This window comes from Bacteroides sp. 1_1_14, assembly GCF_000162515.1.
In the GTDB taxonomy this organism is placed as follows: Bacteria; Bacteroidota; Bacteroidia; order Bacteroidales; family Bacteroidaceae; genus Bacteroides; species Bacteroides thetaiotaomicron.
Map to the genome: position 1 here is coordinate 324,700 of NZ_GG774708.1, position 82,945 is coordinate 407,644.

56 protein-coding genes, 1 tRNA gene and 1 pseudogene are annotated in these 82,945 nt (G+C 43.7%); 31 read left to right on the forward strand and 27 right to left on the reverse strand.

Annotated features, from left to right (window positions below):
* Nucleotides 1-195 (forward strand): integrase core domain-containing protein (locus HMPREF9007_RS26440; RefSeq protein WP_165000535.1); only part of this gene is annotated, 195 nt, incomplete at its 5' end.
* 1,011 nt (nt 196-1,206) lie between these two features.
* Nucleotides 1,207-1,620: a hypothetical protein gene (locus HMPREF9007_RS07020; protein ID WP_008762684.1), complete on the forward strand. Its 414-nt coding sequence runs from the start codon at nt 1,207-1,209 to the stop codon at nt 1,618-1,620.
* A 121-nt stretch (nt 1,621-1,741) separates the two neighbouring features.
* Here HMPREF9007_RS07020 and HMPREF9007_RS07015 read toward each other — a convergent pair whose 3' ends face one another.
* Nucleotides 1,742-1,942 carry a DUF2007-related protein gene (locus tag HMPREF9007_RS07015; RefSeq protein ID WP_008762685.1) on the reverse strand — a complete coding sequence of 67 codons (201 nt, stop codon included), beginning with the start codon at nt 1,940-1,942 and terminating at the stop codon, nt 1,742-1,744.
* A gap of 324 nt (nt 1,943-2,266) precedes the next feature.
* Here HMPREF9007_RS07015 and HMPREF9007_RS07010 point away from each other — a divergent pair, with 324 nt between their 5' ends.
* The 6 genes from HMPREF9007_RS07010 (at nt 2,267) to HMPREF9007_RS06985 (ending at nt 11,372) form a co-directional block, all read left to right on the forward strand.
* Nucleotides 2,267-2,809: an RNA polymerase sigma-70 factor gene (locus tag HMPREF9007_RS07010; protein ID WP_008762686.1), complete on the forward strand. Its 543-nt coding sequence runs from the start codon at nt 2,267-2,269 to the stop codon at nt 2,807-2,809.
* A gap of 154 nt (nt 2,810-2,963) precedes the next feature.
* On the forward strand, nt 2,964-3,932 hold the full coding sequence (locus HMPREF9007_RS07005) for a FecR domain-containing protein (RefSeq protein ID WP_008762687.1): 969 nt from the start codon (nt 2,964-2,966) through the stop codon (nt 3,930-3,932).
* Nucleotides 3,933-4,190: 258 nt separating this feature from the next.
* Complete coding sequence (locus tag HMPREF9007_RS07000) at nt 4,191-7,445, forward strand: SusC/RagA family TonB-linked outer membrane protein (RefSeq protein ID WP_008762688.1); 3,255 nt, start codon at nt 4,191-4,193, stop codon at nt 7,443-7,445.
* Nucleotides 7,446-7,458: 13 nt separating this feature from the next.
* Nucleotides 7,459-9,024: a SusD/RagB family nutrient-binding outer membrane lipoprotein gene (locus HMPREF9007_RS06995; protein ID WP_008762689.1), complete on the forward strand. Its 1,566-nt coding sequence runs from the start codon at nt 7,459-7,461 to the stop codon at nt 9,022-9,024.
* A gap of 23 nt (nt 9,025-9,047) precedes the next feature.
* Nucleotides 9,048-10,151 carry a glycoside hydrolase family 18 gene (locus HMPREF9007_RS06990; protein WP_008762690.1) on the forward strand — a complete coding sequence of 368 codons (1,104 nt, stop codon included), beginning with the start codon at nt 9,048-9,050 and terminating at the stop codon, nt 10,149-10,151.
* 30 nt (nt 10,152-10,181) lie between these two features.
* On the forward strand, nt 10,182-11,372 hold the full coding sequence (locus HMPREF9007_RS06985) for a DUF1735 domain-containing protein (protein WP_008762691.1): 1,191 nt from the start codon (nt 10,182-10,184) through the stop codon (nt 11,370-11,372).
* Between the two features lie 114 nt (nt 11,373-11,486).
* Here HMPREF9007_RS06985 and HMPREF9007_RS06980 read toward each other — a convergent pair whose 3' ends face one another.
* From HMPREF9007_RS06980 to HMPREF9007_RS06945, 8 genes are all read right to left on the reverse strand, one after another.
* Nucleotides 11,487-13,142: an AMP-binding protein gene (locus HMPREF9007_RS06980; protein ID WP_008762692.1), complete on the reverse strand. Its 1,656-nt coding sequence runs from the start codon at nt 13,140-13,142 to the stop codon at nt 11,487-11,489.
* Nucleotides 13,143-13,149: 7 nt separating this feature from the next.
* Nucleotides 13,150-13,704 (reverse strand): cupin domain-containing protein, encoded by a 555-nt coding sequence (locus HMPREF9007_RS06975; protein WP_008762693.1) that lies wholly within the window; start codon nt 13,702-13,704, stop codon nt 13,150-13,152.
* 39 nt (nt 13,705-13,743) lie between these two features.
* Nucleotides 13,744-14,517, reverse strand: a complete 774-nt coding sequence (proC, locus tag HMPREF9007_RS06970; RefSeq protein WP_008762694.1) for a pyrroline-5-carboxylate reductase — start codon at nt 14,515-14,517, stop codon at nt 13,744-13,746.
* Between the two features lie 135 nt (nt 14,518-14,652).
* Nucleotides 14,653-15,774, reverse strand: a complete 1,122-nt coding sequence (locus HMPREF9007_RS06965; protein WP_008762695.1) for an aminotransferase class III-fold pyridoxal phosphate-dependent enzyme — start codon at nt 15,772-15,774, stop codon at nt 14,653-14,655.
* A gap of 13 nt (nt 15,775-15,787) precedes the next feature.
* A complete protein-coding gene (argC, locus tag HMPREF9007_RS06960) occupies nt 15,788-16,756 on the reverse strand; it encodes an N-acetyl-gamma-glutamyl-phosphate reductase (protein ID WP_008762696.1) in 969 nt (322 codons plus the stop codon).
* A complete protein-coding gene (locus HMPREF9007_RS06955) occupies nt 16,753-17,961 on the reverse strand; it encodes an argininosuccinate synthase domain-containing protein (protein ID WP_008762697.1) in 1,209 nt (402 codons plus the stop codon). Before HMPREF9007_RS06955 ends, argC begins: the two co-directional genes overlap by 4 nt.
* A 13-nt stretch (nt 17,962-17,974) precedes the next feature.
* The gene (locus tag HMPREF9007_RS06950) at nt 17,975-18,553 is read right to left on the reverse strand and encodes a GNAT family N-acetyltransferase (RefSeq protein WP_008762698.1); all 579 of its coding nucleotides are present in this window, start codon (nt 18,551-18,553) and stop codon (nt 17,975-17,977) included.
* Nucleotides 18,554-18,578: 25 nt separating this feature from the next.
* Nucleotides 18,579-19,052, reverse strand: coding sequence for an arginine repressor (locus tag HMPREF9007_RS06945; protein ID WP_008762699.1), 474 nt, complete (start codon nt 19,050-19,052; stop codon nt 18,579-18,581).
* 233 nt (nt 19,053-19,285) lie between these two features.
* Here HMPREF9007_RS06945 and rhaB point away from each other — a divergent pair, with 233 nt between their 5' ends.
* From rhaB to HMPREF9007_RS06910, 7 genes are all read left to right on the forward strand, one after another.
* Nucleotides 19,286-20,743 carry a rhamnulokinase gene (gene rhaB / locus HMPREF9007_RS06940; protein ID WP_008762700.1) on the forward strand — a complete coding sequence of 486 codons (1,458 nt, stop codon included), beginning with the start codon at nt 19,286-19,288 and terminating at the stop codon, nt 20,741-20,743.
* Between the two features lie 59 nt (nt 20,744-20,802).
* Nucleotides 20,803-22,059 (forward strand): L-rhamnose isomerase, encoded by a 1,257-nt coding sequence (locus HMPREF9007_RS06935; protein ID WP_008762701.1) that lies wholly within the window; start codon nt 20,803-20,805, stop codon nt 22,057-22,059.
* A 3-nt stretch (nt 22,060-22,062) separates the two neighbouring features.
* Nucleotides 22,063-23,082 (forward strand): L-rhamnose/proton symporter RhaT, encoded by a 1,020-nt coding sequence (gene rhaT, locus HMPREF9007_RS06930; protein WP_008762702.1) that lies wholly within the window; start codon nt 22,063-22,065, stop codon nt 23,080-23,082.
* A 12-nt stretch (nt 23,083-23,094) separates the two neighbouring features.
* Complete coding sequence (gene rhaD / locus HMPREF9007_RS06925) at nt 23,095-23,904, forward strand: rhamnulose-1-phosphate aldolase (RefSeq protein WP_008762703.1); 810 nt, start codon at nt 23,095-23,097, stop codon at nt 23,902-23,904.
* Nucleotides 23,905-23,999: 95 nt separating this feature from the next.
* The gene (fucO, locus tag HMPREF9007_RS06920; protein WP_008762704.1) at nt 24,000-25,154 is read left to right on the forward strand and encodes a lactaldehyde reductase; all 1,155 of its coding nucleotides are present in this window, start codon (nt 24,000-24,002) and stop codon (nt 25,152-25,154) included.
* Between the two features lie 141 nt (nt 25,155-25,295).
* The gene (locus tag HMPREF9007_RS06915) at nt 25,296-26,195 is read left to right on the forward strand and encodes an AraC family transcriptional regulator (protein WP_008762705.1); all 900 of its coding nucleotides are present in this window, start codon (nt 25,296-25,298) and stop codon (nt 26,193-26,195) included.
* A 124-nt stretch (nt 26,196-26,319) separates the two neighbouring features.
* A complete protein-coding gene (locus HMPREF9007_RS06910) occupies nt 26,320-26,751 on the forward strand; it encodes a DUF4890 domain-containing protein (protein ID WP_008762706.1) in 432 nt (143 codons plus the stop codon).
* Nucleotides 26,752-27,073: 322 nt separating this feature from the next.
* Here the strand turns inward: HMPREF9007_RS06910 and HMPREF9007_RS06905 are convergent.
* Nucleotides 27,074-27,146, reverse strand: a tRNA-Met gene (locus HMPREF9007_RS06905).
* Between the two features lie 239 nt (nt 27,147-27,385).
* Between HMPREF9007_RS06905 and HMPREF9007_RS06900 the strand changes: the two genes are divergently transcribed.
* The 4 genes from HMPREF9007_RS06900 to HMPREF9007_RS06885 all read left to right on the forward strand — a co-directional run bounded on the left by HMPREF9007_RS06900 (nt 27,386) and on the right by HMPREF9007_RS06885 (nt 31,857).
* Nucleotides 27,386-27,976: a TetR/AcrR family transcriptional regulator gene (locus HMPREF9007_RS06900; RefSeq protein ID WP_008762707.1), complete on the forward strand. Its 591-nt coding sequence runs from the start codon at nt 27,386-27,388 to the stop codon at nt 27,974-27,976.
* Between the two features lie 16 nt (nt 27,977-27,992).
* Complete coding sequence (fabG, locus tag HMPREF9007_RS06895) at nt 27,993-28,739, forward strand: 3-oxoacyl-[acyl-carrier-protein] reductase (protein ID WP_008762708.1); 747 nt, start codon at nt 27,993-27,995, stop codon at nt 28,737-28,739.
* A gap of 9 nt (nt 28,740-28,748) precedes the next feature.
* Nucleotides 28,749-29,420 (forward strand): RNA pseudouridine synthase, encoded by a 672-nt coding sequence (locus tag HMPREF9007_RS06890; protein ID WP_008762709.1) that lies wholly within the window; start codon nt 28,749-28,751, stop codon nt 29,418-29,420.
* Nucleotides 29,421-29,595: 175 nt separating this feature from the next.
* Nucleotides 29,596-31,857: a GH92 family glycosyl hydrolase gene (locus HMPREF9007_RS06885; RefSeq protein WP_008762710.1), complete on the forward strand. Its 2,262-nt coding sequence runs from the start codon at nt 29,596-29,598 to the stop codon at nt 31,855-31,857.
* Between the two features lie 260 nt (nt 31,858-32,117).
* On the opposite strand, the gene HMPREF9007_RS06880 is transcribed toward HMPREF9007_RS06885, so the two are convergent.
* The 11 genes from HMPREF9007_RS06880 to HMPREF9007_RS06830 form a co-directional block, all read right to left on the reverse strand.
* Nucleotides 32,118-35,717: a glycoside hydrolase family 38 C-terminal domain-containing protein gene (locus HMPREF9007_RS06880; protein ID WP_008762711.1), complete on the reverse strand. Its 3,600-nt coding sequence runs from the start codon at nt 35,715-35,717 to the stop codon at nt 32,118-32,120.
* Between the two features lie 592 nt (nt 35,718-36,309).
* Nucleotides 36,310-36,984 carry a glycosyltransferase gene (locus HMPREF9007_RS06875; RefSeq protein ID WP_008762712.1) on the reverse strand — a complete coding sequence of 225 codons (675 nt, stop codon included), beginning with the start codon at nt 36,982-36,984 and terminating at the stop codon, nt 36,310-36,312.
* Nucleotides 36,985-37,005: 21 nt separating this feature from the next.
* Nucleotides 37,006-37,707 carry a glycosyltransferase gene (locus HMPREF9007_RS06870; RefSeq protein WP_008762713.1) on the reverse strand — a complete coding sequence of 234 codons (702 nt, stop codon included), beginning with the start codon at nt 37,705-37,707 and terminating at the stop codon, nt 37,006-37,008.
* Nucleotides 37,708-37,711: 4 nt separating this feature from the next.
* Nucleotides 37,712-38,512 (reverse strand): hypothetical protein, encoded by an 801-nt coding sequence (locus HMPREF9007_RS06865; protein ID WP_008762714.1) that lies wholly within the window; start codon nt 38,510-38,512, stop codon nt 37,712-37,714.
* An 83-nt stretch (nt 38,513-38,595) separates the two neighbouring features.
* Complete coding sequence (locus tag HMPREF9007_RS06860) at nt 38,596-39,537, reverse strand: hypothetical protein (protein WP_032850583.1); 942 nt, start codon at nt 39,535-39,537, stop codon at nt 38,596-38,598.
* Nucleotides 39,538-39,620: 83 nt separating this feature from the next.
* Nucleotides 39,621-41,042, reverse strand: a complete 1,422-nt coding sequence (locus tag HMPREF9007_RS06855; RefSeq protein WP_008762716.1) for a DUF6734 family protein — start codon at nt 41,040-41,042, stop codon at nt 39,621-39,623.
* A gap of 247 nt (nt 41,043-41,289) precedes the next feature.
* Entirely contained in the window at nt 41,290-42,441 is a 1,152-nt protein-coding gene (locus tag HMPREF9007_RS06850; RefSeq protein WP_008762717.1) for a glycoside hydrolase family 130 protein, read from the reverse strand.
* A 446-nt stretch (nt 42,442-42,887) separates the two neighbouring features.
* Complete coding sequence (locus tag HMPREF9007_RS06845) at nt 42,888-44,270, reverse strand: glycoside hydrolase family 125 protein (RefSeq protein WP_308198268.1); 1,383 nt, start codon at nt 44,268-44,270, stop codon at nt 42,888-42,890.
* Nucleotides 44,271-44,377: 107 nt separating this feature from the next.
* Nucleotides 44,378-45,541, reverse strand: coding sequence for a glycoside hydrolase family 76 protein (locus HMPREF9007_RS06840; RefSeq protein WP_008762719.1), 1,164 nt, complete (start codon nt 45,539-45,541; stop codon nt 44,378-44,380).
* A gap of 34 nt (nt 45,542-45,575) precedes the next feature.
* The gene (locus HMPREF9007_RS06835; protein WP_008762720.1) at nt 45,576-46,523 is read right to left on the reverse strand and encodes an endonuclease/exonuclease/phosphatase family protein; all 948 of its coding nucleotides are present in this window, start codon (nt 46,521-46,523) and stop codon (nt 45,576-45,578) included.
* A gap of 58 nt (nt 46,524-46,581) precedes the next feature.
* Nucleotides 46,582-48,864 (reverse strand): GH92 family glycosyl hydrolase, encoded by a 2,283-nt coding sequence (locus HMPREF9007_RS06830; RefSeq protein ID WP_008762721.1) that lies wholly within the window; start codon nt 48,862-48,864, stop codon nt 46,582-46,584.
* Between the two features lie 209 nt (nt 48,865-49,073).
* Here HMPREF9007_RS06830 and HMPREF9007_RS06820 point away from each other — a divergent pair, with 209 nt between their 5' ends.
* From HMPREF9007_RS06820 to HMPREF9007_RS06790, 7 genes are all read left to right on the forward strand, one after another.
* Nucleotides 49,074-53,111: a hybrid sensor histidine kinase/response regulator transcription factor gene (locus HMPREF9007_RS06820; RefSeq protein ID WP_008762722.1), complete on the forward strand. Its 4,038-nt coding sequence runs from the start codon at nt 49,074-49,076 to the stop codon at nt 53,109-53,111.
* 472 nt (nt 53,112-53,583) lie between these two features.
* A complete protein-coding gene (locus HMPREF9007_RS06815) occupies nt 53,584-54,948 on the forward strand; it encodes an IPT/TIG domain-containing protein (RefSeq protein WP_008762724.1) in 1,365 nt (454 codons plus the stop codon).
* Nucleotides 54,949-54,971: 23 nt separating this feature from the next.
* Nucleotides 54,972-58,076: a TonB-dependent receptor gene (locus HMPREF9007_RS06810; RefSeq protein ID WP_008762725.1), complete on the forward strand. Its 3,105-nt coding sequence runs from the start codon at nt 54,972-54,974 to the stop codon at nt 58,074-58,076.
* A 17-nt stretch (nt 58,077-58,093) separates the two neighbouring features.
* Nucleotides 58,094-60,073, forward strand: a complete 1,980-nt coding sequence (locus HMPREF9007_RS06805; RefSeq protein WP_008762726.1) for a RagB/SusD family nutrient uptake outer membrane protein — start codon at nt 58,094-58,096, stop codon at nt 60,071-60,073.
* Between the two features lie 22 nt (nt 60,074-60,095).
* Entirely contained in the window at nt 60,096-61,064 is a 969-nt protein-coding gene (locus HMPREF9007_RS06800) for a DUF1735 domain-containing protein (RefSeq protein WP_008762727.1), read from the forward strand.
* A 21-nt stretch (nt 61,065-61,085) separates the two neighbouring features.
* A complete protein-coding gene (locus tag HMPREF9007_RS06795) occupies nt 61,086-62,723 on the forward strand; it encodes a LamG-like jellyroll fold domain-containing protein (RefSeq protein ID WP_128567872.1) in 1,638 nt (545 codons plus the stop codon).
* A gap of 19 nt (nt 62,724-62,742) precedes the next feature.
* Nucleotides 62,743-64,320, forward strand: coding sequence for a glycoside hydrolase family 76 protein (locus tag HMPREF9007_RS06790; protein ID WP_032850584.1), 1,578 nt, complete (start codon nt 62,743-62,745; stop codon nt 64,318-64,320).
* A gap of 131 nt (nt 64,321-64,451) precedes the next feature.
* Here HMPREF9007_RS06790 and HMPREF9007_RS27265 read toward each other — a convergent pair whose 3' ends face one another.
* The 5 genes from HMPREF9007_RS27265 to HMPREF9007_RS06765 form a co-directional block, all read right to left on the reverse strand.
* A complete protein-coding gene (locus HMPREF9007_RS27265) occupies nt 64,452-64,721 on the reverse strand; it encodes a hypothetical protein (RefSeq protein ID WP_008762730.1) in 270 nt (89 codons plus the stop codon).
* A 670-nt stretch (nt 64,722-65,391) separates the two neighbouring features.
* Nucleotides 65,392-66,948 (reverse strand): sulfatase, encoded by a 1,557-nt coding sequence (locus HMPREF9007_RS06780; RefSeq protein ID WP_008762731.1) that lies wholly within the window; start codon nt 66,946-66,948, stop codon nt 65,392-65,394.
* Between the two features lie 17 nt (nt 66,949-66,965).
* Nucleotides 66,966-69,047, reverse strand: coding sequence for a Sip1-related alpha-galactosidase (locus HMPREF9007_RS06775; protein WP_008762732.1), 2,082 nt, complete (start codon nt 69,045-69,047; stop codon nt 66,966-66,968).
* Between the two features lie 10 nt (nt 69,048-69,057).
* A complete protein-coding gene (locus HMPREF9007_RS06770; RefSeq protein ID WP_008762733.1) occupies nt 69,058-70,440 on the reverse strand; it encodes an alpha-L-fucosidase in 1,383 nt (460 codons plus the stop codon).
* A 5-nt stretch (nt 70,441-70,445) separates the two neighbouring features.
* Nucleotides 70,446-71,915 carry a sulfatase gene (locus HMPREF9007_RS06765; RefSeq protein WP_008762734.1) on the reverse strand — a complete coding sequence of 490 codons (1,470 nt, stop codon included), beginning with the start codon at nt 71,913-71,915 and terminating at the stop codon, nt 70,446-70,448.
* A 233-nt stretch (nt 71,916-72,148) separates the two neighbouring features.
* Between HMPREF9007_RS06765 and HMPREF9007_RS06760 the strand changes: the two are divergent.
* Nucleotides 72,149-76,247, forward strand: a pseudogene (locus HMPREF9007_RS06760) (two-component regulator propeller domain-containing protein).
* A gap of 4 nt (nt 76,248-76,251) precedes the next feature.
* Here the strand turns inward: HMPREF9007_RS06760 and HMPREF9007_RS06755 are convergent.
* Nucleotides 76,252-77,625 carry a sigma-54 dependent transcriptional regulator gene (locus HMPREF9007_RS06755; protein WP_008762735.1) on the reverse strand — a complete coding sequence of 458 codons (1,374 nt, stop codon included), beginning with the start codon at nt 77,623-77,625 and terminating at the stop codon, nt 76,252-76,254.
* Between the two features lie 88 nt (nt 77,626-77,713).
* Here HMPREF9007_RS06755 and HMPREF9007_RS06750 point away from each other — a divergent pair, with 88 nt between their 5' ends.
* From HMPREF9007_RS06750 to HMPREF9007_RS06735, 4 genes are all read left to right on the forward strand, one after another.
* Nucleotides 77,714-78,553, forward strand: coding sequence for a peptidylprolyl isomerase (locus HMPREF9007_RS06750; protein WP_008762736.1), 840 nt, complete (start codon nt 77,714-77,716; stop codon nt 78,551-78,553).
* Between the two features lie 5 nt (nt 78,554-78,558).
* Complete coding sequence (locus tag HMPREF9007_RS06745; RefSeq protein ID WP_008762737.1) at nt 78,559-79,797, forward strand: pitrilysin family protein; 1,239 nt, start codon at nt 78,559-78,561, stop codon at nt 79,795-79,797.
* A gap of 84 nt (nt 79,798-79,881) precedes the next feature.
* The gene (locus HMPREF9007_RS06740; protein ID WP_008762738.1) at nt 79,882-81,240 is read left to right on the forward strand and encodes an MATE family efflux transporter; all 1,359 of its coding nucleotides are present in this window, start codon (nt 79,882-79,884) and stop codon (nt 81,238-81,240) included.
* 19 nt (nt 81,241-81,259) lie between these two features.
* On the forward strand, nt 81,260-82,945 hold a 1,686-nt coding region (locus HMPREF9007_RS06735; protein ID WP_008762739.1), incomplete at its 3' end, for a HAMP domain-containing sensor histidine kinase.

Genomic DNA, 82,945 nt, shown 5'->3' on the forward strand with positions numbered 1-82,945 from the left:
AATGCATTGGCTGAAAGAAATGAACAACACCNTAAAAACGGTTGGCTATTCGACTGTGATGATGAGAGCTTCGAGCAAGTAAGCAAGCGCATTGAAGATGCTGTATATGTATATAATCATGTGCGGCCTCATCAAGGGATAAACATGAGGACACCTATGGAAGTGGTCAGCGAAACGGTAGGATTAACAGCATAATACCCGCTCGTCGGGATGGGTGGTCCCGCCCCTTGCCGCTAGGACGATCCCCGACCGAAGAGTTTTTGGTTGTTGGCAACATTACATTTTCCTGAAGAAGGCTTGCGTAAATAAAGGAAGATGCATAAATTTGCAAGCACCAACAAAAGACAACTAACATAGGAATAAGAATAACAAAAGTAAACCTATTTAGATATTAAAGTATATTGAGTAAACTAATTCAGTTATAACAAACGAAGTTGTCAACTAAAACCAGTACACATCAAGGATAAGACAACTAAATTAGTTTCCTCGTCTTGAAACTATAGTTTCAGCGAAGAGAAACCATAGTTCCAAAGGCTTGAAACTTTAGTTCCAACAGCTTGGAATCATTAGTTCAAGCGTTTGAAACTTTCTGAAACATCTGTCGATTGGATTCACTTTGACCGTATGTTTGGATTGACTCGACCATGTTAGTTATTTCAATTGACCAGTTCTTTTAGGAGAAGCATTGAATCATTTATTGGCTAATAATGTATGGGGTATCAGTCATTAATAGCTGAGATGTCAGATATTAACATCCTGTAAATCAAAAGATAGCAATGTAGAAACGATACTAGTCAGGACGAAACAGAGTGAGAGCAACCGTTTGCTCTCATACCTGCCACCACAGTTGCTACCACACCGAAAACTACGATGAATAAAGGGATACAGACAGTTTGTTAGGGCATGAGAGCAAAACTGCTGTCAAATTACTATGGAGGCTATTGTGGAAATTCTGATTAATAAATCTACAGATATTCCATACTTATATTTGAAAAATAGTATCTTTGCAGTGACTAACATTTTATAATGGGACGCAGGGAATCCTGCTTTTGATAAGTTGCAGGCATTTTTTGCTTGTAGCTTTCCTCATAGGCGGTTTCGTACCCCCGTGGGGAGTATGTAATGTACCTCCAGCGTCCTAAGATGTGTTAGTCAACGGGAAAGGCGAAACCGTTCTTTTTTGCCCCTTTATTAAACTTTTATCTTATGGATACTGAAAACGCTTTGACTAACGCGAAAGAAAGTCCCAATGAAATTTTTTTTGAAGAAGAAGCCCGTCTATGGGCAGAGGTGTATGGCAAGCAATCTGATAAGCCGGACCTTGAGTCTCTTCAACGTATGCTGGAGAATATGAACCATTTGTTGCTTAGCTTAGAACTTCCGTGGGAACGCTTTATTCCTATCTTATACCGAAGTTTTGCCCTTTATATGCGTCGTCCGGACGAAAATACAAATAATCGGAAAGCCTACCAACTGTCTGCCCAACTTATGGACTCTGTCGTTTACTTGTCACAGAATACTAACTTGATTCATCACATACACCTTTTCTGTAATATGCAGATTGCCGCTCTTGAAAAGCTAAAGAATGAAAAAGTAGAAATTGAGCAAACTGAAGATTAAACAAACAGAAAGTCAACCAATCTAAAGGTTACTTCGTTTTAAAAGAATCATACAAAGACTGAAAAGCCGAGTGCGATCTCCCATCGTACCCGGCTTTAATCTTATATGTTTAACCTAAAACCTATGAAACTTTTCTTTTATTAATCACACGCATTGCTGCTGTATAATATTCGCATGGAACAGAAATGAGTATACTGTTCAATCCATTGTCTTTCATTGATGCCTCGATATACGCTGCTTTCAATAAACTCTTTACGCTGGCTACTTCCCAGGGACTACCAGCAAAAACATTGACCTGAGAAACCTTTCTACTTGTAATCATATTCTTTTTGTGTTTTAATTGTTATGGCTGCAAATATAGGAAGTTGGATTTATAGATTAGAGCAATTTTGAGTCATAATAGTATAGAAATGATGCAATGATCTGATTTTAGCATAAATTGGTCAGTTTTTAGCATTGGAAAAAAGTGGAGAGAAAGGAGTGAAAGCTATATGCTAGTCGTCAGCCTTCTGATGATTTACCGGCTTATGTCCCATTTTCTCTTCAAAAAGTTCTTTTATTCAATTAAAATATATTTCTTTGCAATCATTAAAGACCTTTGGATATACTTAAACTATACGCATAAGCGCCATTAATATAGATCGAAATGACTGCAATTAATTTTAATTCGATATATACTACCTATTATAGGAGAGCATTCCTGTTTACCTTATCATACGTCCATAATGATTTGGTAGCTGAAGATATTGTATCGGAAGCAATCATTTATTTGTGGGAATTAAGTAAAAAACAGGAAATTCCGAGTATCGAAGCTGTATTAATCACTTATATACGTAGCAAGTCACTCAATTACCTGAAACATTTGCAGGTTCAGGAGAACGTCTACCAAAACCTGACAGATAAGGGACAACGGGAATTGGAAATCCGTATTTCAACCTTGGAAGCCTGTGATCCGAAGGAAGTTATGTCCGAAGAATTACGCTCAAAGGTGAAAACATTGTTGGCTGGTATGCCGGAAAAGACGCGCATTGCATTTATATCCGATCGTCTGGATGGAAAATCTCATAAAGAAATAGCTGAAGAATTGGGTATCAGTGTCAAAGGAGTGGAGTATCATATAAGCAAAGCTGTGAAGCTGCTGCGTGATAATCTGAAAGAGTATGCTCCTTTCCTGATATTTTTTATTTGATGATCTTGAAAATATCTTTTTCTCCTCTTTTTTTAATAACAGCAAAAAAAGTTGTATTTCTCACTAGGGATTATTTTTAGTGAGTGGTATTCTATATGAAAGGGGGAGCAAATATACTCCTGTTTATTACTTATAAAGTAACTCAACTTATAATATGAATCAGAATTTACTTTTAAAATATATATCCGGAAAAGCCTCTCAAAGGGAGAAAGAAGAAGTTGCAGCATGGATTGATGCCGATGCCGCTAATCTCAAAGAATTTATGTCACTCCGCAAAAGTTATGATGCACTTGTTTGGCAGGATGCGGATGAGTTGAAAACGGGGCGTGACAAGCTGCTTTCACTACGCACTTTTACGATGAAGGCGATGCGGATTGCGGCTATATTTGTTTTGGCTTTCGGATTAAGTTATATACTGATACAAACTCTGCAAAAGGAAAATGTAGAAATGCAGACCGTATATGTGCCTGCCGGACAACGTACGCAAGTGACGCTTGCTGACGGAACAATGGTATGGGTAAACGGAAAAAGTACGCTGACTTTTCCCAGTCAGTTCGCTTCCCGTACCCGTAAAGTGGAACTGGACGGGGAGGCCTATTTCGAAGTTCAGAAAGACCCGGAGAAACAGTTCATTGTTTCCACAGCCCATCAGTCTGCGATTAAAGTGTTGGGCACAAAGTTCAATGTAAAGGCGTATAGGGATTCCGAAGAGATTACTACCACTCTGATAGAAGGGAAAGTGCATTTCGAATTTAATAATACCGCACAGAAGCCTCAGTACATTACTATGGCACCCGGTCAGAAGCTGATCTATTATTCGCAGAGTGGAAAAACGGAGCTCTATACTACTTCCGGTGAGGGAGAACTGGCATGGAAGGATGGTATTATCGTCTTTAAGCAGACATCTTTGCAGGATGCTCTGGAGATTTTGGCAGACAGATATGATGTGGAATTTATCGTTCGACGCAATGTGCCCGATGATGACCTGTTCTCCGGGACATTCACGAGCAGGAGCCTGGAGCAGATACTGAATTATATAGAAGCTTCTTCGAAAATACGCTGGCGTTATCTGAACAGTGTACAAGGAAGTAAAGAGAAGATGAAGATAGAAATTTTTATTTAGTGTTATTAATAACCTTATTTCAAAAAAGCTTATTGCCATGAAAAACAAAGACCCTTGAAACTAAAAAAGATACGGGATGATATTGGTCGTATCTTCCCGTATTGAGCCCAGTAATCGTGAATCTACTTGTTTCCCGACAAGTATAACTACTAGTTTTTTAATTAAACTCGTTACAAATTTATGCAAAATTATTGTATCGTCCAATTTCTTGGAGGATTAAACCTTCTTAGGCGGTCTTCAAGGAAAATATCACTATCTATGAAGTTACTATTTATACTCATTGTCTGCTCATTCGGACTGGCATATGCGTCCGATGGATATGCGCAAAAGACTTCCATCACATTGAAGGCAAACGATTGTACCATAGAGGAAGTGCTTCACAAAATCGAACTTGAGTCCGGATTCGGCTTTTTTGTAAACAGTAAGAATCTCGATTTGAAACGCAAAGTGTCGGTGTCAGTGTCTAATAAGAATATATTCCAGGTTCTGGAGCAAGTTTTTAAAGGTGTGGGCATCGAATATAAAGTTTTGGATAATAAAATAGTACTGGCTGCAAAAGAAAAAGACGTTGCACAGCAGAGAAAAGAAAGACTTATTGCCGGCACGGTAAAAGATAAGAATGGAGAGCCGTTGATTGGTGTCTCTATCCGGGAGAAGAGTTCCGGTGAGGGAACCATCACCGATATGGATGGAAACTATAAGCTTTCCACTTCATCGGCGAATCCTGTTCTTGTATTTTCCTATGTAGGTTATCAGTCAAAAGAAGTACCCGTAAAAGGAAATGTTGCCAATGTGGTGCTAGAGGATGCGACGCAGGAACTGAATGAGGTGGTAGTGACGGCATTGGGTATCAAACGCTCGGAGAAGGCATTGTCATACAACGTGCAGCAGCTGAGCGGTGATGAACTGACTACTGTGAAAGATGCGAACTTCATCTCTTCTCTGAATGGTAAGGTGGCCGGTGTTAATATTAATTCGTCCAATACCACGGGAGGTGCTTCGCGTGTCGTGATGCGTGGTGTCAAATCTATCACTTCTTCCAATCTGGCGCTTTATGTGATCGACGGTGTACCGATGTATAACATGATGAATGGAGGTGGCGGTGGTATCTATGACCAGCAGGGTACGGATGGCGCTGCCGACATTAACCCGGAAGACATCGAATCTATCTCTATGCTGACCGGACCTTCTGCCGCAGCTCTGTATGGTAATGCTGCCGCTGCCGGTGTTGTGCTGATAACCACCAAGAAGGGGTCTGCGGACAAGACTTCTGTCACGGTCTCCAATAATACTACTTTCTCGAAGGTGTCAATGATGCCTGAGATGCAGAGCAAATATGGTAACCTGCCCAACAGCCTGGATAGCTGGGGACCGATTGTAAACAGTGACTACGATCCGCGTGACTTCTTCCAGACCGGAGCGAATGTCATTAACTCATTTGCTTTGTCAACCGGTAACAAGAAGAATCAGGCGTATTTGTCGGCTTCTACTACCAACACCACCAATATATTGCCCAACAGTGGATACAACCGCTATAATTTCACTGTCCGTAACACGACCAGTTTCCTGAAAGACAAGATGACACTCGATGCCGGTGCCAGTTATATTCTTCAGAATGACAAGAATATGATGTCGCAGGGTTATTACTATAATCCTCTGCCGGGACTTTACCGTTTCCCTCGTAGTGAGAATTTCGATGATGTACGTATGTTCGAACGTTATAATTCCGGTATGGACCTGATGGAGCAATACTGGCCTTACGGCGGTACTTCAAGTGGTCTTGCCAACCCCTACTGGATACAGAATCGCCAGTTGCGGGAGAATAAGAAGACCCGTTATATGATCAACGCTTCCCTCAAATATCAGTTGTTCGACTGGCTGGATGTGGTAGGACGTGTGAAAATAGATAATTATGATAATCGTAGTACTTATAAGGCATACGCTTCTACCGGCACACTGGTGTCGGGTGACCGTGGAACGTACAGTGACACCTCTACACAATCAAAGAACACGTATGCGGATGCGATTGCTACACTGAATAAGAGTTTTAACGACTGGTCGGTCAATGTCAACCTTGGTGTGTCACTGAGTGACAGCCGTTATGAAATGATCGGATATGAAGGCGGATTGAAACTTATCAATTTCTTTGCCGTCCACAATATCGATTTCAATAAAGCATGGAAAGCAAAACAGTCCGGCTGGCATGATCAGACACGCGCTATCTTTGCCAATGCGGAAATTGGTTGGAAATCGATGATCTATCTGACTGCTACCGGACGTAACGACTGGGATTCAAGACTGGCTTTCTCCGATTACAAGTCTTTCTTCTACCCGTCAATAGGACTTTCCGCCATTCTGACGAGTATGTTTAATGCTCCTGATTGGCTGACATACCTGAAAGTTCGCGGTTCGTACACTGAGGTAGGTAACTCTTACGGCCGCTTCATGACTACCGTTACTTACCCTTACGATGAACAGACACAGAGCTGGACCAGTACCTCTTCTTATCCGAACACGAAACTGAAACCGGAACGTACCAAGTCATGGGAAGTAGGTTTGGACGCACGTATCCTCAATGACATCAGTCTTAACTTGACTTATTATCGTTCCAATACTTATAATCAGACATTCTATGCGGACTTGTCGCTTTCTTCGGGATATTCTAATATTCCTATCCAAAGTGGAAACATCATGAACGAAGGTCTGGAAATGTCATTGGGTTATAACAAGCAGTGGAAAGATTTCTCTTTCAATACGAACTATACATTGACATGGAATAAGAACCGGGTAAAACGGTTGGCTGACGGTGTGTATAACTATGCCACCGGACAACCTATCCAGATGCCGGAACTGTCTCCGCTTACTTATGGACATACGGATGCCCGCCTGATTTTGCGTGTCGGAGGATCAATGGGAGACGTATACGGACAACGCTTGCTCAAACGTGACTTGAATGGCTACATTCTTAATGAAGAAGGTGTCGGACTGGCTATGGAGAACAAAGAAACCTACTTAGGTTCTATTCTGCCTAAGATGAATATGGGCTGGAGTTTAGGATTCGGTTATAAGGGAGTTAATCTTGGCATGACTTTCACCGGACGTTTCGGAGGTATTGTTATCAGTGAGACGCAGTCCGTACTTGACGCTGCCGGTGTTTCCAAAGTCAGCGCGGACGTACGTGACGCAGGAGGCGTGCAGATTAATCAGAGCAAAGTCTCTGCACAGACTTACTATCAGACCATTCAGGGAACTGCGGCTTACTACACGTATAGCGCTACCAATGTACGACTCGGCGAACTTTCACTTAGCTATACATTGCCTAAAAAATGGTTTGACAATAAGGTCGGAATGACTGTTGGGCTGGTAGGAAAGAATTTATGGATGATTTATTGCAAGGCTCCTTTCGATCCGGAACTGACCACTTCAGCTGCATCTAACTTCTATCAGGGATTTGATGCCTATATGCTTCCGAGTACAAGAAATTTCGGATTCAATGTTAAATTTCAGTTTTAAATAATAAATAGGTATGAACAAGATAATAAAATATATCGGAGCAAGCGCAGTCGTATGTATGATGGCGGGGTGTACTACTAACTTTGAAGATTTTAATACCAACCCTTATCAGCCTTCAAAAGTACCGGCAAGTAACTTACTGTCTACGATGTTTAACGTGTATGCTTGTCCGCAACAGAATGCTTGTCAGGAGATTAATTGTATGTGGGCCAGCTTTAGCGGTCAAGTGACTGCGACAGCTAACTGGAGCTTTGGAAAGAATATCTTTGCTTATTATAATGCGTCCGAAGGGCACAATGACAGTTCATGGGGAAGACTCTACGGCTATATCTATCCTTCTTTCTTTCTGGTCGAGAACTCTACGGAAAAGAAAGGTGTCATTTATGCCATGGCTCAGTTAACCCGTGTTTATGGTATGCAGTTGCTCGCATCTTTGCAAGGTCCCATTCCTTACACACAGATGAAGGCCGGCGAAACGGAAGCCCCTTATGATAATGAGCAGACTGTATGGCATGCCATGTTTGACGATCTGGATAATGCGATCACCATTCTGAAGTCGGCGGCAACGTTCGGCGTAAATCAAGATTTGGCTGTGGTAGACCAGTTCTATAAAGGTGACTGCTCGAAGTGGCTGAAGTTTGCCAATACGCTGAAACTTCGGATGGCTATCCGCATCTCGGGAGTAGAACCGGAATATGCTCAGACCAAGGCTCAGGAAGCTGTACTTGGAGGTGTGATGGAAAGTGTGGGCGACAGTTCTTATGATACGACTAATGGCGGAATCAATGAAAATGGATATGCTATTGTCAGCGGATGGCCCGAAGTAAGAGCCAATGCCTGCCTCGTGTCGTACATGAACGGATATAACGATCCTCGCCGTCCTGCTTATTTTACTCCGCAGACTCAGACTGCTGCCGGTGGGTATGTAGGTGTCCGTTCGGGTTCGGCAGAAATACCTGAACCTACGGTATACGCCAACTATAGCAAACTCTTTATCGCTACCGACAAAACATTGCCACAACCGGTAATGTACGCTGCCGAAGCTGCTTTCCTGCGTGCGGAAGGAGCACTGAAAGGCTGGAATATGGGTGGAGATGCCAAGACTTTCTATGAAAAGGGAGTTCGATTGTCTTTTGAGGAATTTGGGGTATCGGGTGCCGATGATTATTTGGCTGACGCTACATCTGTACCGGGAAATTATGTGGATAATTTAATTGCCGGACATACCGGAAACAATTATACGAACCAGTCGTCCATTACGATCAAGTGGGAGGATGGAGCTGATGACGCGAAGAAACTGGAAAGGGTACTTACCCAGAAATGGATTGCCTGTTATCCCGACCCGATGAACGGATGGGCAGATTTCCGTCGCACGGGCTATCCCAGAATCTTCCCGGCAACTGAATCTATGAATGCCGATTGTAATACGGGGCGCGGACAACGCCGTCTTCGTTTTACACGAAGTGAATACAATAACAATAAGGCGAATGTGGAAGCGGCCGTCAGTATGCTTAGCAATGGAAAAGATTCTAATGGAACTGATCTTTGGTGGGCAATGAAAGAAAATGGTACTTATTAATAGCTTAAATTAGGAATGACAATATGAAGAAATTATTATATATCATATTTGGAGTAATGGGTGCACTGATGTTTATACAGTGCAGCGACTGGACTGAAATGGAACCGAAGTTCACCGAACCGGTGAATATCAATGGTGAAGACTATTATAAGGCACTGAGAGAGTATAAGAAATCCGATCATCCGATTGTTTTCGGCTGGTACAGTGAATGGACCGGAACCGGAACGAATATGAACAACCAGTTGAGAGGTATTCCCGATTCAATGGATATCGTCTCTCTTTGGGGAGGGGCTTTCAACCTGACTGAAGCACAAAAAAGTGACCTTAAGGAAGTGAGAGAGAAGAAAGGTCTCAGAGTTTTGTATTGTCAGCATATCACAGATATAGGCAGAAGTCATACGCCTGCTTCTGTTGAGAATGATTTCATCGTGGATGGCGTACAGTACAACTCTAAGGATGAAGCGATGGCTGCTTATTGGGGGTGGTATGGCAATTATGGTGACACTTCGGAAGAAGGACAAGAAAAAGCTATCCGTAAATATGCGCGGGTGATTATTGATTCAATCAATAAGTATAACTATGATGGATTCGATATCGACTTTGAACCGAATTTTGGCTATTCCGGAAATCTGAGTGGAAATTCGGACCGTATGCATATTTTTTTGGATGAATTATCGAAAGAATTCGGACCGAAATCGGGAACTGGACGTATATTGATGGTCGACGGAGAACCGCAGACACTGAACAAGGAGTCGGGCCCTTTATTAGATTATTATGTGGTTCAAGCCTATTACTGTAGGTCGGATGAGGGATATAGTGATGCTTTGGATGGTCGTTTTGACAGATTATTAAATAAATTCGGTTCGATAGAGGATGAAGCTACGATTCTTAGTAAAACAGTTTGGTGTGAGGACTTTGAAAAGCATAAAGGGGATGGCGGACCGGAATTTACAACTCGTGATGGTATTGTGACTTATTCATTGAAGGGAATGGCGATGTACTATCGTCCGGGAGTAGATGCCCGCATTGGCGGAGTGGGTGCCTACCGTTTTAATCTTTGTCGTCCGGTGAATGACTATTTCTTTATGCGTGAGGTTATTCAGGTTCTGAATCCCGCTAATCATTAATTGCAAGAACATAACTAAAAAAGGATAATTATGAAGATGATTAAATTTTCAAGATATGTTGTGCTGGGGGCAGCTTTGGCTGTTGTCACCGGATGCAACGATGCAAAACTGTCAACTATCGATAATGGAGTATATATTGCGGAAGCGGCTCCTTCTAATACGTTTAGTCAGCAGATAGAGGCACAATTGGTGGACGAGGGAGATGTGATAAAAACATTGACCGTCCGTTTGGTTCGTGCTATTGATCAAGATGTAACTGTAACACTGGATATTGATCAGCAACTCATTGATGAGTATAATCAACAGCATGAAGCGTCTTACGAACTTTTGCCGGAAGAATTCAGAAGTTTTGAACGCACAGTTACGATTCCCGCAGGTGAAGTGTCTGCACCAGTCATTAATCTTACTATAAAGCCGTTTACCACCCCCAATAACGAGGCTTATGCGATTCCGGTACGGATCACTTCCGTAGCCGGACCGATAGGACTTGTTGGTAACGCAAACCATATTCTTTATCTGCTTACTTCCCCTAATAAACAGAAAGCGGTGGTTTTGAAATCAGCAAATAAAACCAGTCTGAACTTTAAAAACGAAATACCTGTTACTCAGTGGACTATAGAGTATTGGATCAAGTTCGATAATACAACGGGCAGACCGACAGGAGATTGGGTGGGTCCTGCCAATATTGCTTTCAGACGATTAATTTTCGCAGACAATTCGGCTCCTATTTCTTTCAATGGCGTTTTATTGCGTTATTGGGCGGATGGAGCAAAAAAGATTGCGCCATGTTTGCAGTGTCAGTTGGATGGAAACTATTTTGATAGTGAGGAATTTTGGTATCCGGATATATGGTATCACATTGCTTATACTTATGACGGATCTACTATTTCCCTCTATAAAGATGGTACATTGAATAATAGTAAAGCCGATTCAAGAGACTTTACATTCAATAATATTTCTTTAGCACAGAGTTTCGGCTGGAATATGCAGGTAGAATTAGCTCAGATTCGTCTTTGGAGCAAATGCCTGACAGAGAACGCTATTCAGGAAGGAATGTCACGCCAGATATCCGGAGATTCGGATGGTTTGATTGGGTATTGGAAGTGTGATGAAGGAAAAGGAAATGTATTGAAGGATAATAGCCCGAACGGTAATGATATAACGCTTACCGGAATTCCTGCATGGAGTGAACAATACAATTTCTATCATCCTAATGATTAAGCGGATGGTTGGAGCTTTATCAATTGATTAGAGAATCCGATACTTACAGATAGTGAAAAGAAAAGCCGGCTGCAATCCTTTGCAGCCGGCTTTTTTATAAATGGGTTTTATGCCTTATTTCTCATCGTTCTCGCGAATTTCCACGCGACGAATCTTGCCGCTGATAGTCTTGGGCAGTTCGTCAACGAACTCAATCACACGCGGATATTTATAAGGAGCAGTCACCTTCTTGACGTGGTTCTGCAATTCCTTGATCAGTTCTTCTCCGGCACGTGCTTTATAGTCTTTGGACAATACGATAGTAGCTTTAACTACCTGTCCGCGAATCTCATCGGGTACTCCGGTGATAGCACATTCTATGACGGCAGGGTGCGTCATCAAAGCGCTTTCCACTTCGAACGGGCCGATACGGTAACCGGAACTCTTGATTACGTCGTCTGCACGTCCTACAAACCAAAGGTATCCGTCTTCGTCTTTCCATGCTACATCACCTGTGTAGTAAATGCCGTCGTGCCAAGCCTCGTGTGTACGTTCCGCATCCCGATAGTACTCTTTGAAAAGTCCGAGAGGTTTGCCTTTGCTGGTACGGATCACAATTTGTCCTTGCTCTCCGGCTTCCACGGAGCGACCTTCACTGTCGATCAGGTCTACGTCATACTGCGGATTGGGCAGTCCCATGCTTCCCGGTTTCGGTTCCATCCAAGGCATGGTGGCAACTGTCAGTGTCGTTTCCGTCTGTCCGAAACCTTCCATCAGCTTGATGCCTGTCAGTTTCTTGAAGGTTTCGAATACGGCAGGGTTCAGTGCTTCTCCGGCAATGGTGCAATACCGCAGTGAAGACAAGTCATATTTAGTCAGGTCTTCATGAATCAGAAAACGGAAGATGGTTGGAGGTGCGCAAAGGGAAGTCACCTGATACTCCTGTATCTTTTCCAGAATAGCTGCGGGCGTGAACTTTTCGTGGTCATAGACGAAAATGTTGGCTCCGGCGATCCATTGTCCGTAGAGTTTTCCCCATACGGCTTTTCCCCAGCCGGTATCGGCGATGGTGAGGTGGAGGCTGTTCTCATCCAGATTGTGCCAGAAACTACCCGTAACGATATGACCTAACGGATACGTAAAGTCATGTGCTACCATTTTAGGTTCGCCGGTAGTGCCGGAAGTGAAGTACATCAGTGAGATGTCGTCATTCGTATTGGCATGTCTCGGGCGGATGAAAGGGGCAGCGTTATCGATTCCCTGATGGAAATCTTCGAATCCTTCCGGAACTTCCGGACCTACACTGACCAGCTTTTCCACGCTCGGACACTCGGGAAGAGCATCTTTGATGTGTTGCAGTATGATTCCTTCGCCGGCAGCCACAATCATTTTGATGTCGGCAGCGTTGCAGCGATAGATGATATCTTTCTTTGTCAGCAGGTGAGTGGCGGGGATCACCGTTGCTCCCAGCTTATGCAGGGCGATGGTGCTGTACCAGAACTCATAGCGGCGCTTCAGAATCAGCATCACCATGTCTCCGCGACCGATGCCGAGGCTCTGGAAGTAAGAGGCCGTCATGTCCGTATAGCGTTTCATGTCGGCGAAGGAGAACTGACGGCTTTCGCCTTGGTCATTGGTCCAGAGCAGAGCGTTCTTGTCGGGTTGTTCGGCAGCCCAGGCGTCTACTACATCGTAGCCGAAGTTGAAATTCTCCGGTACGTTTATTTTCAGGTTCTTGATGAAATCCTCTTGTGAGGCAAAGCTAGTCTGTGCTAAAAATCTTTCTACCATAACGTTATTACATAATTACGGCCAGAAAACGTACCGTTTTGCCATCGAGCGCTTTCATGCCATGTGGAAGTTTTGAATTAAAATAAATACTGTCTCCTTGGTTCAGGATGATTTCCTTGCCCTCGATGTTGATAAGCATACGGCCTTCAACCACCAGGTTGAATTCCTGTCCGTTGTGGTGGTTATAATGGATCGGCTCATCGTCTCCCTTCGGTTCGACCGTGACGATGAAAGGATCGGCGGTGCGGTTCATGAAGCCCGACGCCAGTGACTGGTATTTGTAAGCCCTGGTACGTTCGATGCTGACTCCTTTGCCGGCACGGGTCACGAAGTAGCTGTTCATTTTCGGCTCTTCGCCAAACATCAAAGCATCCAGTGCGATGTTGTAGGTACGGGCTATCTTTTGTAGCATACTAACGGAAATGTCGTATTGTCCTGTCTCTGCGAGCCGGTATTCTTCGGCAGATATGTCGCAGTCGCGGGCGATATCTTCAGACGTTAGTTCCAGTACGTCACGTAATCCGCGAAGGCGTTCTGCGATCTGTTTAATTTGGTCATTCATACAAGTGGTTGTTTTTTGATTATTAATAATTTTGCGGTATTATTTGGATGCTTTCATCGCTTTGATGACGGCGGAGGTAAATCCGTTGTGTTCCAGTTCGTTGATTCCCTTGATCGTAATTCCGCCCGGAGTAGTCACTTTGTCGATTTCCACGCTGGGGTGGGTGTCATTGTTCAGAATTAATGCGGCGGCTCCCTTGACGGACTGGGCTACCATTTCCATCGCATCTTTGGGACGGATGCCCATTTCGATGCCGGCCTGCATGGCTGCCTGGATGTATTTCAATACGTAAGCGATGCCGCAGGAAGTCAGTGCCGTGGTGGCGGCTATCTTATCTTCGGGGATGAGCATGGCCATTCCCATTTCGTTGAACAGGCGGAGCATAAACAGGTTCTGTTCATCGTTCGTGTTGCGTGCCGCGATAAGCGTCATACTTTCCAGTTCGCTGATGGCAGTGTTCGGAATCAGGCGGAACATCGGCATCTCCGGTGCTATCACAAAGTGTGCGAGTTCTTCAAAACTGATACCTGCCGCTACGGATACGAGCGTCTGTTTGCTCTTCAGCTTCAACTCGCGCATGACGGACTCCACAAACCAAGGCTTCACGGCGAGAATGACAACATCTGCTCCCGTTGCCGCTTCCGTATTGCTCAGAGTGGTGGAAATGCCCGGAAATTCTTCTTTCAGTTTCTCCAGTTTGCCTGCGCTGGGGTTGGATACAATGATATCTGAGTCTGCTATCAGACTTCCTTTTGCCAGGCCGCGGGCTATAGAACCACCCATGTTTCCTGCACCGATAATAGCTATTTTCATATGCGCTTCTTTTTTAATGTATTCTTACAGACAAAGGTAACGGTAAATTGCGAAAAAACAAAAAGCAGCCTGAATAAGAACTGTTTTTCTGTTCGAGGCTGCTTTTTTGTTCGCTGTTTATTAATCAAATATCAGTTAGAGTACTCTTTTGAAACGGGCAAGGAACTCGTCCGCTTCCTCCATGCTGAGGCAGAGAGGGGGCAATAAGCGGAGTACATTTGTCCCGCTGGCTCCCGTAAATACGTGTTCGTCGTAGATGAGGCGGCTGCGCAATTCCTTGATCGGTTCTTCAAATTCGAGTCCGATCATCAGTCCGCGTCCGCGCACTTCTTTGATTTGCGGGAATTTCTTGAGTTCTTCCAGCAGGTAGTCGCCGACTGCTTTTGCATTTTCTACCAGATTGTCCTGTTCGATGACGTCCATTACGGCAAGAGCTGCCGAGCAGGCCAGGTGATTTCCGCCGAATGTAGTTCCCAGTTGTCCGTAGACGGGCTTGAACATCGGGCTGATCAGTACACCTGCCATCGGGAATCCGTTTCCGATGCCTTTGGCTACGGTGATGATGTCTGGCTGGATATGGTTGTATTGATGGGCAAAGAATTTTCCGCTACGGCCGTATCCACTCTGGATTTCGTCCAGAATCAGAATCGTTCCGGTTTCGGTACAAACCTTGCGAAGTTCCTGCATAAATTCGGTAGTCGGTATTTTGATACCGCCCACTCCTTGTATTCCTTCGATGATAACAGCGCATACGTCACCTTTCGCCAGTTCCTGCTTCATCGCTTCGATGTCATTCAGAGGGAGATAGGTCACATGACCGTTGTTGTTGATCGGAGCAATGATGGTGGGGTTGTTCGTAGCCTCCACTGCAAGGGATGTACGTCCGTGGAAGGCTTTGCTGAAAGAAATGACTTTGGTGCGTCCGTTATAGAAAGAAGCCAGCTTCAGCGCGTTTTCATTGGCTTCGGCTCCGCTGTTGATCAGAAACAGCGAGTAGTCTTCATAACCGGAAATCTTTCCCAATCGTTCGGCTACTTGTTGCTGCAGCTTATTGATCACCGAGTTTGAATAGAAACCAAGGGTTGCTACCTGATTGCTGATCATCTCCACATAGTGGGGATGCGCGTGTCCGATGGAGATGACGGCATGGCCTCCGTAGAGGTCCAGATATTCCGTACCGTTCTCATCCCATACCTTACAGCCTTGTCCTTTGACTATATTGATGTCATATAAAGGATATACGTCGAATAATTTCATAATTCTTCTGTTTTTAGAAAGCGGAAGGTTTCAGCCGTAATCCTACGGTTTCTTCCAGGTTGAACATCAGGTTCATGTTATGAACTGCTTGTCCGCTGGCACCCTTCAGCAAGTTGTCGATACAGGAGATAATCAGTAATTTGTCACCATGTTTCTCCAGATGTATCAGACATTTATTGGTATTTACGACTTGTTTCAAGTCTATATTCTTATCTACAATATGCACGAAGGAGTCTTTTGCATAATATTCCTCATACATGCGAACGATTTCTTCGAGTGCAACTTTCGTTTTTACGACAAGAGTGGCAAAGATGCCGCGCGGGAAATCTCCCCGATAAGGAATAAAGTCGATCTCTGAATCGAAGCTGTTCTGCAACTGCTTCAGTGATTGCTTGATTTCCGGTACGTGCTGATGATCGAAGGCCTTGTATATACTGATGTTATTGTTACGCCAACTGAAATGACTGGTAGCACCGGGCTTCACGCCGGCACCGGTACTTCCGGTGATGGCATTGACCGAAACATCGCCTGTCAACATCAGATTCTTGGCTAGCGGAAGCAAACCTAACTGGATGCAGGTAGCAAAACAACCGGGGTTGGCTACGTGCTTCGCCGTACAGGTAGCACGACGGTTCAGTTCCGGCAGACCGTAGATGAAGTCATGATCGTCACTCTTGATGCGATAATCCATCGAGAGGTCGATGATTTTCAAATCTTCCGGCACGTTGTGGCTTTCCATGAATTTCTTCGTGTCACCGTGGGCGGTACAGAAGAATAGTACATCTATTGCGTCCAGAGGTAACTGGTCGGTAAATCTCAGGTCGGTTTCTCCGTAGAGTCCTTCGTGTACGTCGGTGATTCGGTTTCCGGCATTACTGCTGCTGTTGATGAATACGATTTCAGTTTCCGGATGGTTGAGCAGCAGACGGATTAATTCGCCTGCTGTATATCCTGCGCCACCAATGATTCCTGCTTTAATCATATCTCTTCGTCTTTATGGTTATTGTAGTAAACACGCAGCGGAGTAGAAGTTACCTTAATAAAGCCCTTAGCATCTTCGGCTGTCCAGCCCTTCTGCATTTCACCATATTCGCCGAACTTCGTTTTCACGAGGTCGTCTTCCGATTCTACACCGACGGTAGAGAAAGAAAGCGGGCGGAGCTCGAGGATTGCCGTACCGTTAACGTTACGCTGGCTTTCCTGAAGCATGGCTTCGATGTCACGCATCACCGGTTCGAGATACTGGCTTTCGTGGAGGAACATTCCGTACCAGTTGGCCACCTGATCTTTCCAGTATTGCTGCCATTTGCTCAATGTGTATTTTTCGAGGAAGCGGTGAGCACCGATAATCAACATCGGAGCGGCAGCCTCGAAACCCACACGGCCTTTGATGCCGATAATCGTATCGCCCACGTGCATATCACGTCCGATACCGTATGCGGCACCGATCTCTTCTACCTTCTGGATAGCTTGGATCGGATCATCGAATGTTTCGTCATTGACAGCTTTCAGTTCTCCCTTTTCGAAAGTGAGACGGAGTTGTTCGCTGCCTTCTTTTTCCACATGTTTCAGGTAGGCTGTTTCCGGTAATCCCTGTGCGGAGTCGAGGATTTCGCCACCACAGATGGATGTACCCCACAAACCTACGTTATAAGAGTATTTCAGTTTGGTGAAGTCCGCGCTGAAACCATGTTTGTTCAGATAGTCGATTTCTTCCTGACGGCTTAATGCCATATCACGGGTCAGCGTGATGATTTCTACATTCGGAGCCAGTACAAGGAAAGTCATGTCAAAACGAATCTGGTCGTTACCTGCTCCGGTAGAACCGTGGGCAATGGCATCCGCACCGATTTCGTTGGCATAACGTGCGATGGCCAATGCCTGGAAGATACGTTCCGAGCTGACAGAGATCGGGTAAGTACCATTACGCAGCACATTTCCGAAAACCATATATTTCAGACTCTTTTCGTAGTATTCCTGAGTAACGTCCAATGTTACATATTTCACTGCTCCCAGTTTGTAGGCGTTTTCTTCGTTTGTCTTCAGCTGTTCTTCGCTGAAACCGCCCGTATTGGCACAAGCTGCATATACTTCGTAACCTTTTTCTTTAGCGAGGTACATGACGGTGAACGATGTGTCCAGTCCGCCGCTGAATGCCACCACTACTTTTTTCTTCTTTTCTTCCATAGTGCTGTATATATTAAATGTTATTTCTTTCTTGTTCTTTTTTTATGTTCCGCGGGTCTGTCGGATCGTACAGCATGGCTGTGCAGATGCAGAACTTACGGTTTTTAGCTACCAGTATATCGTGGTTGGTGCAGCCTTCGCATCCTTTCCAGAAAGCCTCGTCGTCTGTCAGTTCATTGAAAGTGACAGGGACATATCCTAGTTCGGTGTTCATTTTCATCACTGCGGCTCCGGATGTCAGACTGAAAATCTTAGCTTTCGGCCATCGGAGACGTGCCAGTTGGAAAGATGCTTGTTTGATGCGCTTTGCCAATCCTAATCCGCGAAAATCGGGATGTACAATCAGACCGGAGGTTGCTACGTATTGCTTGTTTCCCCATGATTCGATATAGGTGAAACCTGCGAATGTGTCGCCACAGAGCGCGATTATTGCTTTGCCCTCTTTCATTTTAGTCGCTACGTATTCGTGTGTGCGCTCTGCGATTCCGGTTCCTCGTACGGCAGCAGCATTTCTGATAGTTTCCAAAATAGTGTCAACGTAAACCTCATGTGAGGCGTCGGCTACCATAACATCTATTTGTTGAGTGTCCATTTCTTTATATATAATATAGGTATAGTTATTCGATATTCGGAATGATGAGCGACAAAAGCTGACGTACTTTGCTTGTGGCTACTCCTTCACGCAGAACCAGCATGATGGTATCGTCGCCGGCAATGGTTCCCAGAATCTCGCTGAACTCATTGTTGTCGATATCATAAGCCATGCTGCTGGCGTAACCGGGACGGGTACGGATAACAGCTATATTGCCGGAAAACTGTAGGGAGATAAATCCATTGTTGCGCAACATCTCACCGGCACTCTGGTCAGTGGAACGTTTATACATGATGTTATTCGGCAATACATATACATACTTGCCGTTCATACTGGCAGCTTTGGCTACTTTCAGTTGTTTCAAGTCGCGGGAGAGGGTGGCTTGTGTCAGTTCGAAGCCTTCACGGTTCAGCTCTTGCAGTAGTTCTTCCTGCGAGCCTACCTCCTTGCTTGAGATAATCATTTTGATGGCGTCTAACCGATTTGCTTTCTTCTTCATTGTATAATTATTCTAAGAATGGCGCAAAATTATGCATTATTTCGGAGAAAACATGCATAAATCATGCTTTTTTTGCATAAAAAGTAAAATTTATACTGATGTAAGGTTTGGCTATGCAGATTTGTGTCAAAATGCACATCCTTTCTATCAAAATGCGTAAGGAAAAGGAGGAAGGAACCGCCTATCTTTGCAATGTATGTAAATGGATACCTTAAATATATAGACAAAATACCATGAAACAGAACTTTTTTGCAGTCGACCTGGGCGCAACAAGCGGCCGTACAATCTTAGGCTCTTTTATTGAAGGCGGATTAAATCTGGAGGAGATTAATCGTTTTCCTAACCACTTGATCGAGGTGGGTGGACATTTCTATTGGGATATTTATGCATTATACCGTCACATTATCGACGGATTGAAATTGGTAGCTCACCGTGGAGAATCTATTGCCTCTATCGGTATAGATACATGGGGAGTAGATTTCGTCCTCCTTGGAAAAGATGGAAACCTGCTTCGCCAGCCTTATGCATATCGTGATCCGCATACGGTAGGAGCACCGGAAGCCTTTTTCTCTCGTATCTCTCGTAGCGAGGTATATGGTAAAACTGGTATTCAGGTAATGAATTTTAATTCACTTTTCCAATTAGATACTTTGCGTCGCAATCATGACAGTGCATTGGAGGCAGCAGACAAAGTTCTGTTTATGCCGGATGCGTTGAGCTATATGCTGACCGGGAAGATGGTAACCGAATATACCATTGCTTCCACTGCCCAATTAGTGAATGCACATACGCAACGTCTGGAACCGGAGTTGCTGAAAGCAGTCGGACTGCAAGAAGAGAATTTCGGTCGTTTTGTCTTCCCAGGTGAGAAGATAGGAACATTGACTGAAGAAGTGCAAAAGATAACAGGATTGGGGGCAATTCCTGTGATTGCGGTGGCCGGACATGATACCGGATCTGCTGTAGCAGCTGTTCCCGCACTTGATCGTAATTTCGCATATTTGAGTAGCGGTACTTGGTCGCTGATGGGGGTGGAAACAGATGCACCGGTAATCACTGCTGAAACAGAGGCTTTGAACTTTACGAATGAAGGTGGCGTAGAAGGCACAATTCGCCTTTTGAAGAATATTTGTGGAATGTGGTTGCTGGAACGTTGCCGTCTGAATTGGGGAGATACGAGCTATCCGGAATTAATAACCGAAGCGGATTCGTGTGAACCATTCCGTAGTTTAATCAATCCGGATGACGACTGTTTTGCAAATCCTGCGGATATGGAACAGGCCATTCGTGAATATTGCCGGACTACTGGGCAGCCGGTTCCTGAGCAACGTGGACAAATAGTACGTTGTATCTTTGAGAGTCTGGCTTTGCGTTACCGTCAGGTGTTGGAGAACTTGCGTGCGCTTTCTCCTCGTCCTATCGAAACTCTGCATGTGATTGGTGGAGGTAGCCGTAATGACTTGTTGAATCAGTTTACTGCTAATGCTATCGGCATCCCGGTTGTGGCAGGACCGTCTGAGGCAACAGCTATCGGTAATGTCATGATTCAGGCAATGACGATGGGAGAGGCGACGGATGTTGCTGGTATGCGTCAGTTGATAAGCCGTTCAATTCCGTTGAAGACTTATCACCCACAGGATATGGCAGCCTGGGATGCGGCTTATATCCATTTTAAAAACTGCGTTCGATAAATTCCGGAGAATCAAGAAATAACCGACAGAATAATATTAACTTTTAATAATAGAATATCATGAAAAAAGAAGAAATGATTCAGAAAGCGTATGAGATTGCTGTTGAACGCTATGCAGCAGTAGGTGTAGATACTGAAAAGGTACTGAAAACCATGCAGGACTTCCACTTGTCACTTCATTGCTGGCAGGCTGATGATGTAACGGGATTTGAAGTGCAGGCAGGTGCACTGAGCGGAGGTATTCAGGCAACCGGTAATTATCCGGGCAAAGCTCGCAATATTGATGAACTGCGTGCCGACATTCTGAAAGCCGCTTCTTATATTCCGGGTACACACCGTTTGAACCTGCACGAAATCTACGGGGATTTTCAAGGTAAAGTGGTAGACCGCGATCAGGTAGAGCCTGAACATTTCAAGAGCTGGATTGAATGGGGTAAAGAGCATAACATGAAACTCGATTTCAACTCTACTTCATTCTCGCATCCGAAATCTGGTGATTTGTCACTGTCTAATCCGGATGAGGGCATCCGTCAGTTCTGGATTGAGCATACCAAACGTTGTCGTGCCGTTGCCGAAGAAATGGGTAAGGCGCAGGGTGACCCGTGTATCATGAATCTTTGGGTACATGACGGAAGCAAGGATATCACTGTAAACCGCATGAAATATCGTGCATTGTTGAAAGATTCTCTGGATCAGATATTTGCTACTGAATATAAAAACATGAAAGACTGTATTGAATCAAAAGTATTCGGTATCGGTCTGGAAAGCTATACAGTAGGTTCCAATGACTTCTACATCGGTTATGGCGCATCCCGTAATAAGATGGTAACTTTGGATACCGGTCACTTCCATCCGACTGAAAGTGTTGCCGACAAAGTATCTTCTCTTTTGCTTTATGTGCCCGAATTGATGCTGCACGTAAGCCGTCCGGTTCGTTGGGATTCCGACCACGTAACCATTATGGATGATCCTACAATGGAACTGTTCAGTGAAATTGTTCGTTGCGGTGCGTTGGAACGCGTACACTACGGTCTCGACTATTTCGATGCTTCTATCAACCGTATCGGTGCTTACGTTGTCGGTAGCCGTGCTGCTCAGAAATGTATGACACGTGCTTTGCTCGAACCGATTGCCAAGCTGCGTGAATACGAAGCTAACGGACAGGGATTCCAGCGTCTGGCTCTGCTCGAAGAAGAGAAAGCGCTTCCATGGAATGCAGTATGGGATATGTTCTGCTTGAAGAACAACGTTCCGGTAGGCGAAGATTTCATTGCAGAAATCGAAAAGTACGAAGCGGAAGTAACTTCTAAACGATAAGTGATGGATATTCTAATAGGCTTGTTGATTATAGCCATCGGTAGCTTTTGCCAGTCCAGTTCCTATGTACCTATTAAAAAGGTGAAGGAATGGAGCTGGGAAAGCTTCTGGTTAGTACAAGGTGTGTTTGCCTGGTTAGTGTTCCCGTTCCTGGGATCACTGCTGGGGATACCCGCAGGAGGCAGTTTGTTCGACTTGTGGGGAGCCGGAGGTGCTGGAATGAGCATCTTTTATGGTGTATTATGGGGAATAGGCGGATTGACTTTCGGACTCTCCATGCGTTATCTGGGTGTTGCGCTTGGACAAAGTATTGCATTAGGTACTTGTGCCGGATTCGGAACCCTTTTTCCTGCCATCTTCGCCGGAACCAATCTGTTCGAAGGTAACGGACTGATTCTTCTTCTAGGAGTTTGTATTACGCTGGCGGGTATTGCTATCATTGGTTATGCCGGTGGCTTGCGTGCACAGAATATGAGCGAAGAAGAAAAACGGGCTGCCGTAAAAGACTTTGCATTGACAAAAGGTTTGCTGGTAGCACTTCTTGCGGGTGTGATGAGTGCCTGCTTTGCTTTGGGACTGGATGCCGGAACTCCTATCAAGGAAGCTGCTTTGGCAGGTGGTGTGGATGGACTTTATGCAGGTCTTCCTGTTATCTTCCTCGTGACTTTAGGCGGATTCATGACAAATGCCGCTTACTGCCTGCAGCAGAATATAGCTAATAAGTCTGTCGGTGACTATGCCAAAGGAAAGGTATGGGGTAACAATCTCGTCTTCTGTGCGTTGGCCGGTGTGCTGTGGTATATGCAGTTCTTCGGATTGGAAATGGGTAAGAGCTTCCTCACGGAAAGTCCCGTGTTGCTGGCTTTCTCATGGTGTATCCTGATGGCGCTGAACGTAACCTTTAGTAATGTATGGGGAATCATCCTGAAAGAGTGGAAAGGAGTATCTGCCAAAACAATCACAGTGTTGATCTGTGGTTTGGTAGTCTTGATCTTCTCACTGGTATTCCCGAACTTGTTTTAATAATAAATAGATATGAAATCAATTTTAGAAAATCGTCCGGCACTTGCCAAAGAAGTAAACAAGGTAGCTGAAGTTGCCGGATACTTGTGGCAAAAAGGATGGGCTGAACGTAACGGTGGTAATATCACTGTAAATATCACAGAGTTTGTAGACGATGAAATCCGTCGGATGGAACCGATTAGCGAAGTAAAATCCATTGGCGTTACATTGCCTTATCTGAAAGGATGTTACTTTTATTGCAAAGGAACCAACAAACGCATGCGTGATCTGGCTCGCTGGCCGATGGAAAATGGTTCGGTGATTCGCATTTTAGATGATTGCGCCAGCTATGTGATCATTGCCGACGAAGCGGTGGCGCCGACTTCGGAACTGCCTTCCCACCTGAGCGTACACAATGATTTGCTGAGCAAGAATTCTCCTTATAAAGCATCTGTCCATACTCACCCGATCGAACTGATTGCCATGACTCATTGCGAGAAGTTCCTTCAGAAAGATGTGGCAACCAATCTGTTATGGAGTATGATTCCTGAAACGAAGGCGTTCTGTCCGAGAGGTCTGGGTATCATTCCTTATAAATTGCCTAGTTCGGTAGAGTTGGCGGAAGCCACTATCAAGGAATTGCAGGACTATGATGTAGTCATGTGGGAAAAACACGGTGTTTTTGCCGTAGACTGCGATGCTATGCAGGCTTTTGATCAGATTGACGTGCTGAATAAGTCGGCGCTGATCTATATTGCTACGAAGAATATGGGCTTCGAACCGGATGGTATGAGTCAGGAACAAATGAAAGAAATGTCCGTTGCTTTCAATCTTCCTAAATAATACTTGTATTAATCACTGAATTTATCTACTTTAGCGACCGCAGCATTTTCTATCGATGGAGAATGTTGCGGTAACTTTAAAATTATGACACAACTATGAATCGCATTATTCTGAATGAGACCTCTTATTTCGGTGCAGGATGCCGGAGTGTAATTGCTGTGGAAGCAGCCAGACGTGGCTTTAAGAAAGCCTTTTTCGTAACAGATAAAGACCTTATCAAATTTGGTGTTGCGGCCGAAATCATTAAAGTATTTGATGACAATCATATTCCGTATGAACTTTATAGTGATGTAAAGGCTAACCCTACCATTGCTAATGTGCAGAATGGTGTGGCTGCCTATAAGGCTTCCGGTGCAGACTTTATCGTAGCTTTGGGTGGTGGTTCTTCTATCGACACGGCAAAGGGGATTGGTATTGTTGTGAATAACCCGGATTTTGCCGATGTGAAATCTTTGGAAGGTGTGGCTGATACCAAACATAAGGCTGTTCCTACCTTTGCATTGCCTACTACTGCCGGAACTGCTGCTGAAGTGACTATCAATTATGTGATTATCGACGAAGATGCACGCAAGAAAATGGTATGTGTAGACCCGAACGATATCCCTGCTGTAGCTATTGTAGATCCGGAACTGATGTATTCCATGCCGAAAGGACTGACTGCCGCTACAGGTATGGACGCGCTGACTCACGCTATCGAAAGTTATATAACTCCGGGTGCATGGGCTATGAGTGATATGTTCGAACTGAAAGCGATTGAAATGATTGCTCAGAACTTGAAAGCGGCGGTAGATAACGGTAAAGACACAGTTGCCCGCGAAGCAATGTCGCAGGCTCAATATATTGCCGGCATGGGATTCTCCAATGTAGGTTTGGGAATCGTACATTCCATGGCTCACCCGTTGGGCGCTTTCTATGATACTCCTCACGGCGTTGCCAATGCGTTGTTGTTGCCTTATGTCATGGAGTACAATGCAGAGTCTCCGGCTGCTCCGAAATATATCCATATTGCCAAGGCGATGGGCGTCAATACAGACGGTATGACAGAAGCTGAAGGTGTGAAGGCGGCTATCGAGGCAGTGAAAGCGCTTTCTCTGAGTATCGGTATCCCACAGAAATTGCATGAAATCAATGTGAAGGAAGAGGATATTCCGGCATTGGCGGTGGCTGCATTCAATGACGTTTGCACAGGTGGTAATCCACGTCCTACGTCAGTAGCGGAAATTGAAGTATTATATCGGAAAGCATTCTGATTTTAATTGTATAAGGTTTGTTTTTTATAAGCATCCGGAGGATCTGGACAGGTGCTCCGGATGTTTTTTTACTGTTTAGCGTGTGTTTTTTGAAAATAATTCCTACTTTTGTTCAATTCAATTGTATGAAAACACGCCTGTATGACTGAGGATAATAATCTGGGATTAGAATTTAAATACTTGATAGTTAATGACATGGACCGCAAATTCGGTCTGTGGGTGAATACGGTTGGCTATCAGTCTATCCCTCCCGATTCTCCTTATCCGCTGAAGGAGCATCCGTCCGGTTACTACTTCAATGCCGAAAAAGGAAGAGTATTGCGGGAATATCAATTGGTCTATATTACAAAAGGGCGCGGTTTGTTTTCTTCCGATTCTACTCCTGAAAGACAAGTTTGTAAAGGTCGGCTGATGGTGTTGTTTCCCGGACAGTGGCATACTTATTATCCATTGCGGCAGACCGGATGGACGGAATATTACATTGGTTTTGAAGGTCCGGCGATTGATACGATTGTGGGCGATGCCTTTCTTTCTCAGGAAAGACAGATATTGGAAGTCGGTATTAATGAAGAACTGGTATCTTTGTTTTCCCGCGCTTTGGAAGTGGCAGAAGCGGATAAAATATCTGCCCAGCAATACCTTTCCGGAATCGTACTTCACATGATTGGTATGATTCTTTCGATTTCCAAGAATAAGGTCTTCGAGATGAGTGATGTCGATCAGAAGATCGAACAGGCAAAGATACTTATGAATGAAAATGTATCCGGCAATATTGATCCGGAGGAACTGGCGATGAGACTGAATATCAGTTACTCATGGTTCCGCAGGGTTTTTAAGGAATATACCGGCTATGCACCCGCCAAATATTTTCAGGAACTGAAACTTCGTAAAGCCAAGCAAATGTTGGTGGGAACTTCCCAGTCAGTAAAAGAAATTTCTTTTTTTCTGGGCTTCCAGTCTACCGAATATTTTTTCTCCTTTTTCAAAAAACGTACCGGGCTTACTCCGCTTGAATACCGCTCGTTCGGTCGGGAAGAATAAACATAAAGTTATTTATTGTTAATCTCCTCGATGTGATTTAACCTTTCCGTTTTAATCTGGTCAAATATAATATTGCAATGATGCAATCAGTTTATTATCAGATTAACTATAAAAGAAAAAAGAAATGAAAAGAATCGTATTTTGGATGGTAGCTTTGCTACTGATGAGTGGTATGGCAATGGCACAAGGAAATCGCCAGGGTGGAAGACAACAGATGGATCCGAAAACCCGTGCGGAACGTATGACAGAGCGTATGGTGAAAGAATACTCTTTGAATGAAGATCAAAAGCAACAATTACAGGATGTCAACCTTACATGGGTGCAAAAGATGGCTGCTAATCAGGGCGGACGTTCGAAAGATAATAAAGCTGCCAAGATGACTAAGGAAGAGCGGGAAAAGAAGATGGCGGAAATGAAGAAGTCCCGTGAAGATTATGATGCCCAGTTGAAGAAGATTATGACTAAAGAACAATACGATAGCTATGTGAAAAAACAGGCTGAACGTGAGAAACAGATGAAAGAAGGGCGTCAGAACCGGCAAAAAAGACAAGGGTAATATAGATTGTAATGAATGGATGTACTTCCTTTCGGAAGAAGAATTAAGGAGATACTACTGATTTTTGAGGTAGTATCTTTTTTTGTATTCGGGTGATTCTTATTTTGCTTCTTGAGGTTGTGAACAAGTCACATCCTGCTTGTTTAAAAACGAGTCTCTTATGTAGTTAATTTGTTTGTTACTAATTAATTAACCTGTTAATAACTTTATTGATAACGTGGTTGATATAAAATTGGGATTGTGAATAAACGAACTGTAAACAGTGGAATCTAACCGGAGAGAGATAAAAAAAGAACCGCTTGAAAAGCGATTCTTTAGTAAGTTGCGGAGATCCGACTCGAACGAATGACCTTTGGGTTATGAGCCCAACGAGCTACCAACTGCTCCACTCCGCGATGTTTAACGGGTGCAAAGGTACGGCTTTTCTTGAATAAAACAAATTATTCTCCAATTATTTTTTAGAAAAAAGATTGTGTTATCTATATTGTGCTGAAAATGAGAGAAGTATTGATGGAACTTTTTTTTAGTACCTATTAATATACAAATGTTAATATTCTGTGCGTTTTCTTGTGTGGTCTAAAGAAAAGAATTACTTTTGCTCAAAATATTCAGCAATGTGCAATTTGTATAACCTATGACCGTATCAAAAACGAAAGCCAAGTTAGTAGACGTTGCCCGCCAGCTTTTCGCAAAGATGGGGGTGGAGAACACTACAATGAACGATATCGCCCTCGCTTCGAAAAAAGGTAGAAGAACGCTTTATACCTATTTTAAAAGTAAGGATGAAATCTATTTGGCTGTTGTAGAATCGGAATTGGATATCTTGTCGGATATGATGAAGAGGGTGGCTGATAAAAATATTTCGCCGGACGACAAACTGTTGGAACTGATATATACCCGATTGGATGCAGTAAAGGAGGTCGTTTATCGGAATGGAACCCTGCGTGCTTATTTCTTCCGTGATATATGGCGGGTAGAAAAAGTGCGAAAGAAATTTGATGCGAAAGAAATCCAGATTTTTAAGACTGTTCTTTTGGAAGGTCAGGCGAAAGGAGTGTTTCACATTGATGATGTGGAGATGACTGCCGATTTGATACATTACTGTGTGAAGGGAATTGAAGTTCCTTATATCCGTGGGCATATAGGAGCTCATCTAGACGAAGAAACAAGAAATAAATATGTGTCCAACATTGTGTTTGGCGCACTGCATAGAACAGAAATTTAATTAAATAACTTTTAGTATGGGATTATTAGACGGAAAAACAGCCATTGTAACCGGTGCCGCCCGTGGTATTGGTAAGGCTATCGCTCTGAAGTTTGCTGCCGAAGGTGCAAACATTGCATTTACTGACCTGGTCATTGACGAAAATGCAGAAAAAACAAGGGTAGAACTGGAAGCAATGGGGGTGAAAGCCAAAGGTTATGCTTCTAACGCTGCTAACTTTGAAGATACTGCAAAGGTCGTAGAAGAAATCCATAAGGACTTCGGACGTATCGATATTCTGGTGAACAACGCAGGTATCACTCGCGACGGGCTGATGATGCGTATGAGCGAACAACAATGGGATATGGTAATCAATGTGAACCTGAAGTCAGCGTTCAACTTTATCCACGCTTGTACACCTGTCATGATGCGTCAGAAAGCTGGTAGCATTATCAATATGGCATCTGTGGTAGGTGTTCACGGTAATGCGGGACAGGCTAACTATGCTGCTTCCAAAGCCGGTATGATTGCATTGGCCAAGTCTATCGCACAAGAATTGGGCTCTCGTGGTATCCGCGCCAACGCCATTGCTCCGGGATTCATCCTGACAGATATGACTGCCGCTCTTTCTGACGAAGTAAGAGCTGAATGGGCAAAGAAAATTCCTTTGCGTCGTGGCGGTACTCCTGAAGATGTGGCAAACATCGCTACCTTCCTGGCATCAGATATGTCTTCTTACGTATCAGGTCAGGTGATTCAGGTAGATGGTGGTATGAATATGTAATCGAACAGTATGACTGTCGTATACGAAGACAACCATATAATTGTAGTCAACAAGACCGCTTCCGAGATTGTCCAGGCAGACAAGACGGGCGATACACCGCTTTCGGAAACTGTGAAGCAGTACCTGAAAGAGAAGTATCATAAACCCGGAAATGTTTTCATCGGTGTGACACACCGGCTGGACCGCCCCGTAAGCGGTCTTGTTATTTTTGCCAAAACGAGTAAGGCACTCACCCGTCTGAACGAGATGTTCCGTACCAGTGAAGTGAAAAAGACCTACTGGGCAGTAGTGAAGAATGCCCCCAAAGAGCCGGAAGGTGAATTGGTGCATTATCTGGCACGTAACGAGAAGCAGAACAAGAGTTTTGCTTATGACAAAGAAGTGCCGAACAGCAAGAAAGCGATTCTGAATTACCGGCTGATCGGACATTCGGAGAATTACTATCTGCTTGAAGTAGACTTGAAAACCGGACGTCATCATCAGATTCGTTGCCAGTTGGCAAAAATGGGATGTCCCATTAAAGGAGACCTTAAATATGGCGCTCCGCGTTCCAATCCCGATGGCAGTATTTGCCTGCATGCGCGGAAGGTACGCTTCATCCATCCCGTGTCAAAAGAGCTGATAGAGCTCGAAGCCCCTCTTCCCGAAGGAAATTTATGGAAAGGATTTGAACTGCTTTAGTCAGTGCAAGTCCTTTTTCTTTTGCCAAAAGAGTAAATATCCCTGCCATCCATTCGGTAAACTCTGGCGACAGCCTGATAGTTCCGGAATAGAGTTTATATTTGCATCATGAAAACTATAATTCATGAAGTAAATCCTACCATGAAACAATTTCGAATTAACAAGAAAAATACAGATGAACGCATTTAAACTTTTAATGGCTGCTTCCTGCTTTTTAGGTCTGGCAACGAGCGGAGTGGCAAAACAGGACTATTCAAAGAGTGAGGGATTGTTACAGTATGTCGATCCTTATATCGGCTCCGGTTTTCACGGGCATGTATTTGTCGGAACGAGTGTTCCGTACGGCATGGTGCAACTCGGACCCAACAATATCCATAAAGGCTGGGACTGGTGTTCGGGATATCATTATTCCGACAGTATTCTGATTGGTTTCTCTCATACTCATTTAAGCGGTACGGGATGTACCGATCTGGGGGATATTCTGATTATGCCTCTCAATGAAATCCGTACTCCCAGAGGTAACCAGGATGATATACGTGACGGTTATGCGTCGAAATACTCACATGACAATGAGATAGCCCGTCCGGAATATTATTCTTTAATTCTGGACAGATACAATATCAAGGCCGAACTGACAGCTACTGACCGGGTAGGTTTTCATCGTTATACCTATCCCGAAGGAAAACCGGCCTCTATACTGATTGACCTGCGTGAAGGAAACGGTTCCAATGCATACGACAGCTATATCCGCAAAGTAGATGACTATACAGTGGAAGGTTATCGGTATGTCAGAGGGTGGAGCCCGTCGCGAAAAGTATACTTTGTGCTGAAGAGCGATCAGAAGATCGAGAAATTTACAGCTTATGACGATAATACCCCCAAACTTTGGGATCAACTGAAAGTAGAATCGGTGAAAAGTGTGCTTACTTTCGGCAATGTGAAAGAAGTAAAGATTAAAGTGGCTATTTCTTCCGTAAGTTGTGACAATGCAGCGATGAACCTGCAAGCGGAACTTTCTCACTGGGACTTCGACAAGGTGGTGAAGATGAGCAGTGACCGCTGGAACAAACAGTTGGATAAGATGACCGTAGAATCAGACGATGAGGCTGCCAAACGTGTGTTTTATACCGCACACTATCATACCATGATCGCTCCTACATTGTATTGTGATGTCAATGGTGAGTATCGGGGGATGAATGATATGATTTACACAGACCCGAAGAAAGCGAATTATACTACTCTCTCCCTTTGGGATACTTATCGCGCCTTGAATCCTCTGATGACTATCATTCAGCCCGAAATGGTGGACAATGTAATTAATTCAATGCTTTCCATTTATCGGCAACAGGATAAACTTCCTATCTGGCCTTTGATGAGCGGTGAAACAAATTGTATGCCGGGATATAGCTCTGTTCCGGTGATTGCAGATGCTTATCTGAAAGGATTTACCGGATTTGATGCGGAAGAAGCCTTGGCGGCTATGAAAGCGACAGCAACTTATGAAAGGCAGAACGGAGTTCCTTACGTGATGGCCAAAGGGTATATCCCTGCTGATAAAATCCACGAAGCTACTTCCATCGCTATGGAATATGCAGTAGATGACTGGGGAATCGCCGCTATGGCACAAAAGATGGGGAAGACGGCTGATTATGAGACATTCTCGAAGCGTGCCCATTACTATAAGAACTATTTCGATTCTTCTATCCATTTCATCCGTCCGAAACTGGAAGACGGTTCATGGCGTACTCCGTACGATCCGGCACGTTCTATTCACGGAGTCGGCGATTTCTGTGAGGGCAACGGATGGCAATATACATTCTTCGCTCCGCAAGATCCGTATGGATTGATCAGCCTGTTTGGCGGTGACAAGCCGTTTACATCGAAGCTCGACAGCTTCTTTACGAATAATGACAGTATGGGTGAAGGTGCTTCCAGTGATATCACCGGTCTGATCGGACAATATGCGCATGGCAATGAGCCGAGCCATCACATAGCCTATCTCTATACCTATGCCGGCGAACAGTGGAAAACTGCGGAAAAGGTTCGTTTCATCATGAGCGACTTCTACACAGATCAGCCGGACGGTATCATCGGTAATGAAGACTGTGGACAAATGTCTGCATGGTATCTCCTTTCGGCTATGGGATTCTATCAGGTGAATCCGTCTGACGGTGTGTTTGCTTTCGGCAGTCCTCGTTTTAAAAAGATAGAAGTGAAAGTGCGTGGTGGTAAAGTGTTTACTGTTGAAGCACCGAATAATAGTAAAGATAATATCTATATTCAGAAGGTTTATCTGAACGGCAAACCTTATCATAAAAGTTATATTACGTACGATGATATAATTAACGGCAGTACTTTAAAATTTGAGATGGGCAAAAAGCCTGCCAAGAATTTTGGTAAAGCTTCTGCCAATAGGCCGATCGTTTTGAATAAATAGGTAAAAGATAGTTTTTAGGATAGGTATTGGTTAGGATGATGAACGCCTTCAAGTGTTTGCGGAAGCATATATTTGAAGGCGTTTTCTTATTGTCAATGACAGATATAGGGATGAAAAAAGAAGGTGTGTCAAAAGTCAGTAGTAACTAAACTCCCCTCCTACGGGTACTCCTCCTTCCTGAAGGAGGAGAGTTTAGTTACTTTTGACTTTTGAAACGCCTTCTTTTTGTGAGATATTACTTCTGTTTTACTTTCGGTTTATCAATAAACCTCCAACTCGTAGATTCTTGCAGCCTTCAGACTGTTGTTTTGTGTAGATTGTGTAACCAGCAGTCTGACGTAACGTACCGAAGTCGGCTTAAACTGGCGAACTACCGTGTTTTTCTTGTTATCACTCAGTTCATCAATCGTTTTCCATTCTTCGTCCGGACTGTTTCTGCCTTGTAAGAAGCAGGTATGAGTGATAAAGACGCTGCCTTCATTTCCGGCATTTACCAACTTCCATCCACGGATCGTCTGTTCCTTTCCGAAGTCGAAGTCAATGTAGTTGGGAGCCGTGCTTGTATCACACCATTTCGTCTTCACATCACCGTCTACGGCATATCTTGCAACTTCTTTTTCGTTGGTTTCACCGGAACATTTGATTAGTTTGGCTTGTTTCAACAGGTTTGTTTTAGTCGTCGCTTCTTCTCCATTGTCTGCTTTCAAGGCTGTGCGGAACAATTCCGAGGCCGGAGTTACTGCCGGATACTTCTCATTAACCAGCGTTGCGGCAAATAATACGATATCTGCATGATCCGGCAAAGTAACCGTAGTCGCTCCTTTAGGAATATCCATGCCAAACTTGAACATATACGTAAACTCATAAGCCTCATCTTTGTCAGAAGCATGACGGTGAGTGCCGACATAAGCGATTTCTGCATCTTTCAGGAAGCCTTCCGTATGTCCCAGATGCTCCCACTGACCGATAAAACCGGTATAGGAAGGTACGGTGATTTCCTGTGAGTTGTTACCGGTGCTGAAGGTAGCAACTGCATCTTCACCGGCAGAGGCTGCCAGGAAATAGATACGGTTGTAAGAATGTCCGGTTGGCAACTGAAGTATATTGCCTTTGCAAGTCAAACCATTGGCAATTTCTTTCTCTCCCAGGCGGAAAGGAATGCCGTCAGCTTTCAGGATGGAGTCGGGGAGAAGTTCTGCTGCATAGCTGTTGCCCGATTCGAAGTTCCCTTCTTTGCGGAAAGCATTCCAGCTGAAACATCTGCGATCATAGTCCAAAGGAAGATAAGCGCATGCCGGAGCTTGAAGATCAGCTTTTTTCTTCAGCTTCACTTTAAATGTCTGTATGCTGTAGGGAGCGATGGATACATTCAGCTGGTTCTTGTTGAAGTCAGCACTGCCGATCTCTTTTTCCGTACCGTCTGCAAGTACTGCCTTCTCTATTTCACCGGCAAAGGTGATGGCTGCCTGTTGCGGAGCTGCGCCTCCTGTTTCATATACACGTACTACATATTCATCGGATACTTCCGCTTTTTTCAGCGCTTTGATAACGACTTGATCGTTGCTTGAACGTACAAAAGCAAATTCTTTACCTAGTGTTCCGGCATGTTTCGGACTGCTGAAGGCTTTGATCGGCTGATTCAGAATTTCAGCTTTGATGGCGGTGGCGGGTTTGTCAAGTGCTCCGTTATGTCCTGTGAGGCTATAAGTAAATGTATGGAAGCCGAAGTCCTGGTGATCCTGATAAGCGTAATTTCCTTTTGTTTCCGGTGTATGGAGAAGAGTCAGACGGATGGTATTGTTATCCGGTTTATCCCAGCCATATTTACTGTCATTCAGGATCGATACACCGTAGCTGTTGTTCTTATCGGTCAGGTCTGCCCATTGCTGCGCATATACTTCGTAAGCGGTCTGTACATTATTGCCTCTTTCCACGCTGCCGATTCCCAGATCGTAAGTAGCTTTTTCATTTTCTATATTCAGAGGAAACTCTGCTTTCAGCAGCGTGTTTGTTGACTGCCAGTCTATTTCGTTATAGAAATCTATGCGGTCGGCACGGCTGCCTTCGTAGAGGCGGATGTATTGCTTGAAGAGCGATTTGCCATACTTCTTCTCAATGCAGAGTGCTTTACGGAGTGCGCCGTTTTCCACTAAAGTGATCTTTGCGCCGTCTGTGATGGAGACAGGTTCACGGTCGATGGTCTCTTTCAAGATTTCCCATGCAGGCCATGCGTACGACTTGTTTTCGGTGAAGAGTGCCAGGCGAATCGCTTTTCCATCTTTTACGAGTTCTTTGTTGTTGCGCTTGTCGGTCAGTGAGATGATATCTCCGTTTTTATCCAGTGTGATTTTGTAGACGGAGTTTTCGATGGCTGAGGCGGCTGAAGGAGAGATCGTTTTTTCAGATCCTCCGGTGCGGACATCGTACACTGCATAACTGTTTGCGGGCAGTGACGCTGCAACCAGGATGTGAGCACGTCCGTTCTCGTAACCGATCATTTGCGAAGCGACTTTCTTGCCTTGTGCATTGTATACAGTGAAGCCTTTCGGGGCTTTAGGCTGTTCGAGGATGATCTCTGTCAAGTCCGATACCGGGAAAGCGTTTGCATTATAAAGAACGACAGGCGTTCCTTTCACACGTGTATCCATCTGTCCGGCAATGGCGTTGACGGAAGAAGTCAGTACTTGTGAGAATTGTTTCAGAGAGATCAGTTCATCGTTCCATGAGAACTCATAGGCACGGGGGATACTCGTTCCCGTCAGGTCATCATGGAATTGATGGAAGATGAAACGTTTCCATGCCTCCGTCAGCGTGTGTTGCGGATAGCTGGCAGTACCCAACCATTCGGCAGCGACCGCCGCTCTTTCTGCTGCATCGCCCAACTGTTCGTTTTGCCGGTTGTACAGCTTCATGGCTGCCTGCGAAGTGTAGCAACCTGTTCCGTGAACATCCATCAATAACTCTCCGTCAAATACCGGCAGTTCCGGGTGATTGTTGAACGGCAGATAATCTTTGAACAACTGATCGCTGGTAGCACTGATCACCTCTACCGGACCATCACCTTTGATTCCCTGTTCTACAGAACGTACCGAACCCAGAGTAGGAGAACCACCGATGTCCCCTGTTCCATAATAGCGGTAGACCGTATTGAGCGGAGTACGTTGGGCTAATTTTTCCAGATCTTTATTCTTCGAGAGATCTTCGTTGTTCCATTTGCGTCCGTAGTCATATCCGTGGGCTAGCATTACTTGTTTGCCGTCAATGCCCTTCCAGAGTCCGATGGTAAACGGATGCTTGCTCTTTCCGTAGAAGGGATGATTACGCCAGTCCAGTTTCTGTGAAGAGAAGCCGATCAGTCCGCAGTGTGCGGCAATGGTGGGAAGCGTCCATCCGAATCCGAAGCAGTCCGGCAGGAAGATATCCGTTCCTTCTTTTCCGAACTCTTGCCGGTAGTACGTCTGTCCGAGCATGATGTTACGGATGGAGGCTTCGACGGAAGGAACCAACACATCACTTGCTTCCCAGCTACTTCCGGCGATATGCCAGCGGCCTTCCTCGATGAATTTCTTCATCTCTTCATACTGTTTGGGATAGTATTCCTTCATCCACGCATACTTCACTCCCCCTTCAAAGTTGAAAACGTATTCGGGATATTTCTTTAGCAGAAATAAGTTCTGACTAATGGTATTCCAGACATATTCGTTGATTGTTGTCTGGATGTCCCAGTTCCACTGGGTGTCGAGGTGGGCGTCCGACACCATATAGGCTTTCACCTTTTTCTTCGCGGTGTCATCTTGTGCATAGCTTCCTCCTGCTAAGGCAAGGGCGAGGGCTACGGCAATTACTTTTTTGTTCATCATGGTTTATTTTTAACAAGTTTAGTAGTTTACAAATTTATACAAAACTAATGGAATTAATTCTATTAGGGTTTAGAATAGTACTTCTTTATGGAAATGGCACGGATATTTACCTTTTTGGCACCACTTTACATCTAGAAAGTATTCTTGTCCGGTTCGGGCTGCATCTTGTCAGTCATAAAGAATGATTGCTCAAGAAGCTTTTTGTCATTCAAAACGTGTCCAAATATAGCGGATTTCGAATGATTAGCTGTCCTTTGTAGTGCCAATATGTAGGCAAATATATTTTGTCTGTTCAGAGTACTCTATGGATAATTAGGGTATAAGATAAGTAGCTGATTATCATTCTATAATATATGTTTGTGAACAATGAAAGTACAGCAGGTGTCGGCAATGACAAACCAGTGTCAATACTCTCTGACCATTTTATCTTATCATGTTTTTTAGATGTTGCGGTAATAACTCCAATGATATGCTCTCCATTTGTTTCCCGGTCATTACGTTTATTGCAGTTGATGTAGAAAAGAAATTTACAATGATTCTTTTAGTGTTTGTTGATAAAATAGCTTTTCTTGCATAACTTGGTTATATAAACTCAAATTCCCGTTCTCCATGTTCCGGCATGCAGATGAGCTGCATAATCTCCAAAGTGGCATGAGATTTCATTGTGATAAGGTTGCCTGCACCTTTTATCTGTATTTCTTAATAATGTGATGTCTGGATACATTCCATAGTTATCCCAATATGTGTCTGTTAGTAGGCCGGGACCTGTTATGTCTAAAATCTCCTGTTGCGATTTTAAGATTATTGTGGCTCTTTCTGCCATTTCATCCATTATTCTGCGTAAAAAAGGATGTTTAGGGATTCCACCGAACATATAGTTGGCTATTCGAAGTCGATATCTTAAATTCAAGGCTTCTTGCTCTGCCTGGCAGACAATTTTCTCTTCTCCTAAAACCAAATTATACTTTCTCAACTCATCAAGTGGCTTTAAACTTAACATATCTAAATCCATATAGAATCCTCCATAGAGGTATACAAGGGCTAATCTTAAGAAGTCTGCTTTTTGTACATTGTGATAGAATGCATTATAGGCTTCGATGTATTCAGGTAAATCTTGATTTAATATATCCTGTGCATCATCCTTATTATATAGGCGGATATTCCAGTCCGGATGATTGACTTGTATTTCTTGTTTGCATTTCTCGAATAGTTCGGGGAACGGTTCATCTTTGCGTAGAAAGATAAGGTGTATATTCTTAGGGATCATTATTTATTTTATTTTTAAAGGTTACTTACCAAACCAGGTACCAAAGAAATAGTGTATGGCATGAGCCTGATTGATACGCTCTTCCATTTCTTCAGGAATCTGGTTGTTTTTTATTTTCTCTACCTCCCATTGTCCGATAGGATATATTGTCTTTGATTCGAGGATACGTATGTCTTCTTTATGTGGAAATGCGTTGAATGCATGCGTTAGCAAGAAAGGGCCTGTGGAATCCAGTATATCAAATCCGTTATTAACAACTTTCCCACCGGAATGATTGATTAACCTTTGGCATACAAAGTTGATAAAATCATTATCGGGTGTTGAGGCCATGAAAGCGTTGCAAATGATATATTCAAAACCAAAGCGTTTAGCATGCCAGTCGGGTTCCTTACCTACGATAAAATCCGATCCTTCTAGTAAAAACTCAATATTTTCGAGGCACTCGAAATCCATGTCTACGTACAATCCTCCATAAACTTTCAAGAGAAGATAGCGTATAGCGTCTGCTCTTTGTATGTTACAAGGATATGCATCATACTTCTCCAAAAAATCAGGGAAATGTTTGTGGACAAATTCCCTGTTCATTTCATCTGTCCATAGGACATATTCCCAATTCGGAAGATATTCTTTCCATGTTTGTGGTAGTTGGTCAAGAGGAAAAGGTATATCTTTTCTTTTCCATGTTTGGTGGATAATTCTTGGGATTCTTAAATAGTTCTCCATAGTTTTATTGTTGAAATATTTTCTTCTCTTTTATCTTTTCTCTTCTGTGTCGAATGATCGTTTTTTCGTTTTTTAACATGTCTGGGGTATAGATTTGTGGTTGATAATATGCCTCTTCCAGTTTTTTAAACTTTCCATCCGGCATTATCTGATATTTAGTATCTATACGTTGCCCTTTCAGGTTATCGAGGTGTATAAAATTTTTCTTTATACTATCGAACTGAATGATGTAATTATTATCAGGAAAGTTCAACTGTTGAACATTCACCGTAAAATCTTTATTGATTTGTGCTTCCATGGTTCTAGCTTTGCTGCATGTTCCAGGCCATTCACAAATGGGAATGTAGTCAATGATTGCTCCTGCAAAATTGAATGTAACTAACCAATGTTTATCCATATCGTGAAGAGCTGACCAAGTTCTGACTATTCCCATGATATATTTTCCATTAGTATCTTCAATGAGAGAAAGAACTGTTTCAATAGGAGGTCTCTTGTCTCTTTTGTCAAGATTAGCATAGAATGGAGAATTGCTTATTCTATAAGATGTACCTTGAGTTACTGCTCTCGTATGTTCAAAATCATCACGAGAGATACTGTTGTTGTCTTGGTAAACAAAGAATGAAATATCATAATTGATGGGTAGCTTTAGGAACTCATTTTTTGAAAAGACATAGAATACACGTTGCAAGTTCTTTTCTTTTATATCTGATAGCTTCACTAAAGAAGTGACTTTGTAGCTGTTTTGGCCATACATAGATAGTCCGCTTGCCATTATTAATATAATTAAAAATGCTACTTTTTTCATGGTTGATTATTATTTATAGATGATGATAGAGTCCACGGTAAAAGTGGACTCTATCGTTTCGTTCTAGGTTATACATTTTTATATTATAAAGATGTTGTATCATATTTCCCACCGTCGTTGGGTCTTACTTGAGTTACAGTATAATATCTGTTAGCAACCTTTGTGCTTCCCTCTAGCTTTAAATTTTCGGTTTTGTAGTAAAGGCGATTAATGTTGCTACATCCATCATCAGAGTTGGAAGTTGCATTATCCATAAATGTATAGTAATACTGTTGTCGTGAAGTATCATATCCTCTTCCTGTAACTACAATAAAATGGTCTGTACCGTCGATGTTTGGATTTAAATCGAGATCATAATCCACTCCTACTATGATAACTCGTTTTGCATTGAGATGTTTATCGATACATTCAATTGCATTTTTGTAGTTTTGAGCTGGATCATTTCCCCAGTTTGTTAATAATCCATTTGCAGAATCAACTAGCTTAAAAACATTTAAGCTACTTCCGTAATTGGATAATCCATATTTTTTTAGTGTTTCTTTGCAAAGACTTAAGCAATTAGCTCCTTCTCTCCAACCAACAAACCTACTTTTGTCCATTAATTCTATTGGATCTTTGGGAACGGGTTTGTCTCCACCTCCAGGTTTCGGACCATCACCGCTAGTTCCTCCACCGCTAGTTCCTCCACCGCTAGTTCCTCCACCACTAGTTCCACCACCAGTCCACCCGCTACCACTTCCCCAATCTCCACTTCCCCAGTGTCCGCTTCCCCAATACTCGCCAGAACCACTACCGGAACCGAAACCTGATCCGCTACCGTAGATAGTTACGTCCGGTGTCATCCATCCAATGCCACATACATAGACGGTGGTATCTAAGGCTCCTTGGGCATTAAGCCGTTGATAAACTTCTTCTGTCATGCAATCATTGGGACCTGTACCTGCCCCTGAATTGTAACTGGAGATCAATATGGTTTGGTTGATCCCTCTTAATTTTAATTTCTCCGCTTTACTTTTCTTTTCCATAATACATGATAATTTTAGTGTTTATAAATAAAGTCGTTTCTTTTGGATGCATAGATAAGTTTATACACTTGTTTAAGTTGAAATCAATTGATACATATCACCCCATGATAAAGAAGATATTCTACTTCCGTCAGAATTAATTTGTAAGTTTGTTCTTTATCTTTGCTGATTTCAGATGAAAAACAAGGTAGCAATTCGTTGAACAGACATTCAAATGTCTTCTCTTCTTCTATGAGAATCAGAATATTATAACATAAATCGTTAATAAGCACTTCTTTAAAACCCTCATATAGCAGACATGGAATGCATACTATATCAAAGTGGTCTGAATGGCACTCTTTGTTTATACGTTCTTTAAGCAGTTTTTTTGCTTCTGTCGGCCAGGGTTCCGGAATTTCGTAAATGGATAGGTAGGGATTTCTATTAATAGTAAATATGGCTTGTTCCTCTTTTCCGGCATTTAGAAACATGAAATAGGAAGATGAGCATTTCTCCCAATCATACAGATCGGTATAAGATAGCTTTTCCCATTTTTTGGACAAAGAATGAAGATAATCTTGATAGGATGCAATACACATTTGTACACTCAAATCGGGGAAGGTAGTATTTTTAGCCTTGTTTTGCATTCGCTTATGATTATTCGCGAACAATTCTACTACTCTATTGTAATAGTCAGGATATTTATTTAATAGAGTTTTGCTAAGTAAATCACAAATCCGTTGGTTCTTTTTATGTCCGCCGATGATATGTAATAGTTTGGCTTTGTCGTATAGATAAAAATTACAGAAATCATCATAAATGTATCCATTGTCACGAACGCTGTGATCAAGGACTGTTGCCACAGGTTTGTTATAACTGTTTGACTGGGCATAAAACAATATTTGTTCAAAGAGGATATTGTTATTTATGTGAATATCTTTGCTGTTTATATCATTTAAATGGTTTGATTCGATAAAGTTAAATGCAGTCCGGCAGTATTCAGCTATAAACTCCAAGTCATTTCCTCCGATAATTCCTGCATTATATGACATGATAGAGTCTTTTTCTAATTCTTTTTTTAGGAAGGATGGCATTAATAAATCTTTTTGTAGAATATGATTCATCATACTTTTATAATAACTGCTTCCTATTTCTTTGTTCTGAGCAATCAATTCACTCATCTCTATGGTGTTGTCTAGTTTATTAGGCAAATATACATCTCCGTCTACATGTATGAAGGGTTCTTTTTGGAGTGAATAGGTTAATAACTTGGGATATGCCCAATGAGGTTCAGGGCAAGTTAGATTGTCGTATTGAATGATGATATCTGTATACGGTAGTTTCAATTGTTCGGCAAAGATTTCATATCCATGGGAATCGGTATATAAAACGATATTTTGATAGTTGTCTTTTAAAGAAAGACAACTTAATGCCCATGACATTAAATGGTATTGTGGATTCATCCATCCAAAACTATTGTCTAACAATGAATTATTTCCATGCCAAAAGGTTTGTACTATTTTCATAACTATTGATTTGTTGTGTGTTATTTCTATAGTGATAAAATTAGTAATAATGTGGAGGAAAAGGTCCTTCAGATAGGGCTAATTCGCATGGTTGGCGCAAATGTTTACTTTTTTGGCAGTGAAATATGTTTTTTGTGCATCAATCTTGATAAATATAAGAACTGCAAGGATCAGCACAACCTCTGTTCATTCAGAATTGTGTAATCCTTGCAGTTTTATTTATGTCGGGTAGAAAGAAACAGTTTGTTTAGGGCAGCGGATCTGCGGCAGCAGGTTTCTTCGGATTGTAGATAGCCATACCCACCTTGGAATCTGCGCAACCATAATACAGATACCATTTATCCTTATAATAAACCATCCCTTCGATGAACACCGTTCCGTCTACGTACTGCCCGCTCTTTTCGAAACTATCCATCGGGCGGAAGAACGGTTCGTCGAGACGGGTGATGAAACGGGTCGGGTCATTGGCGTCGAAGAGGGCTTGTCCGGCAGCGTAAACATTGGCGGTATAGCGTTTGTCGCCTCTGCTTGCACTGTTTTTACCATTATACAGAAGTACGATTCCCTTTGGAGTATAAATAGCTGGAGGACCGCATTCCGTCAGCTGGCTGTCGAAGTGTCCGTCACGGGGTGAAAACAGTTTTCTCAGCGAGCCGTCCGTATTTACGTATGGAGTCCAGTTGACTAAATCTTCGGAAGTGGCGGCAAACACATGTTCCTCTCCCCAATACATGAAGTATTTTCCGTCGATTTTCTTGATCACCTGTTTCCCATTGACAACTTCAGTCAGAATGGAGCCGGACTTGCATCCTAAATTGAAGAACTTGCCGTCATACGCTTTGGCAAAAGCGGGACCGTGCTTTGTCCAGTCTTTCAGATTGCGGGAAGTGGCTATTGCCAGACGCGGAATGTGGCGGTTCCATTGCGTATAGGTCATCACATACAGTCCTTCTGCTGTGACGGCGATACGCGGGTCTTCGCATCCGCCCGGCCATTCCAGTTTCTTTTGAGTATCGTTATCCGGATAAAATACCGGGGTCTTTTCCCGCTTGAAGTGAATGCCGTCACTCGAAGTGGCGTATCCGAGACGTGAGGTACGGTGACCGATACCGACACCGGATTTATCTTCTGCCCGATACAGCACGACAATCTTGCCGTCATGCAGGGTAGCTGCCGGATTGAAAGTGTCATTGGATTCCCATGCAACGTAATCCTGTGTCATCGGACAATAGAATTTCGTGTTCTCTATAGGAGATATCACCGGATTAGCTCCCTGTGGTCGTTCGAAGCCTCCGAATGCCCAGTCGGGTAATACGTTCTTTTTGTCGTTGGAAGGTTGTCCCAAGGCGGTACAAGTCATCATGGTTGTAGTAACCAGAAATAAAAAGGTTGATTTCATATTATATAATTATTATTGGGGGAGTATATACTCTCTACATATAAATTAAAAAATAAAAAATTGCTGTCATCTGTCACATAAATGGGGGCAAATGAATGATTATGTGATTGTTATGAGGTGACGGCAAGGTGTGATAGCAGAGTGACAGTAGTTTTGCTGTCACTGTGGCATCGCGGAGACGCTTACGGCGAAGAAGGTCGGTTTCTGCGCCTTGATACCAAAGTTTCATCGGCGAGAAACTAAAGTTTCAGCGGTGAGAAACTATGGTTTCATCAGTGAGAAACTTTAGTTCCAGCGGCTTGAAACTTTAGTTTCGGAAGCTTGAAACTTTAGTTTCAAAGGCATGGAAACTCTTGTTTCATACAGTGAAACGATTGGTTCCAAAGCATGGAACTATCGGTTTCACCGTATGAAGCAGTTATCTTATAAGTAAGATGGAGTAGAGACTACTGAATGCTGTTCAATAAGTCCACTTTGCCTTCATTGACCAGTTTGAGGATCAGCTCTCCGAACAACGTATTCTGCCATGCAAACCATGCACGGGTAAAGTTTTTCGGGTCGTTTTTGTTGAATGATTCGTGCATGAAGCCGGTACCTGCATCCGTATCCATCAGCATTTTGATGCAAGTTTTGATTTCTGCGTCATTCTGGCTGGTGAAGGCTTTCATCATGATACTCATGGGCCATATCATGTCATATCCGATATGCGGACCTCCGATACCTTCCCCGGCACTGCCTTTGAAGAAGTAAGGATTGTCTTCGCTCCATACAAACTTGCGGGTATTCTGATAAATCGGATCAGTCACTTTGACGTCACCCAGATAAGGCAAAGCGATGAGACTCGGCACGTTGGCGTCGTCCATCAGTAGCTGATTGCCGAAGCCATCTACCTCGAAAGCATAAATCTTACCGTATTTCGGATGGTTGCAGACAGCATATTTCTTTAATGCTTTTTCTACTTCATCCGCCAGTGCGGTACATTCTTTGGCCAGCGCCGGTTTCTTGTTCACGGTGTTCAGAATTTCGGCAGCTTTGCGCAAGGAAGTGACGGCAAAGAAGTTGGAAGGAACGAGGAACTGGAAAGTTGTAGCGTCATCCGAAGGGCGGAAAGCGGAAGCAATCAGTCCGACAGGTTTTACCGGATTGCCCCAGCCGTCATTGGTCATGGTGTCGAGTGCGCGTTCGGTCTTACGCTGGAATCTGTACGGACCTTTCGCGTCGTCCTTACGCTGCTGTTCCTTGAAAGTCTTCAGCACATTTGCGATGGCCTGCAGCCATTCGTCGGAGAATACGCTGGCATCTCCCGTTGTTTTCCAGTAATGGTATGCCAGGCGGATCGGGTAGCAGAGAGAGTCGATTTCCCATTTGCGTTCGTGAAGTTCCGGTTTCATGTCCGTCAGGTCGCTCATCCATTCGCCTCCTTCGGAGTTCATGTTGAAGGCGTTGGCGTACGGGTCGATATTGATACATTTAAACTGGCGGTTGATGACTCCTGCCAGCATCTTTTTCAGTTCGGGGTCTTTATTGGCAAGCTGCACATACGGCCATACCTGCGCACCGGAGTCGCGGAGCCACATGGCGTGGATGTCTCCGGTGTATACAAAAGTGTCCTCTTTTCCGTCGAAGTGAACGGTAGTGTCCAGTGTGTTCGGGAAGCAGTTCTCGAACATCCATGCCAGTTTCGCATTGGTCAGTAGTTGCTTGATGTGGTCAATCTGCCGTTCCACTTCCTGCGATACGAATAAGCGCTTGGAGGCTTCGGGGCGGTTGGTCTGGTAATTATTGACCCGGGTATTGTCTTGCTGGGTCACAAATTCGCGGTTTTCCATTGCTTGCACGCCGGCAGCGCCCGAAAGTGCTGCGCAGAGGCAAAGTGTTTTGGTTATATTCATGGTAATTGTTTTTTTAATTCATGTAAGGGTTAATAATCAATGTTTTATTTCTCGATTTCAGCGAACAGCTCGATCAGGCAGGCATTATCGAGCAGCCATTTATAAGGTTCCTCGTTATGTCCCGACCAGTCTCTGCCCAGTAATCCGTTGGCATCCCGATAGTTTCTCCATGCGTGGAGCGCGTTCTCTGCCATCGCACGGACATAAGTCGGGTTGTGGTCAATCTTCTCCAGCGCCTTGAAGCCTCTGAACAGAATCACGTTAAACCACGACATATCCTTGTGTACCTTGACTGACGGGTCTTTCTTATCTGCTTTCGAACGGAAAAAGGCATCGGTTCCCGCGGCTGTCTTCTGGGCATCGCGCAAGTAATCCTTGTCTCCTGTCTCTTCGTACAGCAATACGCCTGCCTGAATCATTTGTCCACTGTTGTAGGCGTACTTGTCTTTCGAGACTTTCCCTTTCAGGTTGATATTGTCCCAGTAAAGGAAGTCGTCGGGATCACACAAGTGTTTTCTGGTCCATGCGTAAGTTTCCTTGGCCTTGTCCAGATACTTTTTGTCCTTCGTCAGACGATATAGCTTGACGCCGAGTACTGTTGACGGGGCATTGGAGCAGGTGTGCTTCGCTTCTTTCTGCTGTTCGCACCAGAAGATTCCTCCGCCCAGTTCGTCACTCCAGCCGCTGTAGATGTATTCGTACAGGGCAATGGCCTTTTTCAGATAGTCGGCCTTCTTTGTGAGGCGGTAGTAGTCGCAATAATCCAGTGCGATCCAGATGTTGTCATCGTAGTAGCGTCCATGCTGACCGTATTTGACTGGGTACGACTGATAGCATGCCGGAAGGCGTTCTCCGTCCCAGTACTGTTCCAATCCCGGCAGGATGCGCTTTTCCAGTATCGTCTTGTACTTCTTGTCTCCGGTGGCCTGGTACATGGCTACGCAACCGGACATCATCCCTGAGTAGGGCCACAGAAAGGAGGCCTTCAAGGTTCCGTTCTGCTGTGCTCCGCCCGCCAGATAAGTGATTTTCTGGTCGGGATTCACGGGATATGTTTCGGTAAGCAGCCCGTCTTCCGTCTGATATAAATTCAGAACATTGTCGAGGATAGAGTCGGCAATGGACACGAAAGGATGATTTTTCACCGTTTTTCCGGAAGCGGAAGCGAGGCAAAACAACATACAGGCTACAAAACATATATTTCTCATATGGGTATCAGATTATTTAATGAAGTATTCGGGGTTATTTTTGCTGACGTTGGTCAAACACCAATTCCACTTTTACAGGGAAATGGTCGGATGGCGTACGTGCTTCATAAGCCTTAATGGTGATCTCTTCCGGACAATCTCTCACGTCCTCCTTTTTACTGTTTTCCCGTACACTCCGATAGGTATCTGTCAGCACACCGTATCTCTTGACGTGGAAAGAAGGTGAAACGAAGATATGGTCGATGCGGCTTTCGGTAAAACTGTTCGGATCGAAGTTGTTGAAAGTTCCGTTGAGCGCATATCGGTAGTCGCACTTCTCGTAAGAATCGCAGAGGACGCCTTTGCTGACAAATGCGTCGTAGGACTGGTGGGTCTGGTCGACGTTGAAGTCTCCCGTCAGGATAGCCGGCAGATTCTTGCCTCTTCCCAGTTCTTTCATCTTTTCCTGTACGAGGAAAGCGCTCTCCACACGGGCTTTCTTGCCGATGTGGTCCATGTGGAGATTGAAGAACAGAAACTCGAAACCGGTATCTTTGCATTTGAAGTGCCCCCAGCTGCAAATGCGAGGCAATACGGCATCCCAGCCTTTGCTCGGTACGTCCGGAGTTTCCGACAGCCAGAAATCTCCTTTCTCTACGATGTCGAATTTGTCGGTGCGGTAGAAGATAGCGGAGTGTTCGCCTTTGTCTTTACCGTCGTCGCGCCCTACACCGATATAGTCATAGCCGGGAAGGGCTTCTTTCATGTCTTTCAGTTGGTGAAGGAAGCATTCCTGTGTGCCGAAAATATCGAAGTCGTGGTATTGCACGATCTGGGCAATCACCGGATAACGCTGTCCCCATCCGTCTCCACGGGCGGAGTCGGAACCGTTGGCATTTCTCAGGTTGTAGGAGGCAACGGTGAGCGAAGTAGGCTGATAGCTCTGACAGTTGCAGAAGACTATCGCTGCAAGAACGATAAATAAAAGGTTTCTTAGTTTCATGTTTTCTTTAGTTTGTTTGGATTAGATCATTCATTAAAGCATTCAAAAGTACGACATTTTATTCAAATGAAAGGGAATAGGGAATATCTTTTTCAGTCGTTCCCCGCTGTTTGTTCGGCGTAGGACTCATCTGATACTGGATATTCGCTCCTTTCAGTAATTGGTCGTGCGTCAGATAATTGCGGGTGAATGCCTTGCCATTTACCTTCATATCCTTCACATAACGGTTGTCGGTGTTATTGTTGCTTGCTTTTATTGTGACGGTTTTTCCATTTTCCAGATGCAGCTTGGCTGACTTGAAAAGGGGAGTTCCCAGAATGTACTGATCTGTTCCCGGACAAACGGGGTAGAATCCTAAAGCCGAGAAGACATACCAGGCAGAAGTCTGACCGTTGTCTTCGTCACCGCAATATCCGTCGGGGCCTGCCGTGTAGAGCTTGTCCATGATTTCACGAACCCAATGCTGGGCTTTCCAAGGTTCTCCCGAATAGTTGTAAAGATAAACCATGTGCTGGATAGGCTGGTTGCCGTGAGCGTACTGTCCCATGTTCATTACCTGCATTTCACGCATTTCGTGGATCATGCCACGGCTTTCCATACCCTGTTTGCCCGGAATGACAAAGACGGAATCCATCATGTTGTTGAATTCTTTCTTGCCTCCCATCAGGTCGATCAGTCCTTGCGGATCATGGAATACGCAGAAACTCCAGTGCCAGCTGTTGCCTTCGCAGAACTCGCCGCTCCAGTCTACTGCATCAAATTTGGGGTTGAACACACCTTTGTCGTCTTTGCCTACCATCAGTTTGCGTTTCGGGTGGTAGACGTTCTTGTAGTTCAGTGCACGTTGTTTGAAGATGTCGATTTCGCTTGCCGGTTTGCCCAGTTTCTTGCCTAGCGTGTAGATGGTCCAGTCGTTGTACGCATATTCCAGCGTACGGGCAACATTCTGTCCTATACCGATATTGTTGGGGACATAACCCAGTTTGTTGTAGGCGTCGTATGCAAGGCGGCCCGAAGCTGTGCCACGGAGATGGGCGTTTGCGTCATGTTTCAATGCTTCCCAAAGTGTTTCGATGTCATATCCGCGCAGTCCTTTGATATAGGCGTCGGCTACTACGGAAGCGGAGTTGTTGCCGACCATACAGTCACGGTGTCCGGGACTTGCCCATTCCGGAAGGAATCCGCTTTCAAGGTACGCATTGACCAGTCCTTCCTGCATCTTCTGATTCATGGACGGATACATCAGGTTCAGGAATGGGAACAGACAGCGGAACGTATCCCAAAAGCCGGTATCCGTAAACATATAGCCCGGTAGCACTTTTCCGTTGTAAGGGCTGTAGTGTACGACCTGTCCTTTGGCGTCTATTTCATAAAAGCTGCGTGGGAACAGCATCGAACGATAGAGGCAGGAATAGAAAGTGCGCAGATTGTCGATATTATCGTCTTCCACATCTACTTTGCTCATTTCACGGTTCCAGATGTCTTTTCCTTTAGTGACCAGCTGGTCGAAACTATCCTTGCCCAATTCTTTGAGATTCAGTTCCGCCTGCTCATAACTGATAAAAGAAGAAGCGACACGTGCGTGAACGATCTCCCCTTTTTGGGTAGCGAATCCGATGATCGCTCCGGTATGGTTGCCCTGAACTTCTGTTTCGTTCGGGAGAATGTTGTTCTCTTTCACGCCGGAAGTAAAGGTAAACGGTTTGTCGAACTGGATGACAAAATAATTCTTGAAGTTCTCCGGCACTCCGCCGCTGTTCTTGGTAGAATAACCGATGATCTTGTTTTCTTCCGGAATCACCTTTACATAAGAGCCTTTGTCGAATGCGTCGATAACGACATAAGCGTTCTTGGTTTCCGGATACGTGAAACGGAACATAGCGGCACGCTCCGTCGGAACGAGTTCCGTAGTAACGTCGTGGTCTGCGAGATATACCTTATAATAATAAGGTTTGGCAACCTCCGCTTTGTGCGAGAACCAGCTGGCACGTTGGTCCTGGTCGAATACCAGTCCGCCTGTGATCGGCATGATGGAAAACTGACCGTAGTCGTTCATCCACGGGCTGGGTTGATGTGTTTGTTTGAAGCCCCGGATTTTGTCGGCATTGTAGGTATATGCCCAACCGTCCCCCATTTTTCCGGTTTGCGGTGTCCAGAAGTTCATTCCCCACGGCAGTGCCGTGGCCGGATAGGTATTTCCGGTCGATAACTCAAACTTGGACTGCGTTCCTACCAGCGTGCTGACATAGTCTACCGGATTCTTGACGGCAGAAATTTGCATGCTGTACAACACCGCACCTCCAATAAATAACAGGTGTTTAAATGAAAAATGTGTTTTCATGAACAAATGAATTTATGAATAAAATTAGTTTCTGTGACGAAAATAGAGAGAAAAGGAATGCCGCTACCGGAAGTCGAAACACTAAATCGCCCTGTGGCGCTATAGTTAACCAAACTGGCACGCATTCTTACATATATTCTGTGCCAAAAAAGTGCTGGAAAGTTTTTTTGTTTACCTTTGTCATATTGCAAATCTAAGGATTCTATGCCATGAAAAAACATTGTATTTTACTTTTCTTCTATTGTCTTAATATACTGATGAATACAGTCGGTGCCTATAATCTGAAACAAGTTGCTGACAAAGAATATATGTCCAACAGCGCTATAACTTCACTGTGCCAGGACGACAAAGGACTAATGTGGATTGGTACTTGTGACGGACTCAATGTCTATGATGGCCGGGTGGTCAAAGAGTTTAAGACTCGTGACAAGGAAGATTACTTATCCGGCAATCAAATTGATAATATCGTCTATACCGGTGACGATACTTATTGGTTTCAGACTTATTATAGTTTGATTCGTCTTGACCGTAAAACGAATTCTATTACACGTTTTAATGAATTTCAGAAACTGTTTCCGATGGATAAGGATAATCATGGCACCTTATTTATTATTAAGGATAGCGACTGTATTTATTATTTTCATAAAAAAGAAGGGATCTTTAAAAAAATCAATGTTGCCGGTATTCCGATTTCGGATGTTATAACATTCTTCTTTGATAATAATAATCGTATGTGGGTCATTATGAAAGGTTATAATCGATGTTATGACCTGCAGGAGGATCCTGTGACGGGAAATATCACTTTGGCATCGCAGAAAAGCGGTTTAGAACACCATATGCCGTTGATTTATTGTAATCATGATGACGGGGCTGTTTACTATGTAGATAAGGAATACAATCTTTATACATTTTATATTGAGAGCAAGAAGAAAGAGTTTGTAGTTAATTTGGGAACGAAGATACAGGCGCATGACAGAATTTCCACGATTATTAAATATCATGATAGCTTCTTTGTCGGATTAATGATAGATGGTGTGCTGACGTTGGATAAGCAAAAGGGCAGCGATGAATACCAGATTCAGCCCTTACCGTTAAACAGCGGGGTGTTCAGTCTGGTAAAAGACCGCTTTCAGGATTTCATCTGGATAGCTACGGACGGGCAGGGTGTTTATCTTTATTCGAATCCTCTTTATTCTATAAAATCGGTTGTACTGAATAACTATACCGATAAAATAGAACGTCCGGTGCGTGCCCTGCTGCTTGACAAAGAGCGTACTTTCTGGATCGGTACAAAAGGAAATGGTATACTTAAAATCTATGATTATGAGGTAGATAAGAATATATCGGACTGTCGCTCAGAGGTACTGACAATATCGAACAGTGGTTTGGGTAGCAATGCTGTTTACTGTATCGGCAAAAGTAACCGTAACTTGCTATGGATTGGCGATGAAGAAGGATTGAACTTTTATTCGTATCGCGATCGATGTATCAAGAAACTTCCTCTTTGGATTGACAATGAGGAAATTAAATATATACATGATATTTATGAAACAGAAGACTCGGAGCTTTGGTTAGCTAGTGTGGGGATGGGAGTCATAAGAGCGCATATCGGAGGTACACAGGATCATCCGGTTCTTGAGAATATGCAACGCTATGTGGCAAATGCAGGTGAATTCGGCTCCAATTGTTTCTTTACTATCTGCAAAGGAGACAGTCTGGGAATGTTGTTCGGTAACATGGGGCATGGAGTATTCCGTTTCAATGAAATAAGTAATGGATTGGAACCACTGACCACTCATAAATATGAGAATATGAACTTGAACAAGGTGGTGCCTATCGCAAGAGATGAAGCTGATAATTATTTGATCGGTACTACTTATGGATTAATCAAGTATACTTCAGAAAACTCTTATCAACTGTTTAATGCGAAGGATGGTTTTCTGAATAGCACTATTCATGCCATTTTGAAGCATTCGTCAGATAACTTCTGGCTGAGTACGAACCAAGGGCTGATTAATTTTGATACTAAAAGAAATGTATTCCGTTCGTATGGTTTTAGCGATGGGCTTAAAGTCGTTGAATTTAGTGACGGCGCTTCATATAGAGATCCGCAAACAGGGACATTGTTTTTTGGAGGAATCAATGGATTTGTGGCTATTCAGGCAGACGGACGCCCCGAACGGCTTTATATGCCTCCCATTTATTTTGATAAGCTCTTTATCTTTGGAGAACAATACAATCTGAAAGAATTTATTACCCGTAAAAAGGAGAACGAGGTACTGAATCTGAAATACGACCAGAACTTCTTTGCTGTTTCGTTCACTTCTGTCGATTACTTGACCGGAAATAACTGTACCTATTCTTATAAACTGAAGGGGTTAAGTGACCAGTGGATTAATAATGGTAAAGAAAGTTCTGTTTCTTTCACGAACATGGCTCCCGGTGAGTATACATTGTTGGTGAAATACTATAATAGTGTATTTGACAAAGAAAGTGAAGTTTACTCTTTGTTGATCCGGATCGCTGCTCCATGGTATGCTTCTTGGTGGGCATATCTCATTTATACTTTGTGTTTGCTTTTAATAGCGGCTATGCTGGTTCGGTCATTTATGCTCCGTACCAAACGGAAAAAGCAGGAATTGCTGAATGAAATAGAGAAACGTCATCAAAAGAATGTGTTCGAGTCGAAACTTCGTTTCTTTACTAATATAGCTCATGAATTCTGTACTCCATTGACTCTTATCTATGGTCCTTGTGGGCGTATACTCTCATCAAAAGGACTCAGTAAATTCGTAGTTGATTATGTGCAGATGATTCAGACAAATGCAGAACGCTTGAACAACCTGATTCACGAATTGATAGAATTTCGCCGTATCGAAACCGGAAATCGGGAGGTGAGAATTGAAACGTTGAACGTATCTTCTTTAATGAAAAATACGGCTAAAACCTTTGTGGATATGGCTAAGTCCCGAAATATCACTTTCCTGAGCAAAATACCCGAACAGGTTTCGTGGAATTCAGATAAAGGTTTTCTAAATACTATTATTATCAATCTGATATCGAATGCTTTCAAGTACACTCCGGATGGGAAAAGTATCAAAATAGAAGTGGATACCAATGATGAGAACCTGCTGGTTCTTCGAGTTGCCAATGAGGGAAGTGTGATTAAAGAAGAAGACTTTCAATATATTTTCAATCGTTATGCTATTTTGGATAGTTTTGAAAATCAAGATGAAAAAAACTTCTCACGTAATGGACTGGGACTTGCTATTTCTTACAATATGGCGAATTTGTTGAATGGCACGCTGAAGGTAGAAAACACATCTGACGGCTGGGTATTGTTTACGTTGTCATTACCTCGGTTAGAAGTGACTACCGACGTATCACCCTCTAAACGAATCACTTCTGAATATATTCCAAAGATAGAATCGCAACTTGTACTGAAACTTCCTGAGTATGAATTTGACAAGATGCGACCGACATTGCTGGTAATTGATGATGAACAGGAAATGTTGTGGTTTATCAGGGAAATCTTCTCCAACGATTTTAATGTTGTCACCTTGCAGGAGCCGGAACGGATAGGACAAGTGTTGAATGAAGTATATCCTAATGTTATTATCTGCGATATCATGATGCCTGGAATTGGAGGTATTGAATTGACGAACCGGATTAAGTCGGTGAAGGAAACAGCTCATATACCTATTATTATGGTTTCCGGCCGGCATGAAATGGAACAGCAGATGGCTGCACTTTCTGCAGGAGCCGAGATGTATATTACCAAACCTTTTAATGCAGAATATCTCCGTATTTCTGTTTGCCAGATGTTGGAGCGTAAGGAGGTGCTGAAAGATTATTTCAGCTCAGCAATCAGTACTTTTGAGAAGACAGATGGTAAACTGACACATAAGGAATCGAAGAAGTTCCAGCAATCTGTTTTGAAAATTATCAATGATCATATTCAGGAGAAAGAACTAAGCCCCCGTTTCATAGCCGATCATTTGGCTATCAGCGTTCGTAGCCTTTACCGGAAAATGGAAGAAATGGGAGAAGAAAGTCCCACGATTATGATCAAAGAATGCCGTTTACATGTAGCGAAAGATTTACTGCTGAAAACGAAAAAGACAATTGACGAAATTGTATTTGAAGCCGGATTTTCTAATAAGGTTACTTTCTTTAAAGTTTTCCGTGAAAAGTATGGATGTACGCCAAAAGAATTCCGTACTAAACATTTGGAAGAAGTTCAATGATTGTTCTTTTTTGTAGGCTTTCCGAATAACATAATGAGTCTCTCTCTCTTGATAGTGAAGGCCCTGATGATACAGCGAGAATATGCTCTATAGCAGGTTTGCAAGTGAGTAAATGTCTATGCCAAAAAAGTAAATAAGAAGTTTGTTTTCCTGTTATCAATCTGTTGAATCTAATCTGAGGCTTTATAGTGAAGAAATTGACTTTTAAAGAGAACCGGAATACTATCAAATCATGCCAAAATAGTAAATATCCCTGCCGTATGGCATAAAACACGACGAAGGAAAACTAAGAATTTTGGCAAACACGCTAATTTTGCTGATGCAATAAAGAAGCAGGAATATATAGTATGTTTAACTAATATCTCATGAAACTATGAATCAACAACACGATCCTCCACTTAAATAATTTAAGTATGCAATGATTCCTTATTTACCTTTTATTTCATTTTGTTTGAATTAAATTTAATATCTTATGAATTCTAATTTATTTAAAAAGCGTAAGCTTGAAATCGGACTTACTTTATTAGTAGGGATGTCTGCCTTTTGGGGTTGCAACAATGACCTGGCTCCGATACGCCAAAATCAAGCCTTACCTCCCGACTTGAGTAAACACTCTGTTTTCGAAAGTTTCTCTCCTGACAGTGGTGGTATTGGAACACAGTTAATTATCCGTGGAAAAAATTTCGGTTCCGATCCAAGTTACGTGAAAGTCACTGTAAATAACAAGGAAGCAGCAATTGTAGGAATGGACGATGAGGTAATCTATGCCATTGTCCCTGCACGTGCAGATACAGGCTATGTTCGTCTGTTTATAGGTAAAGACGATAATATAGAAGAGTATGCTTCTGAGACAAAATTTCGTTATCAGTTTAAACGTAATGTGACGACTATGGTTGGACAACACGGTATGAAAGGCCGTGAAGATGGTAGCTATGCTAATTCTAAGCTGCAAAGGACATGGTTCTTGCTGACTGATAAAGACGGAACGGTATTTTTTGTAGATGAAGGTCGTGGTCAGACACAGAATGGTGCTTTGCGCCGTGCTCGTAACGGTGAAGTGGAAACATTGGTGCAGTGTTCTAGCGGTCCGTTCCAATCGCCTACATGTTTGGCTTTCAGTCCGGATCAGGATACACTGTATATTTCTCAGTATTCATATACAGATGAGGAAAATACGAAAACAGACTTCAATATTATTTATGTGACACGAGAAGGTGGTTTTGTGGATGTAAGAGGACTTTGTAGAGCAAAGAAAGTCGGAACTACAGGGCTTGCCGTACATCCGAAAACAGGAGAAGTATTCTTTTGCAATAAAGGAACTGGTTATATCTATCGTTATGATGGTCCGGATTATGAGGATTTCACTCCTCTTTTCAGAATAAACAATGCAATGGAAATAGAAACCCGCATGACTTTTAACTCGGAAGGTACTATTCTTTATGTAGCGGTGTGTAATCGTCATTGTATCTATCAGGTTCCTTATGATGCTTCTACTCGTACTTTCGGTGTACCGGTTCTTTTTGTCGGAGCATGGGACGAGAGTGGTTATGTAAATGGGACAGGAGCTACTGTGCGTTTGAACAAGCCGGAACAAATGGCATTTGATGAGGATGGCAATATGTTTGTACCTGAACGTAATAACCATATCATTCGGAAAATTACTCCTGCAGGTTCTGCTACTTTATATGCCGGACGACCGGAGCAAAGTGGTTTTGGAGACGGACTGCCAGAAGAGGCAAAATTCAATCAGCCGGAATGTGTAACGGTGTATCCGGATAACTCAATATATGTGGCTGACCGTGATAACCATGTCATTCGTCGTGTGACAGTAGAATAAATAATTTATTAAAAGAATTATCCATGAATAATATTCAAAAATATATCGTATTACTCTTGATGGTAATGCTGTTTGTGCCGAATACTGCATGGGCACAAACGAACAAGCAAGAATTTGTAATCAAGGGTGTAGTAGAAGATAATCTTGGTCCTGTTGCCGGTGCGTCGATTATTGCTAAAAATCAGCCGGGTGTGGGTACGGTTACTAATCTTGATGGAGAGTTTTCTATTAAAGTGGGGCCCTATGATGTGATTCAGGTGACTTTCATTGGTTACCAGACAGTTGAGATTCCTGTATTATCCATTAAAGATCGAAACAATTTAAAGATAAAGATTGTAGAAGATAATACAAAGATCGATGAGGTTGTGATAACATCTAGCGGTGTTCAGAAAAAGAAGACACTGACAGGAGCTATTACTAATGTTGATATCAAACAGTTGAATGCTCCGGGTGCTAATCTTTCCAATGCGTTAGCTGGTGTTGTACCTGGTATTATAGCTATGCAGAGTAGCGGTGAACCGGGTGAAAATATGTCTGAGTTTTGGATTCGTGGTATGAGTACGTTTGGTGCAAAATCGGGTGCTTTGATTCTCGTAGATGGTGTTGAACGTAGCTTTAATGAGATTCCGGTAGAAGATATTGAATCATTTTCTGTTTTGAAAGATGCGTCGGCTACTGCTATTTACGGACAGCGTGGTGCAAATGGAGTGGTTCTGATTACTACCAAGCGCGGTGAAAAAGGAAAAGTAAAGATAAATGTGAAGGCAGGCTTCAACTGGAATACTCCTGTAAAAGTGCCTGAATATGCCAGTGCTTATGATTGGGCGCGTTTAGCAAATGAAGCGAGAATAGGACGTTATGAGTCTCCATTATATACTGACGAAGAAATGTCTATTATTCAACACGGGCTCGATTCAGATTTATATCCGAATATAGACTGGAGAGATTTGATGTTGAAAAGTGGCGCACCGAGTTATTATGCGAATATAAGTTTTTCAGGAGGTAGTGATAATGTACGTTATTTCGTATCGGGGCAATATACAAGTGAAGACGGACGTTATCGAACTTCCAGTTCAGAAAATAAATATAATACAAACTCTACATACGAACGTTATAACTATCGCGCTAATGTAGATATGAATCTGACTCGTACAACTGTTTTGAAAGTAAATGTCGGTGGATGGCTGGTAAATCGCAATTCCCCTTCTAGCAGTTCGGGAGATATTTGGGAATCTTTTGCTGCTTTTACTCCGCTTTCGTCACCGCGTAAATGGTCTTCTGGTCAGTGGGCAAGTGTGAATGGGGCAAAAACTCCAGAATATCGGATGACGCAAACGGGTTACCGCACCATTTGGGAGAATAAGATTGAAACTAGTGTGGCTTTGGAACAAGACTTAAAGTTTATTACAGAGGGTTTGAAATTCTCCGGGGTCTTTGCATTTGATACATATAACAAAAATACGATAGTTCGTTCTAAGGAAGAAGAACTTTGGGAAGCAGAGTCCTATCGGGATGAGAAAGGCCAGTTGGTTTTGAAAAGATTGCAGAATGCTTCCGCAATGAGTCAAAGAAAAGAGGTGAGTGGGGACAAACGCTATTATTTGCAAGCGTCATTAGACTATAGCCGACTGTTTGCACAGAAACATCGTGTTGGTGCGTTTGCCATGGTTTATCAACAGGAAACTTCAGATATAAACTTTGATGATAGCGATTTGATAGGGTCGATACCACACCGTAATTTAGCTTATTCTGGCCGCTTTACGTATGCTTTTAAAGATAGATACATGGCTGAATTTAACTGGGGATATACTGGTTCGGAAAACTTTGAGAGTGGTAAACAATTTGGCTTTTTCCCTGCCGTATCTGCAGGATGGGTCGTTTCGGAAGAATCGTTTATAAAGAAGGCCGCCCCTTGGTTGGATATGTTCAAAATCAGAGCTTCTTATGGTGAGGTGGGTAATGATGAATTGCAAGGGCGTCGTTTTCCCTATATTTCTTTGGTAAGTACGGATGATGGAGGTTCTTATTATTTTGGTGAATTTAAAACTAATAGAGTACAAGCTTATCGTATTAAAACTTTAGGAACTCCGAATTTGACATGGGAGGTAGCCAAAAAGTATGATATAGGAGTTGATTTCAGCGTTCTCAATGGGAAATTCACAGGAGCTGTAGACTATTTTGTGGATAAACGTGATGATATTTTTATGCAGCGTAACCAAATGCCATTAACGACCGGACTTGCTGACCAGACTCCAATGGCAAATGTGGGTAAAATGAAATCTTTCGGATGGGATGGTAATATAGCTTTCACTCAGCAAATAGGTCAGGTAAATCTACAACTCCGAGCTAATTTTACTTATCAGACTACTGATATCCTTGATAAGGATGAGGCTGCTAATGAATTGTGGTATAAAATGGATAAAGGTTTTCAGTTGAATCAAAGTCGCGGTTTTATTGCCTTGGGACTGTTTAAGGATCAGGAAGATATAGACCGTAGTCCATCACAGGCAGGATTGGCAAATAAAGCAGTCCTTCCGGGGGATATAAAGTACAAGGATGTAAACGGAGACGGAATCATTAATGATGATGACATTGTGCCTTTGGGATACAGACAGCAACCAGGACTTCAATATGGTATTGGTCTGAGCGCAAACTGGAAAAACTGGAATCTCAGTATGTTATTACAGGGAACAGGAAAATGTGACTTTTTTGTGGGAGGTAACGGACCGCATGCTTTCCATGATGGTCGTACCGGTAATATTCTGCAAGTTATGGTAGAGGGGAATCGTTGGATTCCAAAAGAAATTTCGGGAACAGAAGCTACGGAAAATCCGAATGCCGATTGGCCACGTTTGACGTATGGCAATAATAATATGAATAATCGGGCTTCTACATTCTGGCTGCACGACAGAAAATATCTGCGTTTGAGAAATGTAGAACTTTCTTATGATTTTCCTCAGTTATGGACACGGAAATTCTATGTAAACAACTTACGTATTGGATTTATCGGACAGAACTTATTGACTTGGGCTCCATTCAAATGGTGGGATCCGGAAGGAACCAGAGAAGATGGAAGTAACTACCCAATCAATAAAACATTCTCATGCTATCTCCAATTTAGCTTTTAATCTTAAAATGTCGAATTATGAAGAAATTATTATATACCATATTGTTGTCCTTAGGTACGTTTTTATTTACTGCATGTACCGATTATATCAATGTGGATAAATATTTTTATGATCAGGTATCATTAGACTCTGCTTTTTCCAAGCGGGTGTATGTAGAAGGATGGCTGTCAAGTGCATATAGTGTAATGGATAATATTGGTGAGTATCGCGAACCGTTTCGCTGGGCAAGCGATGATCTTTATCATCCGGATATGAAAGAGTATGTGGAAGGAAATTACAGTGCCGACCATCAGCTTAGTGATGATGATAGAAATAACTCACGCTTGTGGAAATATTATGAGGGAATCCGTAAAGCGTCTACTTTTATAGATAATGTAGATCGTTGTCCGGAATTGACGATGGATGAAAAAACGGATTTGAAGGGACAGGCACGTTTCCTACGCGCTTATTGTTACTGGGCATTAATACGTGTTTATGGCCCGGTGCCTTTAATCCCGACAGAAGGGTTGGATGTGAATCTTTCCTATGAGGAACTGTCATTACCCCGTGAACCTTTTGATAATGTGGTTGATTTTATAGACGCAGAATTGGCTGAGACTGCCCGCTCGCTGCCAATCAAAAGGACAGTCAACAATTTGGGACGTCCCACCCGTGGTGCTGCATTAGGGCTTCGTGCCAGAGTTTTGCTTTATGCTGCCAGTCCGCTTTTCAATGGAAATATCGACCTTTTTGATGTGAAAGATTGCTATGGAAATCAATTGGTATCTCAAACTTATGATGAGACTAAATGGGCGAAAGCGGCAGCTGCAGCTAAGGATGTGATTGAATTGGCTAAGGCGAGCAATTTGTATGAACTTTATGTTATAGCTCCGAAAGCTACGGTTTTACCTTCTCAGCGTCCACCTTATAATGAACTTTATTCGGACAAGAACTATCCGGAAGGTTGGGCAGATGTCGATCCGTTGCTTTCTTATAAATCAATTTTTGATGGTACGATACTTGGATCGAAAAATCCTGAGTTGATATTTACTAGAACAAGGGAAGGAACTGCGCATATTAATGACTGGGCGTATCAGTCGACTCCTAAAACATTGAGAGGAAATAATCGTTTGGCAGTTACACAAAAGCAAGTCAATGCTTATGCAATGAATGATGGACGTTCAATTACAGAGGCTGCTAGTACGAATGACTATGTGACAGAAGGTTTTACAACACAGGCTTATGCCACAGAAAATCCGTTCTTACCGGCTAAAGTTAATCTGATGTATAATAATCGTGAACCTCGTTTCTACGCATCGATTGCTTATAACGGATCAGTTTGGGAAGCTTCCAGTGCTTCCGAGTCCGATTATCGTGATAAACAAATATTTTATTATCGTGGTTTGAACGATGGTAAGCAGGGATTTAAGGAAGAATGCCCTTTGACGGGAATTACTTTAAAGAAGTTTTATAATTCGGAAGATTCGAGAACGGAAGGCGGATATCTCGTTGATAAGACAGAGATGACAATACGTTATGGTGAAATACTGTTGATTTATGCTGAAGCTTTGAATGAGCTGACTTCCGGACAAGTATATCATCTGACGACTTATACAGGAGCTGATGTTGAAATTCAGCGTAATGTCGATGAAATGCGGTATGCTATAAAGCGTATCCGTATGCGTGCCGGAGTACCTGACTATACTGATGAGACCTATAATAATCCGAATGATTTCCGTGTGAAACTGAAGAGAGAGCGTCAGATTGAGTTATTGGGAGAAAACAGTATGCGTTATTTTGATTTACGACGTTGGAAAGACGCGATGACAGAAGAAAATCAGTTGTTGCAAGGATGCAACATAAATATCAGTGATGACGAAAAGCGTGTAGCTGATTTTTACAAGCCGACTATTATCACTTCGGTGCATAAGGTGTTTGAACAAAGGATGTATTTGTGGCCTTTCCCCACTTATGAACTGAAACGCAATGTAAATATGACACAGAATCCCGGATGGTAATACTTACTAAATTTAGCATGTTATGAAACAAAAAAGATATATATATGGAATCGTGGGATGCCTGCTGATTTCGATGATGTTAGGAATCTCCTCATGTGACGGACTGGAAGACGAATTGTTTCAGAAGAACTCGTATATTGTCCACAATGGATGGCAAGATTATGCTTTAGAAGTGGCTGAGGATAATACGACTATACTTCCGATTTATTTTGGTGTGAATGGCACTTCTGCTAATGACAAGGATATTTGTCTGACCATGGAGATAGACCCTGATACATTACAGAAATATAATTGGGAGAAATATAAAAATCAGTCGGACTTATACTATAAGATATTGCCGACAGGTACTTATACATTTGATGCAGACTCATGGACTATTCCGAGTGGGGAGCTGAATGCGACAGCTGCTATTAAAATCGATTTGAACAAGATAGAGGAATTAGGAAGCTTGTATGATGATTATGTACTTCCACTTCGCATCACTTCTTCGACTGGTGAACCTATGGGGCAGAACAAATATACCAAAGTGCTGGCACATATCGGGTTTAAAAATGATTATTCTGGTACGTATAGTGGAAAAGGTATTATTACGCAGCAAGGAACTACATATACGACTGAGATTACCAGTACACAGCTTTATGCAATTAACAATAATATTTGCTATATGTTTGTTGGTGAGAAAACTCGTGCAAATACCCCAGACTATTTGAACTATGTGGTTGAAATAGAACGCGATGAATGGGGAGGTATTACATTATCAAGTGAGGTAGGTAGCTTAGAGTTTAAGTCGTATAATAGTAAACTCAGTCGTAAATATACTTATAATTATAACGACCAGCGATATTATACTGAGATTACCACCGTTGAGCTTGCTTATGAGTATCTGGATAAAACTCAGAGTGAAGATTTGCGAATGACATTCGAAGGATCTTTCTCTATGTCAAGAGATGTGTTGAGAGTGGAATATCCTAATGTAGATGTAGAAGAGTAATTTACCTTAGTTATAATATATATGAAAGTAATGAAATATTTCGTTCTCGCGTCATTGCTTTGTCTTTGTGCATGTAGCGATGATAACGATAACAAAAATAATGAGATACCCCAAGACTTGGTGGAATTGAAAGTTGACGCCAGTGAAATCAGTATTGCACAGGGGGATACCAGAACTGTAAAAATAACATCTGGTAATGGCGAATATGTGGTAACTTCGGCAAACGAAGAAGTGGTAACAGCGGAAGTGGATGGCGATCTGGTGACACTGACAGCTGTAGAAGGGAAAAATAATGCTCAGGGAGTAGTATACGTGAGAGATAAATACTACCAACGTGCTAAAATTTTGGTTAATACGGCAGCAGAGTTCGAATTGAAACTGAATAAGACATTATTTACACTTTATTCGCAAGTGGAAGGCGCAGATGAGGCTATCATCAAAATCTATACAGGAAATGGAGGCTATTCATTGGAAGTGGTCGATGAAAATAATTGTATCGAGGTCGATCAGTCTACACTTGAAGATTCGGAATCATTTACCGTGAAAGGTATCGCCCAGGGAAATGCCGAGGTCAAGATAACCGACCGGAAAGGAAAAGAAGCCTTTGTCAATCTGAATGTGATTGCTCCTAAGCAGATAACGACTGATGCTGATGAAAAAGGTGTATTGATTAATGCTAATCAAGGTTCTCAGCAAGTGAAGATTCTTACAGGGAATGGAGAATATCAGATTCATGATGCTGGTGACTCAAGGATCATTCGTCTGGAAGTCTATGGCAATGTTGTTACTGTTACCGGAAGGAAGGCAGGAGAAACGTCGTTTACTTTAATTGATGCGAAGAAGCAGATATCGCAGCCTATTCATGTAGTTATAGCATCGGAAAAGCGTTGGTATATGAACTTAGGCAGAGATTATGCAGTTTGGACTCACTTTGGCGAGATGACCGGTGATGGATTGGAAAGTATAAAGGCTGCTACTAATGATTTCAAATTGAAAAAGATGACCTGGGAGTTGGTAACTCGTATTGATGGAACGAACTGGTTGCAGACTTTCATAGGTAAGGAAGGCTATTTCATTCTTCGTGGTGGCGATTGGGAAAACAATAAGGGCAGACAGATGGAACTTGTCGGTATAAGTGATAAACTTAAACTTAGAACAGGACATGGAGCTTTCGAACTTGGAGCATGGACGCATATAGCCTTGGTTGTGGATTGTTCGAAAGGAAAAGATGATTATAATGAAAAGTACAAGCTTTATATTAATGGTAAACAACTCCAGTGGACTGATACTCATAAAACGGATATAGATTACTCTGAGATAGACCTTTGTGCAGGCAATGATGGTGGAAGAGTATCTATCGGAAAAGCTAGTGACAATAAACGTTTCCTTGATGGTGCTATACTCGAAGCACGTATATGGTATGTTTGTCGTACGGAAGAACAGTTAAAGGCTAACGCATGGAATCTTGAAGAAGTTAATCCGGAAGGATTATTGGCTCGCTGGGATTTCTCAGCCGGTGCACCAGTTGCTTATATTGAGGATGGCACTAATTCCGATCATGAATTATTAATGCATATCTCTAAGTACGATAGTTGGAATGCTACGGAATTCCCAATGAGCAGATTCGGGGAAGCTCCTATCGAAGTACCTTTTAAGTAATCTCTAAATTTGAAGAAAAATGAAAGCAATATTCAAACTGTTTATATTGAACTTCTTGGCTTTGGCATTACTTCCATCTTGTAGTGATGATGATCAGTCAAACTCAGAACAGAATGATCCCATCAGTGGCAATATTTCTCCGGTAGGTTCATTTTCCGTAGAAGCTACCAATAACGAGAATGAACTTCTGGTGAAATGGACCAATCCCAGTAATCGCGATGTGGATATGGTAGAACTCTCTTACAGGGACGTGGAAGCGAGCTTGTCTCGTGCTACCGACTTCTCGCCGGGACATATCATCATACAGGTAGAACGTGATGTTACACAGGAATATCTGTTGAAAGTTCCTTATTTTGCTACTTACGAAGTTTCTGCCGTAGCTATCAGTAAAGCCGGCAAGCGATCGGTACCCGAAAGCCGTATTATGATGCCTTATCATGAAAAGGTGGATGAGCCGGAACTGAAACTGCCGGAAATGCTGGACCGTGCACATTCTTACATGACCTCTGTCATTGGATATTATTTCGGCAAGAGTTCCAGAAGCTGCTGGCGTGGTAATTATCCTTATGATGGAAAAGGTTATTGGGATGGTGATGCGTTAGTTTGGGGACAAGGTGGCGGTCTTTCGGCATTTGTCGCTATGCGTGATGCAACCAAAGAGAGCGAAGTGGAGAATATCTATGGCGCAATGGATGATATGATGTTCAAAGGAATACAGTATTTCTGTCAGCTGGATCGTGGAATCCTGGCTTATTCTTGCTACCCGGCTGCCGGTAACGAACGTTTTTACGATGATAACGTATGGATCGGGCTCGATATGGTCGACTGGTATACGGAAACGAAAGAGATGCGTTATCTGACACAGGCAAAGGTGGTATGGCGCTACCTGATCGATCACGGTTGGGATGAGACTTGCGGAGGAGGTGTACACTGGAGGGAGTTGAACGAACACACTACCAGCAAGCACTCTTGCTCTACCGGACCTACTGCTGTGATGGGCTGTAAGATGTATCTGGCAACTCAGGAACAGGAATATCTCGACTGGGCGATCAAATGTTACGACTATATGCTGGATGTATTGCAAGACAAGTCCGACCATTTATTCTATGACAATGTACGCCCGAATAAGGATGATCCCAATCTGCCGGGTGATCTTGAAAAGAACAAGTATTCTTACAATTCCGGACAGCCGTTGCAGGCAGCCTGTCTTTTATATAAGATTACCGGCGAACAGAAATATCTGGATGAAGCGTATGCGATTGCTGAAAGCTGTCATAAGAAATGGTTTATGCCCTATCGTTCCAAAGAACTGAACCTTACTTTCAATATTCTTGCTCCGGGACATGCTTGGTTCAATACGATCATGTGCCGCGGATTCTTTGAACTTTATTCTATAGACAATGACCGTAAATATATCGATGATATCGAAAAGTCAATGATTCATGCGTGGAGCAGTAGCTGTCATCAGGGTAACAACTTGCTGAATGACGATGATCTGAGAGGGGGAACGACCAAGACCGGTTGGGAAATACTCCATCAGGGGGCATTGGTTGAATTGTATGCCCGGTTGGCAGTATTGGAACGTGAAAACCGATAGTTGAATGATTCCCGTTTAGGGAAAATAAGAAAATAAAAAGCCATCCCCGGAATAGACGAAGTAGGGATGGCTTTTTTTGTAGTGTGCTTACTATTGTTCGGCAGACTATGTTCCGTGAGTTTTTGGAAAGGTTATTCCTTGACAGGCTCAGCCGGTTTGTCTTTGGATGCAGTGTCAGTAACGACTGTATCGTTGACAATAGCGGTCGGTGCACTCAGTTCTGTCTTAACAGGTTCCTCGCTCTTGGTTACAGTATCTTTTACTACTGTATCATTAACGATAGCTGTTGCATTAACTTCTGCCAGGGCTGTCGCAGCTTCTGCAGAGTTCTGAGCCTTAACAAGGAATGAACCACCACAAACAAACATAAACATTGCTACTACTAATACTAATTTTTTCATAATCGTTTGCTTTAATGATTATTAAACATATATTTTCAATTCTCTCTTATGTGTTAAGGAATCGGTTGTTGCTTTATCTAACGGCTAATTAAAGATCAAAGTGCGTGCCAAAGACTGATGTACGCTATCAATGTATTGATTATAAGTGAGATATGTGAATGATGTACATTGTCTATTGTGTGGAAACGCATGGGGAATGTGTGGAAAATGGGGTGAGGAGTGTGGAATTATTCCACAATAGTCTGCTTTGTTACGTAAATAATGATAAGTAATGCAAGAATGGTTATGTTTCAATGAACCTACACTTAATGAGTAAAGAACTAAAGCATCTGAAAAACGAAAAGTAATGAACTAATTATCAGATTCCTGCAAAGTCTTTTATTCTCACCGCAATGAGAATAATTTCTCACTGCAATGAGAAAATTTTCTCAAAGGCATGAGAATTTTTTCTCATCGTGGTGAGAATTTTTTCTCAAAGGCATGAGAATACTTTGAGAATATAGTAAACCGTATTTGGCTGTGTATTAATATAATAATAGTTGTAGGCTTTCTGCTTTATACCAGTATTTGAGTAGCCTTAGAAACTATGTATTCGTAAAATGCATAGTTTTTCGTCTGTTTAGCTGGAATATCATGTTACTTGTTTGGAGCTGACTAAACTGGTGAATGATTACTCAATTTCGTCCGGCCAAAGACAAGGTTTACCCGTAGCTTTGACTGTAGGACGTTGGGCATCTACTTTTCTCAAATAGGTTCCTAACTCTTTAGAAAGCCGTTTCACAATATCCGGATGTTGTGCGCTGAGATCATTACTTTCGCCTATATCATCGGGGATATTGAACAGTTCTTTTTTACCTGTACCATAGTAATAGATTAATTTCCAGTCACCGTTGCGTACGGCACAGTTAAAGTTGATTCCCGGACCGTCGTTTCCCCAGTTGTTGGGCATATTCCAGAAGAGGCTGCGTCCTTTGGAAGGATTCCCGGTCTGTTTCAGTAAAGGCATGAAGCTGATGCCGTCGATAGGCTGAACTGTCTTGTATTTTTTGATACCCGCCATTTCGAGGATAGTAGGATAGAAGTCTTCTATCAGCAGGTAATCATTGCATTTGCTGCCAGGGGCTACGACACCGGGCCAGCTGACGATCATCGGTTCACGGATGCCGCCTTCATAGGTGGAGCCTTTACCACTGTTGAGAGGATGATTCTGGGTGTGCAGTTTGCCGTCACGCCAATACGATTCGGCTGCAAGTCCTCCGTTGTCGCTCATGAAGATAATAATAGTGTTGTCGGCTTCTCCGCTTTTTTCCAGCCAGTCCATCAGATCGCCCAGACTCTTGTCCATGCCTTCGATCAGTGTGGCGTATGCGGCTTCATGGTCGGTCATGCCTTTTTTCTTGTATTTGTCGTAGAAACGTTTGTCCTTGTCCAAGGGGACGTGGATGGCGTATTGGGACATATACAGGTAGAAAGGCTGGTTGTACTTCTTAGCCTTGTTCAGAGCTTTGATGGCTTCCAGAGTTAATGCTTCGGTGACGAAGGTCTCCGTACCCCAGTACTTTTCAAGTCCGGGAACGGCCATGAGTGATATTGGCTTTCCGTCTTTGTTGTGACCGTAATTCTCTTCTCCCAGATAGCTGGCGAGTCCTCCGGCAGCATGTCCGGCTATGTTTACTTCGAAGCCCCAGTGGTGCGGGTCTTCTCCCGGAGTGTCTATGGCACCGAAATGTGCTTTTCCGCAATGAATCGTATGATAGCCGCTGTCTTTCAGTAGTTGTACAAAGGAGGTTCCTACGAATGTGTTGTTGGTGCCGGGCACTTGGCTTACTCCGTTGTAGTTCCAGTCCGGCACATCCAGTACTTTATCCTTGCGGTCTGTCTTTGTGTTCTTTTGCAGCGTCCAGTTGGTTACGCGGTGGCGTGCCGCGTTCGTTCCGGTGATGAGGCTGCATCGGGTGGGGGAACTGATACTGCTGGCATACGCTTGTGTGAACATCATGCCTTGTTTGGCAAGTCGTTCCATGTTGGGTGTTTCGTACAGCTTATTGTAATCTGTCTTTTGTGTCCAGAAGGGGAGTGAAGTGTCTTGCCATCCCATGTCGTCTACCATGAAAAGGATGATGTTGGGGCGTTTGTCCACACGCCGTGTCTGGGCGGACTTCTGTGCTTGCAGGCTGGTGGCAGCCAGTGGCACGAGTGCGAGGGGGAAAAGTAGTTTTTTGTTCATGGATTAATTATTTAGTGTTATTTCTTTATTTCAATTCTGCCGGCCTTTTTGATCGGTATGCTCCGTAATTCCTGTTTCCCGTGGGAGTCTGCCCATATCCTTAATGTACCGGTGCAGTGGACATCCAATATCAGCTTATCGGTAGTACGTTTGAGTATCTGCACAGTGGCAGGCGACAGGTATTTTTCTTGTATGCCGATCACTGCCCAGCCTTTGCGGATGGGGCAAAGATGGAACAGACTATCTGTAAATCCGGATAACTTTATTTTTCTTTCAGATGCGTTCAATACTTCGGCGCTCTGTTTTTCCCAGTTGAATGCGAGAATGTTGTAGGAAGAAGAATCTGCGGATTTGCCGGTGCTTTCCCGTAACAGGTAATCTTCCCGTTTGACGAAACTTTCTACTTCCCGATAAGCGGGAGAAGTGTTCAGATTGTAGCAAATGACTGAGAGCGCTTCGTCTCCTGTAGGGGCAAATACACGGTAGGCTTTACCGCTTTGCAGGGGATTGGTCAGTATGGATTCCGGAGTCGGGACGGCGGGAGCTGCCGGACGGAATATCTTTCCGGTTTCATCAATCAGAGGGCGGATATTGTCGGCAATAAATTCGCCTGGAGAGTCGGACAGGTAAACAGGTCCGCCGGAGATCGCTTTCGAACGTGCCATCAGACTGCCGCAAACGGTATCGCAGGAATGAAACATATCGTGGTCGGGCCAGACTGTCTGCCCCAGTATGAGTGTATTGGTATATGACTGGAACAGATGTGATTTAGCCATATTCTCGTCATATTTCTTATAGTCGATGCTGGCACGGGTTACGCTGCTGTACAAGGTATGGTCAATGTTCAGCACATTTTGTGCCATGCAGTTCATCAGTCCCATTTGCATTCGATGTGTCTGATGTTCCAGAGCAAGGTTGCAATCCTTAGCCTGCCGGATAACCTGCGTTTCGCCCATATAGAGCGGGAGGGTGAAAGACTGATTGTCTATCTTCAAGAAGTCAAATCCATACTCCTTCATGGTACGGACATAATATTCGTACCATGTTTCTATCTTTTCTGTACTGGTGCCGGGCAGTAAACTGCCATTGTATGTGTGTAGAACTTGCCGGATTTCCGACGGAAAGTCATTCTCGGCAGAGATTCCCATCCAATAGCCGGAAAGGCTGTACCATAGCCCTATCCATCGGATTTTATCTGCTTGTCTGCGCTTCATGATGCGGCTCCATCCGTTCGGGAAACTTTTTTTGTCGGGGACGAGACTGGTCAGTTGCCGGTTCTTGTTTGCTATGTGTCCGTCGTCAATTAAGACATAACGTACCGGTATGCCGGATGCTTCGATGGCATCGATATCGTTCAGTATTTTCGTTTCATCAATGTCATAATGATAATGTTCCCAAGTACACCATCCCAGATAGTTGAAGGCATTGAAATATTCTTTGTCCGCTCTTTTGCGGAGGGCAGATACGGCTTTATCTGCGATTAACGAATCGTAGGCGTCACTGAATACATGGTAGATGGATGAAGATTTCCGGAAAATCAGGAGGGGGAGTCGGCCGGTCAGTACATCTTCTCCTAGTGTGGAGACATACAACGTGAGCGTGCCGTCCTGATTAACCTGAAACCAGCTGAGGCTGTTGCTACCCGCAATGGCTTTGGCGAACAGATATTCTCCGTCTGCAAGTTCAAGGAGCAGTGCATCGCCCGATGCGGACGGCAGGGCATTGGAAGGAATGCCTGCATAATCGCTCCGTGTGAGGTCTTCGAGACGGTTGAACATCCAGGGGAGCAACCGATTGGTGTTATTCGGCCATTGATAGTCGCTGGGGCGGGAATCACGGCTGAAGAATATGCCACGAACATACAAAGGAAGTGCAACCTTATACGAAAGAGTGCTTTGGTGTTCCGGCACTTGTTGTTCGTATAAAATGGGGGTGGATGGAGTATGGGTGTTCAGGTCGATGATTTCTTCCATCCGATAAGCTGCAACATCTTTGTATGTCTTCCCTTTATGGTAGATAAACGGGTTCTGTGCAGACAGCGATGCTTCCGCAAAGATGCCCGTCAATAGCCATAAACAGATGTGGATTATTCTTTTCATACCTCTTGTGTTATTTTACGGAATAGGCGCTGAAGTTTATAATATCCGGCAGTGCGACAGATTCGGATACAGTCAGCCTTAATGCTGTGGCTTCTACCGGTTCAAACTTTTCGATTCGTTTGTGCCCCACAGATTCTCCTTTGCAGACTGTTTGCCATTTGCCGTTCACTTTGGCTTCTATCTGATATTGTCGGATGCGTTCTCCGTTTTTGATGTTTTCCTGAATGATGCAGTAATTGACAGGCTGCTCTTTCCCGAGTTTCAGAGTCAGGCTTTTCTTTTGTCCCGAAATGCGGGCTATCGGGGAGGAGAACCGCCGATTGATTTCATCTCCCATTTCTTTCAGGCGCTGTGCGTCTCCGGCAGGGATTAATCCGGTCGGGTCAGGAGTTAGTCCGAGAATAAGCGTGGCGTTTCTTCCTACTGACTTTTCATATTTATCCATCAGCGTGTTTAGCGGATAGATGTTGTTCTCGTCATCCGGTTCCCAGAACCATTCGTGGCGGCCGTTTGCTCCCCGTAGCGGAGTGTCCGCCATCGCCGGTACCCAGTATTTGCCGTTCTTATCGCCGTGTTTTAACAGTTCGATCTGGTCGATACTGCTTTCAATGCGTTTATGGTGTGAGCAAGGGACGGGAAAGGTAGACCAGCAGGGATATTCCACTGTACCTGTCTCCGAACCTCCCCAACGGAAGTCGGCACGGTCGATGTTATGATAGAAAAGGCAGTTTGGCTGATACTTGTTGACAATCGGTTCCACATCGGGGCCATCGCCACGGGGATCATCGGCTCCGCCGTCAAACCATATCATATATAAATCTCCGTAGCGGGTGCAGAGTTCTGTCACCATTTTCTCGCACAGGCGCTTGTACCATGCCTGGCGGTTGCGGGCGAACGCTCCTTCTCCTTCGGCCTTGAAGTTATGGATACCCAGCAGGGAGTTCCATCGGATACCGATATAGATGCCCGGTTGCAGACCATATTTGCGGCAGGAGTTGACGAAGTCACGGACAATGTCTCCTTTTCCGTCTCTCCATTTCACGGCTTTCAGGCAATAAGGGTTGACGTCGCTTTGCCAGAGTCCGAAACCTGTTTCGTGGGTGGCGGTCAGTACGGCAAATTTGCATCCGGCAGCTTTGGCGGCTTGTACCCATTGGTCAGTGTTCAGTTCGGTCGGGTTGAAGATGTTGTAATCTTCGATGGGATTGATACGGTTGTTGCCTTGTCCGTAGCGGATGCCGTCAAACACGTGCAGATCATAATGGAAGACAGCTCCCATTTCCGCCTCATGCCATTTGAGTTGATGGGGCTTGGGGACGGGGATAGCCTGTTGTTGTGCGAAGCTGCAAACTGAGTATAGGATAAAAAGAGAGAGATAGCAAAGTTTCTTCATGGTGTTTATTTAGTTACGGTTTCAAGATAATGGGCAAATGAATCGTTGGTATGGAGTAGCCATGCCTTGAGTTGTTTGTTGAATTGCCGGACTAGACGGGGGGATTGTCCGGCAATATTATCCATTTGATAGGGGTCTTTGGTTCGGTCGTAAAGAACTGTTTCGTCTATTTTTCCATTGGTTGCGTGGACTGCGAATGTATGGGTTGACGTACGTAGCCCGCGGTATCCGGTGGCATGATTGTCAAACTGTACATAATAATAAGGTTGTACCACTTCTTTTTTACTCTTGCCCAGAATATGGCGGGATAAGTCGAAAGTCTGTACCGTTTCGGGTATTTCCTTCCGGAATCCCATCAGGGAAAGGAGAGAAGGATATAAGTCGGCGAAGGCGATCATCAAATGGTCGTCTTTGCGTGGCTTTATCTTTGCCGGCCATGAGATAATCATGGGGATGCGCATGGATTCTTCGTAGAAGATATCCTTTCCGGCATTGTTGTGAGCTCCCATGCAGATGCCATGATCGGAAGTAAATACAACGATGGTATTCTCAAAAAGTCCGTTGCTTTTGAGGGTTTCGATGATACGTCCTACCTGCTCGTCTACCCCTGTGATACAGGCGTAATAATTGCGTATGTTATTTCTGAAATAGTTTCCCATTTCGGTTCCTTTGGCGGGTATGTCCGGGCGGTGGGCACAGAGGGCTTCCACGTCTATATCCTTATATAGGGCTTTGTATTTGTCGGGAACCAGTTCGTAACCGGTATGCGGAGGATTCATCGATACGACCAGTGCGAAAGGCTGTTTATTCTCTTTTTGTGTCTGGATGTATTCGATAGCTTTATCCGCTTCATAAGCAGGGCCCCATTGGTTGACGTAGTAGAAACTGTCACGTGGGGCAGTCGTGTCCCAGTACATCGGTTTCAGATGATAATCGTATGTCCCGTAGGCTGTCCAGTATTCAAATCCGTGACGGCGTTCGGGCGGACACCATTCGTTCCACGCTACTTTGCCGCGATTGTTGTAAGTGTCTACATAAGGTTCATAAGGAGAATCCAGATGCCATTTTCCTATGTATCCCGTACGGTAGTTCATGTCTTTTAGTACATCACTCCAACAGCGGGCCTCCTGTGGAAGCTCCACTCCGTAAGGCGCTGTTTGTGAATTGCAGTTGCCCGTTACTTTATTATGCAGGGGGTACATGCCCGTCATCAGCATGGCACGGGCGGGTGATGAAACAGGATAACTGCTGACTGCATTAGTGAATAAGACTCCCTCGGAAGCCAGATGATCCAGGCAAGGAGTCTTTACGGGTTCTTTGCCCAGACAACCTAGTGCGTCCCCCCGATACTGGTCTGCCATGATGAAGACAAGATTCGGAGATGTCTGGGCGGCAAGCGGAAGAACCGGAACAACGAGTGTAGCTCCGATGAACCATTTATGATAATATGTAGTCTTTGGTATGCGTATTATCATAAAAATATCTCCTTTGTGTCTGACTGGTTAAGATAAACTAAGGTCATTGTATATTATTTAAAAGGTGTACATCAGGTTGTTATATGGCTGCAAATGTACGCAAACAATGTGGTTCCGAATATGCCTGTTTCTTTCATTCAACATACATGTTTAATTCATAAGTCCATTTCTTTATTCGTTTTTTTGTATGTTCTGACTTAATTTCGTTTATTTGCCATAAATTGTCTAATAGAATGAAGCACTTAAATCTAATCCTGATTATCCTGATTCTGAGTTGTTGCCCGCTGCATCCTGTCTATGCTTTTTTAGATAAAGATATTCGGTTGCTGACAATGAGGGACGGATTGGCGGATAACACGATTCCTTGCATCTATAAGGATGAAGACGGATTTATGTGGTTTGGGACGGATAACGGATTAAGCCGTTATGACGGCAAAACAATTCAGAACTTCAAGCCTGCGAATACATATGTTTCGATTGCTGCCATTGTGCGACTGTCAGATGACTTTTTAGGAATTGTATCCGATGGATACCTCTATTATTTCAACCGGAAGCAGGAAACTTTTTTTCCGATACATACTGAATCAGATACTGCCATAGGTGTATTTAATGTCCTGCCCGCCGACAATTCTTCTTTTTGGGGAATATCGGGAAACAGACTGATACTCTGTCAATGGGAGATACGGCAAGGCAAGGAAGAAGAAAAAACGGCTGTTCGGGTACGCATACAAAAGACCTTTCAGTTATTGGAAGAAAAAGGAGAAGTCTTTTCTTCTCTGTGCTATCATGAAAAAGCCGGGAGCGGAATATGGCTGACAACTAACCGGGGTAATCTGATCTTGTTTCATCCGGATACTCCGGAGGCGTATCAGAAGATACCGCTGACAGACGGAAAACCATTACAAGTCACTTCCATCTTGAACAGAGACGGAGTTGTCTGGGTTTCTACCATCGGCAAAGGCATTGTCCGTTATCACACGAAGTCGGGGCATATGGACCGGATTTCGTACGGCGGGACAGGAAAAGAGAATCTCCTTTCTCATACAGATGTTTATCAGACTATATTTATCGGCAATAACCGCTATCTGGCAGTGACATGGGGTGGCTATACACTGTTGATGCCGGATGAAAAGCAGCCGGAAGAACTGACGTCGGAGATATATAACAATACGCATACACAGATTTACCGAAACCTCGAAACACGTATGATTTCTGCCTGTTACGATCCTAATGGCCTTCTTTGGATTGGTACTAACGGTGGAGGAGTGATGTATTCTGATTTGAGGTCACAGTTTTTATGACCGTTACTATCAGGACAGGCATAACGAAATATGTGATATCCTCATGGATGATAGTCATCGGTTATGGTTGGCGACCTATCACAAAGGAATCATGCGAAGTGACATACCGTACGCAAAAGGGAAAAAACTTAGTTTCTCTAAAGTCGATACAGGTAGCGGGAAATCGGAAGAAACGATGTTGTGTGCCTTGAAAGATGTAGACGGCAATCTGTGGTTTGGAAATATAAACGGTACGTTGACTGTTTATCATGTCCGGACCGGTCGTTTTGTGATTCATTCGCTGTTGGTAGACGGTGTTGCCAACAGGGCTTCGGTATGGGCTTTGTATATGGACGATAAGAACAGGCTCTATGTAGGTACGGAAGACGGGCTTTTATTGTATAACCGTCAGACAGGTATATGCGTTAAATTATCAGCAACACACTATTTAAATGAGAAAAGACAACCTTTCATCCGTGCGATTGCTCAGACCAAAGATGGAACTATATGGCTGGGAACCAGCAATATGGGAGTTTGCAGAGTAGTTGAATCTGCTTCCGGAGGTATCTCCGTAGAAAATGGATATGAGCAGAAGATGAACATGGAATATCGTTCGGTACGTTCGTTGCTGGCATCTTCGGATGGGAATTTATATATAGGTTATACGGATGGCTTTGCCATCCTGTCTCCACGACAGAACACGATCAGTGCCCGTTATACCACGAATGACGGACTGTGCAGTAATTTTATCGGCTGCATAGCGGAAGACAGCGAAGGGCATATCTGGCTGGGAAGCAACTCCGGCATATCGCGGTATGGTCGTCGTCAGCATCTCTTTTACAATTACTACATAGCAGGTAGTAACCGTTCTGCCTTATTCAGTGACAAGACTTTGTTTTTCGGAAATAATCAGAGTCTGACTTATTTCAATCCGGAGGATATAAATGCCTATCCGACCAACGGACGGGTGTTAATAACCGGTTTGGAAGTGGATAACCATCCTGTCGGGACTGGAGAAAAGATTAATAATCAGATCATCCTCAATCAATTCATCCCTTTTACGGATCGCATTGTACTGGATAATGATAACAAAGATTTCTCCTTGGCTTTCAACAACCTGTCCTACTCGGACGAACAACAAAAATATAATTACCGGCTTTTGCCTTATCAGGGGAATTGGCTGATTTCTGATGAGGGAGAGAAAGCCTCGTATACCAACCTCCCAGCCGGTGAGTATGTATTTGAAGTGAAGAATATACATCCGAACGGTCAGACAGGGGCGGTGACTTCGCTGAAGATCGTAATTCTTCCTCATTGGAGTCAGACTTTTGCTTTCCGGCTTTTCGTTTCCCTGTTATTGCTGGGAGGAGTGGCTTATGGAGTACGGTTGATCAGACTACGGCAGAAACGGATGGAACACGAAATGCAGATGAAACATGAACTGTTGACGGTCAGTATGGAGCGTGAGAAAGAACGTCAGATACGTGTGGAACGCGAGAACTTCTTTACGGGCGTTGCCCACGAACTGCGTACTCCGCTGACTTTAATCCTTGCCCCGTTACAGGAATTGATGAAACAGTGCAATCCATTGGATGACTTTTATAAGAAATTGCAGGTCATGTATAAGAATGCGGCCTCACTGCACACCTTGGTCGATCAGTTGCTTTATGTACAAAAGATAGAGGCCGGGATGGTCAGACTCCAGTTATCCGAGACTGATTTGGTACAGTTGGTCTGCAATGTGTCGGAACCGTTCCGGCAGATGGCTGAAATCAAAGGTTTGCAATTTGATATTGATTTGCTCGAAGGGAAGTTCCTGTATTGGGTAGATGAGGGAAAGATCGCTTCGGCCGTGCAAAACCTTCTTTCAAATGCGTTTAAGTATACCCCATCGGGAGGTCGTGTCCTGCTTTCTGTCTCTCATCTGATGAAAAGTGGGCAGGGTTATTGCCGGATCACCGTTTCGGATACAGGTGCAGGGATTCCGGAATGGTTGCAGAAACATGCTTTTGAATCGTTCGTAACGGGAGATAATGTACCTGAGATGTCAACGAAGGCAGGAATAGGATTGCATATTGTGAAGAACACGATGGACTTGCATCATGGATTGGTAACGCTGAAGAGTGTGCCGGACGAAGGAAGTATCTTTGCCCTTTATATTCCCGAAGGCAAAGAGCATTTTGCAAAAGATTCTTATGAACTTATTGACAGCCATCAGGGAAAAACAAAGCAAAATGAAGAGCTGAAACCGGAACCGTTTCTTCCGATACCGGAAAACAAAATACAGGAAACAGCGGCTAAAAAGAGTCTGCTGATCATCGAAGATAATGAAGATGTCCGCGAATATATCCGGAGCTTATTCATTTCCATATATGCCGTCAGTGAAGCTTGCAATGGTGAGGAAGGGGTGCGGATAGCCAAAGAACAGTTGCCCGATCTTATTATCTCGGATGTAATGATGCCCGTAAAGGACGGCTTTACTTGTTGCAGGGAAATTCGTATGCAGCAGGAAACCGCGCATATTCCTATCTTGATACTGACTGCCAGAGCAGAAGATGCTGACATCCTGCAAGGCTGTAATAGCGGAGCGGATGATTATATGATGAAACCCTTTAATCCGGAGATATTAAAGACCAAAGTGGATAACCTGATTTTGCAGCGTGAGCGATTGAAGCGGATTTATACGAAAGCCCTGATGCTGAAACAGGAATCGGAAGAGGGAGAGAAAGAAGATGCCTTTTTGCAACAACTGATTCATATCATAGAAGCTAACCTTTCCAATGCGGACTTTAATGTAAAAATGTTGGCGGAGCAACTGAATATGAGTCAGCCTACCTTGTACCGGAAGGTGAAACAGCGCAGTGATTTGTCTGTTATAGATATGATTCGCAGTATACGTATAAGCAAGGCGGCGACATTGATTCTGGAGAATCGCTATTCTATTCAGGAAATTTCGGAAATGGTTGGTTATTCCGATACCCGTACTTTGCGCAAGCACTTCATGGAGCAGTTCGGCGTATCTCCTTCTAAATATATGGGTAGTACTGATTGATAACCTACAAGTCGATATTATATAGTTTCAGCTTATTATATAATGTCTTCCGGTCGATATTCAGTAATTGTGCCGCTTTGCTCTTGTTATTTCCGGTTTGGCGCAATGCCTCCAGAATGTGTTCTTTCTCTGTCTCTTCGTTGCGCAGCGCCATGCTTGCGGAACAAACAGTACTTGTTTCCAGTAATTCGGTCCCTAATTCAAGAAGAGTGATGAAACTTCCTTGTGCCAGTAAAGTCGCTCTTTTTACGATATTCTTCATTTGGCGTAAGTTGCCCGGCCAGTGATAATTGAGTAAGGCTTGTGAGGCTTTCGAGTCAAAACCGATCAGATGCTTGTCCAGTTCCTTGTTTGCCTGATCGAGGAAGAAGTTGGCAAACAAAAGGATATCCTCTTTCCGTTCTTTCAGGTCGGGCATCCGCAGGGTAAATTCATTGATACGATGGAAAAGGTCTTCACGGAAAGTCCCTTTCTCGATAGCTTGTTCCAGATTCTCGTTGGTGGCGGATACCAGACGGATATCAACCGAAACTTCTTGCGTGGAACCGACCGGACGAATCTTTCTCTCTTGCAAGGCACGAAGAAGCTGTATCTGTACCTCGTAACTGAGATTACCTATTTCATCCAGGAAGATAGTGCCTCCATTGGCGGCAACGAACGCTCCGGTCTTGTCCGTCAGTGCTCCTGTAAAAGAGCCCTTCACATGACCGAAAAACTCGGATGCGGCTAATTCTTTGGGAATCGAACCGCAGTCTACCGCGATAAACGGCTTGTCATTCCGTTTGCTCAGTTGATGGATGCGGTGCGCCACATACTCTTTTCCCGTTCCGCTGGAACCGTTGATCAGTACGGACATATTGGTGGGAGCTACCAGACCTACATAATTATAGAGTTGCTTGGCGGCATCACTTTCTCCTTCCAGATAAGCATGATGGGTTTCGGTGGCGTTTCCGGACGAAATGGAAGAACCTTTCTTTGCAGAAGTTTTGGCTGCGGTATGCGTAGTCGGCGCTTCTTTCGCTTGCAAAGCTTCTGACATCTTTTTGAGTAGTTCCTCCGGATTCACCGGTTTGGCAACATAGTCGCGTGCTCCCAGTTTCATCGCTTGTACTGCCGATTGGATATCGGCATAACCGGTCATGATGATCAAAGGAATATCGATTCCTTTTTCGTTCATCCATTTCAGAAGATCGATTCCGTCGTGATCCGGCAGGCGTAAATCGGACAGGATTAAGTCTGCCCCTTGTCCTTCAATGTGCTTCTGGGCACGGGCAATGTTACTGACTGACGACACTTCAAACCCTTTTTTACTTAGCCAGGTTTTCAGCATCATTCCGAAAGTGATATCGTCTTCTATTATCAATATGGATTTCATCATACTCTCTTTTGCCTCTTTTAATGCTACAAAGGTAAGAGGATTTGGGCGAAAGTAGTATATTTGCAAACTTAAATTAAATAAAAGTGTTATGAAAAAGATTGCATACTTACTATTAACCATATCGTTTTGCGGACTTACGGCCTGCAAAACCGGAACAAAAAAAGGAGGAAATATGGACAACGAAACGTTGGTAAAGATTGAAACAACCTTGGGAGACATCAAGGTTAAGTTGTATAATGAGACGCCGAAACATCGTGATAATTTCATTAAGCTGGCAGAAGACGGCGTTTATGAAGGAACGCTGTTCCACCGTGTTATCAAAGACTTTATGATTCAGGCAGGTGACCCGGATTCAAAGAATGCACCGAAAGGAAAGATGCTGGGTGCAGGAGATGTGGGTTACACCCTTCCGGCCGAATTTGTTTATCCGAAGTATTTTCACAAAAAAGGCGCTTTGTCTGCTGCCCGTCAGGGAGACAATGTAAATCCGAAGAAAGAATCATCCGGTTGCCAGTTCTACATTGTGACAGGCAAAGTGTACAACGACTCTACATTGCTGGGCATGGAAAGCCAGATGAATGAGAATAAGATCAATGTTATTTTCAATACGTTGGCTCAGAAGCACATGAAAGAAATCTATAAGATGCGGAAGGAAAACGATGAAAACGGTTTGTATGAATTGCAGGAGAAGCTTTTTGCAGAGGCGGAAGCGGAAGCTGCCAAGCAACCGGAATTTCACTTTACGCCGGAACAGATCGAAGCTTATACGACTGTAGGAGGTACTCCTCATCTGGACGGTGAGTATACGGTTTTCGGTGAAGTAATCGAAGGCATGGACATCGTGGATAAGATTCAGCAGGTGAAAACCGACCGTAGCGATCGCCCCGAAGAGGACGTGAAGATTGTAAAAGTAGAAGTACTAGATTAAGTAGAATGAAGATCAACAGGCATATTCTGGACAATGGGTTACGTCTGGTACATTCGCAGGACGAAAGTACGCAGATGGTAGCTCTGAATGTATTATATAATGTGGGAGCCCGCGATGAACATCCCGAGCATACCGGCTTTGCTCATTTGTTCGAACACCTGATGTTCGGAGGTTCGGTGAACATCCCCGATTATGATATGCCGCTGCAACTGGCAGGCGGCGAGAATAATGCCTGGACCAATAATGACATAACCAATTACTACCTCACTGTACCCCGGCAGAATGTAGAGACCGGCTTTTGGCTGGAATCCGACCGTATGCTGAGCCTTGATTTCAGTGAACGGAGTCTGGAAGTACAGCGTGGAGTAGTAATGGAAGAATTCAAGCAGCGTTGCCTGAATCAGCCTTACGGAGACGTCGGTCATCTTTTGCGTCCCTTGGCATATCGGGCGCATACTTATCAGTGGCCTACCATCGGAAAAGATTTGTCGCACATAGCCAATGCGACGCTGGAAGAGGTGAAAGCATTCTTCTTCCGTTTTTATGCGCCGAACAATGCAGTGCTGGCCGTAACGGGAAATATCTCTTTTGAAGAAGCAGTCGCATTGACGGAAAAATGGTTCGGTCCCATCCCTCGCAGGGAGGTTCCTCAACGGAATCTGCCGCAGGAACCGGAGCAGACAGAAGAACGACGGTTGACAGTGGAGCGCAACGTACCCATCGACTCATTATTCATGGCGTATCATATGTGTAGTCATGATCATCCGGATTATTACGCTTTTGATATATTGTCGGATTTGTTGAGCAACGGACGTTCCAGTCGTCTGAATCAACGGCTGGTACAGCAAAAACAACTGTTTTCGAGTATCGACGCTTATATTTCCGGCAGTGTGGATGCCGGATTGTTCCATATTTCAGGTAAACCTGCGGCAGGTGTTTCGCTGGAACAGGCGGAAGCGGCCGTACGTGAAGAACTGGAACGTTTGCAGCAAGAACCTGTTGACGAACAGGAACTGGAAAAAGTGAAGAATAAATTCGAATCGACGCAGATATTCGGCAATATCAATTATTTGAATGTCGCTACCAATCTTGCTTGGTTTGAACTGTTGGGCAGGGCGGAAGATATGGAAAAGGAGGTAGAGCGTTATCGCGCTGTTACTGCCGGACAATTGCAAAAGGTAGCTCAGTCTGCTTTCAGGAAGGAGAATGGAGTGATACTTTATTATAAGAAACAAATATCCTGACTTCTCCTTACCGGCGGGATATTTATTGGAGGCAACGGCAGGATGCGGAGTTGCCGGAATATGCGATTAACTACGGAAAAATAAATGAGAAATATCTATAGTATATATAAGGAGCATTACAAAGCACTGATTTCTCTCGGATTGCCCATTGTAATCGGGCAAATAGGAGTTATTGTGCTGGGGTTTGCCGATACGCTGATGATCGGTCATCATAGTACGATAGAACTGGGTGCTGCTTCCTTCGTCAATAATGTATTCAATCTGGTGATTATTTTCAGTACAGGCTTCTCGTACGGGCTGACTCCTATCGTGGGAGGTTTGTATGGAACTCATCAGTATGCTTCGGCGGGGCAGGCGTTACGTAACAGCCTGCTGGCAAATTTGTTGGTGGCATTCTTGCTTACCATCGGTATGACTGTCCTTTATTTTAATGTGGGAAATCTGGGACAGCCGGAAGAACTTATTCCCTTGATAAAACCTTATTATCTGGTTCTGCTGGCTTCGCTCGTCTTTGTGATGCTGTTCAATGGCTTCAAGCAGTTTACGGATGGAATTACGGATACTAAGACCGCTATGTGGATATTGCTCGGCGGAAATGTGCTGAATATTATCGGCAATTATATCCTGATATACGGAAAGCTGGGCTTGCCGGAAATGGGCTTGCTGGGAGCAGGTATCAGTACGCTGTTCTCGCGTATCATGATGGTAGTCGTATTTATCATAGTCTTTATGCGGAGTCCGCGTTTTCTTCGTTTTAAGCTCGGCTTCTATCGTCTGGGATGGTCGAAGGCTATATTCGGACGATTGAATTCGCTGGGTTGGCCGATTGCTTTTCAGATGGGAATGGAGACAGCTTCGTTCAGTCTGAGTGCGGTGATGATTGGCTGGCTGGGTACCATTGCGCTGGCTTCTCATCAGGTCATGCTGGCTATTTCCCAGTTTACGTTTATGATGTATTACGGGATGGGGGCAGCTGTGGCTGTCCGTGTGAGTAACTTTAACGGGCAGGGCGATATACTCAATGTACGTCGTTCGGCTTATGCCGGTTTTCATTTGATGATGGCGTTGGGTGTTGTGCTTTCTTCCATCGTATTCCTCTGCCGCAATTATCTGGGAGGCTGGTTTACCGATAGTACCGAAGTGGCGGCTATGGTAACTTCGCTTATCCTTCCGTTCCTTGTATATCAGTTTGGAGATGGATTGCAGATAACCTTTGCCAATGCCTTGCGTGGAATCTCAGATGTAAAACTGATGATGCTGATTGCCTTCATTGCTTATTTCCTTATTTCGCTTCCGGTCGGCTATTTTTGCGGATTCGTGTTGGAGTGGGGGATCATAGGTGTCTGGATGGCATTTCCTTTTGGGTTGACCAGTGCCGGTCTGATGTTATGGTGGCGTTTCCATCACAAGACGAAACTACCGCCTTCCATTCAAAATTCATAATTTAAAATCTTAATTGCCTATGGCTTCCTTTCACTCCACCAAACTGAAAATAACCATCGGCTATATATTGCTGCTGGCGATTCTTCTTTTTTCTCTGGTGTTTGTGCATCAGGAGATGGAGACGCTGTCGGCTGCGGACGATCAGCAGAATCTGCGGACAGACAGTCTGCTGAGTCTTCTCCATGAGAAAGATCAGAATACCCTTCAGATGCTGCGGGTGCTGAGCGAGGCGAATGATAGCTTGCTTTCCGCCTCGGAGATTGAAGAAATCATATCAGAACAGCAGGACTCGGTGATTACTCAGCAACGGGTACAACACCGGGTTATTACCAAACGCGATTCTCTGATCACTACCCCGAAGAAGAAAGGCTTCTTCAAACGATTGGGGGAAGTGTTCGCGCCTTCTAAGAAAGATACTGCCGTGCTGGTCAATACTTCTCTGGAAATTGCCACCGATACGATATTGGAACCTGTCAAGTCGGCGGACTCCCTTCAGCATAAGATTCGCATGGCTACCGAAGAGAAACGGTTGCAGCGGAGGCGAACGATCCGGCGTACCAGTACGAGGTATCAGCGGATGAATACACAGCTGACCGCAAGAATGGATAGTCTGATAAAAGGATACGAGGAGGAAATGTCTGCGCGTGCCCGTCAGGATGCGGAACTTCAGCAAGAGGTGCGGATGCGTTCGGCTAATATCATTGCCGGAATTGCCATTGGTGCCGTATTCTTATCCGCCTTTTTCCTGATCTTAATTATGCGGGATATTACTCGTAGCAACCGTTATCGGCGTCAGCTCGAAGAAGCGAATAAGCGGGCGGAAGACTTGCTTGTTGCCCGTGAGAAACTGATGCTTGCCATTACCCATGACTTTAAGGCGCCATTAGGCTCGATAATGGGATATACGGAACTCTTGTCCCGCCTGACCGAAGATGAACGGCAGCGATTCTATCTGGACAACATGAAAAGTTCTTCAGAGCATTTACTGAAGTTAGTAAGCGATTTGCTTGATTTCCACCGTCTTGACCTCAATAAAGCGGAAGTGAACCGGATTGTTTTTAATCCTGCTCAGCTGTTTGAAGAAATCCGTGTTTGCTTTGAACCTCTGACGGCGGCTAAAGGCTTGGTCTTGCAATGTCATATCGCTCCGGAATTGTCGGAGAAATATATCAGTGATCCTTTACGTATTCAGCAGATAGTGAATAATCTCTTGTCCAATGCGGTGAAATTCACTCAGCAGGGCAAGATCACATTAACTGTTGGTTATAACGCTTCGAAGCTGACAATAGCGGTTGAGGATACCGGCAAAGGGATGGCATCGGAAGACCGGGAACGCATCTTCCAGGAATTTACCCGCCTCCCCGGTGCGCAGGGAGAAGAAGGATTCGGACTGGGATTGTCCATTGTGCATAAGCTGGTTCTTCTGCTTGAAGGTACGATCGATGTACAAAGCACGTTAGGAAAAGGAAGTTGCTTTACTGTCGTGTTGCCACTCTTTCCGGTGGGCAAGTCAATAGTGGAAAATAAACCTTTTGGAAGCAGAATCAAGAAAGCGTCGAAAGATACGGATGCTTCTCCGGAAGAAACAGATGTTTCTCCGGAAGAGACAGATGCTGTACCGGTCATGAAGGTGATCCGTGTGCTTCTGATTGATGATGATAAGATTCAGCTGAACCTGACTGCTGCCATGCTGAAACAGCACAAC

Coding starts and splice junctions, on each gene's coding strand:
- HMPREF9007_RS07020 (WP_008762684.1), top strand. CDS start 1,207: ATGGATACTGAAAACGCTTTGACTAACGCGAAAGAAAGTCCCAATGAA.
- HMPREF9007_RS07015 (WP_008762685.1), bottom strand. CDS start 1,942: ATGATTACAAGTAGAAAGGTTTCTCAGGTCAATGTTTTTGCTGGTAGT.
- HMPREF9007_RS07010 (WP_008762686.1), top strand. CDS start 2,267: ATGACTGCAATTAATTTTAATTCGATATATACTACCTATTATAGGAGA.
- HMPREF9007_RS07005 (WP_008762687.1), top strand. CDS start 2,964: ATGAATCAGAATTTACTTTTAAAATATATATCCGGAAAAGCCTCTCAA.
- HMPREF9007_RS07000 (WP_008762688.1), top strand. CDS start 4,191: ATGAAGTTACTATTTATACTCATTGTCTGCTCATTCGGACTGGCATAT.
- HMPREF9007_RS06995 (WP_008762689.1), top strand. CDS start 7,459: ATGAACAAGATAATAAAATATATCGGAGCAAGCGCAGTCGTATGTATG.
- HMPREF9007_RS06990 (WP_008762690.1), top strand. CDS start 9,048: ATGAAGAAATTATTATATATCATATTTGGAGTAATGGGTGCACTGATG.
- HMPREF9007_RS06985 (WP_008762691.1), top strand. CDS start 10,182: ATGAAGATGATTAAATTTTCAAGATATGTTGTGCTGGGGGCAGCTTTG.
- HMPREF9007_RS06980 (WP_008762692.1), bottom strand. CDS start 13,142: ATGGTAGAAAGATTTTTAGCACAGACTAGCTTTGCCTCACAAGAGGAT.
- HMPREF9007_RS06975 (WP_008762693.1), bottom strand. CDS start 13,704: ATGAATGACCAAATTAAACAGATCGCAGAACGCCTTCGCGGATTACGT.
- proC (WP_008762694.1), bottom strand. CDS start 14,517: ATGAAAATAGCTATTATCGGTGCAGGAAACATGGGTGGTTCTATAGCC.
- HMPREF9007_RS06965 (WP_008762695.1), bottom strand. CDS start 15,774: ATGAAATTATTCGACGTATATCCTTTATATGACATCAATATAGTCAAA.
- argC (WP_008762696.1), bottom strand. CDS start 16,756: ATGATTAAAGCAGGAATCATTGGTGGCGCAGGATATACAGCAGGCGAA.
- HMPREF9007_RS06955 (WP_008762697.1), bottom strand. CDS start 17,961: ATGGAAGAAAAGAAGAAAAAAGTAGTGGTGGCATTCAGCGGCGGACTG.
- HMPREF9007_RS06950 (WP_008762698.1), bottom strand. CDS start 18,553: ATGGACACTCAACAAATAGATGTTATGGTAGCCGACGCCTCACATGAG.
- HMPREF9007_RS06945 (WP_008762699.1), bottom strand. CDS start 19,052: ATGAAGAAGAAAGCAAATCGGTTAGACGCCATCAAAATGATTATCTCA.
- rhaB (WP_008762700.1), top strand. CDS start 19,286: ATGAAACAGAACTTTTTTGCAGTCGACCTGGGCGCAACAAGCGGCCGT.
- HMPREF9007_RS06935 (WP_008762701.1), top strand. CDS start 20,803: ATGAAAAAAGAAGAAATGATTCAGAAAGCGTATGAGATTGCTGTTGAA.
- rhaT (WP_008762702.1), top strand. CDS start 22,063: ATGGATATTCTAATAGGCTTGTTGATTATAGCCATCGGTAGCTTTTGC.
- rhaD (WP_008762703.1), top strand. CDS start 23,095: ATGAAATCAATTTTAGAAAATCGTCCGGCACTTGCCAAAGAAGTAAAC.
- fucO (WP_008762704.1), top strand. CDS start 24,000: ATGAATCGCATTATTCTGAATGAGACCTCTTATTTCGGTGCAGGATGC.
- HMPREF9007_RS06915 (WP_008762705.1), top strand. CDS start 25,296: ATGACTGAGGATAATAATCTGGGATTAGAATTTAAATACTTGATAGTT.
- HMPREF9007_RS06910 (WP_008762706.1), top strand. CDS start 26,320: ATGAAAAGAATCGTATTTTGGATGGTAGCTTTGCTACTGATGAGTGGT.
- HMPREF9007_RS06900 (WP_008762707.1), top strand. CDS start 27,386: ATGACCGTATCAAAAACGAAAGCCAAGTTAGTAGACGTTGCCCGCCAG.
- fabG (WP_008762708.1), top strand. CDS start 27,993: ATGGGATTATTAGACGGAAAAACAGCCATTGTAACCGGTGCCGCCCGT.
- HMPREF9007_RS06890 (WP_008762709.1), top strand. CDS start 28,749: ATGACTGTCGTATACGAAGACAACCATATAATTGTAGTCAACAAGACC.
- HMPREF9007_RS06885 (WP_008762710.1), top strand. CDS start 29,596: ATGAACGCATTTAAACTTTTAATGGCTGCTTCCTGCTTTTTAGGTCTG.
- HMPREF9007_RS06880 (WP_008762711.1), bottom strand. CDS start 35,717: ATGATGAACAAAAAAGTAATTGCCGTAGCCCTCGCCCTTGCCTTAGCA.
- HMPREF9007_RS06875 (WP_008762712.1), bottom strand. CDS start 36,984: ATGATCCCTAAGAATATACACCTTATCTTTCTACGCAAAGATGAACCG.
- HMPREF9007_RS06870 (WP_008762713.1), bottom strand. CDS start 37,707: ATGGAGAACTATTTAAGAATCCCAAGAATTATCCACCAAACATGGAAA.
- HMPREF9007_RS06865 (WP_008762714.1), bottom strand. CDS start 38,512: ATGAAAAAAGTAGCATTTTTAATTATATTAATAATGGCAAGCGGACTA.
- HMPREF9007_RS06860 (WP_032850583.1), bottom strand. CDS start 39,537: ATGGAAAAGAAAAGTAAAGCGGAGAAATTAAAATTAAGAGGGATCAAC.
- HMPREF9007_RS06855 (WP_008762716.1), bottom strand. CDS start 41,042: ATGAAAATAGTACAAACCTTTTGGCATGGAAATAATTCATTGTTAGAC.
- HMPREF9007_RS06850 (WP_008762717.1), bottom strand. CDS start 42,441: ATGAAATCAACCTTTTTATTTCTGGTTACTACAACCATGATGACTTGT.
- HMPREF9007_RS06845 (WP_308198268.1), bottom strand. CDS start 44,270: ATGGAAAACCGCGAATTTGTGACCCAGCAAGACAATACCCGGGTCAAT.
- HMPREF9007_RS06840 (WP_008762719.1), bottom strand. CDS start 45,541: ATGAGAAATATATGTTTTGTAGCCTGTATGTTGTTTTGCCTCGCTTCC.
- HMPREF9007_RS06835 (WP_008762720.1), bottom strand. CDS start 46,523: ATGAAACTAAGAAACCTTTTATTTATCGTTCTTGCAGCGATAGTCTTC.
- HMPREF9007_RS06830 (WP_008762721.1), bottom strand. CDS start 48,864: ATGAAAACACATTTTTCATTTAAACACCTGTTATTTATTGGAGGTGCG.
- HMPREF9007_RS06820 (WP_008762722.1), top strand. CDS start 49,074: ATGAAAAAACATTGTATTTTACTTTTCTTCTATTGTCTTAATATACTG.
- HMPREF9007_RS06815 (WP_008762724.1), top strand. CDS start 53,584: ATGAATTCTAATTTATTTAAAAAGCGTAAGCTTGAAATCGGACTTACT.
- HMPREF9007_RS06810 (WP_008762725.1), top strand. CDS start 54,972: ATGAATAATATTCAAAAATATATCGTATTACTCTTGATGGTAATGCTG.
- HMPREF9007_RS06805 (WP_008762726.1), top strand. CDS start 58,094: ATGAAGAAATTATTATATACCATATTGTTGTCCTTAGGTACGTTTTTA.
- HMPREF9007_RS06800 (WP_008762727.1), top strand. CDS start 60,096: ATGAAACAAAAAAGATATATATATGGAATCGTGGGATGCCTGCTGATT.
- HMPREF9007_RS06795 (WP_128567872.1), top strand. CDS start 61,086: ATGAAAGTAATGAAATATTTCGTTCTCGCGTCATTGCTTTGTCTTTGT.
- HMPREF9007_RS06790 (WP_032850584.1), top strand. CDS start 62,743: ATGAAAGCAATATTCAAACTGTTTATATTGAACTTCTTGGCTTTGGCA.
- HMPREF9007_RS27265 (WP_008762730.1), bottom strand. CDS start 64,721: ATGAAAAAATTAGTATTAGTAGTAGCAATGTTTATGTTTGTTTGTGGT.
- HMPREF9007_RS06780 (WP_008762731.1), bottom strand. CDS start 66,948: ATGAACAAAAAACTACTTTTCCCCCTCGCACTCGTGCCACTGGCTGCC.
- HMPREF9007_RS06775 (WP_008762732.1), bottom strand. CDS start 69,047: ATGAAAAGAATAATCCACATCTGTTTATGGCTATTGACGGGCATCTTT.
- HMPREF9007_RS06770 (WP_008762733.1), bottom strand. CDS start 70,440: ATGAAGAAACTTTGCTATCTCTCTCTTTTTATCCTATACTCAGTTTGC.
- HMPREF9007_RS06765 (WP_008762734.1), bottom strand. CDS start 71,915: ATGATAATACGCATACCAAAGACTACATATTATCATAAATGGTTCATC.
- HMPREF9007_RS06755 (WP_008762735.1), bottom strand. CDS start 77,625: ATGATGAAATCCATATTGATAATAGAAGACGATATCACTTTCGGAATG.
- HMPREF9007_RS06750 (WP_008762736.1), top strand. CDS start 77,714: ATGAAAAAGATTGCATACTTACTATTAACCATATCGTTTTGCGGACTT.
- HMPREF9007_RS06745 (WP_008762737.1), top strand. CDS start 78,559: ATGAAGATCAACAGGCATATTCTGGACAATGGGTTACGTCTGGTACAT.
- HMPREF9007_RS06740 (WP_008762738.1), top strand. CDS start 79,882: ATGAGAAATATCTATAGTATATATAAGGAGCATTACAAAGCACTGATT.